Here is a 111,325-nt window from a genome sequence, read left to right on the forward strand (position 1 = left end):
AGATCGTGGTGCGTGATACCGGCATCGGCATTGCTGTGGAGCAGCATGAGCGGATTTTCCAGGCCTTCCAGCAGATCGATGGCTCGACCAGCCGGCGCTTTGGTGGCACCGGCCTGGGCCTGGCGATCACCCGCCAGCTGGTCGAGGTACTGGATGGCAAGATCAGCCTGGAGAGTGTTCCCGGGCAGGGCTCGCGCTTCATCGTGCAGTTGCCGGTGGTGGCCCTGACCCAGGTCGAGCCGGACCAGCCCCTCAGCAGCGTGCCCGTGCGCAGCGGCCAGGGGCCGGCACTGCTGATCATCGAGGACGATCTCAATTTCTCCGCGGTGATTGCCGAAGAGGCTCAGGCCCATGGTTTTTCCAGCGTGCTCTGCCGCAGCGGCAAGCAGGCGATCAACCTGCTGCAGAGCGAGCGTTTCGTCGCGGTGGTGCTGGACATCCTCCTGCCGGATATCAGCGGCTGGCAGATCTACCGACGTTTGCGCAGTTTGGCGCAGTACCGCGACACACCGGTGCACATCATCTCCTGCGTACCGCAGCCACAGGACTGGCATGAGGATGGCACGCGCTATCTGGTCAAACCCATCGGGCGCGATGACCTCGAACAGGTCTTCGTCGGGCTCGCCGGCCTTGGCCAGACGCTGCGTCCACTGTTGCTGGTGGAGGACGTCGAGATCGAGCGCGAGCATTACCACGAGCACCTGAGCCAACTCGGTTTCACCGTTACCTCGGTGAGCAGCGCCGAGGCGGCGCGTCAGGCCTATGCGGAACAAGGTTTCAGCGCTCTGGTGATCGACCTCGATCTGCCGGATCAGGATGGTTTCGAGCTGCTCGAAGCCATGGATCGGCAGCGCCCCTTGCAGTCGACCCAGGTGGTGATCAACACCGGCCTGGATGTGACCCGCCAGGATCTGCAACGCCTGCGCCGTTACTCGGCCGTGGTGGTGCGCAAGAGTGGCGACGATCTGAGCCCGCTGAGCGCTGCCCTGCAGGGCTTCCTTTCCGGAGTGCGCGAGCCGCAGAGCGACAGCTCCGGGCTGGCCGGCAAGCGCGTGCTGCTGGTGGATGACGATATCCGCAATATCTATGCGATGAGCGCGCTACTGGACGAGGTCGGCCTGGTCGTCACCCCGGCCAAGGATGGCGTGGAAGCGCTGGAGCGCTTCGCGCGCCAACCGTTCGATCTGGTGCTGATGGACATGGCCATGCCACGCATGGACGGCTACACCGCCACGCGCCTGCTCAAGGAAGAGCACGATTGCCGGATTCCGATCATTGCCCTGACCGCCCATGCGATGAAGGGCGACCGCGAGAAATGCATCACCGCCGGGGCAGACGATTACTTGGCCAAACCGGTCAGCCGCCAGGAGTTGCTGGAGCACCTGCATCGCTGGTTGATCGAAGCCCCGCAACCCTTGCGGCAGGCGTTGGGATGAACAGACGGTCGCGGATACGTACCTTGATCCGGCGCTGAAGGAGGGCGAGATGGCGCAGTTAGAGCTCGATACGCAGCTGGACTCCCAGGTGCTGCTGGTGGTCGATGACCGCGATGAAAACCTGGTGGCCATGGAGGCCCTGCTCGGTGATGGCGAGTGGGATGTACGCACCGTCAACTCCGGCGAGGCGGCGCTGCAGTGCATGATCGAGGAGCCGGTCGGCCTGGTCCTGCTGGATGTGCAGATGCCGAAGATGGATGGCTTCGAAGTCGCCCGCCTGATGCGTGGCAGCCCGCACACCCGGCATACGCCAATCATCTTCCTCTCGGCCATCGCCCACACCGAGGACTCGGTGCTGCACGGCTATGCCATCGGCGCCGTGGACTTCATCCTCAAGCCTTTCGATCCCAAGGTACTGCGGCACAAGATCAGCGCCTTGCTTGAGCATGAGCGCCATCGCCACGAGTTGCTTCAGCTCAGCCAGCAGCTGGACAGTGCGCGCGCCTTCAATGCCTCTGTGCTGGAAAATGCCTCCGAAGGCATCCTGGTGCTGGATCAGGATGGCCAGATCAGCTTTGCCAACCCGGCCATGGCACAGATGCTCCACGGCGAAGTGGCCGACTTGCAGGGCACCCAGTTGCTCTCCTACCTGCATGCGCCGCAGATGCCGGCTGACTGGAAAAGCTCCGAGTTCTACCGCAGCTGGCGTGCCGGCAAGACCTATCGGCTGCATGACGCCGTGCTGACCACCTTTAGCGGCAGTTACCTGCCGGTGGCGTTGTCCTGTTCGCCCCTGCCGCAGTACCAGAACGCCATGGTACTGATCGCCCTGGATATGTCGGTGGTGAGCAACCTGCATGCCCAGCTCGAATCGCAGGCGGTGACCGACGCGCTGACCGGCCTGTACAACCGTCGTGGTTTTAATCAGGCCCTGGAGGCGGCGCTATCGCGCATCGATCGCAGCGGCAAGCGCATGGCCGTGCTCTACCTCGATCTGGACGGCTTCAAACGGGTCAACGACTCCCTGGGGCATGCCGCCGGCGACGAGATCCTGCGCACGGTGGCCGAGCAACTGAAGACCTGCCTGCGCCCCTACGACATCCTTGCGCGCATGGGCGGCGACGAATTCACTGCGCTGCTCGACTCGCTGGAGCACCCGGAAGATGCGGCGCGGGTGGCGGAGAAACTGATCGAGCTGGTGTCGGTGCGGCACAAGGTCGATGGCGTCGAGTTCACCCTGGGGGCCAGCGTCGGTATCGCCTGCTTCCCCGAGTGCGGGCAGACGGTCGATGGCCTGCTGCGCGCGGCGGACATGGCCATGTACGAGGCCAAACGCGCCGGCCGCCAGCAGTACCGCTTCTTTTCCCCGGAAATGAACGGCCGCGCACGTTCGCGGCTGATGCTCGAAGAAAGCCTGCGCACGGCCATCGAACAGGACGACTTCGTGCTGGTCTACCAGCCGCAGATCGATCTGGCCAGCGGCCGCCTGCGCGGCTTCGAGGCGCTGCTGCGCTGGCAGCACCGGGTCGCCGGCACCATCGCGCCCGGGGTGTTCATTCCATTGCTGGAGGAAACCCGGCTGATCAACCGCCTCGGTGACTGGATCTTCCAGCGTGGCATCCAGCAGTGCCGCGCCTGGCGCCCGCAATTCGGCGAGGACCTGCTGCTCAGCCTCAACGTCAGTCCGGTGCAGTTCAGCATGCCGCAATTGGTTGGCGACCTGCGTCGGGTGCTGGAGACCCATCAGCTCAAGCCGTCACAGCTGGAAGTGGAAGTCACCGAGAGTGCGCTGATGCAGGACCTCGACACCACCCGCGAGCAGCTTCAGCAGCTGCGTGCGTTGGGGGTGCGCATCGCCATCGACGACTTCGGCACCGGCTACTCGTCGCTGGCCTACCTGCGTCATTTCGAGCTGGATACGTTGAAGATCGACCGCCTGTTCATCGCCAACATGCTCGACTCACCGAAGGATGCGGCGATCGTCAGCACCATCATCGACCTGGCTCATCACCTCGGCCTGGAGGTGATCGCCGAAGGGGTGGAGACCATCGCCCAGCGTGACTGGCTGATCGCCCACCAGTGCAGCACCATGCAGGGCTTTCTGGTGGCGCCGGGCTTGTCGGTGGAGAAGGCCGGGGAATTTCCGCCCCGGCTCGATTGGGCCACTTGGGCGCCAGAAGCCTGATTAGCGGCGAGAGGTCGGGAACTGCTGGTGCAGCTGCGCCAGCTCGGCATCCTTGGCTTCCCAGAGCTGGTTGACCCACTGCTGGAAGGCCAGGCGGTAGGTTTCATCCTGGTCGTAGTTCTGGCCGATGAACTCGGCCGGAATCTCCAACTCCTCGAAACGCACCACCACTTTCTGCAGCCTGCCGCACAGCAGGTCCCAGAAACCCGGGCTGCCGCCTGGGTAATGGATGGTCACGTTGATGATCGAGTGCAGCTGCTCGCCCATGGCGTCCAGCACGAAGGCAATGCCGCCGGCCTTGGGCTTGAGCAGGTACTGGAAGGCCGAGCCCTGCTGGTCATGCTTGGCCTGGGTGAAGCGGGTGCCTTCGAGGAAGTTGAATACCGACACCGGATTGCTCTTGTAGCGTGCGCAGGCCTTGCGCGTGGTGGCCAGGTCCTGGCCGAGCTTCTCCGGGTGCTTGGCCAGGTAGGCCTTGGAGTAGCGCTTCATGAAGGGGAACTCCAGCGCCCACCAGCACAGGCCGATCACCGGCACCCAGATCAACTCCTGCTTGAGGAAGAACTTGAGCAGTGGCATGCGTCGGTTCAACTGGTACTGCAGCACCAGGATGTCGACCCAGCTCTGGTGGTTGCTGGTCACCAGGTAGGAGTGCTGGGTGTCGAAGCTCTGCATACCGGCCACGTCCCACTGGGTACGACAGACCAGGTTCATCCAGAACTTGTTGACGCCGATCCAGAACTCGGCGATGCCATGCATGACGAAGCGCAACCCGCGCTGGATGGCCGGCACCGGCAGGAGCAGCTTGAGCAGGGCCACGGCGAACAGTGGCCAGCAGCAGATCAGGGTGTTCAGGGCCAGCGTCAGGCCGGCAAGCAGGCCACGTAGCGGGGCAGGCAGAAAGTGCAGCATGGGGGCGTGAGCCTCCTGACAGTGGGGGCATTCTGTGTGCCCCGGATCGGTCGGGTTACCTGCGGCAGTTCCTTTGCACAAGGCGGTCGGCTGCCAAGGTTAACGCTTGTACACTGACCGGCAAGCGCTAGGGCTGACTTGTGGGTCAGGCGGCCCGGCGCATTTCGCCGCATTCAGGCGGGGCGAATTCTAGCGCAAGCCTCTTGCCGGGCGGGTGAAACCGCGTTGCGGAGGTCCGCCGTAGCCCGGATGCAATCCGGGGAGTTCTCGGTGTGTGCTTGCCCCGGATTGCATCCGGGCTACGTTGACGGTGGGCCTGATTAGGCCTCCCTGGCCGCGGCCTGGATGGCGGTGAGGGCGATGGTGTAGACGATATCGTCGACCAGGGCGCCGCGCGACAGATCGTTCACCGGCTTGCGCAGGCCCTGCAGCATAGGCCCCACGCTGACGCAGTCGGCACTGCGCTGCACCGCCTTGTAGGTGGTGTTGCCGGTGTTCAGATCGGGGAAGATGAACACCGTGGCGCGCCCGGCTACCGGGCTGTTCGGTGCCTTCTGCAGGCCGACGCTGGCGATGGCGGCGGCGTCGTACTGCAGCGGCCCGTCGATCAGTAGTTGCGGATTCTGCTCGCGGGCCAGGCGGGTGGCTTCGCGGACTTTCTCCACCTCGGCGCCGCTGCCGGAGTCGCCGGTGGAGTAGCTAATCATCGCCACCCGCGCGGCGACACCGAAGGCTTCGGCGGAGGCGGCGCTCTGCAGGGCGATCTCGGCCAGTTCGGCCGCGTTCGGGTCGGGGTTTACCGCGCAGTCGCCATATACCAGTACCTGATCCGGCAGCAGCATGAAGAACACCGAGGATACCAAGTTGTAGCCGGGCGCGGTCTTGATCAGCTGCAGTGCCGGGCGGATGGTGTTGGCGGTGGTGTGGATGGCGCCGGAGACCAGGCCGTCGACCTCGTCCAGGGCCAGCATCATGGTGCCCATCACCACGGTGTCTTCCAGTTGGGCAGTGGCCATCGGCGCATTCAGGCCCTTGCCCTTGCGCAGTTCGACCATCGGCCCGACATAGCGCTCGCGGATCAGGTCCGGATCGAGGATTTCCAGCCCGGGCGGCAGCTCGATGCCCTGGGCCTTGGCCACCGCCTGTACCGCTTCCGGCTTGGCCAGCAGCACGCAGCGGGCGATGCCGCGTGCCTGGCAGATGGCCGCAGCCTGCACAGTGCGCGGCTCGCTGCCTTCAGGCAGGACGATGCGCTTGTTCGCTGCCTGGGCGCGGCGCATCAACTGGTAGCGGAACGCTGGCGGCGACATGCGCGCCTCGCGCGGGGTGCCGCAACGCTGGGTGAGCCAGTCATGGTCGATATGGCTGGCGACGAACTCGGTGACCTTCTCCGCGCGCTCGCGGTCGTCGATGGGGATTTCCTTGTTCAGCCGGTTGAGGTTGGTCGCCGTGTCGTAGGAGCCGGTGCTCACGCTGAGCACCGGCAGGCCGCTGGCCAGGGCGCCGCGGCACAGCTCCATGATCCGCGGGTCCGGGGCGAAGTCGCTGCACAGCAACAGGCCGGCCAGCGGTACGCCATTCATGGCGGCCAGGCTGGCGGCGAGGATGATGTCGTCGCGATCGCCAGGGGTTACCACCAGCACGCCGGGCGTGAGCAACTGCACGGTGTTGGGCAGGGCACGGGCGCACAGGACGATCTGCTGCACGCGGCGCTGTTCGTAGTCACCGGCACTGATGATGTGCGCGCCGAGCAGCTCGGCGACGTCACGGGTGCGCGCAGCGTTCAGTTCGTCCTGCCAGGGAATGCAGCCGAGCAGGCGGAACTGCTCGGTCTTCAACAGCGGAGAAAGCTCCTGCAGGCGCGCGGCGAAGTTCTCACCGCGCACCTTGTTGAGGATGGTGCCGAGCACTTTCGGCTCCTGTGGCCCGCCGAACAGTTGGGCCTGGATCTCGATGCGGTCGGACAGCTCGGTCATGGCCTGGGCCGAGTCGCCCTCCGGTGCCGAGACCAGGATGATCTCGGCATCCAGGCTCCTGGCCAGGTGCACGTTGACCCGCGCCGCGTAGCTGGCGTGGCGGGTCGGCACCATGCCCTCGACGATCAGCACGTCCATGCCCTCGCTGGCCTGCTGGTAGAGACTGATGATCTCCTCCAGCAGTTCATCCAGCTGGCCGTCGCCGAGCATGCGTTCGACGTGGGCCAGGTCGAGTGGTTTGGGCGGCTTCAGGCCGAGGGTGCGGGCGATCAGCTCGGTAGAGCGCTCCGGGCCTTCGTCGCCGGGATGAGGCTGGGCGATCGGTTTGAAGAAACCGACCTTCAGGCCGTCGCGCTCCAGGGCGCGGACCAGGCCGAGACTGATGGAGGTGAGGCCGACACCGAAGCCGGTGGGGGCGATGAAGAAGGTATGCATGGGGTCTCCCGTAACAGCGAGCTCTGCTCGCGAAGCGCTTGCCGCTCAGCCGAGCAGGTTCAGGGTGTCGAGGGCGATCTGCCGCTCCTCGTTGGTCGGCACCACCAGCACGCGCGGGCTTCCCGGACTGTGGATCGGCCCGGCGGCGCCGCGGATGCAGGCGGCGTTAGCCGTTTCATCGAGGGCGAGATTGAACAGCTTGAGGTGCGCCAGCGTCTTGCTGCGGATCAACGGCGAGTTCTCGCCGATGCCGCCGGTGAAGATCAGCCCGTCCAGCTGCGGCAGGGCGCAGCTCATGGCGGCCAGGGACTTGGCCAGGCGGTAGCAGAACACCTCGATGGCCAGCGTAGCGCCGACATGCCCCTGGGCACGCGCCTGCTCCAGGCTGCGCATGTCGTTGGATAGGCCGGATAGGCCGAGCAGGCCGCTTTCCTTGTTCAGCAGACTGTCGATGCGTTCCAGGCTCCAGCCCAGGGTGCGCGCCAGATGGCCGTGCAGGTTGGGGTCGACGTCGCCACTGCGGGTGCCCATTACCAGGCCTTCCAGTGGGGTCAGGCCCATGCTGGTGTCGCGGCTCTGGCCATTGACGATGGCGCAGGTCGAACAGCCATTGCCCAGGTGCGCCGACAACCAGCTGCTGTCGGCAAAGGCCAGGCCACTCATTTCGGCCGCGCGCTGGCTGACGAAACGGTGGCTGGTGCCGTGGAAACCATAACGGCGCACGCCATGCTCGCGATACAGCGCCTCCGGTACGGCGTAGCGGAAGGCGTGTTCGGGCAGGCTCTGGTGGAAGGCGGTGTCGAATACCGCGACCTGCGGCAGCTCGGGGAACAGCTTGAGCGCAGCCTCGATACCCAGCAGGTTGGCCGGGTTGTGCAGAGGTGCCAGCGGCGCGGTGGCGCGGATCGCCAGCAGGCTGAGCGGGTCGATCAGACAGGCGCTGGTGAACTGCTCGCCGCCATGCACCACGCGATGGCCGATGCCATGCAGCTGACCGCCAGCGGCACTCTGTACCAGTGGCAGCAGTTGGGCGAGGGCGGCGCGGTGGTCGCCACCCTGCAGCAGCAGGCTGTCCTTGCTGCCGGCATGCTGCCAGTGCAGCACCGCTTCCGGGCTGGCCAGGCGTTCAGCCAGGCCGCTGAGGATGAAGTCGGGTTGGGCCTGGTTGACCAAGGCGAACTTGATCGACGAACTGCCGCAGTTGATCACCAGAATATTGCGTGCCGGCATGCTTATTCCTTATCCGTTGTCGGCGCCTTGTAGGCTCTACCTTCCAGCTCGGCCTGGCACCAGCCGCAGGCGAACGGCTGGCCGATGCGTTGCTGGCGCTGCTGGGCATCGATCACCCAGTCACGCTTCTGCCAGGGCGGCTGGTGGCGCAGGTGCTGAGTATGGCCGCAGGACAGTTCTGCCACCCAGTGGCCTTCCTCGTCCTGGTGGAAGCCCAGCAGTTGGCTGGGTGGTGCGCTCCGTCCGTCCGGCTTCTGGTCGCATTCGACCGAGCCGACAGGTAAACTCGCGCGTTCTTCAATCTTTTGCAAAAGGTCCCACCTCATGCTGATCGCCACTAACAAGGCAGTCTCCATCGACTATACCCTGACCAACGATGCCGGTGAGGTGATCGACAGCTCCGCCGGTGGCGCGCCGCTGGCGTACCTGCACGGTGCCGGCAACATCATCATCGGCCTGGAAAAGGCCCTCGAAGGCAAGCAGGCCGGCGACGAGCTGAAAGTGGCCATCGAGCCGGTGGATGCCTACGGCGAATACAGCGCCGAGCTGGTGGCTACCCTCAACCGCAGCATGTTCGAAGGTGTCGACGAGTTGGAAGTGGGCATGCAGTTCCACGCCTCCGGCCCGGACGGCGGCATGCAGATCGTCACCATCCGTGACCTCGACGGCGACGACGTGATCGTCGACGGCAACCACCCGCTGGCCGGCCAGCGCCTGCACTTCCAGGTCAAAGTGGTTAGCGTTCGCGAGGCCCTGGCCGAAGAGCTGGCCCACGGTCATATCCACGGCGAAGGTGGTCATCACCACTAAGAACTGTTCACGATCTGCAGCTCTCTCTGATCCGCAAGATCGTGTTTCAGCTCTTATTGGCAGCCTGATTGATGACCCTGCAAAACGACTTATGGTCGTTCCAACGCGGGTCGCGGCTGCTACGCTGAGTGAACGGAAAAGGCGCCCGCGGGCGCCTTTTTTGTCCTCTGCGCAGAATCTCTTGCATTCTCAAGGAGTTATTCATGAGTGCCTTTCACGACCTCAATCTGCGTGCGCTGGATGGCCAGGATCTGCCCCTCGCGCCCTATAAAGGCCAACTGGTACTGGTGGTCAATGTCGCCTCCAAGTGTGGCCTGACCCCGCAGTACGCCGCCCTGGAAACCCTCTACCAGCAGTACCGTGAGCGCGGTTTCACCGTGCTGGGCCTGCCGTGCAACCAGTTCGCCGGCCAGGAGCCGGGCACTGAAGAGGAAATTCGCGAGTTCTGCAGCCTCAACTATGGGGTGACCTTTCCATTGGGCAGCAAGCTGGACGTCAACGGCCCCGGCCGTCATCCGTTGTACCGCCTGCTGGCGGGCGAGGGTGCCGAGTTCCCCGGCGACATCACCTGGAATTTCGAGAAGTTCCTGGTCGGCCGCGATGGCCGCGTGCTGGCGCGTTTCTCCCCGCGCACCACACCGGATGATCCGGCGCTGATGCAGGCCATCGAGAAAGCGCTCGGTTGATCGTCCTGGCGCATGTGCCCAATAGCGGGCAAATGCGCCAATGCTCCGGCTGTTTCCCCCGTATGGCTTGTCGAGCGGATCGTCGCCCTGCTTAATCGGCTGACTTGCCGAGGAGCTGCGCGATGACCAGTTTTCCCCATGACGAAACCGTGGCCCATGCCTCTCCGGCGGCCCTGCGCGCGCTGATCGAAAGCCGCCGCGCGGTGCGTCGCTTCACCGACGAGGCGGTGCCGGAGGCGGTGATCCGCGACTGCCTGGAGCTGGCCGTGCTCGCGCCCAACTCCTGCAACCTGCAGCCCTGGAGCTTCCAGGTGATTCGTGATCCGGCGCTACTGGCGCGCCTGCACCCGGTGTGCATGAGCCAGAACGCGGCCAAGGCGCCGCTGATCATCGCCGTGTTGGCGCGCCCGGATACCTGGCGCCAGGCCTGCCAGAACATCGTCGACTACTGGCCCGAAGCCGAGGTGCCGGCGCGCATCCGCAGCTTCTACGCCAAGACTGCGCCGTTCCAGTACAACCAGGGCCCGCTGGGCCTGTTCGGCCTGTGCAAGCGCCAGCTGGTGCGCCTGGCCGCGCTACGCAAGCCGCTGATGCGCACGCCCAACAGCCGGGCGCAGATGCGCATCTGGGCGGTCAAGTCGACGGCCCTGGCCGCCGAGAACCTGATGCTGGCCTTCCAGAGCCACGGCTACGCCACCTGCCCGATGGAGGGCTTCGACGAGGTGCGCCTGCGCAAGGTGCTGGACATCCCGCGCCAGGCGTTGCCGATCATGCTGCTGGCCGTGGGCCGCCAGGGCGAGAAGGGCGTGTACAACCCGCGCCTGCGCTTTCCCTTGGAACAACACGTCACCTGGCTGTAAGAATCTATTTAGGATCTTTTGATCGTCGGCCATGCTGCGTTGAAATGGGGACTCGGACTGCTCATTTACACTTCGTAAACTCCGCGTCCTCGTCCCCATTTCGCCTTGCCTGGCTCTAGCTCAAAAAATCCTAAACAGATTCTGCGCGCGTTCGCTTCTGCTGCTTAATCACCGAAAACAATAGTTGCGTAGGGCGGGTGAAACCCGCGTTGAGGTTTTTCGCGGGTTTCACCCGCCCTACGTCGGTGGCTGGCCAAAGCCTGCCTGCAGCACGCTGGGTAGATACTGGTATTCAGCACAAGCTTTTGTAGGAGCCAGCTTGCTGGCGATCAGCGGGACGCTGTCTGCGTATCGCCAGCAAGCTGGCTCCTACAGGATCAGGCCGGGTGGATAACGTTCTGCCTATCCACCCGCTTCCCCCCGACCGTCGCGGCGATCAGCACCCTGCCGGCTTCTGGGGCTAAATCACCAAAATCAATAGTGCTGGGCGGAGCGAGACGACCGGTCATATGCTCGCCGCCATGAACACCAGCATTCGATTCGACAAGCGTGACCTGATCCTGGCCAAGGGCTCGGCGGTGATGACCCGCCGCGGCTACCACGGCACCGGGGTGCAGGAAATCGTCCAGGCGGCGGGCATCCCCAAGGGTTCCTTCTACCACTACTTCGCGAGCAAGGAAGACTTCGCCCTGCAGGCCCTGGAGTTCGTCTACCAGCCGCGCCTGCAGCGCTATGCCGAAGCCTTGGGCAATCCCGAGCTGAGCCCGCGAGCGCGCATCCTGGCCTACTACCGCGAGCTGCAGGCGCACTTTCTGCGCCAGGAAAAGGCCGAATACCACTGCTTCATCGGCAGCCTGAGTTTCGAGATGAGCGAGCTGCTGCCGGCCATCGGTGCACAGGTCGAAGCGATTCAGCAGGCCTCGGTGGACACCCTTCAGAGCTGCCTGGAACAGGCCCGCCAGGCCGGCGAGCTGCATGCCGAGGAAGACTGCGCCAACCTCGCCAGCTTTATCGCCAACGCCTGGCAGGGTGTGCTGGCACGCCTCAAAGTCGGTCGCAGCACGCAAGCCCTGGATGCCTTTATCACCCGTCTGGAGCTGCTGCTGCAGCCCTGATTTTTTATAGCCCGATTAACGAGACGACCGGTCGACCGACCGGCTTGAGGAGTCCCCATGACCGCCCCCGTACAAGCCCTGTTCCAACCGTTCCGCCTGGGTAACCTGGAGTTGCCGACCCGCGTGGTGATGGCGCCGATGACCCGTTCCTTCTCCCCGGGCGGCGTGCCCAATGCCCAGGTCGTCGAGTACTACCGTCGCCGCGCCGCTGGTGGTGTCGGCCTGATCGTCACCGAAGGCACCACCGTTGGCCACCAGGCATCCAACGGCTACCCGCACGTACCGCGCTTCTATGGCGCCGACGCCCTGGCCGGCTGGAAGCAGGTGGTCGACGCGGTGCACGCCGAAGGCGGCAAGATCGTCCCGCAACTGTGGCACGTGGGTAACGTGCGCAAGCTGGGCACCGAGCCGGACGCCAGCGTGCCGGGCTTTGGCCCGAGCGAGAAAGTGAAGGACGGCAACGTGGTCGTGCATGGCATGACCAAGCAGGACATTGCCGAAGTCATCGCCGCCTTCGCCCAGGCCGCCCGCGACGCCCAGGCCATCGGCATGGACGGCGTGGAAATCCACGGCGCCCACGGCTACTTGGTCGACCAGTTCTTCTGGGCCGGCAGCAACCAACGTACTGACGAATACGGTGGCGACCTGGCCCAGCGTTCGCGCTTCGCCATCGAACTGATCCAGGCTGTGCGCGCCGCCGTGGGCCCGGACTTCCCGATCATCTTCCGTTTCTCCCAGTGGAAGCAGCAGGACTACAGCGCGCGCCTGGTACAGAGCGCCGAAGAGCTGGGTGCCTTCCTCAAGCCGCTGTCCGACGCTGGCGTGGACATCTTCCACTGCTCGACCCGCCGCTTCTGGGAGCCGGAGTTCGAAGGTTCCGAGCTCAACCTGGCCGGCTGGACCCGCCAGCTGACCGGCAAGCCGACCATCACCGTGGGCAGCGTCGGCCTGGACGGCGAGTTCCTGCAGTTCATGGTTAACACCGACAAGGTCGCCGAGCCGGCCAGCCTGGAAAACCTGCTGGAGCGCCTGAACAAGCAGGAGTTCGACCTAGTGGCCGTGGGCCGTGCCCTGTTGGTCGACCCGGACTGGGCGGTGAAGGTGCGCGACAGCCGCGAGCAGGACATCCTGCCGTTCAGCCGCGAAGCCCTCAAGCAACTGGTCTGATCAGCCCGTTTTACCCCTGTGCGCCGGCTTGCCGGTGCACCCTTCGAGCCCCGGCACACCGGGGCTTTTTTATGCCTGTCGGTTGGCGGCATGGGGCTTTGTGGGAGCGGATTTATCCGCGCTGCCGTTTGCCTTGCAGGCATCGCGGCTGCAGCCGCTCTTACGAAAGCCGCGCCTGCAACAGGTGTCCTTCGAACTGCTCGACGATTGCCGCCCAGCCCTGCTTGCCGGCGTGCTGGCGGGCGTTGAGGCGCACCCGACGCAAGGTTTCGCGGTCTTCCAGCAGCCAGTGGGCGGCGTCGATAAAGGCCTGCTCGTCGCCGGGCATGGCCAGCGCGCCGCTGTGCCCGTGGCGGATATGCTGGGCGGCGGCGGCCTGGTCGAAGGCGACCACGGCCAGGCCCGAGGCCAGGGCTTCGAGTACCACGTTGCCGAAGGTTTCCGAGAGGCTGGGAAAGAGGAACAGGTCGCCGCTGGCATAGTGCGCGGCCAGTTCCTCGCCACGTTGCAGGCCGCAGAAGATGGCGTCCGGCAGGGCGCTCTGCAGTTGGGCGCGCTGCGGGCCGTCGCCGACCAGCACCAGTTGCAGGCGCTGCTGCGGATAGCGTACCTGCAGGGCCAGGAAGCTGCGCTGCAGCAAGGCCAGGTTCTTCTCCGGAGCCAGGCGGCCGACATGCAGCACGGCAATGTCATCGTCATGCAGGCCCCAGCTGGCGCGCAGTTCGGCCGAGCGTCGCGCCGGGTGGAACAGCTGGCTGTCGACCCCGCGGGCGAGCAGTTGCAGGCGTTCGAAACCCCGCCGTTGCAGCTCCAGGCTCTGGCTGGCGCTGGGCACCAGGGTGGTTCTGGTACGGTTGTGGAACCAGCGCAGGTAGTGGGTGAGCAGGCGGGCCAGCAGGCCCAGGCCGTAATGCCCGCTGTACTGCTGGAAGTTGGTGTGGAAGCCGCTGACCACCGGAATGCCCAGGCGCCGGGCCGCACGGATGGCGGACAGCCCTAGCGGGCCTTCGGTGGCGACATACAGCACGTCCGGGCGGTTGTGCTGCCAGCGGCGCAGCAGCTTGTGCAGCGCCGATTGGCCCCACTGCAGGCCGCTGTAGCCGGGCAGCGGCCAGCCGCGGGTCAGCAGCAGGTCATCGTCGCTGCGCCGCTGCTGGTCGTCGTTCTGCCGTGGGCGGATCAGCTGCAGGCGGTGGCCACGCTGCTGCAGCCCCTGGCAGAGGCGCCCGAGAGTATTGGCCACGCCGTTGATTTCCGGCGGGAAGGTTTCGCTGACGAGAGCGATATGCAGGCTTGTGACAGTCATGGCAGCAGTTTCGGCTGCTGCCATGTAGCGCAGATGACGCTGTGGTTACCGGGTTGTGACGGCGCTGGCCTCGGAGTCTGTTCACGATCTTCTGAATTAGAGCCAGACAAGGAAAAAACGGCTGAGGAAGCGCAGTTTACGATCTGTAAATGAGCATGACTCGCTCCGCTCGCCCCTTCGGGGCCGCCCCATGGGCGTTAGCCGCAAGAGGCTTTCCGAAGCCGTTTTTAACGCGGTATGGCCGCGAGTCAGGAGGTCGTGGATAGACTCTCGCGCTCACGCACCCAGAACAGCGTGGCCCCGGCCACCGCCGCCGGCATCACCAGGATATTGAAGAAGGGGATCAGCAGCGCCACATACACCGCGCCGCCAAAGCCCAAGCTCTGCCAGCGCTTCTCGCGCAGCCAGGCGAGCATGTCGTCCCAGCTGACCTTGTTGTTGTCGCAGGGGTAGTCGATGTACTGCACGGCCATCATCCAGATGCCGAAGAGAATCCACAGCGGCGCGGCGATCAGGTTGAGCACCGGCACGAACGTGAGGATCAGCAGGGGAATGGCGCGTGGCAGGAAGTAGGCCAGCTTGCGCAGCTCGCGGCCGATGGTGCGCGGCATCATGGCCAGCAGCTCGTTCCAGCTGAACGGCGGGAAGTCATCGCGGCCCCGCACCACCACTTCGACCTTTTCCGCGAGGAAACCGTTGAACGGCGCGGCGATGATATTGGCCAGCAGGGTGAAGCTGAAGAACATGATCACCAGGACCAGCAGCACGAACAGCGGCCAGATCAGGTATTCGAGGAAGCTCAGCCAGTCCGGCAGGTTGGGCATGAAGGTGTCGACCCAGCCGCCGAACTGCTGCATGGCCAGGACGATCAGGCCAATGAACAACAGCAGGTTGATGGTCAGCGGCAGCAGTACGAACAGGCGCAAGCCGGGGCTCATTATCAGTTTCAGGCCTTCGCCCAGATACTGCGGGCCAGACAGGGCGGGTTTGAGCATGGTGAAGCTCCGGTAGGCTGATTAACGCGCCGACCTTACCGATTTTACGACTCTGAAGAAAGCGCTTCGGGCTGGTAGACGCAGGCCCGGTTGCGCTCGCGCTTGGCCTGGTACATGGCGCTATCGGCAGACTTGATCAGGCCCTCCGGGTCCTGTGCGTGCTCGGGGTAGAGGGCGATACCGATACTCGGTGTAACAAAGTCGATGTGCTGCGCGCCCAGCTGCAGTGGCGTGCTGAGGGCGGCGATCAGGCGTTCGGCAAGCTTGAGCGCCATCTCGCAGGTGGCATCCTGCAACAGCAGGGTGAACTCGTCGCCACCCAGGCGATAGACCCGATCCGGCTGGCGCATGGCATTGCGCAGGCGCTCGGCGATCTTCTGCAGCAGGGCATCGCCGGTGTCGTGGCCGAAGCGGTCGTTGACCTCCTTGAAACGGTCGAGGTCGAGGTACAGCAGGGCCAGCTGACCTTGCTGGCGCTGGGCTTGCTCCAGGGCATTCTTCAACTGTTCGGCAAAGGCCTTGCGGTTGCCCAGGCCGGTCAGCGGGTCGCGGTAGGCCATGTCGAGCAGCTGGTTCTGGTACGCCACCTGGGCGCTGATGTCGCGCAGGATGCCGCGAAAGCCGCTGAAGCGGCCCTGGCCGTCGTGAACCAGGGAGAAGCGCGTTTCGTAGTAGCCGAGGCTGCCATCGCGGCGGCAGAAGGGTGCGGCGAAGGTGGCGTTCTCGCCACTGTCGCGAGCCTGGGCGAACAGCTGGCTGGCGCGTCGGCTGTCGTCGGCATTGAGGATGTTATCGAACCGGTGCAGCAGCAGTTCCTCGGCGCCGTAGCCGAGCATCTGGCAGAGCGCGCGGTTTACCGCCAGGATAACCCCGCTGGCATCCAGCTCGAAGTAGCCATCCTGAATGGCATCGAGAATCTGCCGGTCGCGGGCTTCGCTTTGCTCCAGGCGCTCGAGCATGCGGTTGGCCTCGCCGGCCAGTTGGCCGAGCTCGTCGCGACCGCTGTCGCTGAGGCGCTGGTGCGCGGAGTCCGGACCGATGGCGGCCATCTCGTGGTTCATGCGTGATACCCGATGCAGGATCCAGCGCTCCAGGCCCAGGTAGATCAGCAGCCAGGCGAGCAGGCCGATGGCGCTGCTCAGTAGCAGGAAAATGCCGATGGTCTGGCGGCCATCCTGATAGAGACGCCGGTCCTTGGTCAGCTCCAGCAACAGCTCGGGCTCGCCGAGGTTGTTGCTGTACAGCAAGCGCCGCTGCTGGCGCTCGGCATCAAGCAGCCGGCGTGGGCTGATATGGATTGGGTTGAGGCTGTTGTTGAGGGTGGGGATCAGTCGCCATTTCGCCTGCGTGCCGTCTGGCGGCAGCAGGCGCAGCGCGGCATTGACCCGGGACTGCAGTTGCTCGGCGCGCTCGCCATCGATGAAGTGCCCGGCGATCAGGGTGCCGAGTGGTTGCAGGGTGCCTTCGCTGTTGCTGATCGGACTCATGGCCAGCACCACGGGGACGCCATGCACCACCACGACTTGGCTTTTGAGCTCGCCGCTGCCCTTCAGGCGTTTACTCAGGCTGAGGATACCTTCGCGCAGCGCCAGGTGATCGCTCGGGCGCTGGTCGCCGAGTACCAGCAGCTCCGGTAGATCCGGTGGCTGCCACTGTTCGGCGTAGACCCGATCCTGCCGGTCGAGGAAGACCATGAAGTCGAAGTCCATCAGGCGCATGGCTTCGGTATCCATGTTGCTGCGCATGAAGTCGGTGTTGCGATCCTGCATGAATACGTAGCTGTCATCCCACTCTGCGTAGCCGTGCACCAGGTCGAGAGCGTGTTTGAGACCATCGTCGAGCACGCTGCGCAGGCGTTTGGCCTCGGTGTCCAGCAGGGCGCTGTCCTGGCGATCGAAACGACTGAGGATGAGCTGCTGCGAGAGTACGAAGGCGCTGCTCAGAACCAGCGCCAGCAGGGGGCCAAACAACCAGAACAGACGTTTGCGCAGAGTCATGACGGGTTTACTGCTGGGGCTCGGTGATGAGGTTGAGTATAGCCATGCATGGATAGGACTCCGGGTCACATAGCCAGACTCTATGGCTGGCATTGAGAAACGAAATTTTGGCCTATCTATCGGACTGCGTAGGCTGGCCACAGTTGCGTTTTCCAGGGGCCGTCCGCTTCTTTCAAGCCTTCCCCAAGTGCTTTGGTCGGCCCCTCTTTTATTACCTGGAGTTGTCCATGTCCGCCATTCGTCATTCCCGCGTGATCATTCTTGGCTCCGGCCCGGCCGGCTACAGCGCCGCGGTGTATGCCGCTCGGGCCAACCTCAAGCCGCTGCTGATCACCGGCATGCAGGCCGGCGGCCAGTTGACCACCACTACCGAAGTCGACAACTGGCCGGGCGACCCCCATGGCCTGACCGGCCCGGCGCTGATGCAGCGCATGCAGGAGCATGCCGAGCGCTTCGAGACCGAGATCGTCTTCGACCATATCAATGCGGTGGACCTGGCCGGCAAGCCCTTCACCCTGAGCGGCGACAATGCCACCTACAGCTGCGATGCGCTGATCATCGCCACGGGCGCCAGCGCCCGTTACCTGGGGCTGCCGTCCGAGGAGCTGTTCATGGGCAAGGGCGTGTCCGCCTGCGCCACCTGCGACGGTTTCTTCTACCGCAATCGCGAAGTGGCAGTGGTCGGTGGCGGCAACACGGCGGTGGAGGAGGCGCTGTACCTGGCCAATATCGCCAGCAAGGTGACCCTGGTGCACCGCCGCGAGACGTTCCGCGCCGAGAAGATTCTGCAAGACAAGCTGCGCGCGCGGGTCGCCGAAGGCAAGATCGTGCTCAAGCTGAATGCCGAAGTCGATGAAGTGCTGGGCAACGATATGGGCGTTACCAGCGTGCGCCTGCGCAACAATGATGGCAGCAGCGCAGAGCTAACGGTCGACGGTCTGTTCGTGGCCATCGGCCACACGCCGAATACCTCGTTGTTCGAGGGCCAGCTGGCACTCAAGGACGGTTACCTGGTGGTCAATGGCGGGCGCGAGGGCAATGCCACTGCTACCAACGTGCCCGGCGTGTTTGCCGCGGGCGACGTGGCTGACCACGTCTATCGCCAGGCCATCACCTCGGCCGGTGCCGGCTGCATGGCGGCGCTGGATGTGGAGCGCTATCTGGACGCTTTGTAAGCGTTTTCCGTTGCTAGGAAAAAGCCCCGCGATTGCGGTAATACCGTTCACTTAAGCGCTTTTCTCCCCTCTCCCGTTTACGGGAGACGACTGCATGGATGCAGGAGGTAGGGCGACGCAGGAAGCCAAAGCCGAGGGGCCGGGGGAAAGGGTAGGGCAGGCCACTTGTAGTGGTCAGGTGCGCCCCTCTCCCTAACCCTCTCCCACAAGTGGGAGAGGGGACTGTCCGTGTTGCCGTAAAGCCATTCTCCCGTTGCATGGCTGCTGCATGTGCCACCAAGAAAAACGCCGCAATCCGAACGGATATCGCGGCGGTTTTCTTATGTGAACAGCATTACCGCGGATGGCGGGGCTTTTTCATACCAGGGTATTCAGGCTCAGGGTGCGCGAGCTGATGCGCAGGTACTGCGCACTGGAGCGCATCAGCAGGGCGTCCTGGTCGACCAGTAGTTCGCTGGCGGCATGGCCTTCCGCCTCACTGCGGTACAGGGTTTGGCCTTCACTGTGACTCAGGCATTGGTAGCGCTGGCTGCGGGCTTCCACGCGCAGGCTGAGCAGATCGACGTAGGCGACGTCCAGCTGTTCGCTTTCGCCGATTTCCAGGGCGCAGCGCTGCAGGGCAGGGGTGTGGGTAAACGGCGAGGCGGAAAGCATGACCTGCTGGCACTGGGCGAGATCCTCACGCAGTTCGCCGTTGAGGAACCAGTGGCCGCGGATATCGCGACGCAGATCGAGGCTGCGCTGGCCCTGGTTGTCGACTTTCAGCCAGAGGCGGCGGAAGCGCCAGCGCACATCGCACTTGAGCACATAGGTGGCGGCAATGCTGTTGCCGCGGATGCTCTGCATCAGGTGACTGCTGGCATTGATGCCGTGGCTGTCGATATCCAGGCTGAGGTGCTCGACGCCCGGGTTGCTCCAGGGTTTCCAGACCAGACTTTGTTGCATCCTTGCACTCCACGGCTCAAGGGCCGGGGCCTCGCGTCAGCATCCTGCTGACGACCTTACTGGAGGCACCCGACACTCAGATGGCGGCAGAATACGGGGCTTTCTAGCGGCTGTCTGTCAGCCAAAGCCTACAGTTGGGCAGCTTTTTGCGCAGCTCAGGCCTTGCGCGTGAGCGGCTGGTGCTCGAAATGCACGCTGTGCAGGCCAGTGTCCTGCAGGGCGCGAATATTACCGTGGTCGCTGCCGTCCGGGCTGGCCAGCACGGCGCGGTAGTGCTCGCCGAAGGCGCGCAGGGTTTCTTCCAGGCTCAAGCCTTCGAGCAGGGCCAGGCCGAGGGTCTTGCAGGAGCCTTCATTCTGGCCGCTGGCGTTGTCCACGCTGCCGTTGCGAAAGGCGCTGGGCTGGTAGTCGTAGTGCGCGGCGACGAAGGCCAGGGTCTCGGCAAACAGGAACTGCTCGCTGTGCAGGCGGGCGCGGAAGTCTTGCAGGTTCATCAGTGTTTTCCCTTGGCGAAGGCGGCCTGTTGTGCGGCGCTGGCTTCTTTCTGGTGTTTGGCTTTCCACTCGGCATACGGCATGCCGTAGATCTCTTCGCGGGCCTGGTCGACGCTGACCTCTACTTCGAGGTCGTCGGCGGCGGCCTTGTACCATTTGGACAGGCAGTTGCGGCAGAAACCGGCCAGGTTCATCAGGTCGATGTTCTGCACATCGGGGCGCGAACGCAGATGCTGGACCAGGGTGCGAAAAGCAGCGGCTTCCAGTTCGAGGCGTTGTTGTTCAGTCATGGCAGGCTCCCGGACGACGATGGAGGCGCAGATGATAGAAGGCCGGGGCAGGGCCGGCAACGCCCGCCTCCTGAGCGGCGGCGGGGTTACGATCTCCTGACTGTCGGCCATACGGCGTTAAAAATGCCCTCGAAATGCTCATTTACAACTTGTAAATTCCGCTTCCTCGGCCATTTGATTCGCTGGCGCTCACCCTTCGGGCCAGCCTGCGGCTGTTACTCCCGTTGGTCGTTTGGCCTTGTCTGGCTCTAATTCAGAAGATCGTAAACAGGTTTCTAGCGTTCGGCAGCCAGGGTGATCGACACCGATTCGGCGAAGCGCAGGGCGTGCAGCTTGTCGACTTCCACTTCGGCGTAGTGCACGGCCGGGTTGCTCATCACCAGGTCGAGGATTTCCTGGGTCAGGCGCTCGAGCAGGGCGAAGCGGTTTTCCTCGACGTGACGGATCACCGCCTTGGTGATGGTGCGGTAGTTCAGCGCGTGGTCGATGTCGTTGTCACGCACCGCCTCGTCGGCCGGGTAGAGGATGGTCAGATTGATCAACACATCCTGCTTGTTGAGGATTTCCTCTTCCTTGATGCCGATATAGGTACGCAGGCGCAGATCCTTGACGCGGATACGCGCCATGCCGGGGTCCAGGCGTGGCATTTACTTGCTCCGTCCGATCAGTTGCAGGAATTCCTGGCGAGTGTTGCAGGACTCGCGGAAGGCACCCAGCATAACCGAGCTGCTCATCACCGAGTTCTGCTTTTCCACCCCGCGCATCATCATGCACATGTGCTTGGCCTCGATCACCACGGCCACACCGGCGGCGTTGGTGACCTGCTGGACCGCATCGGCGATCTGCTTGGTCAGGTTCTCCTGGATCTGCAGGCGCCGCGCGTACATGTCGACGATGCGCGCCACCTTGGACAGGCCGAGCACCTTGCCGGTGGGGATGTAAGCGACATGCGCCTTGCCGATGAAGGGCAGCAGGTGATGCTCGCACAGCGAATACAGCTCGATGTCGCGGACGATCACCATCTCGTCGTTGTCGGAGGCGAACAGCGCGCCGTTGACGATCTCATCCAGCGACTGCTGGTAACCATGGCAAAGGTACTGCATGGCCTTGGCGGCACGCTTGGGCGTATCGAGCAGGCCCTCGCGCTCGGGGTTTTCACCCACGCCAATGAGAATTTCACGGTAGTGCTGCGGCAGTTGCGGATTCATATAAAGCCCTCGCGGCGCCCCTCAGACGAGGTGGCGACCGCCATTGACGGCAAGCGTGGTGCCGGTGACATAGGGGTTGTCGAGCAGGTAGCGCAAGCTCTGGTAGATGACCTCGGCGCCGGGTTCGATACCCAGTGCGGACTCGGCCAGGCGTTTGGCGCGGTAGGCGGCGTCATCGCCCTCGTTGAACTGGATCAGCGCCGGGGCGATGCCGTTGACCTTGATCGCCGGGGCGAAGCGCGCGGCGAAGGACAGGGTCAGGCTGTCCATGCCGGCCTTGCTGGCGCAGTAGGCCGGGCGCTTGGCACTGCCGGCGCGAACCACGTCATCGCTGATATGGATGATGTCGGCCGGCGTGCTGCGGCGCAGCAAGGGTTCGCAATGCAGGTTGATCAGGTACGGCGCGAGCATGTGCACGTTGACCATCTGCTGAAATACGGCGGCTTCGTTGCCGGGCATCTCGGTCAGCCAGTCGGAAGCGTTATGGACAATCGCACGCAGGCTGTCGGTGTGGCTTTTCAGGATTTCGATGAAGGCCAGGATGCCGGCTTCACTGGCGAAGTCGGCTGGCAAGGTCAGGGCGCCACGCTCACGCAGCAGCTCGAGGCCGGGACGTTCGCTGCGGTAGCTGACGATCACTGCTTGCCCGCTGTCGAGCAGGCGCAGTGCACAGTGCAGGCCAAGACGCTGGCTGGCACCGGTAAGCAGGATAGGGGCGGCGGAACCGCTCATGGATGCCTCGCATACAGGAGGATGAGGTGGCAGCCAGGGTATGTGGCCTAGGCTGTCGATGACAGGACAAAGTTATACCAGGCATAGGTTTTGTACAACAATGCGCAGTTTGTGGGAATGCATTTTCCTGTCTTAAGTAAATTTATCTACATGATTTATAAGGTATTTAATTTATTTTGTTGGTTTTCATATGAGCGTGCGCATGTACAGCTTTTTTGGTTATGTACAGCTTGTGTAGATGGGTGCGCCTGCAGCACGGGTCCCGTAGTGGCGGTTCTGTCGGTCCCTACTGCTTTAACGGCTCAGCGTACCTGCAGGGCCGTATCTGTTGGCGCAGGCATTTTGCGCGCTTGCAGCCAGGGGGCGAGCAGGCGGGTCGATAGCGGGATGAACCAGTAGGTCATCAGGGGCGTCAGTGCCAGGGTAGTGAGCAGCACGCGCAAGGTCAGCGGCAGGTCGCCAAGCCAGCCACCTACTAACAGATTGAAGCCCAGCGATACGGGGAAGAACGCCAGCCAGATGGCTACGCTCTGCTTCCAGCGCGGCGGTTGCTGCAGGCTGCTGCCGAACCAGGCATCGAGGCCCTGGATGCGCCGTTCTTGCGGGTCGGCGAACAGTCCGCTGCCGCGCTGCAGCCAGGTGCGGCGCGAGGCCGAGTGTTCCCAGGCGGCGAGCGTGGCCTGGTCGGCAAAGCGGAAGACGATCTGGAATTCGTCGTCGCCTGGCGGTGGCGCCAATACACCTGAACCCAGGTAACCGGCGAAATCGGCGGCGAGCAGCTGGCCTTCATGTAGCCAGGTGCGGAATTCGGGGAAGCGTTCGCGATGGACGCGACGGGCCACCATCAGGGTGACGGGATCAGCAGACATTGTGTATCTCCTTGCAGCGAACGCCGGCCCGGATAGGGCTGGCGTATCCCGCAGCGCCGGGGTGATGGCGCTGCGCAAAATGACAGGCGCGATTATTGCGGTTTTTCTCGATTACGCCAGCGGTTTGCTCGCCAGTGGCTTGTGGTGCGGGCTCTGTAGTGCATGTGGCCTGGGCATTTCAGGCCTGGGCCTTGCCTGAGGTACACTGCGGGCATTCTCTTTCGGCGATTCATTCCATGACCGAACGCGCTGGCGCTGCTCTTGTCTCCGACTCCCTGCAACAGGAGGAGTTGTTTCCCATTCGTGAGGTCTCGCGGCTTACCGGGGTTCACCCGGTTACCTTGCGTGCCTGGGAGCGACGCTATGGGCTGATCCAGCCGACCCGCACCGACAGCGGCCATCGCCTGTACTCGGCGGCGGACATCGAGTCGGTACGCAGCATCCTCGCCTGGATCGAGCGTGGCGTATCGGTGAGCAAGGTCGGCAAGATCCTCGCCCGCAGCAGCGCGATCAAGATGCCGGCGCCGGTCTATGTCGAAGTCACTGCCAGCGAGTGGGGCGAGTGGCAGGCGCGGATCCGCAGCGCCGTGGCGGACTTCGATGGGGTGCAGCTGGAGCGCCTGTACGGCCAGATATTCTCCACCTACCCGCTGCTGGTGGTGTTCCAGGATATCTTCGTGCCGCTGTGGCAGGAGTTGCTGTTGCACCGTGACGATTACGGCCAGGCCAGTGCCTGGCTGTTCCTCGATGCCTTCCTCCGTGCGCGCGCCCTGCAGCGCCTGCAACTGGCTGCCGCAGGGCAGGGCACGGTGTTGTTGTCGGCCTTGCCGGGGCATTGCCGTGAGCTGGAGCTGCTGGTGGCCGGCCTGTTGCTCGGCGGTGCCGAAGGCCGGGTGCAGGTGCTGGCGTTGGGCCAACCGCTGGAGGAGCTGGCGCTGGTCTGCGAGAAGGTGCAGCCCCAGGCGCTGGTGCTGTTCTCCAACCAGCCGCCGGCAGACGACTTGCCGCGTCAGCTCAGTCGTCTGGCCCTGGCGTTGCCCTGTCCGCTGCTGCTGGCCGGTGACGCCTCCGAGCTGGTCGAGGAAGAACTCAGCGGTTCGCCGATTGCCTGCCTGGGCAATGAAGGCCGTCTGATGCACCAGCGTCTGCAGCAGTTCCTCGCCGGTCATCTGGATACCTGACAGCCTCCCTAGGAACTCTGCGGGGGGCCCCAGCTCCCCTGCGGGCCACATGGCACCGCGCTTTTATCCCTAGGCTGAACACCACGCGCACCAGGGGGCTCTATGCCGGCTTGCTGCTGCGCATGGCGCACCCCGCCCAAAGCCTTTCTCTCTTGTACAGCTAACGACCCAGGCGAATGGGGCGTCGCCGGATTTTGCCTATTTTCCGAAAAAAGCTTGCACTGTGCAGGCGGATAGCTATACAAAAGCTGTACATTAAATTTATTTGTACAGTTTAAGGGTTGAATCAATGCCTGCTTACCGTGCTCCCTTACGTGATATGCGCTTCGTTTTCGACGAGGTGCTCGACGCTTATGCCACCCTGCAGTCGCTGCCCAGTCAGCGCGAGTTCGGTAACGATCTCGGTGGCGCCATACTCGAAGAGGCCGCCAAGCTGGCGGAAAACGTCCTCGCTCCGCTGAATGGCCCCGGCGACAAGCAGGGCTGCCAGTACGACCCGCAGAGCAAGGCGGTGAAAACCCCGGATGGCTTCACGGCGGCCTACAAGCAGTTCGCCGCAGGCGGCTGGACCGCATTGGCCTGTACCCCGGAGTTCGGCGGTCAGGGCCTGCCCCATGTGCTGAACATGATGGTCGAGGAGATGGTCTGCTCGGCCAACCTGTCGCTGGGCATGTACCCGGGCCTGACCCACGGTGCAATCAACGCGCTGACCGAGCATGGCACCCGCGAGCAGCAGGATCGGTACCTGCCCAAGCTGATCAGTGGCGAGTGGACCGGCACCATGTGCCTGACCGAGCCGCAGTGCGGCACCGACCTGGGCCTGATCCGCACCCGTGCCGTGCCCCAGGACGACGGCAGCTACGCCATCAGCGGCACCAAGATCTGGATCACCGGCGGTGAGCATGATCTGGCCGACAATATCGTCCACCTGGTGCTGGCCAAGCTGCCGGATGCTCCGGACAGCGTCAAAGGCATCTCGCTGTTCCTGGTGCCCAAGTTCCTCGAAGACGGCACGCGCAACCCGGCGTTCTGCGGCGGCCTGGAACACAAGATGGGGATCAAGGGCTCGGCCACCTGCGTGATGAACTTCGAGGGTGCCCGCGGCTGGCTGATCGGCGAGCCGAACAAGGGTCTCAAGTGCATGTTCACCATGATGAACTCGGCGCGCCTGATGGTCGGCATGCAGGGCCTCGGCATTGCCGAAAGTGCCTACCAGGTCAGCCTCGGTTTCGCCAAGGAGCGCCTGCAGAGCCGTTCGCTGTCCGGGCCGAAGGCGGCTGACAAGCCGGCCGATCCGATCATCGTGCACCCGGATGTACGGCGCATGCTGTTGCGGCAGAAGGTGATGATCGAAGGCTGCCGCGCCCTGGCCTACTTCACCGGCATGCACCTGGATGTCGCCCACGACCACGAAGATCCGCAGGTGCGCCAGCAGTCCGACGACCTGGTGCAACTGCTGACCCCGGTGGTCAAGGCGTTCCTCACCGATGAAGGCTTCAACTGCGCCAACGATGGCCTGCAGGTGCTCGGCGGTTCCGGCTTCACCGAGGACTGGGGCATCGAGCAACTGGTGCGTGATTGCCGCATCACCCGTATCTACGAAGGCACTAACGGCATTCAGGCCCTCGACCTGGTCGGGCGCAAGCTGGCCTTGGGCGGTGGTCGTGCGGTGCGCAGCTATTTCGCCCTGGTCGAGGGCTGGCTCAAGATCAATGCCGATGCGCCCCACGTCGCGGCTGTGGGCAAGGCGCTCAAGCAGCTGCAGCAGGCGACTCTGTGGATCGCCAGCGAAGGCATGCAGGACCCGGAACAGGCAGGTGCTGCCTCCGTGCCTTACCTGCGCCTGTTCGCCCTGACCACCCTGGCCTGGTTCTGGTCGCGCATGGCGCTAACCGCCCGGCACAAGCTGGCCGCAGGCAGCAGCGAAAGCGCTTTCTACGGCGCCAAGCTCAAGTCGGCGGATTTCTACATGAGTCGCGTGCTGACCGAAACCGACTCTCTGCTGGCCGAAGTGCTGGCCGGCAAGAGCAGCCTGATGGCCTTCAGCGAGGAGGAGTTCGCCGCCTAACGTCTGCGCAACCGGCAGCCACTTCCTTCCCCCTGTACTTTCGGCTGCCGGTCTTTTATCCCTGAGCACGGCTGGTTATCCAGCCTGCCTTTACGACCCGCTCCCGGCGGGTCTTTTTTGTCCATGAAAAAGCCCGGCACTGGGCCGGGCTTTTTCACTGCTGCGCGGTGTTATTTGATTTCCACCGCCAGGCTGTCGTGGATCTTCTTCTGCCAGATCGCCGGGCCGGTGATGTGCACCGACTCGCCCTTGGTGTCGACTGCCACGGTGACCGGCATGTCCTTCACTTCGAACTCGTAGATGGCTTCCATACCCAGCTCGGCGAAGGCCAGTACCTTGGACTTCTTGATCGCCTGGGCGACCAGGTAGGCGGCGCCGCCGACGGCCATCAGGTACACGGCCTTGTTGTCCTTGATCGCGTCGATGGCGATCGGGCCACGCTCGGACTTGCCGATCATGCCCAGCAGGCCGGTGGTTTCGAGGATCTGCCGGGTGAACTTGTCCATCCGCGTGGCGGTGGTCGGGCCAGCTGGGCCGACTACTTCGTCACCGACCGGATCGACCGGGCCCACGTAATAGATGAAGCGACCTTTCAGATCGACCGGCAGCTGTTCGCCCTTGTTCAGCATGTCGACCATGCGCTTGTGCGCGGCGTCGCGGCCGGTGAGCATCTTGCCGTTGAGCAGCACGGTCTCGCCCGGTTTCCAGCTCTGCACTTCTTCCGGGGTGATGGTGTCCAGATTCACCCGGCGTGCGCTCGGGCCGGCTTCCCAGACGATTTCCGGGTAGGCGTCCAGGGGCGGCGCTTCCAGTTCGGCCGGGCCGGAACCGTCGAGCACGAAGTGGGCGTGACGGGTGGCAGCGCAGTTGGGGATCATGCACACCGGCAGGGAGGCTGCGTGGGTCGGGTAGTCCATGATCTTCACGTCGAGCACGGTGGTCAGGCCGCCCAGGCCCTGGGCGCCGATGCCCAGCTGGTTAACTTTTTCGAAAAGCTCAAGACGCATTTCTTCCAGCTTGTTCTGCGGGCCGCGGGCTTTCAGCTCATGGATGTCGATGGACTCCATCAGCACTTCCTTGGCCATCACCGCGGCCTTCTCGGCGGTGCCGCCGATGCCGATGCCGAGCATGCCCGGCGGGCACCAGCCGGCGCCCATTTCCGGCACGGTCTTGAGTACCCAGTCGACGATCGAGTCGGACGGGTTGAGCATGGCCATCTTCGACTTGTTCTCGGAGCCGCCGCCCTTGGCTGCGACGTCCACTTCCAGCTTGTCGCCGGGCACCACGGAGTAGTGGATCACCGCCGGGGTGTTGTCCTTGGTGTTGCGGCGAGCACCGGCCGGTTCGGCCAGGATCGAGGCGCGCAGGACGTTTTCCGGCAGGTTGTAGGCGCGGCGCACGCCTTCGTTGATCATGTCGTCGACGCTCATGGTCGCGCCATCCCAGCGCACGTCCATGCCGACGCGGACGAACACGGTGACGATACCGGTGTCCTGGCAGATCGGGCGGTGGCCGGTGGCGCACATGCGCGAGTTGATCAGGATCTGCGCCATGGAGTCGCGCGCGGCCGGCGATTCTTCCTTCAGGTAGGCCTCATGCATGGCCTGGATGAAGTCGACGGGGTGGTAGTAGGAGATGAACTGCAGGGCGTCGGCGACGCTCTGAATCAGGTCATCCTGCTTGATCACGGTCATGCAAGCGCTCCTCTAGTACGGGAACATCGGTAGGGAAGCGCCGGACCACGACCCGGCGCACTGCATCAAAAAAGGCGCCAAAGTATAGCGCGGTAGAGGGCTGCGGCACAGTCGCCGGCAGTCGACCCTGGTCGTATGGACGCCATTTTCCAGGCGCCGGACACAGTGCAATGACCCTAGGTTTTTTGTGTCCGCGGGGGTAGAGTGAGGCCAGGTGCCAGTACGGGACGGAGCCCAGAGCACAATGACTCATCGGGTAACCAGACGAACCTTGCAAAGCCTGTTGCTGAAGCGTTTCGGCATGGCAGCAGCCACCCACGGGCTGGCTCTGGCGTTGCTGTGGCTGGCCGTATTCAGCGACCTGTTCAGTGGCCAGATCTCCTGGGCACTGTTCTGCAGCGGGCTGGTGATTGTTTCCCAACTGACCTTCCTGCTGCTGTTCCGCACGGGTTACAACCTGCGCTTTCGCGATCCCAGCCTGACGGAAGCGCAGATCCTCGTCGCCCTGGCCCTGCATACCTTCGTCCTGGCCAGTTTCGACAGCGCCCGCGGCAGCCTGCTGATGTTCTACCTGATCATCCTGCTGTTCGGTATTTTCCAGCTGCAGCCGCGGGTCTTCGTGCGCTGCGCCTTCTTCGCCTTCTTCGCCTTTGCCAGCCTCAATCTGTGGGAAGGCTATGAGATGCGCCTGGCCGATCCGGGGCTGGCGCTGCTGCAGTGCTGCGCCTTGTTCCTCGCGCTCGCCTGGCAAAGCCTGTTTGCCAGTTACATCCAGGGTTTGCGCCAGCGCATGCGTCAGCGCAGCTTCGCCTTGCAGGCTCACCAGGACACCTTGCGCGGCATGATGCGCCAGCTTGAAGACCTGGTGGCCACCGACGAGCTGACCGGCCTGTTCAACCGCCGCCACTTCCTGCGCCTGGCCCTGCGTGAACTGGAGAACCTCGGCCCCGGTCGCCAGCACGGCCTGGCCCTGATCGATCTCGACTACTTCAAGCGGATCAACGATGTACACGGCCATGCCGCCGGCGACCGCGTGCTGCAGACCTTCGCCGCGGTGGCGCGGGCCTGCGTGCGCGATGGTGACGTGCTGGCGCGTTACGGTGGTGAGGAGTTCGTCCTGCTCCTGCCGAATGCCGACGCCGATCGCCTGACCACCTGCTGCGAGCGCCTGCGCGAAGCCTTTGCTGCGGCCGAGCCGCTGGGCGTGCAGGTGGCCAGCCTGAGCCTGTCCGCCGGGATGACCCTGCTCAGCGAAGGCGATGACCTCGATGTGGCCCTGCAACGGGCCGACCAGGCCTTGTACCGGGCCAAGCGTGGCGGACGTAATCGCTGCGATGCGGCCTGGGAGGGCGCCGGTGCCTGAACTTCACGTGGCCGGCCAGTCCTGGTCGGTTCCCAGCGCCAGCAACCTGCTCGATGCCCTCAACGCTGCCGGCTTGCGCGTGCCCTATAGCTGCCGGGCCGGTAGCTGCCATGCCTGCCTGGTGCGCTGCGTGCGCGGCGAGGTCGAGAACGCCGCGCCGGATGCCCTGAGCCCCGAGCGCCTGGCCGAGGGCTGGCGTCTGGCCTGTCAGTGCCGGGTCGTCGATGAGCTGACCCTGGAGCTGTTCGACCCGGCCCGTGATGGTCTGCCGGCCACGGTAGTGGCCAGCGACTGGCTCAGCCCGAGCGTGTTGCGCCTGCGTCTGCAGCCGGAAAAAAACCTGCGCTACAGCGCCGGCCAGCATCTGGTGCTCTGGGCTGACGCAGCGCTGGCCCGGCCTTATTCGCTGGCCAGCCTGCCGGGCGAGGATGCCTGGCTGGAGTTCCACCTGGATTGCCGTCTGCCTGGCGCATTCAGCGATGCGGCGCGGCAGTTCCAACCCGGGGATGTCCTGCGCCTGGGTGAGCTGCGTGGCGGCGCCTTGCACTATGACCCGGACTGGCACAGTCGTCCGCTCTGGTTGCTGGCGGCCGGCACCGGCCTGGCGCCGCTCTGGGGCATCTTGCGCGAGGCCTTGCGCCAGCAGCATGAAGGGCCGATTCGCGTGCTGCATGTGGCCCACGACAGTTCTGAGCATTACCTGGCAGAAGCCTTGCGGGCATTGGCCGCTGCGCACCCGCAGCTGCAGGTCGAGTTGCTGACGGCGACCGAGCTGGCGGCGGTTTTGGCGGAACTGAAGCTTGTTTCCCGACAAACCCGCGCCTTACTCTGCGGCTCTCCCGCCAGCGTGGAAAGCTTCGCCCGCCGCCTGTACCTGGCCGGCGTGCCGCGCAACCAGGTGCTGGCCGACGTCTTTCTGCCCCGCGCATAAGCTGCTTGCGTTCGGGGCGCCCCGAATCTGCAAGGAGTTGTGATGAGTGAGCATGTACTGGTCGAGCGCGAAGGCGGCCTGCTGACCCTGCACCTGAACCGTCCGGACAAGATGAATGCCCTGACCCGTGCCATGTACAGCCAGTTGGCCGAGCAACTGGACGCTGCCAACGAAGACCGCAGCGTGCGTGCGGTGCTGATCACCGGAGGCAGCGAATGCTTCACCAGCGGCAACGATGTGGCCGATTTTCTCCAGGCGCCGCCGACCAGTCTGGACAGTCCGGTGTTTCAGTTCATGCGTGCGCTCTTCGACTTCAGCAAGCCGGTGATCGCCGCGGTCAACGGCCCGGCCGTGGGTATCGGCACCACCCTGCTGCTGCATTGCGACCTGGTCTACGTCAGCCGCACGGCCAAATTGAAGATGCCCTTCGTCAACCTTGGCCTGTGCCCGGAATTCGGCTCCAGCCTGATCCTGCCGCGCCTGCTCGGCCAGGCGCGCGCCTCCGAACTGCTGCTGCTCGGCGAGAGCTTCACCGGCGAGCAGGCCGCGCAGTGGGGCATCGCCAATGCCGCCCTGGAAGGTGGTGCCGAGGTGCTGGATAAGGCCCGCGAGATGGCCCAGCGCTTCCTCGCCCTGGCCCCCTCGGCTGTGGCCGATAGCAAGCGCCTGATGCGCGCCCCAGGGCGCGCCGAACTGCGTCAGGTGATCGAGGAGGAGGGGGCGCTGTTCGGCCAGCGCCTGCGTTCGCCGGAGGCCATCGAGGCACTGTCGGCCTTTATGCAGCGGCGCAAACCGGACTTTTCCAAGTTCGCCTAGGGTGGATCACGCTTCACCGATCCACTGCGGCATTGTAGAAGCCAGCTTGCTGGCGATGCTTTTGCTGCGAGCGGATCGCCAGCAAGCTGGCTCCTACAGGTACAGCGACAGGCACAAAAAAGCCGCTCGATGAGCGGCTTTTTCATTACAGCGGGGCATCACACCATCGGATCGCCGACATGCAGGATCTTCATGGTGTTGGTGCCGCCGGTGCCGTGGTAACTGTCGCCCTTGGTCAGGATCACCCAGTCGCCCGGTTCGACCACACCACGCTTGAGCAGCTCGTCCACCGCGGCCTGGCTGACCTTGTTGGCCGGCATGGACGCTGGGTCGAACGGCACGGTGTAGACCCCGCGAAACAGCGCCACGCGGGCCTGGGCCTCGCGGTGCGGGGTGAAGGCGTAGATCGGGATCGAGGAGCGGATGCGCGACATGATCAGCGGGCTGTAGCCGCTCTCGGTCAGGCTGATGATCGCCTTCACGCCGGGGAAGTGGTTGGCGGTGTACATGGTCGCCAGAGCCACGCTCTCGTCGCAACGCTCGAAGGTGCGGCCGATGCGGTGGCTGGACTTCTGGCTGGTCGGGTGCTTCTCCGCGCCCAGGCACACGCGGGCCATGGCCTGCACCGCTTCCAGCGGGTATTCGCCGGCGGCACTCTCGGCCGAAAGCATCACCGCGTCGGTGTAGTCCAGCGCGGCGTTGGCTACGTCGGAAACTTCCGCGCGGGTCGGCATCGGGCTGTGGATCATCGACTCCATCATCTGCGTGGCGGTGATCACTGCCTTGTTCAGGCGGCGGGCGTGGGCAATGATTTTCTTCTGGATGCCGACCAGCTCGGCATCGCCGACTTCCACGCCGAGGTCGCCACGGGCCACCATCACCGCGTCGCTGGCGCGGATCAGGCCGTCGAGGGTGGCGTCGTCGGCCACCGCCTCGGCGCGCTCGATCTTCGCCACCAGCCAGGCCGTGCTGCCGGCTTCGTCGCGCAGGCGGCGGGCCAGTTGCATGTCGGCGGCATCGCGGGGGAAGGACACGGCCAGATAGTCCAGGTCCATCTCGGCGGCCAGCTTGATGTCGGCCATGTCCTTTTCGGTCAGCGCCGGTGCGGTCAGGCCGCCGCCGCGGCGGTTGATGCCCTTGTTGTCGGACAGCGGGCCGCCGATGGTCACGCGGCAATGCAGCTCTTCGGCGCCCTTGAGCTCGACCTGCATGACCACGCGTCCGTCATCCAGCAGCAGTTCGTCGCCGACGTTGCAGTCCTGGATCAGCGCCGGGTAGTCGATGCCGACCACTTCCTGGGTGCCCGCGGTACGCGAGTGGCTGGAGGACAGGCGGAACAGGTCGCCTTCCTTGAGTTCGATACGTTTATCGGTGAACTTGGCGATGCGAATTTTCGGGCCTTGTAGGTCACCCAGCAGCGCCACATGGCGGCCGTGCTTGGCGGCCAGGTCGCGCACCAGTTGGGCGCGGGCCTTGTGGTCTTCGGGCGAGCCGTGGGAGAAATTCAGACGGGCCACGTCGATGCCGGCGAGGATCAGTTGCTCGAGCATTTCCGGCGAGTTGCTGGCCGGGCCGAGGGTGGCGACGATTTTGGTGCGACGCAAGGTCATGCAGGGACTCCATTTACAAGGCGTGGCGCGAGGCTACTACGGCAAAACACTGTAGTCATTGTTCCGATGCACTACCTTGAAAACGGTGGAAAACTCGCTGCCAGGCATCGGCCTCTGCAGAAACCGCCACAGCAGTCGATACACTGCGCAATGGAGGACAACACCATGCGTACCCTGATCATGCTTTTCGCCCTGGCCAGTCTGGCCGGGTGCAGCCGGATGGCACTCGACAATCACCTCAACGATGCCTATCGCAATTACGACCAAGGCAACTGCGAAGAGGCCCTGCTCGATCTCTCACGCGCCGAGCGCACCAGCCGGGCGCGGCGTTATGTCCAGCCGGAAATCTCCCTGCTGCGTGGCCAGTGCCTGGAGCGGCAGAACCTGTTTGTCGATGCGGCGCAGACCTATCAGTTCATCATCAACCAGTACCCGACCAGCGAATACGCCTATCGGGCGCGGGCACGTCTGGAGACACTGCAACAACTCGGGCATCATGGCGGTGGAGAGCCGGCGAAGGCTTCGCCTGCCTCGCTCTGAAGCCGCTGGTCGGCCGATTTATAGGGAGTTTCGACCAGGGTTAAGCTCTGGTTTTCGAGGGAGTGAACGATGCGTCGACTGTTGTTGTGTGCCCTGCTGTTGCCCGCGCTGGCATCAGCGGAAATCTACCGTTGGACCGATGCCCAGGGCCGCGTGCATTTTGGCGAGCGTCCGGGTGCGAGCAATGCGCAAACGGTGGAAGTGAAGCCGCAGGTGGTCGAGCGTGATGACGCCACCCGCCAGCGCGAGCAACGTACCGAGCAGTTCTACGAAGCGCGTCGCGCGGAGCAGGCCAGGGACGACCAGCAAGCCGCTGTTGCTCAGGCCGAGCGTGCCGAGGAGTGCCGCCAGCTGCGCCATAACCAGGCGCAAATCGAGCAAAGCGGGCGCTTCTACAGCAGTGACGAGGCCGGCAATCGCGTCTATTACAGCGACAAGGAAATGGAGGCCGCGCGCAGCCGCCTGTCGACCCGGATCGCCGAACGCTGCAGCTGAGCCTGGCGAGAGTCGAGTGCTGCGACCATACTCAGCAATCCATCTGTAGCGATTGGCCATCATGCATATTCCACGCAGCATTGAACGCCATCAGTTGCCTTACTACCTCAAGGTGTTCAACCGTATTACCGATAAGCCCATGGGCTATATCGGCAACGTTTCCCTGGACGGCCTGATGCTGATCAGCCAGCTGCCGATGCTGGTCAATGCGCGCTTCGACATGCGCCTGAAGATCCCGGGCCGCGATGGCCACATCCATAACGTCGATTTCTATGCCACCTGCCAGTGGAGTCGCGAGGACATCACGCCAGGCAGCTACGATTCTGGCTTCGCCCTGGTGGCGCCGCCCTCCGACTATGTGGAGATGGTCGACGCGCTGCGTCACTACTTCAGCTTTCGTCCCTTGCAGGCCTCTGCCTGAGGCCTGAACACCTCACTCATTGCTCGACACTTCGCCACGCTGGCGCCAGTCCGTGTCGGGCGGGTGCAACCCGCAGTTTCCTGCTACCGCTGCCATGCCGTTCTCAGGCAATCGACGGCAGGATGATCTCGTCGCTGCGGCTGATTCCGGCCGTGAGCTCGCGACACAGTTCCAGGAACTCGCGCATGGCGGCGGTCTGGTACTTCTGCCGGTGCCAGATGAAGTAGAACTGCCGGGTCAGATCCAGTTGCGGGGTTTCCACGGCCACCAGGCTGCCACGCCGGAAGGCGTCACGCAGTGCCAGGCGCGAGATGCAGCTGATGCCCAGGCCGGACTCCACGGCGCGCTTGATCGCCTCGGTATGTTCCAGTTCCAGGCGAATATTCAGCGGTGTGGGGTGGTGGCGCATGGCCTGATCAAAGGTCAGGCGCGTGCCCGAGCCCTGTTCGCGCAGCACCCAGGCCTCGCGCGTCAGTTCTTCCAGGCTGGCCTGGCCACTGCGGGCGAAGGGATGCTGCGGCGCGCAGAACACCACCAGCTCGTCTTCCACCCAGGGTTGCACCTCGATATCCGGGTGCTGGCAGTCGCCTTCGATCAAACCCAGATCCAATTCATAGTGCGCAACCTGTTGCACGACATGGGCGGTGTTGTGCACCTGCAGCTTCACCCGGCATTCCGGATGGCGCTGCATGAAGCTGCCGATCAGCAGGGTGGCCAGGTAGTTGCCCACGGTCAGCGTCGCGCCCACTTCGAGGGAGCCGAAACCGCTCTTGCCATTGAGCAACTGCTCGATCTCGCGAGCCTGGTCGAGCAGCGCCACGGCTTGCGGCAGCAACTGCCGGCCGAGGGCATTGAGGGCCAGGCGCTTGCCGGCGCGGTCGAACAACTGACAGCTGGATTGCCGCTCCAGCTCGGTCAGCGACGTGCTGGCGGCCGACTGCGATAGCGCCAATGACTGTGCAGCCTTGGAGACGCTTTCCTGCTTGGCGACGGCGACGAATACCTGAAGTTGACGCAACGTAAATCGCATATCTATATAACCGATAAACCATATCTTAATAATTCATTTCACAGATATTGTGGCCCCCTCTAGAATTGCGCGCAATCACTGCCAGCCCTGGCAGCATCCTGCCGACCTGATAGCGCCAGTCTTGGAGAAACACATGAGCAACCTGAACGTCGAGCGCGTAGTCAGTGTGCATCACTGGAACGACACCCTGTTCAGCTTCAAATGTACCCGTGACCCGGGCCTGCGTTTCGAAAACGGCCAGTTCGTCATGATCGGCCTGCAGCAGCCCACTGGCCGCCCGCTGATGCGTGCCTACTCCATCGCCAGCCCGAACTGGGAAGAGCACCTGGAGTTCTTCAGCATCAAGGTGCCGGACGGCCCGCTGACCTCGCAGTTGCAGCACCTCAAGGAAGGCGACGAGATCATCATCAGCAAGAAGCCCACCGGCACGCTGGTACTCGACGACCTCAACCCAGGCAAGCACCTCTACCTGCTCAGCACCGGCACCGGCCTGGCGCCGTTCATGAGCGTGATCCAGGACCCGGAAACCTACGAGCGTTTCGAAAAGGTCATCCTGGTCCACGGCGTGCGCTACGTGAACGAAGTGGCGTACAAGGAATTCATCACCGAGCACCTGCCGAAGAACGAATTCTTCGGCGATGCCCTGAAAGACAAGCTGATCTACTACCCGACCGTGACCCGCGAGCCGTTCGAGAACCAGGGCCGCCTGACCGATCTGATGCGCAGTGGCAAACTGTTCGCCGACATCGGCCTGCCGCCGATCAACCCGCAGGACGACCGCGCCATGATCTGCGGCAGCCCGAGCATGCTCGACGAGACCAGCGAAGTGCTCGACAGCTTCGGCCTGAAAATCTCCGCCCGCATGCGCGAGCCGGGCGACTACCTGATCGAACGCGCCTTCGTCGAGAAGTAAGCGTCAGTCGCCGTACAGACAAACCCGCCGAGAGGCGGGTTTGTCGTTTTAGAAACCCTTCTCCCGCGAACGGGAGAAGGCAGGGGTCAGCCCACGGCAAAGGCCCTGCGTAGCCCGGATGCAATCCGGGACAGACGCCTCCGTTCAGGCAGGCACGACTTCCAGCACGCGGATCAGCCCCGCCTGCGGGTAATGCCAGCGCACCTGCACATCCCAGAACTGCACACCGTAGCGGCGTTCCGGCTCCGGCACCTGGTAAGCCGGGCGTGGATCCTGCGCCAGACATTGCTCAATCAACTCCACCAGCGGCTCGCCCAAACGCAGTGCGTGTTGCTGTGCCTGTTGCAGGGCAGCGCTTGCCCACTCCACCGCGATCGCCTCTGGCGCCGCCTCGGCCAGCGCATTCTGCGCCTGGGTTACGCAGTCGGCGTAAGGCACATAGGGTTTGATATCCAGCACCGGCGTGCCATCGAGCAAGTCGATCCCGGACAGCCACAAACGGCCCGGCTCAACCTTGTCCAGCCGCACCACCGATTGGCCGATGCCATTGGGACGGTGCGTCGCGCGGCTGGCAAACACGCCGATAGACGCATTGCCGCCAAGCCGGGGCGGACGAACCTTGAGCCGCGGCTTGTCTTCCAGTGTCTGGTGGAAGAGAAACAGCAGCCAGACATGACTGACCTGCTCCAGCCCAGCAATAGCCTCGGCCCGATCAAACGGCGCCACCAGCTCCAGCACGCCACGGGCTGCCGGCGCCAATTGCGGCTGGCGGGGAATGGCGAACTTCTCCTTGAAACAGGAGCGGACGAAACCAATGGGGGAGACGGTGTAAGACATGGCGAGACAATGCGGCGGAGTGAGCACGCATGGTAGCCGATCAGCCGTCGGTCTGGCCGCGCGTGGTTGGATCAGTTGCAGGCTGTACCGAAATGCGCGCATTGCCCGCTGGCGGTGACGTGATAGCAGGTCTGGTAGGCATTGGCCTGCGCATTGAACATGCACTGCCCTGCTGTGCCGGTCGGGGCGCCGAAATGAGCGCACTTGCCGTCAGCCGTAACGTGATAGCAGATGTGGTTGGCAGCGGTTTGCGGGTTGTAGAACGCCTGCTCGTCCGGGGTGCAAACCGTACCGTAATGCGCACACTGCCCATTGGCAGTCACGTGGTAACAGCTCTGGTGGCTGCCGGAATCAGGGTTGAACAGGCAGGGTGTGTCTGCCTGGGCAATGCTTGTGGCGAGAGCTAGTAAGAGGGGGAGGAGTAGGCGCATAGGATCCTGCCATCTGACGCTTTTTAAGGGAGTGTTTGACCGGGCGATAGCAGTTGCCACGTATGGCGCTTATTACAGTGTGGCTGTTGGCAGGTGGGCGAAGGCCAGTGCCTGGCTTGATCTGAGTGCCAGACAGCCGGCCGGTGAGGCCATCGATAGCCGCACTGTACGCAAGCACCTCAATGACGTGTTGCGCCTGAGCCAACTGCTGTCGTCTGAACTGACCATTGGCTTGCCTGAAAACGTTGCGCTACAGATGCAGGCATTTTTGCAACAGCTGCCGGCCAACGCCCCCGACCTGAAAGGCCTGGGACTGGATCGCAGCAGCTCGCTGCCCATAGTGATCGAGTGTCTTCGTAAAATTTACGGCCTGGCAGAATAAGGTGCGGGCCTCGATGGGCCGGCGCGAAAGGGCATTCCTGGCCATCGCACTGATCTGAAATTGCGAAGCGTTTTCCACCGTGGATATCCGGGCTACCTGCTGAAATGAAAAAAAGCCCCTGAACGCTATGCCGTCAGGGGCTTTCGAATTCGAGCGGTGCAGCTGCTCGCGTGCTGTGCTTTGGGCTATGCCGCGGCCGAGTAGCCGATCAGCATGCCATGCTGAGCCCGCAACAGGCGTCCATTGACGCGAAGGGTGAACGGATAGCGCCCGATTACCTCGGCTCCGTTCTTGAGTAGATCGTCAATGTGGGCACGTAACGCGACAAATTTCCGTTGTTCCTTCATCGGAAAACTCCTTGGTTAGTTGCACCGCAGCCTAGCAAGGAATGTGACGGCATCGACACCTTGGGTGGTGGTTTAGTGTGACCTGCATCACATTAGGTGATGGCTATTTGCCTGTAATTGCGTTTTTAGCCAGGCCAACAGTGGAGCTGTGCTGTTTCTCGATCCCCGATAGCTCCCACGCTCCTGCGTGGTAGCAAGCCCGCGACGCTCTGCGTCGCGCTGTGGCTTCCGCCGCGTGGTTGCTGGCAGGTAGACGCTGGAGCGTCGAAGGCTGCATTCCCACGCAGAGCGTGGGAACGATCGGATTGGAGTTGCCTGACGGTCTGATGGCTCCCACGCTCCGCGTGGTAGCAAGCCCGCGACGCTCCGCGTCGCTGCGTGGCTTCCGGCACGTAGTTGCTGACAGGTGGACGCTGGAGCGTCGAGGGCTGCATTCCCACGCGGAGCGTGGGAACGATCAAAATATGTCCCCCTTTCCTGGCTCGCGGAAGGGGGCTTCAGGTTTTGAATTTGCCCTTGCCCTTGATCAGCCTGAGAATCTCCGGGTTATTCAGCTGCTCTGCATAACCCAGTGCTGAGATACCGCGATACTTCAAGGTGGACAGATTCACTCCGTTTTCCAATAGCAGCTGGACACCTTCCTTGTGCTGGTAGAACACTGGGATGAACGCCACGGGATACTCCTGATCGCTGACCAGTTCTGTGGGTTTAGCCCCCAGTGCGATCAGGCGGCGAGCCGATGCTATGTCGTTGTCCATCAGCGCATAGGCGAGGGCATTGAGGTTGTTGTTGTCCTTGGTGTCGACGCTAATAAACTGTTGTTTCAGTTCATTGAGTACCTTGCTAGTGCTGTCGTGCTTTGACAGTTGATACAGAAGTACTGGCGACTCCGGAAAGAAGACTTGGGCTTGTGCCAAATAGGCTTCGCGCTGATCGCCGGATATATTGGCCCAGGCCAGATAGTTTGCGATACCCATAATCTGTCGAGATTCAGCAGAGTTGCATCCTGTGTCAATTGCCCGGCGGCTCGCGGAAATTGCGATCTGATAGTCTTCATATTTGGTGATTCTGAAGGCCGCATAGTCGGAGTGGAAACAGGGTTGGTTGGGATACTCTTCAGCCCGCTTTGCGTACAGCTCATCTGCTTTAACAAGTCCTTCCCTTGAGTCAAGCAGCTCGAAAAGCTTGCGGTAGGCATCTAGGCGAGCTCTGTCGAAAGTGTTATATGGGCGAGGGGCGGCGATGGCCTTTAGGTAGATCTCAATGGCTCTCTCGTTGTTGCTCTGCAATGCATGTAGCTCCCCCCAATTTGCCCATAACCATAGGTTGTGAGTGCCCAGCTTTTCCGCTGTTTTGAACTCCTGCTCCGCTTCGTTGAAGCGGGCCTGGTGGGTATAAACATAACCAAGAAGTACATGGGAGTTAACGTGGTCTTTCTGCAGTGTGAGGCCGGTCGTTAGGTAATTTTCAGCCTGCTTTAGGCCCTCGGGGCCCCAGTTGCTCTTCATCGAAATACGGGCTAGTTCAGGATAAGCGTCAACGTATGTAGGCTCTTTAAGGAGGGCTCTTTCGAGGTTCTTCTTGGCTTGCTGGAGGGTGGCGTTGTTTGCCTGATCAATGAGGTCTACAGCTTCTGTGTAAAGTTCGCTGATTGTCTTTCTGTTGAAATCGCGATTTTGATTGTAGTGGTGTGAGTCTGGCCACTCGATCAGATAGTCAGTTTCCTTCTCTATATTCATGGCGCTCTTGCCGTTCTCTAGAAAAGTGTCATTTTCGAGGGAAACTTTTAATGTGTGGCTGGTAAATGCTTTGTCAGGGGTTGGAGGGCGCTTTATTTCTATTCTGGTCGTGTGTTCGCCTTTTTCTGCCAGGGCTCTCTGGTCCTCATCATAGTACAGGTGGCTTTTAGGGTCTGGGCTGTTCGCAAGGACACGAATGCTGGGTAGCGCAAGTTCGCTGCCGTTATAGAAATAGGTGACGTCGGCATAGAGCAGGCCGTCATCTCCTTTGATAACGTCGATGCTTTTGATCTTGCTTTCACCAAGTAGTAAATCTTCCTTTATCATTGCTTGCGTGGATGTGCTAGAGGGTGTGGTGAGGGGGGTTGAGAGAATTTAAATATTATTATTCCAATTAGAACCAGGATTACGCTTACTAAGACTATTGTTTTTCGATCCTTCATGCCTCGTCCCTATTTTTTGTTGGCCTGATTTTATGCCTGGCTATGCAAGCGTGTTGCTTGATGTTTCGGTTGATGATAGCGAGCGGTTTTTCTTTGCTCAAGAAAAGGTTGGTTGTGGAACTTTGGCACTCCCCAAAAAAAGCCCCGCACTAGGCGGGGCTTTTTTATCTTTTTACGCCCCGAACTGCAAATTCAGGTAAAGCGCTTACTTATTTATCACTGATCATGGCCAGAGCTGCTTAGTCCCAGCTCAACGCCCCACCAGTCTGATACTCAATAACCCGCGTCTCGAAAAAGTTCTTCTCCTTCTTCAGGTCCATGATCTCCGACATCCACGGGAACGGGTTGCTGGTGCCCGGGTACTCTTCCTTCAGACCGATCTGGGTCAGACGACGGTTGGCGATGAACTTGAGGTAGTCCTCCATCATCGCCGCGTTCATGCCCAGTACGCCGCGCGGCATGGTGTCACGCGCGTATTCGATTTCCAGCTGAGTGCCCTGCAGGATCATCTGGGTCGCTTCGTCCTTCATCGCGGCGTCCCACAGGTGCGGGTTCTCGATCTTGATCTGGTTGATCACGTCGATGCCGAAGTTCAGGTGCATGGATTCGTCGCGCAGGATGTACTGGAACTGCTCGGCGGTGCCGGTCATCTTGTTGCGGCGGCCCATGGAGAGGATCTGGGTGAAGCCGCAGTAGAAGAAGATGCCTTCCAGAACGCAGTAGTAGGCGATCAGGTTGCGCAGGAACTGGCGGTCGGTGTCCGGGGTGCCGGTTTCGAACTTCGGATCAGAGATCGAGCGGGTGTATTTCAGGCCCCAGGAGGCCTTCTTCGCCACGCTCGGGATCTCGTGGTACATGTTGAAGATCTCGCCTTCATCCATGCCCAGCGACTCGATGCAGTACTGGTAGGCGTGGGTGTGGATGGCTTCCTCGAAGGCCTGGCGCAGGATGTACTGGCGGCACTCGGGGTTGGTGATCAGGCGGTACACGGCCAGTACCAGGTTGTTGGCAACCAGGCTGTCGGCGGTGGAGAAGAAGCCGAGGTTGCGCATGACGATGCGGCGCTCGTCTTCGCTGAGGCCGTCCTTGCTCTTCCACAGAGCAATGTCGGCGTTCATGTTCACTTCCTGCGGCATCCAGTGGTTGGCGCAACCATCCAGATACTTCTGCCAGGCCCAGTCGTACTTGAAGGGTACGAGCTGGTTGAGGTCGGCACGGGCGTTGATCATCTGCTTGTCGCCGACGTGTACGCGGGCGCTGGTGCCGGCGAGGTCGTCGAGGCCTTCCTGGATGTCCAGGTCGTTCAGGGCCTTCTTGGCGCGGGCGATGGCGTCCGAGTCGTTGGCGTCTACGGCGCGGGCTTCCTGTACGGAACCGGCGGCTTCGTCGTCGAGCTTGTCGATGGCTGCGCCAACTACAGCGGCGGCGGGTGCGGCAGCAGCTTCTGCGCCGTCTTCCTTATCGAATTCGTCCCAGCTGAGCATGGTGGTCTCCTGCTTGGTCATCAGGCCGGACTTTGTGCGGCCTGGATGAATATCCAGTGATTCTGATTATGTTCCGTTGCGGTGTGCACGCAAGGCTAAAACTGTGCCGCCTGTCTGGGCGGCGTCCCGCGCCAGTGGGCTGGCGCGGGGCGGTTATTCGTGGGGGGAGGGTGGCTCGGGGTTGCCGGGCCCCCTCTCCCTAACCCTCTCCCCGAGGGGAGAGGGGACTGGAAGCAGTCCGTGTTGCTTGTGGCTTTTCTACCTTAAGCAACACGCAGTAAGCGCGAAACTGAGCGAGTGAGCGCTAGGCGCCTGGCAGGTTGGAGCCCCTGAGCGTACTGCTGTACGTGATGGGGTCCGACCTGCCGGGCAACGACGCGGGCGCCGCTCAGCTTCGTGCGTACCTTACTGACAAGCTTCGCAGTCGGGTTGGTCGATGGCGCACGCCTTTGGTACCGGGGCTGGACCGGCCGGTGCTGCGGAGAAGCCGTCGTCACCACCGCTGGATACTGCGTTCAGCTTGCCGGTGTTGATGGTCGACTTCTCGGTGCTGGTCGCGGCCAGGGCACGGAGGTAGTAGGTGGTTTTCAGGCCACGGTACCAAGCCATGCGGTAGGTCACGTCGAGCTTCTTGCCCGAGGCGCTGGCGATGTACAGGTTCAGCGACTGAGCCTGGTCGATCCACTTCTGGCGACGGCTGGCGGCATCGACGATCCACTTGGTGTCGACTTCGAAAGCAGTGGCGTACAGGTCTTTCAGGTCCTGCGGGATGCGCTCGATCTGCTGTACCGAACCGTCGTAGTACTTCAGGTCGTTGACCATGACCGAGTCCCACAGGCCACGGGCCTTGAGGTCGTGCACCAGGTACGGGTTGATCACGGTGAATTCGCCGGAGAGGTTCGATTTCACGTACAGGTTCTGGTAGGTCGGTTCGATCGACTGCGATACGCCGGTGATGTTGGCGATGGTCGCGGTCGGGGCGATGGCCATGATGTTCGAGTTACGGATGCCTTTCTGCACACGGGCACGTACCGGGGCCCAGTCCAGGGACTCGGTCAGGTCGACGTCGATGTACTTCTGGCCGCGCGCTTCGATGAGGATCTGCTGCGAATCCAGCGGCAGAATGCCCTTGCTCCACAGCGAACCCTGGAAGGTTTCGTAGCTGCCGCGCTCGTCGGCCAGGTCACAGGAGGCCTGGATGGCGTAGTAGCTGATGGCTTCCATGGACTTGTCGGCGAAGTCGACGGCGGCATCGGAACCGTACGGGATGTGCTGCAGGTACAGCGCGTCCTGGAAGCCCATGATGCCCAGACCGACCGGACGGTGCTTGAAGTTGGAGTTCTTCGCCTGCGGCACGCTGTAGTAGTTGATGTCGATAACGTTATCGAGCATGCGTACTGCGGTGTTGACGGTGCGTTGCAGCTTGGCGGTGTCCAGCTTGCCGTCGACGATGTGGTTCGGCAGGTTCACGGAACCCAGGTTGCACACGGCGATTTCGTCGGCGTTGGTGTTCAGGGTGATCTCGGTGCACAGGTTCGAGCTGTGCACGACGCCCACGTGCTGCTGCGGGCTGCGCAGGTTGCACGGGTCTTTGAAGGTCAGCCATGGGTGGCCGGTTTCGAACAGCATGGAGAGCATCTTGCGCCACAGGTCTTTGGCGGCGATGGTCTTGTGCAGTTTGATCTTGCCGTAGCCGGCCATGGCTTCGTAGTACTCGTAGCGCTCTTCGAAGGCCTTGCCGGTCAGGTCGTGCAGGTCCGGCACTTCGGACGGGCTGAACAGGGTCCACGGGCCGTCGTCGAACACGCGCTTCATGAACAGGTCCGGAATCCAGTTGGCGGTGTTCATGTCGTGGGTGCGGCGACGGTCGTCGCCGGTGTTCTTGCGCAGCTCGATGAACTCTTCGATGTCCATGTGCCAGGTTTCCAGGTAGGCACACACGGCGCCTTTGCGCTTGCCGCCCTGGTTAACTGCAACAGCGGTGTCGTTGACCACTTTGAGGAACGGCACGACGCCTTGCGACTTGCCGTTGGTGCCTTTGATGTAGGCGCCGAGTGCACGCACCGGGGTCCAGTCGTTGCCCAGGCCGCCAGCAAACTTGGAGAGCATGGCGTTGTCGTGGATGGCGTTGTAGATGCCCGACAGGTCATCCGGCACGGTGGTCAGGTAGCAGCTGGACAGCTGCGGACGCAGGGTGCCGGCGTTGAACAGGGTCGGCGTGGAAGCCATGTAGTCGAAGGACGACAGCAGGTTGTAGAACTCGATGGCGCGTTCTTCTTTCTGCTTCTCTTCGATGGCCAGGCCCATGGCCACGCGCATGAAGAACACTTGCGGCAGTTCGAAGCGGATGCCGTCCTTGTGGATGAAGTAGCGGTCGTACAGGGTCTGCAGGCCCAGGTAGGTGAACTGCTGGTCGCGCTCGTGGTTGATTGCCTTGCCCAGCTTCTCCAGGTCGAAGGTGGCCAATACCGGGTTCAGCAGTTCGAACTCGATACCCTTGGCGATGTAGGCCGGCAGGGCCTTGGCGTACAGCTCGGCCATCTCGTGGTGAGTGGCGCTGTCGGCCACTTGCAGGAAGCCCAGGCCTTCGGCGCGCAGGGTGTCCATCAGCAGGCGGGCGGTGACGTAGGAGTAGTTCGGCTCACGCTCGACCAGGGTGCGGGCGGTCATCACCAGGGCGGTGTTGACGTCCTTCTCGGCCACGCCGTCGTACAGGTTCTTCAGGGTCTCGCTCTGGATCAGCTCGCCATCGACTTCGGCCAGGCCTTCGCAGGCCTCCGTGATGATGGTCTGCAGGCGGCCCATGTCCAGCGGCTGCACAGTGCCGTCGGCGCGGGTCACGCGGATGCTCGGGTGCGGCACGGCGACGTCGCTGGCAGCGCTGGCGTTCTTGCGCTTGGTGGCCTGGGATTCACGGTAGATCACGTAGTCGCGGGCGACTTTCTGCTCGCCGGCGCGCATCAGGGCCAGTTCGACCTGATCCTGGATTTCTTCGATATGGATGGTGCCGCCGGATGGCATGCGACGCTTGAAGGTGGCGCTGACCTGTTCGGTCAGGCGCGCAACGGTCTCATGGATACGCGACGAGGCGGCAGCGGTGCCGCCCTCTACTGCGAGGAACGCCTTGGTGATGGCGACGGTGATCTTGTCATCGGTATACGGCACGACGGTGCCGTTACGCTTGATCACGCGCAGCTGGCCGGGAGCGGTGGCAGCCAGATCCGGGTTGGCATCTGCAGCCTGCGGCGCCACGGCCTGCGGGTTCTCGCGAGTAGTGTCGGTGTGCATGGAGGTCTCCGTGTTTTTCTTAATTGTTAGTTGGGCGCTTAGCAATAGATTGCTACGCCGTACCGCCGTTCATTCCATTTCAACAACGCCGCGCGGACGGCAGTGAGGCCGGGCGCGCGGGACTTGCAAAACTGACAGGAAGGTACGACCAAGCGCCTTCCTGGCTCTTCAAGTCTTGTGCCAGCAATCAGGCTGGCACCACTAGATGTTGTGTCACGCTGCCTGGGGCTGCGTGCGCCGATCAGGACGCCCTCGCTCTGCTGGCGGTACAGGGTCCTGCTCTGAATCGATGGAGCTAAAGCGTTTAACTGAGCGGTCATCTGCACTTTTTCAGTTCGGGGTGTGGACTGTTTCGGGGCAAATGTGCTTGGGTTGTTTCCGGGGCAAAAACCCAACATGTAGGTGTTTGTCGCGCTGGGGATACAAGATAGTGCGGTGCTCGGGCGAAGGCAAGCCGATAAAACTTGGCAGCCTGTGGATAAATCTGTGGGTTACTTTGGGGTAAGTTTCGCCAGCCCCCGCGCTTGCTGGGGTCGCCCCCCTTACACCGTTCGTCGAGCCTGACTGAGCTTTTTTGCCGTTCCTTAACGTGACTTTTTAGTCAATCACACAAACACAATATGTAGGGTTTTTCTCGTTGCTTCTGGCGCGCTCTGTGCAAGCGCGTCGGCGCCTCTAACGGTGCCCTTGCGCTGCTGGGCATAGATGCTGGCGATTGCGCCTTTGCCGGGGCGGCGTTGCTACAATGCCGGCCTGATTGGCAGTCGTAAGCAGTTATTGGAGGGCGTGTGGAGCAAGAAGCCTGGCAAATCCTGATCGTCGAGGACGACCAGCGCCTGGCCGAGTTGACCCGGGAATACCTGGAGAGCAACGGCCTGAAGGTGGCGATCGAATCCGATGGGGCCAAGGCGGCGGCGCGCATCCTCAAGGAGCAGCCGGATCTGGTGGTACTCGACCTGATGCTGCCCGGCGAGGATGGTTTGTCCATCTGCCGCAAGGTGCGTGGCCAGTACGACGGGCCGATCCTGATGCTCACCGCGCGCACCGACGACATGGATGAAGTGCTCGGCCTGGAAATGGGCGCCGACGACTATGTGTGCAAGCCGGTGCGTCCGCGCGTGTTGCTGGCGCGCATCCGCGCGCTGCTGCGGCGCCGCGAGGGGCATGCCGAGGCGGGGGTGGAGAGCCAGCGGCGCTTGCAGTTCGGCCAACTGGTGATCGACAGCGCCATGCGCGAGGCCTGGCTGCGTGAGCAGAGCATCGAGCTGACCAGCGCCGAGTTCGACCTGCTCTGGCTGCTGGCGGCCAACGCCGGGCGCATCCTCTCCCGTGAGGAGATCTTCACCGCCCTGCGCGGCATCGAGTACGACGGCCAGGATCGCTCCATCGATGTGCGCATCTCGCGCATCCGCCCGAAGATCGGTGACGACCCGATGCACCCGCGCCTGATCAAGACCGTGCGCAGCAAGGGCTACCTGTTCGTCGCCGAGGCGGCCGAGGGCCTGTCTTGAGGCGTGCCGTCTGTGGCCATGCCGCAGGGCTTGCAGGCACTGTGGTTCTGCGTAGGGCGGGTGAAACCCGCGGCGTTGGAAAACGCGGGTTTCACCCGCCCTACGCCTTGAGTTGCGCCGCGCGGCTGGTCGGGGTATTGGCGCAATGAACTCGATCTTCCTGCGCATCTATGGCGGCATCATCGCCGCCCTGGTGCTGGTGGCGCTGCTCGGCGTGGGCGTGCTGCAGCTGACCAACGAGGTGCGCAGCGATCAGTACCGCGAGCAACTGGCGCGCGGCACCTTCCGTTTGATGGCCGACAACCTTGAGCGCATGGAGTCGGTCGACCGGCGCCGTGCGCTGGTGACCTGGAGCCGCCTGCTCGGCGTGCCGCTGGCTCTTGAGTCGCTCAAGGCTGAACCTCTGGATGGCCGCTCGCGTGGCCTGCTGCTGCGCGGCCAGGTCCTGGTGGAGCAGACCGGCCCGCATGCGGCGCGGGTCTACAGCCTGGTCAGTGAGCAGGAGCAGCTGGTGCTGACCACCGAGGTGGAGCAGATCAGCGAGCAGCTGGCGCGGGCCACCGTCTACCTGCTGATGGACGAGCTGGTGCGCTATCCGATCGTCGAGCAGCCCAGGCGCCTGGCTGCGTTGAAGGCGGAGAAGAACTTCGGTTTCGACCTGCGCCTGGTCACTCTGGAAAAGGTCGACCTCGACGACGACCAGCAGCGCCGGGTGGACGAGGGCGACACGGTGCTGGCGCTGGGCAAGGGCGGCGACTCGATCCGCGTGATCGCCGGCATGGTCGGTACGCCCTGGGTGCTGGAAGTCGGCCCGCTGTACCAGATGAACCCTTACCCGACCGAACTGCTGGTGCTGGTCGGCGTGCTCGGCCTGAGCCTGACCGGCTTGATCCTCTATTTATTGGTGCGTCGCCTGGAGCGCCGCCTGCTCGGTCTGGAAAGCGCCGCCGCGCGGATCGCCAACGGCCATCTGGATGCCCGCGTGCCGACCCGTGGCGCCGACTCGGTGGGGCGCCTGGCATCCACCTTCAACGCCATGGCCGAGCAGTTGCAGCGCCTGCTGGGCATCCAGCGCGAGATGGTGCGTGCGGTGTCCCACGAGTTGCGCACACCGGTGGCGCGCCTGCGCTTCGGTTTGGAGATGATCGGCGACGCGCAAACCGACCAGGCCCGGCGCAAATACATGGACGGCATGGACGGCGACATTCAGGAGCTCGACAAGCTGGTCGACGAGATGCTGGTCTATGCGCGCCTGGAGCAGGGGTCGCCGGAACTGCACTACCAGCAGGTCGACCTGCATGCGCTGCTCGAACAGGTGATCGACGAACTGGCGCCGTTGCGCGCCAGCGTGCGGGTCGAGCTGGGCCAGTCGCAGGATGCGCCGGATGGCAGCGGGGCACGGGTCGAGGCCGAGCCGCGCTATCTGCACCGCGCCCTGCAGAATCTGGTGAGCAACGCCATGCGCCACGCCGATTCACGGGTGCGGCTGAGCTACCGCATCGGCCATCGGCGTTGCCGGATCGATGTCGAGGACGATGGCCCGGGTGTGCCGGAAGAGGCCTGGGAGCGCATCTTCACGCCGTTCCTGCGTCTGGACGACAGCCGTACCCGCGCCTCCGGCGGGCACGGCCTGGGTCTGTCCATCGTGCGGCGGATCATCTACTGGCACACCGGTCGTGCCCATGTCGGGCGTAGCGCCGGCTTGGGCGGCGCGCAGTTCAGCCTGGTCTGGCCAAAGCAGCAGGAAGGCGCGGAGCGGGCATAAAGATTGTTTAGGGTCGTTTGCGATAAGTAGATCCGGCGCGCAGTGCTTGTGCCCCCTCTCCCGTTTACGGGAGAGGGCTGGGGAGAGGGTGAGCTGGCCTTCACTCTCTCCCCCGGCTCCTCGGTTTTGGCTTCCTGCTTCACCCTAACTCCTGCATCCATGCAGTCGTCTCCCACAAGTGGGAGAGGGGAGGAAGCTACCGTTCGGCGCCCTTCATCAAACTGTCACGCTTCTGTGGCAGCGCGCTGCAACAAACGTCCGCACACTCGCGCTTCACTGGGGTTCTGCGTGTTGGTGTTGGCTATGCGTGCGTTGCTTTTCCTTGTCGCGCTGTTGTGCGGCGTGCCGTCTATGGCGGCGTCCCGTTGCGATGTTCAGGTGCCGGTGGCCATGGCCAGCGTCGGCGAGGTGCGCCTGGCTTATCAGAGCATCGGCCGCGACAGCGATCCGGCCCTGCTGCTGTTGATGGGGCTGGGTGGGCAGCTGATCCACTGGCCGGACGAGGTGGTGGCGCGCCTGTGTGGCCAGGGCTTTCGGGTGATTCGTTTCGACAACCGCGATGTCGGCCTGTCCACCTGGCAGGGCCAGCCGCCGAGCGCCAATCTGGCCTATGGCGTGCTGAGTTATCGCCTGGGTCTGGACGTCAGCGCGCCTTACAGCCTGCGTGATATGGCCGGCGACAGCCTGGGCCTGATGGATGCCCTGGGCATCCAGCGCTTCCATATCCTGGGTGCGAGCATGGGCGGGATGATCGCCCAGCACATGGCCGACCTGGCGCCGCAGCGGGTGGAGAGCCTGACCCTGCTGATGACCAGTTCCGGTGCGCCGGGACTGCCGGCACCGCAGGCGGCCCTGCTGGAGTTGCTGGCCCAGCGCGAGGCGCCGGACCGTGAAGCGGCCATTGCCCAGCAGGCGACCTTGCTTGCCGCCCTTGGCAGTCCACGCATCGACAGCAACCTGGCGGGCCTGCGCCGTGAGGCTGCGCGTTCCTATGACCGCGCGTTCAATCCGCAAGGCGTGCAGCGGCAGATCCTGGCGATTCTCGCCGAACCGAGCCGGGTCGAGCTGCTCAAGCGCCTGCGCGTGCCGACCCTGGTGGTGCATGGCACGGCCGATCCGCTGCTGCCGGTGATGCATGGCGTGCATGTGGCGGCACATATAAAGGACAGCCAGCTGAAGCTGATTCCCGGCCTGGCCCATCGTTTCCAGGGGGCCTTCAAGGAGCCTTTGCTGGCGGCGGTGTTGCCGCACTTACGGGCGCATCGCCTGGACGGGCAGCAGTTGGCCCAATGGCAGGGTGCAGAGGGTTCACCTCTGTAGGAGCGAGCTCTGCTCGCGAAGCCTTTGTGCGGCCAATATTCGCGAGCAGAGCTCGCTCCTACAGCGAATCTTTCTAAAGCGCTTTAGCGCTGGCCGGCTGGAGTGACTGTGAGTTACTCAGATAACTCTTCAGCTTGGCCTGCTGGCTCGGAGTCATGAACAGGCCGAGTTTGGTCCGCCGCCAGAGAATGTCCTCGGCCTCCAGTGCCCACTCCTCGCGGCGCAGGTAGTCCACTTCGCGGGCATACAGGCCGGCGCCGAAGTGTTCACCCAGTTCGCTCTGCTGCTTGAGGCCGTCGACGATGCGCCAGCTGCGGCTGCCATAGGTGCTGGCCCAGCGCTGCGCCAACTGCTGGTCGAGCCAGCCGAAGCGGGCTTGCAGCTGTTCCACCAGGGCTTCGCGGCTGTCCATGTTCTCGCCGCCGGGCAATGGCGCCTTGGCTGTCCAGGCCGGGCACAGGCGTGGGAAGTAGGGCGCCAGCTGGCTCATGGCGGATTCGGCCAGCTTGCGATAGGTGGTCAGCTTGCCGCCGAACACCGACAGCAGCGGTGCCTCGCCCGGTGCGCCGGATAGCGACAGGGTGTAGTCGCGGGTCACGGCCGAAGGCTGGTCGGACTCGTCGTCGCACAGCGGGCGCACGCCGGAGAAGCTGTGCAGGATGTCGCTGCGCTGCAGCTGCTGCTTGAAGTGCGCGTTGACCACCTTGAGCAGGTAGTTGGTCTCTTCCTCGCTGATCTTCACCTTGGCCGGGTCGCCCTGGTATTCGCGGTCGGTGGTGCCGATCAGGCTGAAGCGCTCCAGCCAGGGAATCACGAAGACGATGCGCTGGTCCTCGTTCTGCAGGATGTAGGCCTGCTCGCCATCGTGGATGCGCGGCACAACGATGTGGCTGCCCTGGATCAGGCGGATGCCGTAGGGCGAGGGTTGCTTGAGGTCGTCCTTGATGAAGCGCGCCACCCAGGGCCCGGCGGCATTCACCAGCACGCGGGCGCGGATGGAGAACAGGCTGCCGTCGTTGCGCTCCAGGTGCAGGTGCCACAGGCCCTTGCTGCGCCGCGCGCTGACGCAGCGGGTGCGGGTATGGATGTGCGCGTGGTGTTCGCGCGCGGCCATGGCGTTGAGCACCACCAGGCGGGCGTCGTCGACCCAGCAATCGGAATATTCGAAGCCGCGCGCCATCTCTGCCTTGAGCGGGCTGCCGGCGCCGAAGCGCACGCCATTGGAGCCCGGCAGTTTCTCGCGCTTGCCCAGGTGATCGTAGAGGAACAGGCCGGCGCGGATCATCCAGGCCGGGCGCAGGTGCGGGCGGTGCGGGAGGATGAAGCGCATCGGTTTGACGATGTGCGGCGCCTTGGCCAGCAGCACTTCGCGTTCGGCCAGGGCCTCGCGCACCAGGCGGAATTCGTAATGTTCGAGGTAGCGCAGACCGCCGTGGATCAGTTTGCTGCTGGCCGAGGAGGTGTGGCTGGCCAGGTCGTCGCGTTCGCAGAGGAACACCGAGAGGCCGCGCCCGGCCGCGTCGGCGGCGATGCCGGTGCCATTGATGCCGCCGCCGACCACGGCCAGGTCGTAGATTTCGGCGAGGGGGTGGGTCTGGCTGTTGGGCATGGCGAAAGCACCGGAAAGTTACAAAGTGAACAATTAAATGTTCGTTTCCGAAAATATGCTAGTCGAAGAATGCCGTTGGCGCCAGCCTGGTGTGGCGCCGAATGTCCGATTGGGAAGGGCTCTGCGTAGCCCGGATGCAATCCGGGAGCGGTTGGCTCAGGCGATGTGCAGCTGGATCTTCTGCTCGTGCAGCAGGCGGGCGATGGTGGCGGGGGGCGGAGCGTCGGTGAACACCTGATCGACCAGGTTCAGCGAGCCCAGGCGCACCACGGCGTTGCGCCCGAACTTGCTGGAGTCGGCAGCCAGCAGAACCTGGCGGGCGTTGTCGATGATCGCCTGGGAAACCCGCACTTCCTGGTAGTCGAAGTCGAGCAGGCTGCCGTCCTCGTCGATGCCGCTGATGCCGACCAGGGCGAAGTCGACCTTGAACTGCTGGATGAAATCCACCGCCGCCTGGCCGACCACGCCGCCATCGGCGCGCACCGTGCCGCCGGCCACCAGCACTTCGAAGTCGGCCTTGCTGCTGAGCTGGGCGGCGACGTGCAGGTTGTTAGTGATCACCTTGAGGTGCTTGTGGCCGAGCAGGGCGCGGGCGATGGCCTCGGTGGTGGTGCCGATATTGATAAACAGTGAAGCGTGATCGGGAATCTGTGCGGCGATGGCTTCGGCGATGCGCTGCTTCTCGTCGCGCATCTGCCCGGCACGCATGGCGTAGGCGGTGTTCTGGATGCTCGATGCCTCGCTCGCTGCGCCGCCGTGGGTGCGCCGCAGCAAGCCCTGTTCGGCCAGCTGGTTGATATCACGGCGAATGGTCTGCGGGGTGACGACGAAGGCCTGGGCCAGTTCGTCGATACTCACGTAGCCACGTTCGCGGGCGCGATCCAATATGCTTTGCTGGCGGGGGGGAGGCTCATGGGCGATCCTTTCTGGGCGACGGCGCAGTATAACGGGGAGCTGCCAGTCGACAGTTTTTTCGGCTATGGTACGCGCAAATCGTCATTCTATTTTCACATTCGAACATGACTCCAGCCATCGATCTGCTGAAAAAGGCCAAGGCCGAGCACCAGGTACACAGTTACAGCCACGACCCCAAGGCGCCGTCCTACGGCCTGGAGGCGGCGGAAAAGCTCGGCCTCGATCCGGCCCGGGTGTTCAAGACCCTGCTTGCCGCCAGCGAGAAGGGCGAGCTGCTGGTGGCGGTGGTGCCGGTGGCCGGCAGTCTCGACCTCAAGGCCCTGGCCCACGCCGCCGGGGTGAAGAAGGCCGACATGGCCGACCCGCAGGCCGCGCAGCGCGCCACCGGTTACCTGCTCGGCGGCATCAGCCCGCTGGGGCAGAAGAAGCGCCTGCGCACCTTTATCGACGAGTCGGCCAGGCTGCACGCGACCATCTATGTCAGCGCCGGGCGGCGTGGACTGGAGGTGGAGCTGGGGGCAGAGTTGCTGGCCCTGCATACCCAGGGGCAGTTTGCCGCCATCGGGCGGGAGTGAATCTGTAGTCCCCTTTCCTGTTTTGTGCGCATGCAGAGGGAGAGGGTAATAAGCGGGGGGATGGCCAGTCCCTCTCCCCCGGCCCCTCTCCCACCAGTGGGCGAGGGGAGACAAGCAACCCATAACAACAAGGAAATCCCGCATGTCCCATTACCTGCTGGCCATCGACCAGGGCACCACCAGCTCCCGTGCCATCGTTTTCAGTGCCCAGGGCCTGCCGCTGGCGCGTGCTCAGCAGGAGTTCAAGCAGTATTTCCCCAAGGATGGTTGGGTCGAGCACGATGCCGAGGAAATCTGGCTGACCACCCTCAAGGTCTGCCGCGAGGCGCTGGCCCAGGAAGGCCTGAAGGCCGAGGACATCCGCGCCATCGGCATCACCAACCAGCGCGAGACCACCATCGTCTGGGATGCGCTGAGCGGCGTGCCGATCCACCCGGCCATCGTCTGGCAGGACCGGCGCACCGCCGATTACTGCGCCGGGCTCAAGGCCGCCGGGCATGAGGCGCAGGTGGCGGCCAAGACCGGTCTGCTGATCGACCCGTATTTCTCCGCGACCAAGCTGCGCTGGATTCTCGATAACGTGCCGGGCGCCCGTGAGCGCGCCGAGCGCGGCGAGCTGCGTTTCGGCACGGTGGACTGCTTCCTGCTGTGGCGCCTGTCCGGCGGTAAGTCGCACAAGACCGACGCCAGCAACGCCTCGCGCACCCTGCTGTTCAATATCCACAGCCAGCAGTGGGACGAGGAGCTGCTGCAGCTGTTCGGCATCCCGCGCAGCCTGTTGCCGGAGGTGCTCGATTGCGCCGCCGATTTCGGCACTTGCGAGGCCGAGCTGCTCGGTGCGCCGATTCCGGTGTTGGGCATGGCCGGCGACCAGCAGGCCGCGCTGATCGGCCAGGCCTGCTTCCAGCCGGGCATGGTCAAAAGCACCTACGGCACCGGCTGCTTCATGATCCAGAACACCGGCAGCACGCCGGTGGTGTCGAAGAATCGCCTGCTGACCACTGTCGGCTATCGCCTCAATGGCAAGGTTACCTATGCCGTGGAAGGCAGCATCTTCGTCGCTGGCGCCGCTGTGCAGTGGCTGCGTGATGGCATCAAGCTGATCAGCGATGCGCGCGACAGCGAGGCGATGGCCGAGCAGACCGGCGATGCCTGCGGCGTGTACCTGGTGCCGGCGTTCACCGGCCTCGGTGCGCCTTACTGGGACCCGAAAGCGCGCGGGGCGATCTTCGGCCTGACCCGCGACACCGGGATCAAGGAGATCGTTACCGCCGGCCTGCAGTCGGTGTGCTACCAGACCCGCGACCTGCTCGAAGCGATGCGCCAGGACGGCGCCGCCGAACCCAGTGCATTGCGCGTGGACGGTGGCATGGTGGTCAACAACTGGGTCATGCAGTTCCTCGCCGACATCCTCGGCGTGCCGGTGGAGCGCCCGGAAGTCACTGAAACCACGGCCCTTGGCGTGGCCTACCTGGCCGGCTTGCAGGCTGGGCTGTACCGCGACCTCGACGAGGTCGCCAGCCACTGGCATCGCCAGCGCCGCTTCGAACCACGGATGGCCGACGAGCACCGCGGCAGGCTGTATCACGGCTGGCTGGATGCGGTGAAAAGGGTGCGCAGCGAAGGTTGAGAATGGTACAAATGTACCAACTACCTGCCTGAGGTCGCTGCATGCAGTTGCGTCGAAAGCTATTGGTCCGTGGCGCTTCTCTCCTGCTGGCTTTTCTGGCCGGCAGCGCATCCGGGGAAACCCTGACCATTGCTGGCGATATCTGGTGCCCGATCAACTGCGAGCCGGGTGCTGAGCGCCCCGGCATCTTCGTCGAGTTGGCGCGGGAGATTTTCGCCGAGTCCGGCATCACGGTTGAGTATCAGGCGCTGAACTGGGCGCGCACCCTGCACGAGGTGCGCCGTGGCGAGCTGAATGCGGCCATCGGGGCCGGCATCGAAGATGCCCCGGACTTTCTCTTTACTGCCACGCCGGTGGCGCAGTCGCGCAATTGCTTCTTCACCCGTGCCGATTCCACCTGGCACTTCAACGGCGTGCCGTCGCTGGCGCAGCAGCGTGTCGGGGTGATCAACGACTACAGCTACGGCGATGAGCTGAATGCCTATATCGACGCGCATCGTGGCGACAGCGAACGTATCCAGGTGGCTGCCGGTGACAAGGCGCTGGAGCTGAACCTGGGCAAGTTGCGTCTGGAGCGCCTGGATGCGTTGCTGGAAAACAGCTGGGTGGTGCAGGCCATGCTGGCCCGGCAGGGCAAGGCCGGTGAATTGCGCGAGGCCGGTTGCCGCGAACCGGATGCGCCGATCTACCTGGCATTTTCTCCGGCGCTGCCTAGCAGTGCGCGCTATGTCGAACTGTTCGAGCAGGGCCTGCAGCGCTACCGCGCCGATGGTCGGCTGCAGGCGTTGCTGGAACGCTATGGCGTGGGCCGGCCCTAGGCCGTGCGCACCGACAACTCCGTGCGGGTCTCGGTGCGCAGGCTGATCAGGAATCCTGCAGCATGACTTGTTCGTAGGCGCTGGTCAGTTCGTTCATCTGCCAGAGCAAGGTTTCTGTGGTGGTGGTGATCACCGTCGGTACATAACGCGAGTCGGCGGACAGGCGGAAACCGGCGCGGGCGAAACGCCATTGCGCCTCGACCTTCTGCAGGGCCTGGCTGATCTGCGCGGTGTTCTGCTGGGCGGCGAGCAGCTCCTGCTGGGCGGTTTCGAATTCTTCGGTGGCTTTCTGCAGTTCCGCTTCCAGACCTTCGACCGGCAAGCGCCAGCTGACGGCCAGGTAGAGCTTGGCGATGCGCTGGCTGAGCATGCGCTGGCGGCCACTGCGGTTGACCAGGCGGGCGTTCTGGCTGCCGGTGTATTGCTCGATCAGCCGCACCACCTGTTCGCTTTGCGCCAGTAGTTGGTCGCTGAGTTGCAGCAGTTGTACGGCCTGTTCGCGGCTGGGGCGTGACAGGGCCAGTTCGCGATAGACCTGCCAGGTGCTGCCGGCCTGCTCCAGGGCGGCGCGGATATCGGCGTTGGGTGCGTATTCGCTGAGGGCGAGGAAGTTGCTCTCGAAGCGCGCCACGCTCTGGTCGAGCTGCTGGATCGCCACTTCGCTGCGCACTTCGGCGCCGATCATCAGATAGGTCTTGGCGATACGCTGGCTGAGCATGCGCTGCATGCCGGACAGGTTCATCGCTTCGGCGTTGCTGATGGCCGCCGAGGCAGGCGGGCAGAGCAGGGCGAGCAGCAATAAAAAGGGTGTAAGCAGACGACTGAACATATGGACCTCCAGAGGCGCGTGGCGGCAGGCCGCCACGCGCCAGTCGGGCAGGGCCCCGTTGCGGGGCCGGGACGATCAGTAGGTGTATTGCAGTTGCAGCCAGGCCTTGTCGGTGTCGACGGCGAAGTCGTCGGCATCGTAGCTGGCGTATTTGACCAGGCCGACCAGACCCTTCACGCCCGGAATCGGGTGGGCGTAGGACAGGTTGATCTCCTCGCCATACTGGCTGCTGCCTTCCTCGGCGCGGAAGTCGTGGTACCAGGCCTGCAGGCTGCCGCCCAGCAGCGGTACGGTGGCGCCGACATAGGCATCCTTGACGCCCTCGGCCGGGGTGACGAGGAACTGGTCAGCCCAGCCCTGGAAGGCATGCTTGGTCGCCAGTGGGGTCTGGAAGGCGCGGTTGCCCGGGCCTTCATCGCCGCCCAGCACTTCGTAGCCGGCTTTCAGGGCCACGCCCTTGATGGTGTAACCCAGTTCGGCCAGGTAGTAGTCGCTGTCCAGTTCCAGCGGGTTGTCGGCGTAATCCTTCTGCTGGGCGTATTCCACGGCGTAGCTGACGCCCTGGATGGCGCCGTTCAGGCGCAGGCCGGTGGTCTGGCTGGACTGGGTATTGCCCAACAGGTTGTCGAGGCCGAGCAGGTAGCTGTAGGCGGTGACGGTCAGTTCCGGCATGGCCACGTACTGGGCGTTGATCAGGTGGCTGTGGCCTTCGATGTTGGCCGGGTTGCCGGCGGTGTCGTACTGGCCGTTGCCCGGGCCGAAGATGGTGTTGATGTTGTCGATATAGGCGTAGGTCAGGGTCAGCCCGTCGAGGGGCTTGAGCTGGGCCAGGGCGCCGTCGTAGGTCTGCTCGTTCTGGCGCCAGGCCACGCCGCCGACGTAGCGCTGGTTGTCCAGGTTGATGCGCTGGCGGCCGAGCACGGCAGCGCCGTACTGGTGGTCGTAGCGCAGCAGGGCCTGGTTGACTTCGCTGCCGTCCGGATCGGCAACCACCGAGTATTCGCTCTGGCCGTTACGGGTTTCGTTGTAGGCGGCATCGCCGATGCGGCTGACGTTGTCGGCTTCGATCAGCGCCGACAGGCCGTACCACTTGCCGCTCTGGAAGCCGACACGGGTGCGCAGGGTCTGGGCATTGGCGTGCTTGAGGGCGTTGTCCTGGTCGACGTGCTCATAGCGATAGCGCGCGTCGAGGATCGGCTTGCCCTCGGTGAACAGATTGCTGAAGGCCTCTTCGGCAACGGCGGCGTGACTGAAGGTGGTGCCGGCAATGGCCAGCGACAGCAGGGACAGTTTCATCATGCGCATAGCGGTCTTCCTGTAAGCCAAAAAACACAAAAAAAAACGCCACAGCGCCCACTGCTCCAGAAAGGGAGGGGTGCTATGACGTCGTTGTCGGTTGAGTGGCAGACACGCCGTTGTGCTGACCGGGGTGGGTCATAGCAGGCGGCGTGCCAGGATTTGTAAGTGTATGATTTATTAAGATTTAATGAATTTTTAAGAACTTTTTGCGATTTATACATGCACTGCACTTGCTCGTAGTGCATTGATACAGTGCAGCTGTAGTGCAGGAAAAGCGGGCGACTGTACCGGGCGCCAGGCGGGCTGAAACGGCATGCTGCGGGTCATTCAAGGACAGCCACGGAACCGCGCCATGCACCTGCAATTCCACCAGATCGACGCCTTCACCAGTCGCCCCTTTAGCGGCAACCCGGCCATGGTCTATCGCCTGGACGCCTGGCTGGCTGACAGCTTGATGCAGCAGATCGCCGCCGAGCACAACCTGGCCGAGACCGCTTTCGTGGTGCGCGAAGGGGCCGTCTGGCATATCCGCTGGTTCACCCCGACCACCGAAGTGCCGCTCTGTGGTCATGCCACCCTGGCCACCGCCCATGTGCTGTTCGAGTTGTATGGGGAGCCGGGCGAGCGGCTGGATTTCATCTGCCGGTCCGGGGCGCTCAGCGTGGCCCGCGAGGCGGGCCGTCTGGTGCTGGACTTTCCGGCGCTGCAGGCCGCCGAGGTGGCGGTCAGCGTCGAGCTGGAACAGGCTCTGGGCGTGCCGGTGCTGGCGGCGCGGCAGGGCAATGAGCTGCTCGCGGTGCTGGAGTCGGAGCAGGCAGTGCGCGCCTGCCAGCCGGATATGAAAGCCCTGGCTAGGCTGCCGGGGCTGGGCGTGATCGTCACCGCGGCGGGGCTCCAGCACGACTTCGTCTCGCGCTATTTCGCCCCGGCTATCGGCATCGATGAAGACCCGGTGACCGGTTCCACCCACTGCCTGCTGATTCCCTATTGGGCCGAGCGCCTGGACAAGACCGAGCTCAGTGCCTTGCAGTGTTCGGCTCGCGGTGGCGAGCTGCACTGCCGCCTGGACGGCGAGCGGGTGAAGATCGCCGGGCAGGCGGTGCTGATGGCGGGCGGTACGCTGTTTCTGTAAGTGAGTGGTTTAGCGGCACAACCTAGGAGAGCACCGGTGTACTTGTAGGAGCCAGCTTGCTGGCGATCCGCCGACAAGCATCGCCAGCAAGCTGGCTCCTACGGTAAGCGCCGAGCGCGACGATGCCCAGTGGCATGCGTATCCGCAAGCGCCGCTAGGCTTTCCTTCAGTTGCTGGTAACGCGCCTTACGCCGGATTCCGCCAGATTGACCTGGGCGGCCACGCTGCCCTGCACCGGGAACGCCACCAGGTGGTCGGCGGCGACGCGAATGCCGACCTGCTGGCCCGGCAAATGGTCGGCGTGGCTGGGGAAGATCGCCTCCAGCTGGGTGCCGGTGGGCAGTTGCAGGCGATACAGGGTGGCGGCGCCGAGGAAGGTCTTGCCGACGATCTGTGCCTTCTGCTGGCTGTCCGGGGCGTAGACGATGTCGTCCGGGCGCAGCAGCACGTCCACCGAGCTGCCGGGTGCCCAGGTGTAGGCGCGGTTGCCGTGGATGATGCCCAGCTCGGTCTGCACCGTATCCGGGCTCTGCAGCAAGCCGCGAATGAAGTAGCCCTGGCCGACGAAGCTGGCGACGAAGGGCGTCAGCGGCTCGTGGTAGAGGTTGTAGGGCGTGTCCCACTGCTCCAGCCGGCCATCCTTGAACACGCCGACATGATCGCTGACGGCGAAGGCTTCTTCCTGGTCATGGGTGACCAGGATGGCGCTGGTGCCGCGCGCCTTGAGGATGTCACGCACCTCGTGGCTGAGGCGGCGGCGCAGCTCGCCGTCGAGGTTGGAGAAGGGTTCGTCGAGCAGCAGCAGCTGCGGCTCCGGCGCCAGGGCGCGGGCCAGCGAGACGCGCTGCTGCTGGCCGCCGGACAGCTCATGGGGATAGCGCTTGCTCAGGTGCGTGAGCTTGACCAGCTCCAGCAGCTCGGCGGTGATCTGCTCGCGGCGCGGATGCTTGCGGATGCCGAAGGCGATGTTCTCGGCCACGGACAGGTGGGGAAACAGGGCGTAGTCCTGGAACACCATGCCGATCCGGCGTTTCTCCGGGGCCAGGGTGTAGCCGGCGCGGGAAATCACTGCGCCGGCCAGCTCGATCTCGCCTTCCAGCAGCGGCTCGAAGCCGGCGATGGCGCGCAGGGTGGTGGTCTTGCCGCAGCCGGAAGGGCCGAGCAGGCAGCCGATGTCGCCGGCATTCAGGTGCAGGTTGAGCTGCTGCACCACGGGGTGTTCCTGATAGCCGCAGGCCAGGCCGCGCAGGCTGAGCAGCAGGGACTGGCTCATGCCTGGGGGGCGACGAGGAATTCGAGCAGGGCCTTCTGCGCATGCAGGCGGTTCTCGGCCTGGTCCCAGGCAAAGGCGCGCGGGTCGTCGAGCAGGTCCATGCTGATTTCTTCGCCGCGATGCGCCGGCAGGCAGTGCAGGAAAATCACCGCAGGATCGGCGGCATCCAGCAGGGCGCGGTTGACCTGGTAGGGGGCGAACAGTTTGAGGCGCTTGGCGCTTTCCTCTTCCTGGCCCATGGAGGTCCACACGTCGGTGCTCACCAGGTGCGCGCCGGCCACGGCGGCAAAGGGGTCGCGAACGATCTGCACGCGCTCGCCGGCGGCTTTGATGAATTCGGCCTTCGGCTCGTAACCCTCGGGGCAGGCCACGCGCAGCTGGAAGTCGAACTGCTGCGCCGCTTCGATATAGGTGTTGCACATGTTGTTGCCGTCGCCGATCCAGGCCACGGTCTTGCCGGCGATGCTGCCGCGCTGCTCGACGAAGGTCTGCATGTCGGCCAGCAACTGGCAGGGGTGCAGGTCGTCGGAAAGGCCGTTGATTAGCGGCACCCGCGAATGGGCGGCGAATTCGGTCAGGCTGCTGTGGGCGAAGGTACGGATCATCACCGCATCGAGCATGCGCGACATGACAATGGCCGTGTCGCCGATCGGCTCGCCGCGGCCCAGTTGGGTGTCACGCGGGGAGAGGAAAATGGCCTGGCCGCCGAGCTGGATCATGCCGGCTTCGAACGACAGGCGGGTGCGGGTCGAGGCCTTCTCGAAGATCATCCCCAGCACGCGGTTTTTCAGCGGCTCATGCAGCACGCCACGCTGGCGCAGGTCCTTTAGCTCGATGGCGCGACGGATCAGCCCACTCAGTTCCTGAGGGGTGCAATCCATCAACGAGAGAAAGTGCCTGGTGCTCATCATTCACTACCTTAGGTTTTACGATTGTCGCGGTGGCGGTTTTTCCGGGGAAAAGCACGCCGTACAGCGGCTGGAGCCGCGTGGGGGCGACAAATGGGGAGGCGCGATCTTATAAGGAAATGACGAGCCGGGGCAAATGAGCGGCCCTGCCGCGTATTGCAACTGGCTGAATCAGGAGATTTTTGCCAGTGCGGGCGATGTCACAAAAGTGACATGCCGGCTTGCTGGCCTGCGCTCCCGACTCCTACCATGCGCGCCGCCTGACCAGGCACTTTAAGCCCTGCAACAGGGCACATGGATAGATCAATGCAAAGGAGTCTTGCATGAAACACGTAGCCTATGCCGCCGCTTTTTCCGCCCTCGCCCTGTTGACTGGCTGTGCCAGCCAGAACTACAGCCAGCCGAGCGCACCGCTGAACGGTGAAGTACAAACCAACCTGAAAGCGGACGTGAAAGTCGGCGAGTCCATCACGGGCGAATCCTCGGTGAACATCCTCTTCGGTCTGTTCAAGCTGGGTGGCGATACCCAGTTCGCCGACGGCGTAACCTATGGTGGTGGCGAAGGTGGTTTCGCCCTGGGTCTGGACCCGGTGGCTGCTGCCAAATCCGCGGCTGCCTTCAAGGCAGTCAAATCCTCCGGTGCCGACCTGATCGTCGCGCCGCGCTACGAAGTGAGCGTGCAGGATTACATGGTGTACAAGGCCGTTAACGTCAAAGTGACCGGCAACAAAGGCACCATCAGCGCCATTCGTTGATCGGCAGGGCCACTCGGCTGCCTGCAGTCGAGCCCGGCCTGATCAATTGATGCGCTGTTGAATCGGTGGGCATGATGCCCACCGATTCATGAAACGCAGGCCACTGGCCAAGCATTCCTTCTGCCGCCATAGTCTTGTTTCCACGACCTGACCGGTCGTCTCGAACAAGAAGATGAGGCCAGCCATGAGCAAGACCCTCCACCACCGTGCCTGCCACCTGTGCGAGGCTATCTGCGGTCTGACCATCGAAACCGAACGCCTGGCCGACGGCAGCCAGCAGATCCTGTCGATCAAGGGCGACGCTCAGGACAGCTTCAGTCGTGGCCATATCTGCCCCAAGGCCGTGGCCCTGCAAGACATCCAGCACGACCCTGACCGCCTGCGCCAACCCATGCGCCGCAGCGGCAGCGAGTGGCAGCCGATTGGCTGGGACGAGGCCTTTGCCCTGGTCGCCGAGCGCCTGGCGGCCATCCAGGAGCAGCACGGCAAGAACGCCGTGGCCATCTACCAGGGCAACCCCAGCGTGCACAACTACGGGCTGATGACCCACAGCAACTACTTCCTCGGCCAGCTGAAGACGCGCAACCGCTTCTCCGCCACCTCGGTGGATCAGTTGCCGCACCACCTGACCAGTTACCTGATGTATGGCCACGGCTTCCTGCTGCCGATCCCGGACATCGATCACACCCAGTTCATGCTGATCCTCGGTGGCAACCCGCTGGCCTCCAACGGCAGCCTGATGACCGTGCCGGACGTGGAGAAACGCCTAAAGGCGCTCAAGGCCCGTGGCGGCAAGCTGGTGGTAGTCGACCCACGGCGCAGCGAGACGGCGGCGATGGCCGACCAGCATGTGTTCGTCCGCCCTGGCAACGATGCAGCCTTGCTCCTGGGTCTGCTCAATACCCTGTTCGACGAGGGCCTGACCCGCGCCAGCCACCTGCCGGTCAATGGCCTGGAGCAGGTGCGGGCGGCGATTGCCGACTTCACGGCCGAGGCCATGAGCGGCCGCTGCGGCGTGCCGGCGGCGACCATCCGCCAGTTGGCGCGGGACTTCGCCGGCGCCGAGTCGGCGGTGTGCTACGGGCGCATGGGCGTTTCGACCCAGGCCTTCGGCAGCCTGTGCCACTGGCTGATCCAGCTGATCAACCTGGTCACCGGCAACCTCGATCAGTCCGGCGGCGCCCTGTGCACCACGCCGGCGCTGGACCTGGTGGCGACTACCTCCGGCGGCCATTTCAATGTCTGGCAGAGCCGGGTTTCCGGCCTGCCGGAGTACGGCGGCGAGCTGCCGGTGGCGGCGCTGGCCGAGGAGATGCTCACCCCGGGCGACGGCCAGGTGCGCGCGCTGATCACCGTGGCCGGCAACCCGGTGCTGTCCACCCCCAACGGTCGCCAGCTGGAGCAGGCGCTGGAAGGGCTGGAGTTCATGCTCAGCATCGACCTCTATATCAATGAAACCACCCGCTACGCCGACCTGATCCTGCCGCCCACCGCGCCGCTGGAGCACGAGCACTACGACAGCACCTTCAATGCCTTCGCCGTGCGCAACGTCACCCGTTTCAACGAGGCGGTGCTGGACAAGCCGGTCGGGGCGCTGGACGACTGGGAAATCTTCGTCGGCCTGGCCAAGGCCTTCGCCGCCAAGGTCGGCAATGAGCTGAAGCCGACCAAGGCGCCGGAGCAGATGATCGATATGGGCGTGCGCTTCGGCCCCTACGGCGACCAGTCGCCCCACAAGCTCAGCCTGGCGGCTCTGCGCGAGCAGCCCCATGGCATCGACCTGGGGCCGCTGCAGCCGAACCTGGGCGGGCGCCTGAAGACCGAGTCCAAGGCCGTCGAGGCCGCCCCGGCGCTGCTGGTCGCCGACCTCGCGCGTTTCGCAGCGCAACCGCAGGCGGGCGAGGGTGAGCTGATGTTGATCGGCCGTCGCCATGTGCGCAGCAACAATTCCTGGATGCACAACTACCAGCGCCTGGTGAAAGGCAAGCCGCGCCACCAGTTGCTGATGCATCCGCAGGACATGGCCGGGCGCAGCCTTAGCGATGGCCAGCGCGTGCGCATTGAGTCACGCGTTGGCGCCATCGAGGTCGAGGTGCTCGGCAGCGAGGACATGATGCCCGGCGTGGTCAGCCTGCCGCACGGCTGGGGGCATGCCCGCCCGGGTGTGCAGATGGCGATTGCCAGCGCCCAGCCCGGAGCCAGCGCCAATGACCTGACCGACGAGCGTCATCTCGATGCGGTATCCGGTAACGCGGCGCTGAACGGGTTGCCGGTGCGGGTTGCAGCAGCCTGAGTGGACGATGTAGGGCGGGTGTAACCCGCGTGAAGAGGGTTTGCGGGTTGCACCCGCCCTACGCCGGTCACTGAGGCGCGGAATGAGCAAGCAATTCCGCTTGGCGGCTAAGGGGCTAACCCGAGCCCATTAGTGGGATTTTCGGTTACAATCGCGCCCATCCTGTCCGGTGCAGTCCGGGAAAGTTCAGACGAGGTGAGTCGTGGATATTATCGATACCATCAAAGATCAAATCGCCAACAACACCATCCTGCTGTACATGAAAGGCTCGCCGAATGCGCCGCAGTGCGGTTTTTCGTCGAAAGCCGCGCAGGTGGTGATGGCCTGTGGCGAGAAGTTCGCCTATGTGGACATCCTGCAAAACCCGGAAATCCGCGCCAACCTGCCGAAGTACGCCAACTGGCCGACCTTCCCGCAGCTGTGGGTCGGTGGTGAGCTGGTCGGTGGCAGCGACATCATGACCGAGATGTTCGAGAAGGGTGAGCTGCAGGCCCTGATCAAGGAAGCCGCACAAAAGGCCAGCGCCGAGTAATTCGGCACTGCAATAAAAAAGCCCCGCGAATGCGGGGCTTTTTTATTGCAGCTGGCTTATTCGTCCATCTGCGACTGCAGGTAGTTCTCCAGGCCGACCTTGTCGATCAGGCCGAGCTGGGTTTCCAGCCAGTCGATGTGCTCTTCCTCGGACTCGAGGATGTCTTCCAGCATATCGCGGGTGCCGTAGTCGCCGACGCTTTCGCAGTAGGCGATGGCGGCTTTCAGGTCGGGAATCGCCTGTTGCTCGAGCTTGAGGTCGCTGCCGAGCATTTCCTTGGTGTTCTCGCCGATCATCAGCTTGCCGAGATCCTGCAGGTTGGGCAGGCCTTCGAGGAAGAGGATGCGCTTGATCAGCTTGTCCGCATGCTTCATTTCGTCGATGGACTCGTGATACTCGTGCTCACCGAGCTTTTTCAGACCCCAGTCTTCGTACATGCGCGCATGCAGAAAGTACTGGTTGATGGCCACCAGCTCGTTGCCGAGGATCTTGTTCAGATGTTGGATGACTTTCTTGTCGCCTTTCATGACGCGCCTCGCGTGGCTGGTGTAAGTAACAAGGAAGTTTGCGCCCGCTATTGCCGATCGTCAAACATAAGCAATTGAAAAATATATGAAAATTAATATAAATAAGAATGCTTAAGTTCTGCGTCTTGGCGCTAAATCATTGAAATAAAGCAATAAAAATTAGTCGCGGCCTAGTGTTTCATGCGGGAGTGCCGTGGTCCCGTTATGCGCAATATTCTGCGGCTTGGCGAGGTAGGGTAATGAACGAGTTTGGCACCAGAGCAACCAGCAGGCGTAGGCAGGGGCAGGGTGCGCCGCGATGATCCTGCGCATCGCTGCCGATGGCGTGGTGCTCCTGCACCTGGGCTTCATCCTGTTCGTGCTGTTTGGCGCGCTGCTGGTGTGGCGTTGGCCGCGCTTGGCCTGGCTTCATCTGCCTGCGGTGGCCTGGGGCGCTGCGGTGGAGCTGTTGCACCTCTACTGCCCGCTGACACCCCTGGAAAACCTGTTGCGCCAGGCTGCCGGGCAGCAGGGCTATAGCGGTGGATTCGTCGAGCAGTACCTGATTCCGCTGATCTACCCGGCCGGGCTGACGCCGCAACTCCAGCTGTGGCTGGGTGCCCTGGTGCTGCTGGTAAACCTGCCTATCTACCTCTGGCTGCTACTGCGCGGGTTGCGGCGCTGAGTCATTACAATCGCTGGCGGTATGCATATCGCGAAACCCTCTAGCGTCTGCTGCGGCGCGACCTAGGTTTAGTTACAGCAGTACCCGCTTTGCATGTGTCTGGCTGGTGCCTGGCGCGGGCCGTGGGGTGATGGGAGCGCAACCCGTGCGAGTCACCGACAAGGAGTCTGATCATGCATGCCTCGACCATTCTGCTGTTGCTGCTAGTTGGCGCCGCCCTGGTGGCCGGCTCACTCCTGCTGCGGGTGCTTTCCGCTGGCAAGTATGAAATCAAGACCATCGATCTGGTGTTCCTGGTCATCCCGCTGCTGCTGGTGGCACTGGCCACCGGCAAGCTCAAGGGCATCGACATGTTCGGGGTCAAGGCCGACCTCAGCGAGCTGTGGAATGATGCCGCACAAAGCAAGATCAAGGATCAGGTCGCACCGGCCCAGCAACTGACGGTGCAGGATGCTGTGCAAGTGGTGCAGATGGCTGGCAAGGGCGGCATCGACGAGCTGCGTGTGCTGATCGAGCGCAAGATCGAGGCGCTGGAGTTCCGCCTTGGTCACGGTGGCTACTACGGTCCGGCGATCAAGACCTATTTCGAGGCGCTGTCTGGCAGCTCCTACCTGCGCGTAGTGGTGGTCAATCAACCGGATGGCCGGCTGTTCGGCATGTTCAATGCGGCCAACCTGATCGGTTATCTGCGTGTGGCCGGGGATTCCGGTTATGAGCAGTTCCAGCAGTTGCTCAACAGCAACGACGCCGCCAGTTGGGCTGAGTTGAGCAAATTGCCGGGTTTCGTTGGTGTAGATGTGGCGGTCAGCAGCACCACGTCGCGGCGCGATGCCCTGACATTGATGGAGAAGCTACGCACCGACAGCCTGCCGGTGATCAATGCCGACAAGTACTTCATGGGCACGGTGGAGCGCAGCAAGCTCACCGCCAGCCTGATCCTGGCCGTCACCGAGAAGCTGGAGAAACAATGAAGCGCCACTGGCCTTCTTGAGCGTCATTCAGCAGTCTGATGCTGCAAGGTGCTCGAGCCGAGCTTGGTTACACTCCTTGCATCTTCACCCGACAGCAAGGCTGTAAATAATGCAAAAGCGCATGATGATTACCGGAGCGGGCTCCGGTCTGGGACGCGAAATAGCCCTGCGTTGGGCGCGCGAGGGCTGGCAGCTGGCCCTGGCAGACGTCAACGAAGCCGGTCTGGCAGAAAGCCTCCAGCTGGTGCGCGAGGCCGGTGGTGATGGCTTCACCATGCGTTGCGATGTGCGTGACTATAGCCAGCTGACCGCCGTGGCCCAGGCCTGCGAGGAGCGTTTCGGCGGCCTCGATGTGCTGGTCAACAACGCCGGGGTTTCGGCGGGTGGCTTCTTCGGCGATCTGAGCCTGGAGGACTGGGACTGGCAGCTGGCAATCAACCTGATGGGCGTGGTCAAGGGCTGCAAGGCATTCCTGCCGCTGCTGCTGCAGAGCAAGGGGCGGATCATCAACATCGCCTCCATGGCCGCGCTGATGCAGGGCCCGGCGATGAGCAACTACAACGTGGCCAAGGCTGGTGTGGTGGCCTTGTCCGAGAGCCTGCTGCCCGAGCTCAAGCCGGAAGGCGTCAGCGTGCACGTGGTCTGCCCGTCGTTCTTCCAGACCAACCTGCTCGACTCCTTCCGTGGCCCGACCCCGGCGATGAAGCAGCAGGTCGGCAAGTTGCTGGAAGGCAGCCCGATCAGCGCCGCGGATATCGCCGACTACATCTACCAGGACGTCGCCAAGGGCGAGTTCATGATCCTGCCGCACGAGCAGGGGCGCATGGCCTGGCAGGTCAAACGCCAGGACCCACAGGTGATCTACGACGAGATGACGGTGATGTGCGAGAAGATGCGCAGCAAGCTGGGCGCCAGCTGATTCGCGCGGGTATGAAAAAGGGGCAGCCTAGGCTGCCCTTTTTATTGGCAGTTCGCAGCCCGGATGAAATCCGGGCCCTGAACAACGCCACCCCCGGATTTCATCCGGGCTAGCAATGGCGGACGAATCAGCCGGCGACCAGGACGCGGATCGCCTCCAGGCGCATGGCGGCTTTCTCGAAGAAGCTCAGGCCGCTGCTGCGCTGCTTGCGCAGGGCTTCGATCTCGCTGTCACGCACGCTCGGGTTGACCGCCTGCAGGGCGGTCAGGCGGGCGATTTCCTCGTCCAGGCCGGCGCTGAAACGCTGGCGCGCCTCATCCACGCGCTGGCTGTGGCGCGGCAGGATCTTCGCCTCGGCGGCGTTGATCTGCTTGCTCAGCACCTCGCGCTGGGCCTGCACGAACTTGTTGGCGCTGGCCCGTGGCACGCTTTCCAGCTGGTCGTTGAGGGTCTCGAAAGCCACACGTGCGGCCAGGTCGTTGCCGTTGCCATCGAGCAGGCAGCGCAGGGCCACCGGCGGCAGGTAGCGGCTCAACTGCAGCGAGCGTGGGGCGACCACTTCGCTGACGTAGAGCAGTTCGAGCAGCACGGTGCCGGGTTTCAGCGCCTTGTTCTTGATCAGCGCCACCGCGGTGTTGCCCATCGAGCCGGACAGCACCAGGTCCATGCCGCCCTGCACCATGGGGTGTTCCCAGGTGAGGAACTGCATGTCTTCGCGTACCAGGGCCTGGTTGCGGTCGTAGGTGATGGTCACGCCTTCGTCGTCGCCGAGGGGGAAGCTGGCATCCAGCATCTTCTCGCTGGGGCGCAGCACCAGGGCATTTTCCGAGTGGTCTTCGCTGTCGATGCCGTAGGCGTCGAACAGCTCTTCCATGTAGATCGGCAGGGCGAACTGGTCGTCTTGCTCGAGGATGTCCTCGACCAGCTGCTGGCCTTCGCCGGAACCGCCGGAGTTGAGTTCCAGCAGGCGGTCGCGGCCGCTGTGCAGCTCGCCTTCCAGGCGTTGGCGCTCGGCCGTGGCTTCGTCCAGCAGGCCCTGCCAGTCGCCGCCGTCGCTTTCTTCCAGCAGCGGCAGCAGGCGCGGGCCGAACTGGTGCTGCAGGGCGTTGCCGGTCGGGCAGGTGTTGAGGAAGGCGTTCAGCGCCTGGTGATACCACTGGAACAGGCGCTCCTGCGGGCTGTTCTCCAGGTACGGCACGTGCAGCTGGATCACATGCTTCTGGCCGATGCGGTCGAGGCGGCCGATGCGCTGCTCTAGCAGGTCCGGGTGGGCCGGCAGGTCGAACAGCACCAGGTGGTGGCTGAACTGGAAGTTGCGGCCTTCGGAACCAATCTCGGAACAGATCAGTACCTGGGCGCCGAATTCCTCGTCGGCGAAGTAGGCGGCGGCGCGGTCGCGCTCGAGGATGTTCATGCCCTCGTGGAACACCGTGGCCGGGATGCCGGAACGCACGCGCAGGCCGTCTGCCAGATCGAGGGCGGTTTCGGCGTGGGCGCAGATAACCAGCACCTTGAACTTCTTGAGCATCTTCAGGGTGTCGATCAGCCAGTCGACGCGCGGGTCGAACTTCCACCAGCGCTCGTCCTCGCCACTGTCCTGCTGGGCCTGGTAGCTGACTTCCGGGTACAGGTCGGCATGCTCGCCGAGCGGCAGCTCCATGTACTCCATCGGGTTGGCCAGCGGGTAGGCGTGCAGCTCGCGCTGGGGAAAGCCCTGCACCGCGGCGCGGGTGTTGCGGAACAGCAGACGGCCGGTGCCGTGGCGGTCGAGCAGCTCGCGGATCAGCCGTGCGGCGGCTTCGGTGTCACCATCGCTGACGGCGGCCAGCAGCGCTTCACCTTCGGCACCGAGGAAGCCGTGGATGGTGGCGTGGGCCTTCTCCGACAGGCGACCTTCGTCGAGCAGCTCCTGCACCGCTTCGGCCACCGGACGGTAGTTGGTGCTTTCGGCGCGGAAGGCGGCGAGGTCATGGAAACGGTTGGGGTCGAGCAGGCGCAGACGGGCGAAGTGGCTTTCCAGGCCCAGCTGTTCCGGGGTGGCGGTGAGCAGCAGCACGCCGGGGATCAGGCCGGCCAGTTGCTCGACCAGGCGGTATTCGTCGCTGGCCTTTTCCGGGTGCCAGACCAGGTGGTGGGCTTCGTCGACCACCAGCAGGTCCCAGCCGGCGGCGAACGCGGCGTCCTGCGCCTTGTCGCTGCGCTTCAGCCATTCCAGCGAGACCAGCGCCAGCTGGGTGTCCTCGAAGGGGTTGTCGGCATCGCTTTCGACGAAGCGCTCGGCGTCGAACAGTGCGACTTCCAGGTTGAAGCGTCGGCGCATTTCCACCAGCCACTGGTGCTGCAGGTTCTCCGGCACCAGGATCAGTACGCGGCTGGCACGGCCAGTGAGCAGCTGGCGGTGGATCACCAGGCCGGCTTCGATGGTCTTGCCCAGGCCCACTTCGTCGGCCAGCAGCACGCGTGGGGCGACCCGGTCGGCCACTTCGCGGGCGATATGCAGCTGGTGGGCGATCGGCTGCGCGCGGGTGCCGCCCAGGCCCCACAGGTTGGACTGCAGCAGGCGGCTCTGGTGTTCGAGGCTGTGGTAGCGCAGGGAGAACCAGCTCAGCGGGTCGATCTGCCCGGCGAACAGGCGGTCACTGGCCAGGCGGAACTGGATGAAGTTGGACAGCTGGGTTTCCGGCAGGGTGTAGGGCGCGTGCTGGGCATCGAAACCGTGGTAGACCAGCAGGCCGTCGACGTCTTCGACTTCCTGCACGGTCATTTTCCAGCCTTCGAAGTGGGTGATCTCGTCACCCGGTGCGAAGCGCACGCGGGTCAGCGGGGCGTTGCGCAGGGCGTACTGGCGGGTTTCGCCGGTCGCCGGATAAAGCACGGTAAGCAACCGGCCGTCGGAGGTCAGGATGGTGCCGAGGCCCAGTTCCGCCTCGCTGTCGCTGATCCAGCGTTGCCCCGGTTCATACTGCTGCACAGTGCCACTACTTGCCATGAATTGCCCCAGCTGCGAAAAAAGCCGCGTATGGTAACGGAACGCCGCGCGCAGAGCGACGAGACTTGTGGCTTTGCCCGGAATCAATCGACAGAGCCTGAGTCGAAAGTGTAGCGAGCGTGCGTTCAAGTTGATGGCCGTCCAGCCGACAGCAGTTTCAAGAGGGAGGGAATTCCATGCTGCCGCCCATTCCACACAGCCTTCAGCCGGTGACCGTCCAGCAGGACGTGCCCAAGCCGCGCCCGGATATTCCGCCGGTCACTCCCGCCAGCGAAAGTCAGAAGGAAAGCGCGGTGGAGCTGGACAAGCGTCATCCGCAGGAAGCCGAGATGCTCTTGCGCGAGGAACAGCGTCGTCGCCAGCGTCGTCACTACAGCCCGGAGGCATTGGCCGAGGGCGAGGTCGATAAGGCCGATGAGAAACTGCTCGACGAGTTGCCGCGGCAGGGGCTGTGGGTAGATGTTGAGGTCTGAGAGCCTGTTTAGGATCTCTTGATCGTCGGCCATGCTGTGTTGGAATCAGGTTCGGAATGCTCATTTACAGACGTAAACTCCGCTTCCTCGCCTGATCCCGCCTTGCCTGGCTCTAGCTCAAAAGTTCCTAAACAGGCTCTGAACTGTTCCCTCTTCTTCAACCTGCCAGATAATCGAAGCCGTGGATCTGTTCGCCGACCTACCTTTGCAATTGCCCGATGCCCAGTTGGATTACCGCCCGCACTGGCTGGACGCGGCCTGCGCCGATCAGTGGCTGGCGCAACTGCTGGCCGAGACGCCCTGGGAGCAGCCGCAGGTGTTCCTGCATGGTCGGCATTATCCGGTGCCACGCCTGGTGGCCTGGTATGGCGATGCCGAGGCCAGCTATCGCTATTCCGGCCTGCTGCACCAGCCGTTGCCCTGGACGCCGCTGCTGGCGCAGATTCGTGCGCAGGTCGAGGCGGTAGCGGGGCAGCCGCTGAATGGCGTGTTGCTCAACTATTACCGCGACGGCCAGGACTCCATGGGCTGGCACAGCGACGACGAACCCGAGCTGGGGCGCAATCCGCTGGTCGCTTCGCTCAATCTCGGCGGCAGCCGGCGTTTCGACCTGCGCCGCAAGGGCCGTCAGGCTATCGAGCACTCGCTGCAGCTAGGGCATGGCGCGCTGCTGGTCATGGCCGGCACAATCCAGCATTATTGGCAGCATCAGGTGGCGAAAACCGCCAAGCCGGTAGCGCCACGTATCAACCTCACTTTTCGCCTGATCCGGACTTAGGGTCTGTTCCCGTTTCGTTCGCGGCCGCGACGGAGCCAGTATTTGCGCGGAGCTAGGCAGCGCCCGCTCCCGGCGGGCTTGCTGCATTCACCACATCCATGTGGATCGCGCGAGAGGCGTGGTTTGGTCGTCCAAATGAGCCGTCGAGTAACGACGTTCCGCGCAAATACTGGCCCGTCCCATCGGGTTGCGTGCAAAATCGCGCCATGCGGCGTTGCGGGACTTGGCAAGGGTTCACCATTCCCTGCGTCCCGCGCCTTGCCTGGCGCGATTTTGTCCAGCAACGCGGTTCGCGAACGAAACGGGAGCAGACCCTAACCATGAGCAACGACGACAAGCTGATCGACTTCAGCGCCGAGCGCGGCAAGCGCATCCACGACCTGCACGAGAAGAAGCTCGACGAGATGCGCCAGGCCTTCGAGCAGGCGCTGCCGCTGCCCAAGGGCAAGAAGAAGGCCAAAGGCAAGCCGAAGAAGCGCTGAGAAGCTGTCTACGACCTTCTGACTGTCGGCCCTGCTGCATTAGAAATGGCTCTATTCAGCAGGCCGTAAGTTGGTTCTGCGTTCGCGCCAGCCAACCCCTCGGCAAAATTGATCCAGATCAACACCCGCAGCACCTCCCGCCTCCTGCCTGTGCGGATATTGACCCCGGTCAATTTTCGCCGAGTCCTCTGCCGTTACCTTAAAGCCATCCAACACGGGCTTTGCACAAGGAGGCAGCCATGTTCATCGATACAGTGGTACTCGCCGGCATCGGTACGGTCGGTCTGATGATCGCCTTCTTCGCAGGCGTCGGTTATTTCATCTGGAAGGATTCGCACAAGCGCAAGCCAAGCTGATCCTTCCTGGCAACGAGCACGCAAGGCAAATTAGGGCGACTTCGGTCGCCCCTTTTTTTGTCTGCGCGAAACCCTGCAGCGCCCGGTTGCCTGCCCTCACGGGCAAAAAAAGACCCGCACATGGCGGGTCAAACGTGGTTCGAGGAAAACCGGATCAAAACTGGTGAAGGCGCTGCCACAGGCGGAACAGCGGCTCGGCGAGGAATAGCACGCAGAGCAGGCGCAGCACCTGCAGCCCGGTGATCAGCGGCACCGATAGGGCCAGGGCCTCGGCGGTCAGGCTCAGTTCGGCGATGCCGCCGGGCATCATGCCCAGCAGCAGCGCGCGATGATCCAGCGCGCCCAGCCAGCTCAGCGCTTCGGCGCCCAGTGCGGCAACGAGCATCGCCAGCACTGTGGCCAGCAGCACCAGGGTGATCAAGCGCGGCGCGTGGCGGAAGAACTCGCGGCTGAAGTGGCAGCCAAGGGCGCTGCCGATCAGCCACTGGCCGAGCTGGCTGGTGCCGGCCGGCAGGCTCAGGTCGAGGTCGAACAGCACGCAACCCAGGGCGCTGGCCAGGATCGGCCCGAGCAGCCAGGGATTGGGCTGGCGCAGGCGCTGGCCGAGCAGGGCCAGCAGGGCGCCGCCGCCCAGCAGCAGCGCCAGAGCCGGGACATCCACGTTGCCGCCGACATGCGCCAGGGCCGGCGGCGTGCCCAGCCAATACTGGAACAGTGCCGGCACGCTGAGCACCACCAGCAGCAGGCGCAGGCTTTGCCCGGCGGCCACCTGGCTGGCGACGGCACCATTGCGCTGGCCGAGGTTGACCATTTCACTGGCGCCGCCGGGCATGCTGGCGAAGTAGGCGGTGGCGCGGTCGAAGCCGGCGCGGCGCAGCAGGCCGATGCCGATCAGGCAGGTGAGGCTGGTGAATAGCGCTCCGGCCAGCAGCAGGCCGCCGTGCTCGACGACCTGCTGCAGCACCGCCGGGCTGAAGTGCAGGCCGATGCCGGTACCCACCAGCCACTGCCCGCCCTTGCGCGCGCCGGGCACCTCACGCAGGTCGAGCCCCGCCAGGCAGCGCAGCAGGATCACCGCCAGCAGGGAGCCGACCATCCACGGCAAGGGCCAGCCGATCAGGCTGGCCAGGGCACCGCCGGCCGCGCCGGCCAGCGGGGTGAGCCACCACTTAGGCATGCGCGGCGCGCAGCTGGCGGCGCTTGCGCAGCCAGCGCAGGCCGGGCAGGGCCAGCATCAGCGCGGCCAGGCCCCACAGCGCCATGCTGATCGGGCTCTGCCAGAGGATCGCCAGGTCGCCGTTGCTGATCGACAGGGCGCGGCGCAGGTTGGACTCCATCAGCTCGCCAAGGACGAAACCGAGGATCAGCGACGACAGCGGGAAGTCCATCTTGCGCAGCAGGTAGCCGAACACGCCGAGGCCGATCATCAGCACCAGGTCGAAGGTGGTGCTGTGCACGGCGTAGACGCCGACCAGGCTGATGATGGTGATGGCCGGCACCAGGATCCAGGTCGGCACGCTGAGCATGCGGGCGAACAGGCCGACCAGCGGGATGTTCATCACCAGCAGGATGACGTTGCCGATGAACAGCGAGGCGATCAGGCCCCAGACCACGTCCGGTTGCTGTTCGAACAGCAGCGGGCCGGGGGTGATGTTGTACAGGGTCAGGGCGCCGATCATCACCGCGGTGGTGCCCGAGCCCGGCACGCCGAGGGTCAGCATGGGGATCAGCGAGCCGCAGGCCGAGGCGTTGTTGGCTGCTTCCGGGGCCGCTACGCCGCGCAGGTCGCCGTCGCCGAAACGGCCGCTGCTGCCGGCGATGCGCTTCTCGCTCATGTAGGTGATGGCGCTGGCGATGGTCGCCCCGGCGCCCGGCAGCACGCCGATGACGAAGCCGGCCAGGGAGCTGCGCACGGTGCTCCACCAGGTGAAGGCGAACTCCTTGGCGTTGAACAGCATGCGCCCGCTGGCTTTCACCGCCTGCTGGCCGCTGACGGTGTGTTCGAGCATCAGCAGCACCTCACTGACGCTGAACAGGCCGATCACCACGATGACGAACTGGATGCCGTCGGACAGGCCGACATTGTCGAAGGTGAAGCGGTACACCCCGGTGGTGGCGTCCACCCCGACCGTGGCCAGGGCCAGGCCGATCAGCGCGGCGAGCAGGGTCTTCAACGGCTTGTCGCCGACCATGCCGCCCAGGCAGGCGATGGCGAACACCATCAGCACGAAGTACTCGGCCGGGCCGAAGGCCACCGCCCAGCCGGCCAGGATCGGCGCGAACAGCACCACGCCGATGGTGGCGATGGTGCTGCCGATGAACGAGCTCATGGCCGACAGCGACAGGGCGATGCCGCCCTTGCCCTGGCGCGCCAGCGGGTAGCCGTCGAGGGTGGTCATGATCGCCGCGGCGTCGCCCGGCACGTTGAGCAGGATGGCGGAGATCCGCCCGCCGTACTCGCAGCCCAGGTAGACGGCGGCCAGCAGGATCAGCGCGGTCTCCGGCGGCAGGCCGAGGGCGAAGGCCAGCGGCAGCAGGATCGCCACCCCATTGATCGGCCCCAGGCCCGGCAGCAGGCCGACCACGGTGCCGACGAAGGCGCCGAACAGCGCCACCAGCAGGTTGATCGGGCGGGTGGCCACATCGAAGCCCTGCATCAAGAAATTCAGCGTTTCCATTTCAGCTCTCCACGAAGGCGGCGAACAGGCCGAGCGGCAGCGGCACATCCAGCAGGTAATCGAACAGGCCGTAGAGCAGCACGCCCATCAGCAGGCCGCTGATGGCGCTGGGCAGCAGGCGACCATTGAACAGCAGGCCGAGGGCGAAACCGGCCAGGGCGGTGCTGAGGACGAAGCCCAGCGGCTCGAACAGCAGGGCATAGGCCAGCAGGGCGCCGACACACAGGGCGACCTTGCGCGCCAGCACCATGGAGATCGGCAGGCTCGGCTCGCCGCTCGGCTTGCACAGCAGCCACAGTGCGGCGACGGCCATCAGGCTCAGCAGCAGCAGGGGGTAGGCGCGCGGGCCGACGGGGTCGTAGGAGAAGGGTGCCTGGAAGCCCCAGGCGACCACGGCGAGAAAGGCGCAGGCGAGCAGCCACACCGCAGCGAACAGGCGGACATACATGAGGGTGTCCTCACAGGAATGGGGGAGGTAGTTGCAAGACCCTGTAGGAGCCAGCTTGCTGGCGATCCGGGTGCCCTCGGAGGTTCAGCATGGGCGCCGATCGCCAGCAAGCTGGCTCCTACAAAAACCGGCGGGCAGGGCTTATTTGGCCAAACCGAACTCGCCGGCCAGCACCTTGTAGTCCTGCACCTGCTTGAGCACGTAGGCCTGTAGCTCGTCGCCGGTCATGCTCAGTGGGAACAGGTCGCGCTGCTCGCGCAGCTTGGCGAACTCAGGGCTGGCCAGCAGGGTGTCGAACTGGGTTTTCCACCAGGCGAAGTCGGCATCGCTGACTTGCGGGCCCATGTAGAAACCACGGATCACCGGCCAGGTGATGTCGTAGCCCTGCTCCTTGGCGGTGGGGATGTTGCTCAGCTTGCCCGGCAGGCGCTGCTCGGAGAGCACGGCGATCACGCGGATCTTGTTCGCCGCCAGCTGCGGGGTGACTTCGCCGAGGCCGCTGGAGGTCACTTGCACGTGGCCGCCGAGCATCGCGGTGAGGGTCTCGCCACCGCCCTCGAAGGCCACATAGCGCAGTTGCTGCGGGTCGATGCCGGCGAGGCGGGCGAGCAGCGCGGTCTGCATCCAGTCCTGGCCGCCGATGGTGGCGCCGGCGCCGAAGACGATGCTGCCTGGGTCCTTCTTCAGCGCCTCGACCAGATCGGTGAGGGTCTGGTAGGGCGAGTCGGCGCGCACGCTGATGGCGCCGTAGTCGGTGCCGATGCCGGCCAGCCAGCGCACGGCGTTCTCGTCGTAGCGGCCGAACTTGCCTTGGGCCAGGTTGAGCAGGGAGCCGGAAGAGAAGGCGGTGATGGTGCCGGCGTCTTTCGGTCGCTGGGCGACCACCGCGTTGTAGGCCACCGCGCCGACACCGCCGGGCATGTAGGTGACGCGCATCGGCGCTTCGAGCAGGCCGCCGTCGCGCAGGCCGCTCTGGGCCAGTTTGCAGGTCAGGTCGAAACCGCCGCCGGGCTTGGCCGGGGCGATGCATTCGGGGCGCTTGGGTTCGGCCAGCAACTGGCTGGACAGCAGCAGGCCGGAGGCGAGCAGGGCGACACGGGACAGGGCAGTCTTCATCATCGGGTCTCCAGTGGAGTTTTATTGTGGCTCAGGTGGGGGCGGACCGGCAGTCGACGACTGGCGATCAGTGACTCGCTCGCGGTGCGGGCGAAGAAGGGAAGTCGAGGCGGGCCTGGGCGGCGGTGCGGCGCAGGCAGCACGGCGGGCGAGGCGAACGAACAGGCGCGGGGGCCTGCAGCAGGGCAGCGTTCATCGGTGGTCTCCATTTGTTGTTCTTGTACGCCGGCACAACCACGCAACCGGCGTTTGCTGGGTGGTTCTAGCCACCCTGTCGCGATGCTAGGGGGCGAAGCTTTCGCCAGCCTTTCAGGGTGAAAGAAAGTTGCTTAGGCGGTTAAAGCGGCTTTGCGCTGGTTACACTGAGGCCATAAGAACAAGTTCTGGAGTGCCCGAATCGTGCGAATCCTGCTGGTCGAGGACCATCTGCCCCTGGCCGAAAGCGTGGCCCAGGCCCTGCGCAGCACCGGCTTGACCGTGGATGTGCTGCACGACGGCGTCGCCGCCGAACATGCCCTGGCCAGCGAGGATTACGCCCTGGCGGTGCTCGATGTTGGCCTGCCGCGGCTGGACGGCTTCGAGGTGCTGGCGCGCGTCCGTGCCCGTGGCAAGGTGTTGCCGGTGTTGATGCTGACCGCCCGTGGCGAGGTCAAGGACCGGGTGCACGGCCTCAACTTGGGCGCCGACGACTACCTGGCCAAGCCCTTCGAACTGACCGAACTGGAGGCACGGGTCAAGGCCCTGCTGCGGCGCAGCGTGCTCGGCGGTGAGGCGCAGCAGCGCTGCGGGGCGCTGGTCTATGACCTGGGCACCCGGCGTTTCAGCCTGCACGAGCAACTACTCAACCTGACCTCGCGCGAGCAGGCGGTGCTGGAGGCGCTGATCGCCCGGCCGGGGCGGGTGATGAGCAAGGAGCAGCTGGCCGACCAGGTGTTCGGCCTGGACGAGGAGGCCAGCGCCGACGCCATCGAGATCTACGTGCATCGCCTGCGCAAGAAGCTCGAAGGTGACAGCGTGCGCATCGTTACCTTCCGTGGTCTGGGCTATCTGCTGGAGGCAGTCGGTGCTTGAAAAGCCTGCCGGCAGCCTGCGCGGTCGGCTGCTGCGGCGCCTCGCCGCGCTGCTGGCCATCCCGCTGCTGATCGGCAGCCTGAGCGCCTACTGGAACGGCCGCGAGGCGGCGGACGCAGCTTACGACCGCACCCTGCTGGCCTCGGCGCGGGCCATCGCCGATGGCCTGTACACCGAAGAGGGGCTGTTGCGCGCCGACGTGCCCTACGTGGCGCTGGATGTGTTCGCCTACGACAGCGAGGGGCGCATCTTCTATCAGGTCAGCGACCTGCAGGGACGCCTGGTTTCGGGCTACGACGCCCTGCCGGCGCCGCCGCCCGGAACCAAACGCACCGACGATTATCCGGCCCTGGCGCGTTTTTACGACGGTGAGTTCGATGGCGTCGGCGTGCGCGTGGTCAGCCTGCTGCAGCCGGTCAGCGAACCGGAGATGAACGGCATGGCGGAAATCCGCGTGGCCGAGACCGAAGGCGCGCGCGAGCGTATGGCCCGTGGTCTGCTGCTCGATACCCTGTGGCGCATGGGCCTGCTGGCGTTGATCACCCTGGGCCTGGTGTGGCTGGCGGTAAGCGCCGCCTTGCGTCCGCTGGAGCGTCTGCGCAGCGCGGTGGAGGAGCGTCAGCCGGACGATCTGCGGCCGCTGCCACTGGTCGAGGCGCAGGATGAATTGCGTCCGCTGGTGGCCGCTCTCAATCACTTCACCGAACGCCTGCGCGTGCAGTTCGAGCGCCAGGCGCAGTTTATCGCCGACGCTTCCCATGAGCTGCGCACGCCGCTGGCGGCGCTCAAGGCGCGCATCGAGTTGGGCCTGCGCGAGCGCGAGCCGCAGCTGTGGTACAGCACCCTGGAAAAGGCCGCGCAGAGCACAGACCGCCTTACTCACCTGGCCAACCAGCTGCTCTCCCTGGCGCGCATCGAGCGCGGTGCGCGGGCCATCGCCGAGGGTGGTGCCGAACAGGTCGATCTCGGCCTGCTGGTGCGCGAACTGGCCATGGCCCTGGCGCCGTTGGCGCACCAGCGCGGTATCGCCCTGGCCCTGGAGGCCGAGGAGGGCGTGTGCATCCAGGGTGAACCGACTCTGCTCAACGAACTGGTCTACAACCTGGTGGACAATGCCCTGGCCCATACCCCGGCGGGCGGCAATGTGATCCTGCGGGTGCTGGCGCCGGCGCTGCTGGAGGTCGAGGACGACGGTCCGGGGATTCCGCCGCAGGAGCGGGAGAAGGTCTTCGAGCGCTTCTACCGGCGCAACCCACAGGTCGGCGGTGCCGGGCTGGGGCTGGCGATCGTCGGCGAGATCTGTCGCGCCCATCTGGCGCAGATCAGCCTGCATGAAGGAGCGAGCGGTGGCTTGCGGGTGCGCGTGAGTTTTCCGCCGCAGCCGCTGTGATCAGTGGCTCAGGCTCAGCGGCTGCTGGATTTCCAGCAGGTACTGGGAAACCTTGCCGCTGTCGCGCAGTTGCTGCAAGCCCTGGTTGAAGCGCTGCAACATGGCCTCGTTGCCGGCCACCTTGCGGGACAGTAGCAGGTGCAGGCTGTCGCTGCGCAGCGGCAGTGGATGAAAGCTCAGCTGGCGGCGTTCGGCGCTGTTGAACTTGCTGTGCAGCAAATCGAAGGCCACCACCTTGTCCATCGGAAAGGCATCCAGGCGTCCAGCCAGCACCATGCGCAGGCCCTGTTCCTCGCTACTCAGGCGCTTGACCTGTAGTTGGCCGCTGCTTTCCGCTTGCTGGAAGGCCTGGCCGTAGTCGTAGTCGATGGCGCCACCGAGTCGTTTGCCGTGCAGATCGCCGACCTGTTGCCAGTCGAAGGCCTGATCCTTGCGGTGGAACAGGTAGTAGCCGCTGTCCACCACCGGGTCGCTGATGAAAAAGGCCTGCTCGCGCTCCGGGCTGCGCAGCCATACCGCTGCGCCATCGCTCTTGCCCTTTTCGGCGCTGCGTAGGGCGCGCGCCCAGGGATAGAATTCCCACTGCACCTGCACGCCCTGCAGGGCAAAGGCTTCTTCGACGATGCGCGAGGCGACGCCGTGATGGGGCAGTTTTTCACCCAGATAAGGGCTCCATTCGCCGTTGGTCAGGCGGATGGTTTCAGCCTGCAGGTGACAGCCAAAAACCAGGGCAAACAGCAGTAGCAACAGACGCATCGGGCCCTCCTTTCCCTGAGCTGAGCGAAACAGAGGCCACTCCAGTCGGCCTTTGCGGCGGCAAGCCGCTGCCCTGCCGCAAAGGCGGCAGGGCATGTTCATAGCTTAGAAGGGGTTGGCCGATACGTCTTGCAGTGTATTACTGCAGCATGCTGGTGGCGGCTTCCATGGCCGCGGAAAGGTCTTCGTCGGCCTGCATGTCGACGCTCGGGTCGAGGCCGAGCTTGGCGAAGGCGGGGATCTTGCTCCAGTCCAGCTGGGTGTAGGGGTGCTCGCTGCCCAGGTAGCTCTGCAGGGTGGCGACCTGGACGATGTCGACGTAATCGACCTTCGGCGAGTTGCGGGTGAAGTCCAGGTGCTGGCCGGGCACCATGGCAATCGGCTCGGGGAATTCCCAGGCGCGCAGGATTCTGTCGCCGATGATCGGGTGGATCTTCTCGATCACGTGGTTGAGGCTGATGGAGTCGGCCAGCAGCTCGTTGTGTTCCTCGGCGTAGGTCAGGATCGGCAGGATGCCGATCTGGTGGACCAGGCCGGCGAGGGTCGCCTGGTCGGGCAGCAGGCGCGTGTAGTGTTTGCACAGAACGTGGCAGATGCCGGCGATTTCCGTGCTTTTGTTCCACACTTCACGCATTTTGCGGTCGACCACGTCGGAGGTGGCCTGGAACATCTGCTCCATGGCCAGACCGGTGGCCAGGTTGCAGGTGTAGTTGATGCCAAGGCGGCTGACGGCCATCTGCAGGTCGGTGATTTCCTTGCTGGTACGCAGCAGCGGGCTGTTCACCACCTTGATGATGCGTGCGGTGAGGGCGGCGTCGTTGCCGATCACCTTGCTCAGGGCCGGGATGCTGATATTCGGGTCTTCGGCTGCCTCGCGAACGCGCAAGGCCACTTCGGGCAAGGTCGGCAGTACCAGTTCATCGTTTTCGATGGCCTGGATCAGTTCCTGTTGGACTTTCTCGGCAAGCTTGCTCATCTCGGCTCTCGGATCACTCGACCGCCTCAGTGTAGTGCGGTGTCGCTTGTTGGTCAGGGTTATGCCGGTTGTAACCTGTTTGTCCCGGCGTCTGCATCAGTTTTCTGCTTAGCGCTGGATTTCTCGGTCGCTGTCCAGTTCGTAGGGCAGTTCCAGCAGGCGCAGCAAGGGGCCAGCGAGGCTGTCGAGGTGGATGCGACCATCGTTGGCGGCATCTTCCTGCAGTACGGCCAGCACTTCGCTGCCGCTCTCTGTCTGCGCGGCCAGCACGATTTCGCCGACGCTGGAGCCATGTACCGGCGAAAACAGCGCGGCGCCCACCGCCGGTGGCGCTGCATCCAGGCTCAGGCGATAGAGACGCCGCTTGAGCTTGCCGAGGTACTGCATGCGCGCGACGATTTCCTGGCCGGTGTAGCAGCCTTTCTTGAAACTCACGCCGCCCAGGGCCTGCAGGTTGATCATCTGCGGGATGAGCTGTTCGCGGGTTGCACCGAAGACCTGGCCGATACCGGCGCGGATCTGGCCCAGTAGCCAGTCGTTCAGTGGCGCTTCGCGCAGCTGTGCGGCCAGGCGCTTGTGCAGGGTTTCGGCTTCGCTGACCGGGGCCCAGAGTTCGGCGCGGCCATCGCTCAGACGCACGGCCAGCAGGCCATTGTGGCGCGCCACCGTGTTCGCTGTTTGCGGCAGATCCAGGCCGAGGCTGACCAGTGCGCCGTCAGCGCCGCTGAGGCCGTAGCGTACCCAGGTGGCGGATTCGTCGCTGAGGGTGGATTTGGAGAACGCCGCGTACTTCTTCAGTTCGGCGAGCTGGGCGTCGAGCAGTTCGCTGGCCATCGCCAGCAGGTAGCCGTCGCCTTCGCCGAGAATGCGGAAGCTCGATAGCATGCGGCCCTTGGGCGTGCAGCGAGCGCCGAGGCTGCTGGTGTGCGGGTCGAGGTAGTTGAGGTTGCAGGTGACCTGGCCCTGGAGAAATTTGCTGGCGTCTACGCCGCGCACGGCGAGCAGGGCTTCATGGGTCAGGGTGCAGAAGAAAGCTGAGTCGGCCATTGGCTGTCGCAGTAAGGAAAGTCCGGGGCGTCATCATAGAGCCCGCCCGGCGGCTTGTCAGCGGGTGCTGAGTGAGGCGTCGCTCGCTATACTGCGCACCTTCTCACAGGAGCCGCTGTATGGCCGATTCTACTGAACTGAACCGACTCTTCTGGCACAGCCGTCGCGGCATGCTGGAACTGGATGTACTGCTGGTGCCCTTCGTCAAGGAGGTGTACGCGACGCTGGATGCCGATGATCAGGCGCGCTATCGCAAACTGCTGGAGTGCGAGGATCAGGACATGTTCGGCTGGTTCATGCAGCGCGACGAGCCGGAAGACGCCGATCTGCGGCGCATGGTTCGCATGATCCTGGATCGTGTCCAACCCAAGTAACGGCTTTGAATGCCACTGGCAGGCCTCGCGCCTGCTGCTGGCGGCCTATGTGCTGGCGCAATGCCTGGCATGGGTGACGCTGTTGCTGCTCGATGTGCCGTTCTGGCTGCTTTGTCTCGGTGTTCTGGTTTGCCTGGCGCATGCGGCGTGGGTGCTGCCGCGTCAGGTGCTGCTCAGCCACGCCCAGGCGTTCACCGGTTTGCGCCGGGACGAGGATGGCTGGCAGCTATGGAGCAAGGAGCAGGGCTGGCAGGCGGTGCAGTTGCGCCCGGATAGCCTGGCTCTGCCGCTGGTAGTGATCCTGCGCTTTCGCCTGGCTGGTGAACGGCGCGTGCGCGGCTTGTGTATTGCGCGTGACGGGCTGACCCGCAAGGCACATCGGCGCCTGCGGGTGCGGCTGAAGTTCAGTCGACGAAGGTGGGCGGCGCCAGAATAGTGTCGTGCGCTTCGGGCAACTGCTGCGGGTAGTCGAGGGTGTAATGCAGGCCGCGGCTCTCGTGGCGCCGCATGGCTGACTCGATCATCAGCTCGGCAACCTGGGCCAGGTTGCGCAGTTCGATCAGGTCGCGGCTGACCTTATAGTTGCTGTAGAACTCGTCGATCTCGCTGAGCAGCAGGCGCACCCGGTGCTGGGCTCGTTGCAGGCGCTTGTTGGTGCGCACGATGCCGACGTAGTCCCACATGAATCGCCGCAGTTCGTCCCAGTTGTGCGCAATGATCACGTCTTCGTCCGAGTCGGTCACCTGGCTGGCGTCCCAGGTTGGCAGCTCGCCTGGCATGTTCACGCTATCCAGTTGCGCAACGATATCGGCTGCTGCCGAGCGAGCGTAGACGAAGCATTCCAGCAGCGAGTTGCTGGCCAGGCGGTTGGCGCCATGCAGGCCGGTGAAGCTGGTTTCGCCAATCGCGTACAGGCCCGGCACATCGGTATGCCCACTGCTGTCGATCACTACGCCGCCGCAGGTGTAGTGGGCCGCCGGTACTACTGGGATAGGCTGGCGGGTGATGTCGATACCGAATTGCAGGCAGCGCTCATAGACGGTGGGGAAGTGCGTCTTGATGAAGTCTGCCGGCTTGTGGCTGATGTCCAGATAAACGCAGTCAATACCCAGGCGTTTCATTTCATGGTCGATGGCGCGGGCGACGATATCGCGCGGGGCCAGCTCTTCGCGTGGGTCGAAGCGCGACATGAAGCGCTCGCCGTTGGCCAGTTTGAGCTGGGCGCCTTCGCCGCGCAGGGCCTCGGTGATCAGGAAGTTCTTGGCCTGCGGGTGGTACAGGCAGGTCGGATGGAACTGGTTGAATTCCAGGTTGCCGACCCGGCAGCCCGCGCGCCAGGCCATGGCGATGCCATCGCCACAGGCGCCGTCGGCATTGCTGGTGTACAGGTAGACCTTGGCCGCGCCGCCGGTGGCGAGGATGACGAAACGCGCGTGGAAGGTGTCGACCTCGCCACTGTGGCGATTCAGGACATAGGCGCCGAGGCAGCGCTGGCCGCTGCGGCCGAGTTTGCGTTCGGTGATCAGGTCGACTGCCACGCGCTGCTCCAATAGTTCGATATTGGGGCGCTGGTGGGCCTGTTGCAGCAGGGTGTTGAAGATGGCGGCGCCGGTGGCGTCGGCGGCGTGGATGATGCGCCGGTGGCTGTGGCCGCCTTCGCGAGTCAGGTGGAACTCGAAGCCGCCATCCTCGCGTTCGTGTTCATCGCCACGGGTGAACGGCACGCCTTGTTCGATCAGCCATTGGATGGCTTCACGACTGTGCTCGACGGTGAAGCGCACGGCGTCTTCGCGGCACAGGCCGCCGCCGGCATTGAGGGTGTCGGCGACATGGGATTCGATCGTGTCGGTGTCATCCAGTACGGCGGCAACACCACCCTGGGCCCAGTAGGTCGAACCGTTGGCCAAGTCGCCCTTGCTCAGCACGGCGACGCGCAAGTGCTGCGGTAGCGTCAGGGCCAGAGTCAGGCCGGCTGCGCCGCTGCCGATGATGAGGACGTCGTGCTGCTGGTGTTGGCTCATCTACTGCTGATTCCGCAAAAGGGCATCGCCTAGTATATAGAGGGGGTGGCCGGCACAATAGCGTGCTTATGACGGACCAAGGTGCTCGGGAACTTCCTTAGACGTTTGGGTTCCATAGTCTGTCACCCGTGGTTCAAGGTGCCGATCGCTCAGCATGGCTCTGTCGATCAGGTAGAAAAATTTCAGCAGCAGGGTCGGTGACCCTGCTGCGTTGTTTCGTGCAGGTACTTTGCGTGCTGCAGGAAGCCAGTTTGGAGGGAGAACTTTTGCGCAGCGTCCGAGTCTATCTTGGCAGAGTGACTTGCTGGCAGACGCAGAACTCCTCCGAACTCCAAGAGGAGTATTCATGCTAACCCAGGAAGACGATCAGCAACTGGTCGAGCGGGTGCAGCGCGGCGACAAGCGGGCTTTCGATCTGTTGGTGCTCAAGTACCAGCACAAGATTCTTGGTCTGGTTGTGCGTTTCGTGCACGACAGCCATGAGGCCCAAGATGTGGCCCAGGAGGCCTTTATCAAGGCCTATCGCGCGCTCGCCAATTTTCGCGGTGACAGTGCGTTTTATACCTGGCTGTACCGTATCGCCATCAACACGGCGAAGAACTATCTGGTCTCGCGCGGTCGTCGGCCGCCGGACAGTGATGTAAGTGCCGAGGATGCCGAGTTCTATGAGGGCGACCACGCGCTCAAGGACAACGAGTCACCGGAGCGCCTGCTGTTACGGGATGAAATCGAAGCCACCGTGCATCGAACCATCCAGATGCTCCCTGAGGATTTGCGTACGGCCCTGACCCTGCGCGAGTTCGACGGCTTGAGTTACGAGGACATTGCCAGCGTCATGCAGTGTCCGGTCGGCACCGTGCGTTCGCGGATTTTCCGGGCGCGCGAGGCCATTGATAAAGCCCTGCAACCTTTGTTGCAGGACGCCTGAGACAGCGGCGACAGCCAAGAGAGGAACTGCCATGAATCGTGAAGCCCTGCAGGAATCGCTGTCCGCGGTAATGGATAACGAAGCGGACGAACTGGAGCTGCGCCGGGTGCTGGCTGCCAGCGAAGAACCCGAGCTGCGTGCGACCTGGTCGCGTTACCAGATTGCGCGTGCGGTGATGCACAAGGAGTTGCTGGAACCGCGCCTGGATATTGCTGCCGCCGTTTCCGCCGCTTTGGCTGATGAGGCGCTGCCGGAAAAGGCGGCCGCTGGCCGTTGGCGTGGCCTGGGTCGTCTGGCGGTCGCTGCGTCGGTTACCGTCGCCGTGCTGGCTGGCGTACGCTTCTACAATCAGGATGAACTGAGCGGTGCCCAACTGGCTCAGCAGGCTGCCCAGCCAAACTTGGTGATGCCGCAGGTGCAAGGGCCGGCCGTATTGGCCGGTTACACCACCAGCAGTGAGCCTATGTCGCAGGGGCCGCAGCTGAATGTGCAGCAACCGGCTTCTGGTTGGCATGAGCAGCGCCTGCCGGCCTATCTGCGCCAGCATGCCCAGCAGGCTGCCGCCAGTGGAACCGATTCGGCGCTACCCTATGCGCGTGCCGCCAGTCTGGAAAACCGCTGAGGGCGATCATGCGCGCCTTTCCTCTGATTGCTTTGCTTGGCAGCTGCCTGGTCTCTTCGGTTCATGCTGCCAATGCCCAGGATTGGCTGAGTCGCTTGGCTGAGGCCGAGGGGCAGAGCTTCCACGGTTCTTTTGTTTATGAGCGCAACGGTAGTTTCTCTACCCACGGCATCTGGCATCGGGTCGATGCGGCGGGTGAGATGCGTGAGCGTCTGCTGCAGCTGGATGGCCCGGTACAGGAAGTGCTGCGGGTTGGTGGGCAGCCGGCCTGCGTGAGTGAAGGCTTGGCGGATCAGTTGAGTGATCTGCGCTTGTCGCCTCATGTCGTGGCGCCGGATCGGCTTGCGGAACGCTATGAGTTGCGTGTGGCGGGGCGCTCTCGTGTGGCGGGGCGTGAAGCGGTCATATTGACCCTGATACCGCGGGATCAGCATCGTTATGCGGTCGAGCTGCATCTGGACGAAGCCAGCGCGCTGCCGCTCAAATCGCTACTGATTAACGAGAAAGGCCAGTTGCTGGAACGTTTTCAGTTCATCGATCTGGATACTGAAACGGCCGTCTCGGATGAGCAGTTGCAGCCTGGCGACAGCTGTAAGTCAATCGATTCAGTGTCGCCGGGTAGCGCCTCTGCGCCGGCCTGGCGTGCTGCCTGGGTGCCGCCGGGTTTCCAGTTGCAGCAAACCATGCAGCGTCGCAGTCCGGCTTCGACGGAACAGGTCGCGTATCTGACCTATGACGATGGCCTGGCGCGTTTCTCGATATTTCTCGAACCCTTGCGCGGCGCCAAGGTTGAAGATGCGCGTAGTCAGCTTGGCCCGACTGCCGTGGTTTCCCGGCGTATGAGCACGGTTGCTGGCGATGTCATGGTGACGGTGGTCGGCGAAATTCCACTGGGCACTGCCGAACGGGTCGCCTTGTCCATGCAGACGCAAGCCGCCGAAAAGGTCGTGCAATGATTGAGGAGCCCGGACGGGTCATAGCGCTGGAGGCCGGAGCAGTCTGGGTCGAGACCCTGCGTAAAAGCACGTGCTCCAGTTGCTCTGCCAATGCCGGTTGTGGGCAGGGGCTGATGGATAAGCTGGGCGTCGGTCGCAATCGTGGCGTGGTGCGTGCGCTTTCTGACCTGCAGCTGCAGGTTGGTGATTCCGTGGTTATAGGGGTGCGCGAGGATCTGCTGCTGCGGGGGGCGTTCCTGGTCTATCTGTTGCCGCTGCTGTGTCTGTTCGCTTTTGCGCTATTTGCCCAGTGGCTGGGGTTGTCCGAACCGTTGGTGATCTTGTTTGGCCTGGCTGGTTTGGTTTTGGCCTGGTTGCTGGTGCGTTGGCGTAGTCGGCGTACTGCCGGTGATCCAGCACTACAGCCTGTGGTGGTGCGGGCCCTGCTGGTCGGAGCTGTTTGAGTACTCGTTGTTTTTATGGATAGGAGTCGTAGTGATGCTTGGTCTGAAATCCTCTTTATCCGGAGTGTTTGCCCTCCTGCTGTGTGGGCAGGTTGCTTTCGCGCGTGCGGAATTACCCGAGTTTACAGCGCTGGTCGAAGAAGCTTCCCCGGCGGTGGTGAACATCAGTACCCGGCAGAATGCGCCGCAGCGCAATGTCGCTATCCAGGGGCAGATCCCCGATCTGGAAGGTCTGCCGCCACAGTTCCGCGAGTTCTTCGAACGCAATATTCCACAGATGCCGCGCAATCCGGGCGGTCGTCAGCGCGAAGCGCAGTCGCTTGGCTCGGGCTTCATCATTTCCGCCGATGGTTATGTCCTGACCAATAATCATGTGGTGGCAGATGCCGATGAGATCATCGTGCGCCTGTCTGATCGCAGCGAACTCGAGGCCAAGCTGGTCGGGGCGGATCCGCGGACTGATGTGGCCTTGCTCAAGGTAGAAGGCAAGAACCTGCCGACAGTGCGCCTGGGGAAATCGGATGACCTTAAGGTTGGGGCCTGGGTGCTGGCGATCGGCTCGCCTTTTGGCTTCGATCATTCGGTAACTGCTGGCATCGTCAGTGCCAAGGGGCGCAGCCTGCCGAACGAGAACTACGTGCCGTTCATTCAGACCGACGTAGCGATCAATCCGGGTAATTCGGGTGGTCCGCTGTTCAATCTGGATGGCGAGGTGGTGGGGATCAACTCGCAGATATTCACTCGCTCCGGTGGTTTCATGGGCCTGTCCTTTGCCATTCCGATCGATGTGGCCATGTCTGTGGCCGATCAGTTGAAGGCGGACGGCAAGGTCAGCCGCGGTTGGCTGGGCGTGGTGATTCAGGAGGTCAACAAGGACCTGGCTGAATCTTTCGGTCTGGAGAAGCCGGCGGGCGCGCTGGTGGCTCAGGTGCTGGAAAATGGTCCGGCGGCCAAAGGTGGTCTGCAGGTGGGGGATGTGATCCTCAGTATGAATGATCAGCCGATCATCATGTCGGCGGATCTGCCGCATCTGGTTGGTGGTCTCAAACCGGGTAGCAAGGCCGAGTTGGAAGTGGTGCGCGAAGGCGAGCGCAAGACTCTGCAGATGAGTGTGGGGGTGTTGCCGGAAGAGGGTGATGAGGTTGCCATCGATGCCGACGCAGGCGTCGAGCGCAGCAGTAATCGCCTGGGCGTTTCGGTGGTCGAGCTGACCGTCGAGCAGAAAAAGGCCCTGGATGTGCGTGGGGGCGTGGTGATCAAGGAAGTACTGGGTGGCCCAGCTGCTCTGATCGGCCTGCGTCCCGGTGATGTGATCACTCATTTGAACAATCAGGCGATCGACTCTGCCAAAACCTTCACCCAGGTGGCCAAGGAGTTGCCAAGCAATCGCTCGGTTTCCATGCGTGTCTTGCGTCAGGGGCGAGCCAGTTTCATTACCTTCAAACTTGCGGAGTAAGGCGATTTGATGGACATAAAGGGCAGTTTTCACTGCCCTTTTTTGTGTCTGCCTATCGGCGCGCGTGCGTGACGCCATGGTCATCGGTCAGGTAGAATGCTCGGCTATTTTCGGCGGGCAGCCTGCCTGCGGCTTTTTCGAGTGTTGATCCGTGAGTGACCTGAGTCATATCCGCAATTTCTCCATCATCGCCCACATCGACCACGGCAAGTCGACACTGGCCGACCGCTTTATTCAGATGTGCGGTGGCCTCTCCGAGCGTGAAATGGAGGCCCAGGTGCTCGACTCCATGGACCTCGAGCGCGAGCGCGGAATTACCATCAAGGCCCACAGTGTCACTCTGCACTACAAGGCTCTCGACGGTAAAACCTATCAGCTGAACTTCATCGATACCCCTGGACACGTCGACTTCACCTATGAAGTCAGTCGTTCGCTGGCCGCTTGCGAGGGTGCGTTGCTAGTGGTGGATGCCGGTCAGGGCGTGGAAGCCCAGTCGGTTGCCAACTGCTATACCGCCATCGAGCAGGGCCTTGAGGTCATGCCGGTGCTGAACAAGATGGACCTGCCGCAGGCCGACCCAGACAAGGTCAAGGAAGAGATCGAGAAAATCATCGGTATCGACGCTACCGACGCCGTGGCCTGCAGTGCCAAGAGCGGTATGGGCGTTGACGAGGTGCTTGAGCGCCTGGTGAAGACCATTCCGGCACCCACCGGCAACATCGAAGACCCGCTGCAAGCACTGATCATCGACTCCTGGTTCGACAACTACCTGGGTGTTGTGTCCCTGGTACGTGTACGCCATGGTTGCGTGAAGAAGGGCGACAAGATTCTGGTCAAGTCCACCGGCAAAATCCACCTGGTGGATAGTGTCGGTGTGTTTACCCCCAAGCACACGCAAACCGCTGACCTGAAAGCGGGTGAAGTCGGCTTTATCATCGCCGGTATCAAGGACATCCACGGTGCGCCGGTGGGTGACACCCTGACCCTCAGCTCTACCCCTGATGTAGATGTGTTGCCAGGCTTCAAGCGCATTCAGCCTCAGGTGTATGCCGGTCTGTTCCCGGTCAGCTCGGACGATTTTGAAAATTTCCGTGAAGCCCTGCAAAAGCTCACGCTGAACGACTCGTCGCTGCAATACCTGCCGGAAAGCTCGGATGCGCTGGGTTTTGGCTTCCGTTGCGGCTTCCTCGGCATGCTGCACATGGAGATCATCCAGGAGCGCCTGGAGCGCGAGTACGATCTGGATCTGATTACTACTGCGCCAACGGTAATCTTCGAGTTGTTGCTGAAGACCGGTGAGACTATCTATGTCGACAACCCGTCCAAACTGCCCGATCTGTCGTCTGTTGAGGATATGCGCGAGCCGATTGTGCGCGCCAATATTCTCGTACCTCAGGAGCATCTGGGTAACGTCATCACCCTGTGTATCGAGAAGCGCGGCGTACAACATGACATGCTGTTCCTCGGCACCCAGGTTCAGGTCAGCTACGACCTGCCGATGAACGAAGTGGTGCTGGACTTCTTCGATCGCCTGAAGTCCACCAGCCGTGGCTACGCTTCGCTGGACTACCATTTCGACCGCTATCAGTCGGCCAATCTGGTCAAGCTCGATGTGTTGATCAACGGCGACAAGGTCGATGCTCTGGCACTGATCGTGCACCGTGACAATGCGCACTACAAAGGCCGCGCATTGACCGAAAAAATGAAAGAACTGATCCCACGGCAGATGTTCGATGTGGCCATTCAGGCTGCCATCGGTGGGCAGATCGTGGCACGAACCACGGTCAAGGCTCTGCGCAAGAACGTATTGGCCAAGTGTTACGGCGGTGATGTCAGCCGTAAGAAAAAGCTGCTGGAAAAGCAGAAGGCCGGTAAAAAAAGGATGAAGCAAGTGGGCAACGTGGAGATTCCACAAGAAGCCTTCCTTGCAGTGCTCAGGTTGGATAGCTAATCACTATGTCGTTCAATTTCCCTCTGATTCTGGTGATAGCCGTAGCAGTTTGCGGTGCGTTGGCTTTGCTCGATCTTCTGTTGCTGGCACCACGCCGGCGCGCGGCGATTGCCACTTACGAGGGACAGGTCAGCGAGCCTGACGAGGGCGTGCTGCAGAGCCTGAACCGCGAGCCGTTGCTGGTCGAATACGGCAAGTCGTTCTTCCCGGTGCTGGCCATCGTGCTGGTACTGCGCTCCTTCTTGCTGGAGCCCTTCCAGATTCCATCCGGCTCGATGAAGCCGACCCTGGAAATTGGTGACTTTATTCTGGTCAACAAGTTCGCCTACGGCATTCGCCTGCCGGTTATTGATAGCAAGGTTGTCGAGGTCGGTAATCCGCAGCGCGGCGATGTGATGGTGTTCCGTTACCCGAGCGATCCGAACATCAACTACATCAAGCGCGTCGTTGGGCTGCCGGGCGACCGTATTAGCTACAGCATGGACAAGCGCCTGACGGTCAATGGTCAGCCCATTGCCGAGCAGTTTTTTGGCGAAGAGCCCGGTAGCCTGGGCAGTGCTGCGCTATACAAGGAAAAGCTGGGTGAGGTCGAGCACCAGATTCGCAAGGAGCTGCGTCGTAACCTGCGCGTTCCTGGTGATGAGTGGGTGGTGCCGCAGGGGCACTACTTCATGATGGGTGACAATCGCGACAACTCCAACGACAGTCGTTACTGGAACGACAAGCATATTCCCAGGGAGTTGCTTGGCATGGTGCCCGACCGGAATATCGTCGGTAAGGCGTTTGCCGTATGGTTGAGCTGGCCGGATCCGAAACTGCGTAGTTTGCCTAGCTTCTCGCGGGTCGGTTTGATCCGCTAAGCGTTTCGAGCGATGGCGGCTGTGCAAGCTGACAGCCTCGGCTTATATATAAGGATGTCTGCGGCCGTGGGCATTACAACAAACTGACAATTGGGGGTAATCATGACATTTGCGCGTTCGCAGAAAGGCATGTCGTTTCTAAGCTGGATGGTGCTGCTGGCTGTCGTGGCATTTTTCGCCAGCATGGTGTTCAAGATGCTGCCGCATTACCTTGATTACATGTCACTGGAAAAGATCATCACCTCTGTGGAAACCGACCCGAGTTATGAGATTCGTACCGTGGGCGATTTCTATGGTCATGTGATGAAGGGGATGGAGACCAACAGTATTCGGGATGTAAGTCCGAAAGACATTATGCAGGTCAAGATCGAGAATAATGATTTTGTCGTGCACCTGAACTATGAGAAGCGCGAGCCACTGATCCAGAATCTCGATCTGGTAGCCAAGTTCGAAAAAGAATTTCGTGTGCGAGCGCCGTGAGTGTTCCCCTAGCCCGTCTTGAGCGTCAGCTCGGTCATACCTTTCAGGACCAGGATCTGATGCTCCTGGCCCTTACCCACCGCAGTTTTGCTGGGCGCAACAACGAGCGTCTGGAGTTTCTCGGCGACGCCATCCTCAACTTCGTCGCAGGCGAGGCGCTGTTCGAGCGTTTCCCCCAGGCTCGCGAAGGCCAGTTGTCGCGTTTGCGCGCGCGCTTGGTGAAAGGCGAGACACTGGCGGTGCTGGCACGTGGTTTCGATCTGGGTGAATACTTGCGCCTAGGCTCCGGTGAGTTGAAGAGTGGCGGTTTCCGCCGTGAGTCGATTCTGGCCGATGCCCTGGAGGCGCTGATTGGTGCCATCTACCTGGATGCCGGTATGGATGTGGCGCGTCAGCGCGTGCTGGGTTGGCTAAGCAACGAGCTGGACAGCCTGACCCTGGTCGATACCAACAAAGATCCGAAAACCCGCCTGCAGGAATTTCTGCAGTCGCGGGCGACCGATCTGCCGCGCTATGACGTGGTGGATATCCAGGGCGAACCGCATTGCCGGACGTTCTTCGTCCAGTGCGAAGTAGCCTTATTGAATGACAAGACCCAGGGGCAGGGCGCCAGTCGGCGCATTGCCGAGCAGGTCGCCGCCGCTGCTGCCCTGGTGGCGCTGGGCGTGGAGAATGGCAATGACTGATGTACCTGTAACCCGCTGCGGCTATGTCGCCATCGTCGGTCGCCCCAATGTGGGCAAATCGACCCTGCTCAACCATATCCTCGGGCAGAAGCTGGCGATTACTTCACGCAAGCCGCAGACCACTCGCCACAACATGCTCGGGATCAAGACCGAGGGCGAGGTACAGGCGATCTATGTCGATACCCCCGGCCTGCACAAGAACAGCGACAAGGCACTCAATCGCTACATGAACAAGACCGCCTCGGCGGCGTTGAAGGACGTCGACGTGGTGATCTTTGTGGTCGACCGCACACGCTGGACCGACGAAGACCAGATGGTTCTCGAACGCATCCAGTACGTGCAGGGTCCGGTAATCCTGGCGATCAACAAGACCGATCGTATCGAAGACAAGGTCGAGTTGATGCCGCATCTGGAGTGGCTGCAACAGCAACTGCCCAAGGCCGAGATCGTGCCGATTTCCGCGCAACAGGGGCACAATCTCGATGCCTTGGAAAAGCTGGTGGCGGATTTCCTGCCAGAAGGCGAGCACTTCTTCCCCGAAGACCAGATCACTGACCGTTCCAGTCGTTTTCTGGCTGCCGAGCTGGTGCGCGAGAAGATCATGCGCCAGCTGGGTGCCGAGCTGCCTTACCAGATCACCGTGGAAATCGAAGAATTCAAGCAGGAAGGTCGCATCCTGCATATCCATGCCTTGATCCTGGTCGAGCGTGACGGCCAGAAGAAAATCATCATTGGCGACAAGGGCGAGCGCATCAAGCGCATCGGCCAGGAGGCGCGCAAGGACATGGAGGTGCTGTTCGACTCCAAGGTCATGCTCAACCTCTGGGTCAAGGTCAAAGGCGGTTGGTCCGACGATGAGCGGGCGCTGCGTTCGCTGGGCTACAACGACATCTAAGCCATGCAGGCCAGCGCGCAACCGGCCTATGTCCTGCACAGCCGTGCCTATCGAGAGAGTAGCGCGCTGGTCGATCTGCTGACCCCGCAAGGGCGTTTGCGTGCCGTGCTGCGTGGCGCGCGCGGTAAGGCTGGCACCCTGGCGCGGCCGTTCGTACCGCTGGAAGTCGAATTGCGTGGGCGCGGTGAGCTGAAGAATGTGGCCCGTCTGGAGGCCGCCGGTATCCCCAATTTGCTCAGCGGTGCCGCCTTGTTCAGCGGTATCTATTTGAATGAGTTGCTGATCCGCCTGCTGCCGGCAGAAGATCCACATCCTGCCTTGTTCGAACACTATGCCCTGACGCTACGAGCCCTGGCCGTTAATCCACCGTTGGAGCCCTTGCTGCGGGCTTTCGAGTGGCGTCTGCTGGACGAGTTGGGCTATGGTTTTGCCCTCGATCACGACCTGGCCGGCTTGCCGATTACGGCTGCCGGCCTGTACCGCCTGCAGCCGGATGCTGGGCTGGAACCCGTCTTGCAACTGCAGCCTGGCCTGTTTCAGGGGGGCGATCTGCTGGCCATGGCCCAGGCCGACTGGAGCTCGCCGGGGGCGCTGGCAGCCGCCAAGCGTCTGATGCGCCAGGCTTTGGCGCCGCATCTGGGTGGCCGGCCGCTGGTCAGTCGTGAACTCTTTATGAACCTCAAGGAATCTGCCCGTGACTGAAGCCAATCGCATTCTTCTCGGCGTGAATATTGATCATGTCGCCACCCTGCGCCAGGCGCGCGGAACCCGCTATCCGGACCCGGTGAAAGCCGCCCTGGATGCGGAGGAGGCGGGGGCCGATGGCATTACTGTGCATCTGCGTGAAGATCGTCGGCATATCCAGGAGCGCGATGTGCGCCTGCTCAAGGAGGTGCTGCAGACGCGGATGAACTTCGAGATGGGCGTTACCGATTTCATGCTCGACTTCGCCGAAAGCATCCGCCCCGAACATGTCTGCCTGGTCCCGGAAACTCGTCAGGAGCTGACTACCGAAGGCGGCCTGGAAGTGGCCGGGCAGGAGGCGCGCATTCGCGCAGCCGTCGAGCGTCTGAGCAAGCTCGGTTGCGAGGTGTCGCTGTTCATTGATGCCGACGAGAAGCAGATCGAGGCGGCGCGGCGCATCGGGGCGCCGGCGATCGAGTTGCATACTGGCCGTTACGCCGATGCTCATACGCCCGCCGAAGCGGCGCGTGAGTTAGCCCGCATCCGTGACGGCGTGGCCTGCGGCCTGGCCCATGGGCTGATCGTCAATGCCGGGCATGGCCTGCATTACCACAACGTCGAGCCGGTGGCGGCGATTGCCGGGGTGCACGAGTTGAATATCGGTCATGCGATTGTTGCCCATGCCCTGTTTGTCGGTTTCAAGGGTGCGGTCGCGGAGATGAAGCAGCTGATCCTGGCGGCTGCCGGGCGCGGCTAAACGTTACTCGCTTGTCGGGCTGCGGTGGGTCTGGAGAATTCGCTGGTACTCGCCATTCGCCATCAGCTGCTGCAAACCTCGGTTGAAATCGCCGATCAGTTGTGTGGCGCGCGGATGATTGCGCGGGACGATGAAGTACAGGCTGTGCTTGCTGACTACGGCCTGTGAGCTTTCGAATTGATCTGGGTCGAGCCCCGATAAGTGAATGGCCTGCTGCCCCAGCAGGCTGTCGGCGACGAAGAAGTCATCGCGCCCCAGAGCCAGCAGCTTGGCGCAGGTCAGTAGATCCGGCGGCTCATGGCGCTGTAGCTGGTTTTGCTCCAGCAGTGGCTTGAGTGCGGCAGGTGGCAGCCAGCCGAGTGGGTAGCACAGGCGCTTGCCGATAAAGCGTTGCAGGTTATCCGGCTCGAGCATCATTCCGCGGCGCGTGAAGACTCGCTGAGTGACCTCGTAAAGTGGTTCCGAGTAAAGAAACTCCGCCTCGCGCTCGGTCGATTTCAGGTAGGGGTAGGTGGCGTCAAAGCTGCCTTTCAGCGTGGCTTGATAGCCGCGCTTCCAGGGTTGCCAGGCCAGATTTGGCTGGTAACCGGAGCGGCCAAGGGCTGCGATCACCACTTCGCTGAGCATTCCGCCATTGGGCAGGGTGCTGCCTGCATAAGGGGCATAGTCCTCGCCGCTGACCAGGCGCAGAGGGGAGGCCAGAGCCAGGTTGCTGAACAGTAAACCGGCAAGTAACAGTGCCCGCTGTAAACTCATGCGGCGATAGCATCCTGTCTGGTCTGTTGAATGTGTTGATTGTCGCGGTGCTTGGAGCAAGAGGGCGAGCATCGGCTCGCCCCCTCAGGGCCTGCCTGCCTGTCAGATCAGTTTGCGGAACTGGTTCCAGTGATGTTGCAGGGCAATTGCCCAGTCCGGTGATGCACTGCCAGTACCCGCCAATTCCAGGCGCGGGTGGTGGGCGACTATCTGGTTCAGCAGTGGTTCCTGTGCGGGTTTCACGTCGACAAAGAACAGGTGTTTACCTTCCTGCAGCTTGTCGGCAAAACGCTGGAACGCGCTGTTGGGTTTTTGTAGGCCGAACAGGCTGCCTTCCCATACGCTGAAGCCAAGCAGTACCACCGCCAGGAAAACAAAGGGTATCCAGCCTGCCGGGGTGTCGGCCCAGTCATTGAGCCAGGCCAGCAGTACTACCAGTGCTGCCAGGGCAAGGCCGATCAGGCTGCCGATCTTGCCGGAGTGGACGATGTCCTGTTTCATTACCGAGGAGACATCGTGTAGATGGTGCTGTTCGACGTCGGCATCCTTGTCGCTAAGGACGTGGATCTGTTCGGTGCTGATGCCGCTGGCCTCCAGCTCGTTTTCGAGCGTCTCCAGGTCATCGAGATTGTCACTGATGTAGTAATGCCGATTCATGGCACACCTCCCATCTTGCGGTTAGCGGGCCCCCCGTCAGTTTGGCGCTAATGCGGCCTTTCCTGAGTGTAGTCTGTGCTCAGGGCATGGGGGCGGGGCTGCCGAGTGGTGCTTCTACTGGTTCGTCGATGAAATAACGATCACGCCCGGCGCTTTTCGCCTGGTAGAGGCATTGGTCGGCGCGTTGCAGCCAGCTTTCCCGGCCTTCATCCGCGCGCAGGATGGCGCCGCCGATGGATACTGTCACCGTCCCGCCCGGGCCTTGCAGGGCGTTGCGTACCTGCAGCAGCAGATTGTTGGCCGCGGCTTGCAGACCTTCCAGCTGGGTATCGGGCAGCAGTAGCAGGAACTCTTCACCGCCGAAGCGGAACAGGCGATCTTCCTTGCGCGAGCAGTGCTTGATCAGCTCGACGAAATCAATCAACACCAAGTCGCCGGCCTGGTGGCCAAAACGGTCGTTGATCTGTTTGAAATGATCCAGGTCCATGGCCAGTACGCCGTAGCTGGTGCCATGGCGGCGCTTGCTGGAAACGGCGATTTTCATCTCTTCATCCATGGCCCGGCGATTGCGTGCGCCGGTCAGTGGGTCACGGATGGCCAGTGCCTGCAGCTGGTCGCGCTGGCTGCGGGTGCGGTAGGCGAAGATGAAGGTCATGATGCCGGCGGTGATATTGGTGACCAGGAAAGAGATCATCTGATAGTCACTTTCGAACACGCTGCCGGGCACCCATAACGCATAGCCGACCAGGCTGCCGAGGATGAGCAGGGTGGCGGCGATGGCCTTGCCGGGAGAAACCATGAAGAAGTTGAAGAGGATCAGCGGGTAGATCCAGAACAGCCCGTTGACTCCCAGATCGATGGCGATCAGGGTCGCTCCGACGGAGAAAATGCTGGCCAGGTAGATACCCGGTTTTACCGTGTCCCCGGTACGCCAGGCATAGAGCACTGCCAGGATGGTGGACAGCACAATGATCGAGTCGGCGATGCCAACCAGATAGTTGCCGTGGGTCAGGCGATAAAATGCATAGGGGGTAATGCCCAATACGCCGATCAGCCCCATCAAGGTGATGATGGATAGCTGAAAATCCTTCCTGAGTCGCTTGAACATCAGCGAGAGTCCCTGGCCTTTGGCGCTTCTTATCGTTCTTGTGCTGACAAGAATGCAGAGCTTTGCCGAGGCGGGCAAGAGTGATCTTGGGCAAGATGCCAGTATTTCCGCCAAAGTGCCGAATGACTCGGAGTCAACGGTGGCGGCTGGCGATGTGGCTGCGGGTGTTACTTCTTGCTGATGGTGATATGCCGGCTAGGGGTAAGCGATTGACCGCTGACACCTTTGGCAATCTGCTGGATTTCACCACCAGACTTGAGGAAGGCGGCGACCTGGGCTTCGATGGATTCGTGGGTTTCCACGGCCGGTTGCGGTTTGGGTTTCTGGCTGGATCCTTTGACTCGCATGGTGGCTCCCTCTTCAGGAAATCTATGGTGCACGGTGAGTGCGGGTAAAAATGGCAGGGATAAAAAAACCGGCCCGTGGGCCGGTTTTTCGTGACGCGTCGAGTAATTAGATTACTTGAACGTCGTCAGCTTGCATGCCTTTCTGGCCTTTTACAGCCACGAAGGAGACCTTTTGGCCTTCCTGCAGGCTTTTGAAGCCAGCGCTCTGGATCGAGCGGTAGTGCACAAACAGATCAGCGCCGCTTTCCGGGGTGATGAAGCCGAAGCCTTTTTCATCGTTGAACCACTTGACGGTGCCAGTTTGACGTTCGGACATGGGATGTCTCCTTGAACAAAGTGAACATGACACTGGAACAGCCCAGGCCATGACTGAGTGCAAAGAGTAAAGAAACCGATGGAAGGTTGGATCGAGATCTAAACAAGTCGATTTGCGGTGACACATGCAACACAGTCCGATCACCCTACAGGGGAAAGTGCCAATCGCCAAATGATTTCTTACTTAATCTGCTAAGTGGCCGGTTTGCTTACAGGCTTTGCGCGCTTGTTTTAGCTGCTTTTTTTCGGGCACAGGCGCATATCGACAGGGCTGACATGGGGATTGCTCCAGCCCATCACGCAGGCAAGTTGCTGGTTGCGCTGGCGTTCCCAAGCCTGCACCGGGTAATGCTTGTGCCAGGCGTTGAAAAGTTGCTGTTCCTGTTTCGACAGGCGCAGGCCATAGCGCTCACTCATGTAGAAATAGGTGCGTGCAATCATGCCGCGTACTTTGGTTCTGGGCATGGCCTTGCGCGCCTTGAAGTCCACCACCATCGGGCAGCTACCGTACTGGCTCGGTTGCTGCGGCAGCCAGGCATAGCTGTAGTTGCTGCGATCGGCATTGATCTCGCCGATGCTCGGCACCAGATTGAACAAATCTGCTTCGGCGCTTCGGTAGGCCTTGTCCTGGCTGGCGCAGTGCTTTCTGCCGCCTTGCTGCCAGCAGCGGCGCTGATGGCCGATAACCCAGGCCGGGACTATGTGTTCCCACTCTATGCGCGCTGCGCGTCGGGCATTGGTGCGCGGTACATAGCCGCAACTGTTCAAGTCGACCGACTTGCCGGTATAGCGGCAGCCGCAATAGAACTCCACGGACTGCTGGGCATAGAGTTTCCAGGCAATTTTCTTGGCTTCGGCAAAGGTGCGGGGCGGGGCAGCGAGGCTGGCGGCCGAGCAGACCAGTGCGAGCAGGGCAACGATGAAGCGCGAGGGCATGAATACGGCATCCCTGAAAAGCGCCGCATCATACGGGCCTGATGAACTTTGCCAAGGCTGGCAAAGGGCTAGTCACACTGGTCAACGGCGCTGATCGGCGTAGCATCCTAACCAGGGTCTTTGAGAGGAAGGGTGGGCCAATGCGCATCATGCAAATAGGGCTGCTGAGCATTACGATGGTGGCTTTGCCGGCGCTGGCCGCCGAGCCGGTTAGCCGTCAGGTGCAGAGCGTGCCTATCGAGTACGTCAGTCCTGGTGCCTCTGGCAGCATCAGTTCATCCAGCAGCAGTCAGAGTTATGACGTCTATGGCGGCTATGCCGTACCCGGGGATAGTGGCAGCACCCAGAGTCACGCCTATGGCAGTTCTGGCGTGCAGCAGAACGGCGGCATTCGGCAGAGCATCAAGTACCCAGGCGGTCTTGAGGTGCAGCGTTATCCGGGGCAGAACAGTTACCAAGAGCAGCGTCAGCAGTGAAACGTGGGTGTTGCCACGCTGCCGATATCGACTGCTTAACACTTCCCGGGGAAACTTCCGCGCAGGGCTGACAGCCGCGGGTGGTGGCCGCATCATGCCGCTCACGTGCAGTAACGAGATGATCCACTAGCCATGTCCATTACGCTCACCGAGCAGTCCCTGGTGTTCGCGGCGCAGAGCGTTGCCGGTCAGGTGCGTGCGCATAACGAAGATGCTGTGCTGTGTTGCCCCGAACTGGGGTTGTGGGCGGTTGCCGATGGCATGGGTGGCCATCAATCCGGTGAAGTGGCCAGCGCGCTGGCCCTGCAGACCCTGCGCGAGGTTATCGGTGCCGGTGGCGATCTGGTGACGGCCGCGCAGAACGCCAATGCGGCGATCATCCAGGCCGGGCAGGCTGCCGGTGGCCGGCGCATGGGTACCACCCTGGTTGCGCTGCAGGTTGCCGGTGCCGCATTCGAGCTGGCCTGGGTCGGTGACAGTCGTGCCTACCGGGTCAGCGCGGCCGGCATCGAGCAGTTGAGCCGCGATCACAGCTGGGTACAGCTGATGATCGATGCCGGCGAGATGAGTGTGGAAGAGGCCCGCCAGCATCCGCGGCGCAATATCGTCATCCAGTGCCTGGGGCAGATCGAGCAGGAGCTGGAGGTCGGTTTGCTGCGTGGCACCCTGGCTGCCGGTGAGTTGCTGTTGCTGTGCAGTGACGGCCTGACCGGCGAACTCAGCGATGAACAGATCCAGCACTTGTGCGCCGAGGCGGAAACCCTCGATGCGCTGGTCGAACAGCTGATAGGGCTGGCCAATAAGCTTGGCGGCAAGGACAATATCAGCTGCATCGTACTTGGCCTCAGCGCCCCGGAATCGCCGGTGATCGCCGCCAGACCGCGTAACTTTCTCAGCAGATGGCTGAACTCACGTAAGTCCTGACCACTTCGATACGACACCTCATGAGCGACAATTTGCTTGAGATACCCGGCTACCGTGTGCACGGCCAGTTGGGCAAGGGCGGTATGGCCGAGGTCTACCTGGCCACCCAGGAATCATTGCACCGCAAGGTGGCGATCAAGGTATTGCTGAGTGCCGATGACGAGGCGTTCAGTGTGCGCTTCGTCAAGGAGGCGCACATAGTCGCCTCGCTCAACCATCCCTCGATCATCACCATCTATGACATCGACCGCCTGGCCGATGGCCGCTATTACCTGGCGATGGAGTACGTCGCCGGTGGTGATCTGGCCCAGCACAAAGGTGAGGTGTTCGCCGCCGAGCGCGCCCTGGCCATCGTCCGCCAGATTGCCAGCGGCCTGGCCGTGGTTCACGACAAGGGCCTGGTGCACCGCGATGTGAAGCCGGCCAACATCCTCTTTCGCAGCGACGGCACGGCCGTGCTCACCGATTTCGGGGTGGCCAAGGATCTCGACATCGACAGCGAGCTGACCCATTTCGGCATTGCCGTCGGCAGCCCCGCCTACAGCAGCCCGGAGCAGGCCCAGTGCCAGCCGCTGGATGCGCGTAGCGATATCTACAGCCTGGGGGTGATCCTGCTGGAGATGCTCACCGGCACCAACCCCTACCGTGGCGGCAACTACACCCAGACCGTGGTCAACCATGTGCAGATGGAGCCGCCACCGCTGCCCGATGCGCTGGGAGCCTTCCGCGAACTGCTGGCGCGCATGCTGGCGAAGAACCCAGCCGAGCGGTTCGCCGATTGCCGGGCTTTGTTGGCCGCGCTGGACGAGGTGGAACTGAGCGATCTGGAGCAGACCCAGCTGCGTCCGGCGCTGCAGTTGGCCGCTGAAGCGGCTATCCCGACCGCACTACCGAAAAAGCGCCGTTCGGCGATGCCGCTGCTGATGGGGCTCAGCGTCCTGGTGCTGATCGCTACGTTGACGTTTGCCGGCCTTTACATCAAACAACGCCAGCAGCTCGAAGCCTTGCAGGTACAGGCCGAGCAGCGCTTCGCCAGTGGCCAGCTGATCGAGCCCGAGCAGGACAGCGCCACCCATTATTTCCAGCAGATGCTGCTGATTGATGCCGACAACGAAGACGCCTTGGCGGGTCTGCAGCGGATCAAGGACAGCCGCATCAACGCCTTCCTCGTCCAGGGCGAGCAGCGTCTGCGTGAAGGCCTGCTGATGGAGCCGGCGCAGGACAGCGCCGATTTCTACTTCCGCCAGGCCCTGGCCCTGGATGAGCAGCACGCCGCCACGCTGGAGGCGCTGCAGCGCCTGCTCGAAGCGCGGATTGCGGTGTTCCTTGAACGTGCCGAGCAGAGCATTGCCGACAAGCGCCTGCTGCTGCCGGAGGAGGACAGCGCGGTCTACTACTACCAGCAGATCCTCGGTTGGGCACCCGGCAACGAGCAGGCCCTGGCGGGTTTGCAGCGGGTCGCCATGCTTTACCGTGACCTGGCCAATGCGTCTTACCGGCGCAGCGATTTCCCCGCAGCCCTGGCCATGATCGAGCGTGGCTTGCAGGTCGAGCCGGAGAACCCCGAGTTGCTGAAAATGCGCGACGAGCACCAGCAGTTGCTCAGTTCGGCCCGTGCCGCACAGAGCCGTGCCCGTGCCAGTGAGGCCGCGCGCGAGGAGCCCAGCAACCCGATCAAGCGCGCTTGGAACAACCTTTTTGGTGAGTGATCGCCACTTCGACAGGATTTAGACGATGCTCAAGCTGCATTTCAAGGACAGTCGCCAAGCCCCGATCTGGCTGGTCGAGGAGCGCTTCACCCTAGGGCAGGACCGGCGCAACAACCTGATGCTGGACGATGCCGGGATCCAGGCGTTCCACGCCGAAATCCGCCAGGAGAACGGCCTGTATTTCATCAGAGACTGCGACAGCGAGAGCGGCACCTTCGTCAACGAGGAGCGCATCGCCAGCCGCTACCAGTTGCGCGCCGACGATTGCCTGCGCCTCGGCGAAGTCGAGCTGCAGCTCACCGATCCGGCCAAGGTCAAGCCGCGCAGCGAGGCCAGCCAGCGCTGGTTCCTGCAGGTGCTCAAGGGCGAGAACGAAGGCAAGAAGTACCACGTCAACGGCTCGATGACTTTCGGCCGCTCGGTGAAGTGCGAGCTGTGTTTCAGCGATGCCGAGCTGTCGCGCCGGCACTGCGAATTCTTCCTCAAGGACGACGTGCTCGAGGTCAAGGACCTGGCCTCGGCCAATGGCCTGTTCGTCAATGGTGCGAAGGCCAACACGGCGGTGCTGCAGCCTGGCGACCAGGTGCGCATGGGCTCGGTGCTGTTGCTGGTGATCGGGCCCAAGGTCGAGGTGCAGCAGGCCGAAGACGAAGACGCCACGCTGTTCATGCGCGCCGTCGATCTGCCCAAGCCGAGCACCGCGAAGCCGGCCGCCACGGCGCCGACGGCAAGCGCCAATCCCTTGCGCGCCGCGGCCCAGATGGCGCCGACCCCGGCAGCTGCCGAACCGGCTGGCCCGGCACCGCTGCGTCTGGTCCTGTTGGGTGCAGGCGTGCTGCTGGTGCTCGGTGTTGCGGCTGTTCTGCTGCTGTAAGAACCTGCTTTCGATCTCCTGGCCGTCGGCCATACCGCGTTAAAAACAGCCTCGGAATGCTCATTTACAACTCGTAAACTCCGCTTCCTCGGCTGTTTTTGCCTTGTCTGGCTCTAGTCCAGAAGATCGTAAACAGGTTCTACGGGCAGGCGCGGGCAGAGCATGGTGTGGCCGAATCGGTGTGCGTGGCTGTCGCTCTGTGTCCGTGTCGGCGTCAGGTGCCGCGGTTAGTCTTGCTGACTTTCGGCCCTGCGCGTATTGGGAGTGAGAGTGAAACCGTCCGTTTTGTTGCCCTGTGTCTGGCTGCTGGCGTGTCTGCCGTTGACCGCCCAGGCCTGGTCTAATCATGCCCTAGGCAGCCTGCTGGCGCTGCGCGATCAGCCCGAGCTGGCCGCCGAGGTGCAGGTGGAGCCGCTGGAGGCCTTCCTCAGCGAGCAGGCGCCGGCCATCGAGCGCCTGCTCGACGAGCAGGAGACTTTTGCCCGTGAGCATTTCCCCGCCTATCCGCCGCGCCCGGATGCCCTGCGCTGGCGTGCCGCAGGACTGCAGGAACCGCGCGCGGCCTTTCTCCAGGCGTTGCGCATCAACCCCGAGGTGCGCCTAGCCAGCTTTGTCCAACAGCTACCCGGGCAGGACGCGGGTAACCGACCCAGCCTGAGCAGCGCCGAGGTGTTGGTGTTCCACAAGGTCGGCCCGTGGAGCAACTGGCGCTACCTGGCCCTGCAGCCCGGTGAAGCGGTCAGTGCCCTGCAGGTGCTGGCCAGTGCCGCCGACGAGCCGGACTACGGCCACGACATCAACCTGTTCAGCGATAACCCAGGCGAGGCGGGCCAGCATTACAACTTCGGCATCCAGCCATTCGGCGATGCACGCTTCGAGTATTCCTCGCAGGCGCCGTTCCATATCGGCTACTACCACGAGTCCAGCCTGATTTTCGCTGCCGCGCCTTACCTGCAGCGCACCCTGCCGCACTGGCGCATCTATCAGTACAGCGGCCTGGCGCGGCTGGCTTTCGCCAGCGGGCATCCCTACTGGGGCTACCGTTTTCTCGGCTGGGCTCTGCACTATTTGCAGGACCTGACCCAGCCCTACCATGCCAGCGTGCTACCGGGCGTGGATGCCAGCGGCATGCTGCTGATTGCGGCCAAGGCCGAGGCCGGCTACCCGGAAGACCGCGAGGCGGCGATCAAGCGCGTGGCGGATCGGCATACGGCCATCGAGCAATACCAGTTCGATCGCATGCAGTTGCTGATGCATGAGGGGCCGGCCGATCATCCCTTGCTCACGGCCTACAGCGATACCCGTCAGGATGCCAGCTACCCGGCTTTCGGCCCGGACTATGCGGCCCAGGTGGTGGCGGCCGAATCCCAGGCGCGGGCTGGCGAGCTGGATCAGTTGATCGGCCTGTGGTTGGCCAAGCGCACGGCGACCCAGGGCTTCAGCGCCAGCAATCGCCTGGCCCGAACCGAGGCTGATCCAGCCATGGAGCAACTGTTGGTGGAGCTGTTCCGTCACTTTGGCGCCCATAGCCGGCAGGCGCTGCGGGCCAACTCTCCTGCAGTGCCTGCCACCAAGCAGCCCTGAAGACGGTGGACTCTACTGCTGCGCCGTCTGCTTGCTGGGCGGGCGCTGCAGGTCGCTGGGGTTGAACCACAGCTCGCGCTGCTGCAGCGGTGTGGCGCGGGGCAGTAGCGGGTTATCCAGTTCGAGCACCCGGCGTTCGGCGAAGTTCACCTGCTGCAGGTTGGCGCCATAGTGCTGCATGAACAGGCGGTCGAAGGAGCCGTCGGCCAGCGCCAGCTGCATGCCTGCGCGCACGCTATCGGCACAGCTCGGGGTTGTGCGGCGAGAAGAAGAAATACAGGGCGGTCGGGTAGTGCAGCAGCAGATGGCGGTCGACCGTGATCGCCGCGTCGGACCGGTGTTTGGCCTCGTCCCAGATCTCGATCACCGCGCGCGGGAAGTAATCGAAGCGCCCGGCATCGAGCATGCGGAACAGGCTGTCGTAACTGGAGGTGACCACGACTGGCTGACCGTTGTGGCGCAGAATCGCGGTGTCCGGCCAGTCGTGCCCCTGACCGGCGCTGAGGGCCTGCAGATCGTCGAGTGTGCGCACCTGGCGCAGCAGCTGCGCGCGGTCGGCACGCAGCAGGGCGATGCGCCAGCCATACAGACCCTTGTCGAGCGGGATACGTACCGGCAGCAGGCGCCGTTCGCGCTCGATGCTGGTCATGCTCCAGACCACATCGACGCTGCCGCCTTCTTCCAGGCTCAGTAGCGCACGCTCCTGTTCCATCGGCTGCTCCGACGGACGTGGTTGCAGCGGGCTGCCGACTTTGTCCAGGGCCAGCTGCAATTGCGCCAGCGCATACTCCTGGCGGTACTCCTCGCCGCTGGGGGCACGCGGATAACGCAGCACGCCCAGGGCCTCGGCCTGGGCCGTGCCGAGCAGCCCGCCTAGCAGGAAAGCCGTCAGCCACTGCCCAATGGCCGGCTTGCGCCTTGCTCGCATCGATTGCAGTCCTTTCAATCGGAACAGGAGCGGCAGCCGCTCCATTTTGGGGCGAGCATTATGCCAGCCCCGCTGGATCAGTGTGGCACCGGGTTCGCGGACATGGCGTGTCATTCAGCGCCGGCTTACTGGCTGGCAGCGACATCGGCAGGCGCTAGGCTGAGCGCACTCTCCTGTTCCGAGGTCGCCCATGGCTCCGCTCAAACCGTTGTTCACCCTGAGTTCCGTCATCGCCCTGCTGGGCTGGTTGGCGCTGGTGCTGCTGCCCGGTTGGGCACACACCGACGCGCTGCTGCTGTGGGGCATCGTCGTGCTGCTGGTGCTGATCTATGCCTGGTTGCTGGCGGTGGCCCTGCGCCAGCGGCCTGAGCCAGGCACGGGGCGACCGGGGTTCTTCAGTCTCGCCGGGGTGCTGTCCCTGTTGCGCCAGCCGACGGCGGCGCTGGCGGCCTGGGTGCATATCCTCGCTTTCGACCTGATGGTCGGCCTGTACATCCGCCACGAAGGCGCCCTGGCCGGCATCAGCCATTGGGCGCTGCTGCCGTGCTATGTGCTGACCCTGATGTTCGGCCCGCTCGGTCTGTTGGCCTTTCTGCTGCTGCGGTTTTTTTACTGAGCAGCGGCGCGCAGAAACTGGCCATAGCCACGGGCCTGGCCGAGGTCGCTGGCGAACTCGCCGTCGCGGTAGGCGATGCGCCCGTTGATCAGCACGCAGCGCACCGCGTCGCCGCGGTTGACCATACGCTGCAGGCCGTCGAAGCCTTCCATCGGTGCCTCCTGGTAAGTCGCCAGGCTGTCGTCCAGGCGCCTTGGGTCGAGCAGCAGCAGGTCGGCGCGGCCGCCTTCGCGCAGGGTGCCGGCGTCGATGCCGAACCATTCGCCCAGCTCGCCGGTCAGGCGCCAGATGGCTTTTTCGATCGGCATCACCGCTGTGCCGCGCTGCTCGGCGTCTTGCACCAGCTTGAGCAGGCGCGGGGCGAAGTTGTAGAAGGCCATGTTGCGGATATGCGCGCCGGAATCGGCGAAGCCGATCAGCGTGCTCGGCTCGCACACCAGTTTTTCCACCACCTCGCGCCGATGGTTGGCGATCACCGTGCGCCAGCGCAGGCGCGGGCCGTGCAGCACCAACAGGTCGAGGAACAGGTCACCGGGGTGCACATCGCGCAGGCGCGCCAGCTCGCCGATGCTGTGGCCGACCAGGCTGGCGTCCGGGCAGTCGACGATCCAGGCATCGTCGAAGTCGCGGTGCCAGACCCGCGGGCCGAAGCGCTTGTCGACATCCTGGCGGAACTGGCGGCGGTAGAGCGGGTCGCGGAACAGCTCGCTGCGCAGGTCCTGGCTGGCCAGGTGCAAGGCGGCCTGGCCGGCGGGGAATTCCTCGAAGACCACGAACTCCATGCCATCGGCATAGGTTTCGAACGGCACCGGCAGGGTTTGCCAGCGGAAGTCGGCGTTGCTCAGGCGGTTCAGCCAGCGCGTCAGCGGGCCGAGGATCGGCGCCAGCCACGGGTCGGCCTTCACATCCATCAGGGTGATCAGCGTGGTCTTCAGCGGCCGGCGCAACAGGCCCATGCTTTCCCACAGGTAGGCGAACACGTTGAGCTTGCTCACCAGGTTCGGCGCGCCCTGGTGGATGCGCCCGCGGCGGCGCAGCACGCGGTTGAGCCAGGCGTACTCGCGCCAGGTGGAATACACCGAGGGCAGCGACTTGGAGCGCTCGCGTTCGCCGTCCAGCTTGTCCCAGGGGTTGGTCATGCTGGAGAGGCCGAGCAGGCCGGCGTCCAGCGCTTCCTCCAATAGATCGGCCATGCGCTGCAGCTCGGCCTGGCTGGGGCGCACCTTGGCGTCCACCGCACGCTGCAGGCCGAGCACGGCCACGCGCAGGTCGGAGTGGCCGAGGAAGGAGCAGATGTTCGGCCCCAGCGGATGCTGGTCGAGGAAGGCCACATAGTCGGCGGCGCTGTTCCAGCTCTTGCGTGCCTGCAGCAGCGGCAGCACATGCTCGCGCGGCACCGATTCGACGCGGGTGAACAGGTCCGAACAGTCCTCGGCGCCGGACAGCACCATGCTGATCGAGCAGCTGCCGATCATCACCGTGGTCACCCCGTGGCGCACCGATTCCTTGAGCGCGGGAGCGGCCACCAGCTCGGCGTCGTAGTGGGTGTGCATGTCGATGAAACCGGGCAGCAGCCACTGGCCGCTGGCGTCGATCACCTCGGCACAGCCGCTCTCGTCCAGCGGCGTGGCGCTGATCGCGGCCACCTTGCCGGCACGTATGCCCAGGTGGCGAACCACGCCCGGCGCGCCGGTGCCATCGAAAAACAGGCCGTTCTTGATCAGCACATCGAACATGCTTGCCACTCCTTAAAGCCTGTTTCGGGTCTTTTGAGCTAGAGCCAGGCAAGGCGAAATTGGGCGAGGACGCGGAGTTTACGAGGTGTAAATGAGCAGTCCGAGCCCGATTTCAACGCAGCATGGCCGACGATCAAGAGATCCGAGATAGGTTGTTATTGTTGTGATCACAGCATAGGAGCCACGGGGCTGACGGACAGGTGGCGAAAGCGATGAATGTGCCGTCGTTTCGGTCAGGCCGGAGTCTTGGGTAGCACGCGCCGTTCGGCAGTGATTTCGGCCAGATCGCTGCGCCGCAGGTAGACATGCAGCGCCTCGCCAAGCTGCAAGCGGTCGTCGATATTTTGCGCCGCCAGCAATTGCAGGCGTTCACGGATCAGGCGCATGACGCCGCCGGGCAGCGGCAGCCAGACGAACTCGCTGGTGGGGGTGATGCTCTCGCCCGGTACATCGAGGCCGAAGGAGTCTTCGCTGAAACGCACGATGTGCTGGCCGGTTTTCGCGTTGAAGCCGACAAAGCCCTGCAGGGCGTCGGCCGCGGCGCAGATGCTGGCGGAAGTGATGCTCATGGGTAAACCTCAGGCAGGCGCCGGATGGCGACGGTGGTCGGGTCTACACGCAAGGGAGAAGGGTGGGCTCGTTGGCCGCACACGCGTTATGCCGGGCATTGTTGCGGCATGGCCGCAGGCGTGTGTTGTCGGAGATCAATGTTGCGGCACGCCTGAGAATCAGTCGCGATTATCGGTGGCGCAGGTGGATGGTCTTAGGTTGCGATTCCGCCGGCGCTTTGCCGTTCCAGCTCACGGCGCACCATGTTGGCAAACTCTGGTGGGCTCAGTTGGTACAGCTCGCTGGCGACCCAGGTCAGCCAGCGCGGGCCGAGGGCCGCACGCTGGTCGAGCAGGCGCCGCGCTTCGCTCTGGGCGCGCGCGGCGTGATCGGCATGGTATTGCTGTCGACTCAATGAATCAGCCAGCCAGGCCGACGTAGACGTTCTGCACGTCGTCGTGGTTGTCGAGGGCTTCGAGGAAGGCTTCGACTTCTTCCATCTGCGCATCGCTCAGACCGCTCACCGGGTTCTTCGGCATGTAGCCGATCTTCGCCGAGTTGACGGTGAAACCGTGCTCCGGCAGGGCTTTGCACACGGCGTCGAGGTCGGTCAGTTCGGTGACGAACAGGGTGTTGCCTTCATCGGACGGCTCGAAGTCCTGGGCACCGGCTTCGATGGCGGCCAGTTCCGGGTCGGCGCCGCTGTCGGAGGAGGCTTCGATCATGCCGACGTGGTTGAAGTCCCAGGTCACCGAACCGGAGGCGCCCATCTGGCCCTTGCGGAACAGCACGCGGATTTCCGCCACGGTGCGGTTCAGGTTGTCGGTCAGGCATTCGACGATCACCGGCACCTGGTGCGGGGCGAAGCCTTCGTAGGTGGTGCGCTCGAAGTTGATGGTCTCGCCGAGCAGGCCGGCGCCTTTCTTGATCGCGCGCTCCAGGGTGTCCTTGGGCATCGAGGCCTTTTTGGCCGCGTGGACGGCAACGCGCAGCTTGGCGTTGGTGTCCGGGTCGGCGCCGTTGCGTGCGGCGACCATGATTTCCTTGACCAGACGGCCGAAAATCTTGCCCCTGGCGTTGGCTGCGGCTTCTTTAGGTTTGGCTTTCCACTGTGCGCCCATGTTGGCTCTCTCGCTGGCTGCGGATGGGTAAGTCGATGTCCGGCCTGCGCCGGATAAGGCGGCAGATTCTAGCCGGTCACGCGCGCGGAGGCACCTGTGAGCTGTCGGGCTGTGGTTGGAAAGGGCGGGGAAGAGGCCCGGCGCCCAGATGGCGCCGGGTTTGTCTGGGGTTCACGGGGTTTCGGCGTGGCTGCCCAGCAGGGTGGTGCCATGCTTTTTCTCGCGCTTGGCCAGGCGCTTGTCGTGAAGGCTCTTGAGCGGTTTCTTCTTGCTCTCTTTGTGGGAATCCTGACTCTTGCTCATGGTGCTTACCTCGGTGATGTAGGGATGGACAGAGTGCGCTCGTTGGCCATTACCACCTCCCAGGTTGCATCAACCTGCATGGATGCAAAATTGCGTCTTGAACAAGCATAGCCCCGCTCCGGGGGCTGTGCAGGTTGTTGCGCAGGCCGCGTGTCAGGCGGCAAAACCACCGTCGATGGTCAGACTGGCGCCGGTGATGTAGCCCGCTTCCGGGCCGGCCAGGTAGCTGACGAAGCTGGCGATCTCCTCGACCTGGCCGTAGCGCGACAGGGCCATGGTCGGCTTCAGCGAGGCGGCGAACTCGGTGTTGTCCGGGTTCATCTCGGTGTCCACCGGGCCCGGTTGCACGTTGTTCACCGTGATGCCGCGCGGGCCGAGGTCGCGGGCCAGGCCTTTGGTCAGGCCGACCAGCGCCGACTTGCTCATGGCATACAGCGCGCCGCCGGCGAACGGCATGCGCTCGGCATTGGTGCTGCCGATATGGATGATCCGCCCACCGTCACCCAGGTACTTGGCGGCTTCCTGGCTGGCGATCACCACGCTGCGCACGTTGATCGCCAGGGTGCGGTCGATGTCCTCCATGCTCAGCTCCTCGATCGGCGCAATCGCCAGCACGCCGGCGTTGTTGACCAGGATGTCGAGGCGACCGAAGGTTTCCACGGTCTGGCCGATGGCATGCCGGATGGCCAGTTCGCCGGCACTGTCGGCGCGGATCGCCAGGGCGCGGCCGCCGGCGGCGACGATGCTCTGCACCACCGCTTCGGCGGCTTGCGGTGACTGGCTGTAAGTGAGGGCGACACTGGCACCGTCACGGGCCAGGCGTTGGGCGATGGCGGCGCCGATGCCGCGTGAACCGCCTTGGATGAAAGCAACTTTGCCGCTGAGGGGAAGGTGAGTGGTCATGTTCGTCTCCGGGGGATTGGGGTAGTTGACGGAAACGAGTATCTGCCCTCGATTAGTCATTGATTAGCCAGTAGTCTGTGCTTTCTTTCGATACAGATGGTTGTTAATGGCCATGGATACGCTCAACGGCATCGAATGCTTTGTCCGCAGCGCCGAGGCTGGCAGCTTCGCCGAGGCGGCGCGGCGCCTGGGCCTGACCCCGGCGGCGGTGGGCAAGAACGTCGCCCGCCTGGAGGCAGACCTGGGCGTGCGCCTGTTCCAGCGCAGCACCCGCAGCCTGAGCCTGACCGAGGCTGGCGAGCACTTCCTGGGCGAGGCCAGGGGCGGCCTGGATATCCTGCAGGGGGCCATGAGCAACCTGGCCGGCATCGAGGGCCAGCCGGTCGGCACGCTCAAGGTCAGCATGGGCCTGGCCTTCGGCCTGAACTACATCGTGCCGCTGCTCGACGAGTTTCTCCGTCGCTACCCCGGCGTGGTGCCCGACTGGCACTTCGACAACCGTGCCGTGGACCTGATCGGCGAAGGCTTCGATGCGGCCATCGGCGGCGGCTTCGAGCTACCGCCGGGAGCGGTGGCCCGCGAGCTGGGGCCAGCCCACCGGGTGCTGCTGGCTGCCCCGGCCTATCTGGCCCAGCATGCCATGCCGACCTCACCGAGCGAGCTGCGCCAGCATGCTGGCATCCTGATTCGCTCGCCGCAGACCGGGCGTATTCGCCCGTGGCTGTTGCG

At 63.3% G+C, this 111,325-nt stretch carries 111 protein-coding genes (2 of these 111 running past the window's edge); 58 read left to right on the forward strand and 53 right to left on the reverse strand.

Annotated features, from left to right (window positions below; genetic code table 11):
• Together LRS11_RS11820 and LRS11_RS11825 are read left to right on the forward strand one after the other, a co-directional pair.
• Positions 1-1,436: the end of a CHASE domain-containing protein gene (locus LRS11_RS11820; protein ID WP_260493188.1), read on the forward strand. Its footprint begins 2,317 nt before the window's first position; the window shows 1,436 of its 3,753 coding nt (coding positions 2,318-3,753); its start codon lies off the left edge, out of view; the stop codon is at positions 1,434-1,436.
• 49 nt (positions 1,437-1,485) lie between these two features.
• A complete protein-coding gene (locus LRS11_RS11825; protein ID WP_260493189.1) occupies positions 1,486-3,621 on the forward strand; it encodes a putative bifunctional diguanylate cyclase/phosphodiesterase in 2,136 nt (711 codons plus the stop codon).
• On the opposite strand, the gene LRS11_RS11830 is transcribed toward LRS11_RS11825, so the two are convergent.
• The 4 genes from LRS11_RS11830 to LRS11_RS11845 form a co-directional block, all read right to left on the reverse strand.
• Positions 3,622-4,533 carry an acyltransferase gene (locus LRS11_RS11830; protein WP_260493190.1) on the reverse strand — a complete coding sequence of 304 codons (912 nt, stop codon included), beginning with the start codon at positions 4,531-4,533 and terminating at the stop codon, positions 3,622-3,624.
• A 320-nt stretch (positions 4,534-4,853) separates the two neighbouring features.
• Entirely contained in the window at positions 4,854-6,944 is a 2,091-nt protein-coding gene (gene pta, locus LRS11_RS11835) for a phosphate acetyltransferase (RefSeq protein ID WP_260493191.1), read from the reverse strand.
• A gap of 45 nt (positions 6,945-6,989) precedes the next feature.
• Entirely contained in the window at positions 6,990-8,174 is a 1,185-nt protein-coding gene (locus LRS11_RS11840) for an acetate kinase (RefSeq protein ID WP_260493192.1), read from the reverse strand.
• 2 nt (positions 8,175-8,176) lie between these two features.
• Entirely contained in the window at positions 8,177-8,530 is a 354-nt protein-coding gene (locus tag LRS11_RS11845; RefSeq protein WP_260493193.1) for a DUF3565 domain-containing protein, read from the reverse strand.
• On the opposite strand from LRS11_RS11845, the gene LRS11_RS11850 reads away from it, so the two are divergent.
• The 5 genes from LRS11_RS11850 (at position 8,499) to LRS11_RS11870 (ending at position 12,812) form a co-directional block, all read left to right on the forward strand.
• Positions 8,499-8,984, forward strand: a complete 486-nt coding sequence (locus LRS11_RS11850) for a peptidylprolyl isomerase (RefSeq protein ID WP_260493194.1) — start codon at positions 8,499-8,501, stop codon at positions 8,982-8,984. The two genes, LRS11_RS11845 and LRS11_RS11850, sit on opposite strands and share 32 nt — an antisense overlap.
• A gap of 203 nt (positions 8,985-9,187) precedes the next feature.
• Positions 9,188-9,670 carry a glutathione peroxidase gene (locus LRS11_RS11855; protein WP_260493195.1) on the forward strand — a complete coding sequence of 161 codons (483 nt, stop codon included), beginning with the start codon at positions 9,188-9,190 and terminating at the stop codon, positions 9,668-9,670.
• Positions 9,671-9,792: 122 nt separating this feature from the next.
• Positions 9,793-10,530, forward strand: coding sequence for a nitroreductase family protein (locus LRS11_RS11860; protein ID WP_260493196.1), 738 nt, complete (start codon positions 9,793-9,795; stop codon positions 10,528-10,530).
• 509 nt (positions 10,531-11,039) lie between these two features.
• Positions 11,040-11,645 carry a TetR/AcrR family transcriptional regulator gene (locus tag LRS11_RS11865; protein ID WP_260493197.1) on the forward strand — a complete coding sequence of 202 codons (606 nt, stop codon included), beginning with the start codon at positions 11,040-11,042 and terminating at the stop codon, positions 11,643-11,645.
• A 57-nt stretch (positions 11,646-11,702) separates the two neighbouring features.
• Positions 11,703-12,812 (forward strand): NADH:flavin oxidoreductase, encoded by a 1,110-nt coding sequence (locus tag LRS11_RS11870; RefSeq protein WP_260493198.1) that lies wholly within the window; start codon positions 11,703-11,705, stop codon positions 12,810-12,812.
• Positions 12,813-12,972: 160 nt separating this feature from the next.
• On the opposite strand, the gene LRS11_RS11875 is transcribed toward LRS11_RS11870, so the two are convergent.
• From LRS11_RS11875 to LRS11_RS11885, 3 genes are all read right to left on the reverse strand, one after another.
• The gene (locus tag LRS11_RS11875; protein ID WP_260493199.1) at positions 12,973-14,142 is read right to left on the reverse strand and encodes a glycosyltransferase family 1 protein; all 1,170 of its coding nucleotides are present in this window, start codon (positions 14,140-14,142) and stop codon (positions 12,973-12,975) included.
• A 224-nt stretch (positions 14,143-14,366) separates the two neighbouring features.
• Positions 14,367-15,113 carry a sulfate transporter CysZ gene (cysZ, locus tag LRS11_RS11880; protein ID WP_173208584.1) on the reverse strand — a complete coding sequence of 249 codons (747 nt, stop codon included), beginning with the start codon at positions 15,111-15,113 and terminating at the stop codon, positions 14,367-14,369.
• Positions 15,114-15,157: 44 nt separating this feature from the next.
• The gene (locus LRS11_RS11885) at positions 15,158-17,110 is read right to left on the reverse strand and encodes a diguanylate cyclase domain-containing protein (protein WP_260493200.1); all 1,953 of its coding nucleotides are present in this window, start codon (positions 17,108-17,110) and stop codon (positions 15,158-15,160) included.
• Between the two features lie 227 nt (positions 17,111-17,337).
• On the opposite strand from LRS11_RS11885, the gene trxB reads away from it, so the two are divergent.
• Positions 17,338-18,285, forward strand: a complete 948-nt coding sequence (trxB, locus tag LRS11_RS11890) for a thioredoxin-disulfide reductase (RefSeq protein WP_260493201.1) — start codon at positions 17,338-17,340, stop codon at positions 18,283-18,285.
• A 357-nt stretch (positions 18,286-18,642) separates the two neighbouring features.
• Here trxB and LRS11_RS11895 read toward each other — a convergent pair whose 3' ends face one another.
• From LRS11_RS11895 to LRS11_RS11925, 7 genes are all read right to left on the reverse strand, one after another.
• Positions 18,643-19,230: a putative glycolipid-binding domain-containing protein gene (locus LRS11_RS11895; RefSeq protein WP_260493202.1), complete on the reverse strand. Its 588-nt coding sequence runs from the start codon at positions 19,228-19,230 to the stop codon at positions 18,643-18,645.
• Positions 19,231-19,385: 155 nt separating this feature from the next.
• The gene (locus LRS11_RS11900) at positions 19,386-19,724 is read right to left on the reverse strand and encodes a HopJ type III effector protein (RefSeq protein WP_260493203.1); all 339 of its coding nucleotides are present in this window, start codon (positions 19,722-19,724) and stop codon (positions 19,386-19,388) included.
• Positions 19,724-20,014, reverse strand: coding sequence for a DUF1244 domain-containing protein (locus LRS11_RS11905; RefSeq protein WP_260493204.1), 291 nt, complete (start codon positions 20,012-20,014; stop codon positions 19,724-19,726). Before LRS11_RS11905 ends, LRS11_RS11900 begins: the two co-directional genes overlap by 1 nt.
• A gap of 275 nt (positions 20,015-20,289) precedes the next feature.
• Positions 20,290-20,661 (reverse strand): dihydroneopterin triphosphate 2'-epimerase, encoded by a 372-nt coding sequence (folX, locus tag LRS11_RS11910; protein WP_260493205.1) that lies wholly within the window; start codon positions 20,659-20,661, stop codon positions 20,290-20,292.
• The gene (gene folE, locus LRS11_RS11915; RefSeq protein WP_260493206.1) at positions 20,662-21,222 is read right to left on the reverse strand and encodes a GTP cyclohydrolase I FolE; all 561 of its coding nucleotides are present in this window, start codon (positions 21,220-21,222) and stop codon (positions 20,662-20,664) included.
• A 21-nt stretch (positions 21,223-21,243) separates the two neighbouring features.
• Positions 21,244-21,954, reverse strand: a complete 711-nt coding sequence (gene folM, locus LRS11_RS11920; RefSeq protein ID WP_260493207.1) for a dihydromonapterin reductase — start codon at positions 21,952-21,954, stop codon at positions 21,244-21,246.
• A 302-nt stretch (positions 21,955-22,256) separates the two neighbouring features.
• The gene (locus LRS11_RS11925; RefSeq protein WP_260493208.1) at positions 22,257-22,823 is read right to left on the reverse strand and encodes an antibiotic biosynthesis monooxygenase; all 567 of its coding nucleotides are present in this window, start codon (positions 22,821-22,823) and stop codon (positions 22,257-22,259) included.
• Positions 22,824-23,059: 236 nt separating this feature from the next.
• On the opposite strand from LRS11_RS11925, the gene LRS11_RS11930 reads away from it, so the two are divergent.
• Complete coding sequence (locus LRS11_RS11930; RefSeq protein ID WP_260493209.1) at positions 23,060-24,004, forward strand: MerR family transcriptional regulator; 945 nt, start codon at positions 23,060-23,062, stop codon at positions 24,002-24,004.
• Positions 24,005-24,293: 289 nt separating this feature from the next.
• On the forward strand, positions 24,294-26,072 hold the full coding sequence (locus tag LRS11_RS11935) for an acyl-CoA dehydrogenase C-terminal domain-containing protein (RefSeq protein WP_260493210.1): 1,779 nt from the start codon (positions 24,294-24,296) through the stop codon (positions 26,070-26,072).
• A 170-nt stretch (positions 26,073-26,242) separates the two neighbouring features.
• Here the strand turns inward: LRS11_RS11935 and LRS11_RS11940 are convergent, their stop codons facing one another.
• Positions 26,243-27,766, reverse strand: coding sequence for a fumarate hydratase (locus tag LRS11_RS11940; protein ID WP_260493211.1), 1,524 nt, complete (start codon positions 27,764-27,766; stop codon positions 26,243-26,245).
• Between the two features lie 244 nt (positions 27,767-28,010).
• On the opposite strand from LRS11_RS11940, the gene LRS11_RS11945 reads away from it, so the two are divergent.
• Genes LRS11_RS11945 through LRS11_RS11955 form a run of 3 tightly spaced genes read left to right on the forward strand, consistent with a single transcriptional unit; the run spans position 28,011 to position 30,876 of the window.
• Positions 28,011-29,129 (forward strand): diguanylate cyclase, encoded by a 1,119-nt coding sequence (locus LRS11_RS11945; RefSeq protein ID WP_260493212.1) that lies wholly within the window; start codon positions 28,011-28,013, stop codon positions 29,127-29,129.
• Positions 29,122-30,060 (forward strand): iron-sulfur-binding ferredoxin reductase, encoded by a 939-nt coding sequence (locus LRS11_RS11950; RefSeq protein WP_260493213.1) that lies wholly within the window; start codon positions 29,122-29,124, stop codon positions 30,058-30,060. Before LRS11_RS11945 ends, LRS11_RS11950 begins: the two co-directional genes overlap by 8 nt.
• A 42-nt stretch (positions 30,061-30,102) precedes the next feature.
• Positions 30,103-30,876 (forward strand): enoyl-CoA hydratase, encoded by a 774-nt coding sequence (locus tag LRS11_RS11955; RefSeq protein ID WP_260493214.1) that lies wholly within the window; start codon positions 30,103-30,105, stop codon positions 30,874-30,876.
• Between the two features lie 158 nt (positions 30,877-31,034).
• Here the strand turns inward: LRS11_RS11955 and pyk are convergent, their stop codons facing one another.
• Entirely contained in the window at positions 31,035-32,486 is a 1,452-nt protein-coding gene (gene pyk, locus LRS11_RS11960; protein WP_260493215.1) for a pyruvate kinase, read from the reverse strand.
• A gap of 165 nt (positions 32,487-32,651) precedes the next feature.
• On the opposite strand from pyk, the gene LRS11_RS11965 reads away from it, so the two are divergent.
• The 3 genes from LRS11_RS11965 to LRS11_RS11975 all read left to right on the forward strand — a co-directional run bounded on the left by LRS11_RS11965 (position 32,652) and on the right by LRS11_RS11975 (position 33,942).
• The gene (locus LRS11_RS11965) at positions 32,652-33,026 is read left to right on the forward strand and encodes a tol-pal system YbgF family protein (protein WP_260493216.1); all 375 of its coding nucleotides are present in this window, start codon (positions 32,652-32,654) and stop codon (positions 33,024-33,026) included.
• A gap of 69 nt (positions 33,027-33,095) precedes the next feature.
• On the forward strand, positions 33,096-33,521 hold the full coding sequence (locus LRS11_RS11970) for a DUF4124 domain-containing protein (RefSeq protein ID WP_260493217.1): 426 nt from the start codon (positions 33,096-33,098) through the stop codon (positions 33,519-33,521).
• A gap of 61 nt (positions 33,522-33,582) precedes the next feature.
• On the forward strand, positions 33,583-33,942 hold the full coding sequence (locus tag LRS11_RS11975) for a PilZ domain-containing protein (protein ID WP_260493218.1): 360 nt from the start codon (positions 33,583-33,585) through the stop codon (positions 33,940-33,942).
• 103 nt (positions 33,943-34,045) lie between these two features.
• Here the strand turns inward: LRS11_RS11975 and LRS11_RS11980 are convergent, their stop codons facing one another.
• The gene (locus LRS11_RS11980; protein ID WP_260493219.1) at positions 34,046-34,972 is read right to left on the reverse strand and encodes a LysR family transcriptional regulator; all 927 of its coding nucleotides are present in this window, start codon (positions 34,970-34,972) and stop codon (positions 34,046-34,048) included.
• 133 nt (positions 34,973-35,105) lie between these two features.
• Here LRS11_RS11980 and fpr point away from each other — a divergent pair, with 133 nt between their 5' ends.
• Positions 35,106-35,885 carry a ferredoxin-NADP reductase gene (gene fpr / locus LRS11_RS11985; RefSeq protein ID WP_260493220.1) on the forward strand — a complete coding sequence of 260 codons (780 nt, stop codon included), beginning with the start codon at positions 35,106-35,108 and terminating at the stop codon, positions 35,883-35,885.
• 144 nt (positions 35,886-36,029) lie between these two features.
• Here fpr and tsaA read toward each other — a convergent pair whose 3' ends face one another.
• Both tsaA and LRS11_RS11995 read right to left on the reverse strand, forming a co-directional pair.
• Positions 36,030-36,722 carry a tRNA (N6-threonylcarbamoyladenosine(37)-N6)-methyltransferase TrmO gene (tsaA, locus tag LRS11_RS11990; protein WP_260493221.1) on the reverse strand — a complete coding sequence of 231 codons (693 nt, stop codon included), beginning with the start codon at positions 36,720-36,722 and terminating at the stop codon, positions 36,030-36,032.
• 71 nt (positions 36,723-36,793) lie between these two features.
• Entirely contained in the window at positions 36,794-37,045 is a 252-nt protein-coding gene (locus LRS11_RS11995) for a hypothetical protein (protein ID WP_260493222.1), read from the reverse strand.
• 295 nt (positions 37,046-37,340) lie between these two features.
• Here LRS11_RS11995 and LRS11_RS12000 point away from each other — a divergent pair, with 295 nt between their 5' ends.
• Complete coding sequence (locus LRS11_RS12000; RefSeq protein WP_260493223.1) at positions 37,341-37,535, forward strand: hypothetical protein; 195 nt, start codon at positions 37,341-37,343, stop codon at positions 37,533-37,535.
• A 185-nt stretch (positions 37,536-37,720) separates the two neighbouring features.
• Here the strand turns inward: LRS11_RS12000 and LRS11_RS12005 are convergent, their stop codons facing one another.
• The 4 genes from LRS11_RS12005 to LRS11_RS12020 all read right to left on the reverse strand — a co-directional run bounded on the left by LRS11_RS12005 (position 37,721) and on the right by LRS11_RS12020 (position 44,836).
• Complete coding sequence (locus LRS11_RS12005; RefSeq protein ID WP_260493224.1) at positions 37,721-37,882, reverse strand: hypothetical protein; 162 nt, start codon at positions 37,880-37,882, stop codon at positions 37,721-37,723.
• 497 nt (positions 37,883-38,379) lie between these two features.
• A complete protein-coding gene (locus LRS11_RS12010; RefSeq protein ID WP_260493225.1) occupies positions 38,380-39,948 on the reverse strand; it encodes a hypothetical protein in 1,569 nt (522 codons plus the stop codon).
• A gap of 355 nt (positions 39,949-40,303) precedes the next feature.
• Entirely contained in the window at positions 40,304-41,548 is a 1,245-nt protein-coding gene (locus LRS11_RS12015) for a ribonucleotide-diphosphate reductase subunit beta (RefSeq protein WP_173211680.1), read from the reverse strand.
• Positions 41,549-41,953: 405 nt separating this feature from the next.
• Positions 41,954-44,836, reverse strand: coding sequence for a ribonucleoside-diphosphate reductase subunit alpha (locus LRS11_RS12020; RefSeq protein ID WP_260493226.1), 2,883 nt, complete (start codon positions 44,834-44,836; stop codon positions 41,954-41,956).
• 788 nt (positions 44,837-45,624) lie between these two features.
• Here LRS11_RS12020 and LRS11_RS12025 point away from each other — a divergent pair.
• The 3 genes from LRS11_RS12025 (at position 45,625) to LRS11_RS12035 (ending at position 49,432) form a co-directional block, all read left to right on the forward strand.
• A complete protein-coding gene (locus tag LRS11_RS12025) occupies positions 45,625-46,347 on the forward strand; it encodes a response regulator (protein ID WP_260493227.1) in 723 nt (240 codons plus the stop codon).
• A 145-nt stretch (positions 46,348-46,492) separates the two neighbouring features.
• Positions 46,493-48,112: an ATP-binding protein gene (locus LRS11_RS12030; protein ID WP_260493228.1), complete on the forward strand. Its 1,620-nt coding sequence runs from the start codon at positions 46,493-46,495 to the stop codon at positions 48,110-48,112.
• A 303-nt stretch (positions 48,113-48,415) separates the two neighbouring features.
• Positions 48,416-49,432, forward strand: coding sequence for an alpha/beta fold hydrolase (locus LRS11_RS12035; RefSeq protein ID WP_260493229.1), 1,017 nt, complete (start codon positions 48,416-48,418; stop codon positions 49,430-49,432).
• A gap of 73 nt (positions 49,433-49,505) precedes the next feature.
• Here the strand turns inward: LRS11_RS12035 and glpD are convergent, their stop codons facing one another.
• Both glpD and LRS11_RS12045 read right to left on the reverse strand, forming a co-directional pair.
• Positions 49,506-51,041 carry a glycerol-3-phosphate dehydrogenase gene (gene glpD / locus LRS11_RS12040; RefSeq protein WP_260493230.1) on the reverse strand — a complete coding sequence of 512 codons (1,536 nt, stop codon included), beginning with the start codon at positions 51,039-51,041 and terminating at the stop codon, positions 49,506-49,508.
• A gap of 156 nt (positions 51,042-51,197) precedes the next feature.
• Positions 51,198-51,962 (reverse strand): DeoR/GlpR family DNA-binding transcription regulator, encoded by a 765-nt coding sequence (locus LRS11_RS12045; RefSeq protein WP_260496908.1) that lies wholly within the window; start codon positions 51,960-51,962, stop codon positions 51,198-51,200.
• 98 nt (positions 51,963-52,060) lie between these two features.
• Here LRS11_RS12045 and ybaK point away from each other — a divergent pair, with 98 nt between their 5' ends.
• The 3 genes from ybaK (at position 52,061) to LRS11_RS12060 (ending at position 54,979) form a co-directional block, all read left to right on the forward strand.
• Positions 52,061-52,531, forward strand: coding sequence for a Cys-tRNA(Pro) deacylase (gene ybaK, locus LRS11_RS12050; protein WP_260493231.1), 471 nt, complete (start codon positions 52,061-52,063; stop codon positions 52,529-52,531).
• Between the two features lie 142 nt (positions 52,532-52,673).
• A complete protein-coding gene (gene glpK / locus LRS11_RS12055; protein ID WP_260493232.1) occupies positions 52,674-54,161 on the forward strand; it encodes a glycerol kinase GlpK in 1,488 nt (495 codons plus the stop codon).
• A gap of 41 nt (positions 54,162-54,202) precedes the next feature.
• Positions 54,203-54,979 (forward strand): substrate-binding periplasmic protein, encoded by a 777-nt coding sequence (locus LRS11_RS12060; protein ID WP_260493233.1) that lies wholly within the window; start codon positions 54,203-54,205, stop codon positions 54,977-54,979.
• Positions 54,980-55,025: 46 nt separating this feature from the next.
• On the opposite strand, the gene LRS11_RS12065 is transcribed toward LRS11_RS12060, so the two are convergent.
• Together LRS11_RS12065 and LRS11_RS12070 are read right to left on the reverse strand one after the other, a co-directional pair.
• Complete coding sequence (locus LRS11_RS12065; protein ID WP_260493234.1) at positions 55,026-55,808, reverse strand: type IV pili methyl-accepting chemotaxis transducer N-terminal domain-containing protein; 783 nt, start codon at positions 55,806-55,808, stop codon at positions 55,026-55,028.
• A 75-nt stretch (positions 55,809-55,883) separates the two neighbouring features.
• Complete coding sequence (locus tag LRS11_RS12070) at positions 55,884-57,113, reverse strand: hypothetical protein (protein WP_260493235.1); 1,230 nt, start codon at positions 57,111-57,113, stop codon at positions 55,884-55,886.
• 346 nt (positions 57,114-57,459) lie between these two features.
• On the opposite strand from LRS11_RS12070, the gene LRS11_RS12075 reads away from it, so the two are divergent.
• Positions 57,460-58,239 (forward strand): PhzF family phenazine biosynthesis protein, encoded by a 780-nt coding sequence (locus tag LRS11_RS12075; protein WP_260493236.1) that lies wholly within the window; start codon positions 57,460-57,462, stop codon positions 58,237-58,239.
• Positions 58,240-58,405: 166 nt separating this feature from the next.
• On the opposite strand, the gene LRS11_RS12080 is transcribed toward LRS11_RS12075, so the two are convergent.
• Both LRS11_RS12080 and argF read right to left on the reverse strand, forming a co-directional pair.
• The gene (locus LRS11_RS12080; RefSeq protein ID WP_260493237.1) at positions 58,406-59,512 is read right to left on the reverse strand and encodes an ABC transporter ATP-binding protein; all 1,107 of its coding nucleotides are present in this window, start codon (positions 59,510-59,512) and stop codon (positions 58,406-58,408) included.
• Positions 59,509-60,420 (reverse strand): ornithine carbamoyltransferase, encoded by a 912-nt coding sequence (gene argF / locus LRS11_RS12085; RefSeq protein ID WP_260493238.1) that lies wholly within the window; start codon positions 60,418-60,420, stop codon positions 59,509-59,511. The genes LRS11_RS12080 and argF overlap by 4 nt, the downstream gene beginning before the upstream one ends.
• 323 nt (positions 60,421-60,743) lie before the next feature.
• Between argF and LRS11_RS12090 the strand changes: the two genes are divergently transcribed.
• The 3 genes from LRS11_RS12090 (at position 60,744) to grxD (ending at position 64,000) form a co-directional block, all read left to right on the forward strand.
• Complete coding sequence (locus LRS11_RS12090) at positions 60,744-61,175, forward strand: hypothetical protein (protein ID WP_173208467.1); 432 nt, start codon at positions 60,744-60,746, stop codon at positions 61,173-61,175.
• Positions 61,176-61,359: 184 nt separating this feature from the next.
• The gene (locus LRS11_RS12095) at positions 61,360-63,468 is read left to right on the forward strand and encodes a molybdopterin oxidoreductase family protein (protein ID WP_260493239.1); all 2,109 of its coding nucleotides are present in this window, start codon (positions 61,360-61,362) and stop codon (positions 63,466-63,468) included.
• 202 nt (positions 63,469-63,670) lie between these two features.
• Positions 63,671-64,000: a Grx4 family monothiol glutaredoxin gene (gene grxD, locus LRS11_RS12100; protein WP_260493240.1), complete on the forward strand. Its 330-nt coding sequence runs from the start codon at positions 63,671-63,673 to the stop codon at positions 63,998-64,000.
• A 56-nt stretch (positions 64,001-64,056) separates the two neighbouring features.
• On the opposite strand, the gene bfr is transcribed toward grxD, so the two are convergent.
• Positions 64,057-64,527, reverse strand: coding sequence for a bacterioferritin (gene bfr / locus LRS11_RS12105; protein ID WP_260493241.1), 471 nt, complete (start codon positions 64,525-64,527; stop codon positions 64,057-64,059).
• A gap of 298 nt (positions 64,528-64,825) precedes the next feature.
• Here bfr and LRS11_RS12110 point away from each other — a divergent pair, with 298 nt between their 5' ends.
• From LRS11_RS12110 to LRS11_RS12120, 3 genes are all read left to right on the forward strand, one after another.
• Positions 64,826-65,191 (forward strand): DUF2784 domain-containing protein, encoded by a 366-nt coding sequence (locus LRS11_RS12110; protein WP_260493242.1) that lies wholly within the window; start codon positions 64,826-64,828, stop codon positions 65,189-65,191.
• A 173-nt stretch (positions 65,192-65,364) separates the two neighbouring features.
• Positions 65,365-66,162 (forward strand): CBS domain-containing protein, encoded by a 798-nt coding sequence (locus LRS11_RS12115; RefSeq protein ID WP_260493243.1) that lies wholly within the window; start codon positions 65,365-65,367, stop codon positions 66,160-66,162.
• Positions 66,163-66,271: 109 nt separating this feature from the next.
• Positions 66,272-67,081, forward strand: coding sequence for an SDR family oxidoreductase (locus LRS11_RS12120; RefSeq protein ID WP_260493244.1), 810 nt, complete (start codon positions 66,272-66,274; stop codon positions 67,079-67,081).
• Between the two features lie 127 nt (positions 67,082-67,208).
• On the opposite strand, the gene rapA is transcribed toward LRS11_RS12120, so the two are convergent.
• Positions 67,209-70,070 carry an RNA polymerase-associated protein RapA gene (gene rapA / locus LRS11_RS12125; protein WP_260493245.1) on the reverse strand — a complete coding sequence of 954 codons (2,862 nt, stop codon included), beginning with the start codon at positions 70,068-70,070 and terminating at the stop codon, positions 67,209-67,211.
• A 176-nt stretch (positions 70,071-70,246) separates the two neighbouring features.
• Between rapA and LRS11_RS12130 the strand changes: the two genes are divergently transcribed.
• From LRS11_RS12130 to ccoM, 4 genes are all read left to right on the forward strand, one after another.
• A complete protein-coding gene (locus LRS11_RS12130) occupies positions 70,247-70,543 on the forward strand; it encodes an aspartate-semialdehyde dehydrogenase (RefSeq protein ID WP_260493246.1) in 297 nt (98 codons plus the stop codon).
• 181 nt (positions 70,544-70,724) lie between these two features.
• Complete coding sequence (locus LRS11_RS12135) at positions 70,725-71,321, forward strand: alpha-ketoglutarate-dependent dioxygenase AlkB family protein (RefSeq protein WP_260493247.1); 597 nt, start codon at positions 70,725-70,727, stop codon at positions 71,319-71,321.
• 320 nt (positions 71,322-71,641) lie between these two features.
• On the forward strand, positions 71,642-71,803 hold the full coding sequence (locus LRS11_RS12140; protein WP_260493248.1) for a hypothetical protein: 162 nt from the start codon (positions 71,642-71,644) through the stop codon (positions 71,801-71,803).
• A 239-nt stretch (positions 71,804-72,042) separates the two neighbouring features.
• On the forward strand, positions 72,043-72,159 hold the full coding sequence (gene ccoM, locus LRS11_RS22350; RefSeq protein ID WP_312026969.1) for a cytochrome c oxidase subunit CcoM: 117 nt from the start codon (positions 72,043-72,045) through the stop codon (positions 72,157-72,159).
• 154 nt (positions 72,160-72,313) lie between these two features.
• On the opposite strand, the gene LRS11_RS12145 is transcribed toward ccoM, so the two are convergent.
• From LRS11_RS12145 to LRS11_RS12160, 4 genes are all read right to left on the reverse strand, one after another.
• Positions 72,314-73,336: an AbrB family transcriptional regulator gene (locus tag LRS11_RS12145; protein WP_260493249.1), complete on the reverse strand. Its 1,023-nt coding sequence runs from the start codon at positions 73,334-73,336 to the stop codon at positions 72,314-72,316.
• On the reverse strand, positions 73,329-74,837 hold the full coding sequence (locus tag LRS11_RS12150; RefSeq protein ID WP_260493250.1) for a tripartite tricarboxylate transporter permease: 1,509 nt from the start codon (positions 74,835-74,837) through the stop codon (positions 73,329-73,331). The genes LRS11_RS12145 and LRS11_RS12150 overlap by 8 nt, the downstream gene beginning before the upstream one ends.
• Position 74,838: 1 nt before the next feature.
• A complete protein-coding gene (locus tag LRS11_RS12155; protein ID WP_260493251.1) occupies positions 74,839-75,285 on the reverse strand; it encodes a tripartite tricarboxylate transporter TctB family protein in 447 nt (148 codons plus the stop codon).
• A gap of 141 nt (positions 75,286-75,426) precedes the next feature.
• Entirely contained in the window at positions 75,427-76,401 is a 975-nt protein-coding gene (locus tag LRS11_RS12160) for a Bug family tripartite tricarboxylate transporter substrate binding protein (protein ID WP_260496909.1), read from the reverse strand.
• A gap of 399 nt (positions 76,402-76,800) precedes the next feature.
• On the opposite strand from LRS11_RS12160, the gene LRS11_RS12165 reads away from it, so the two are divergent.
• Both LRS11_RS12165 and LRS11_RS12170 read left to right on the forward strand, forming a co-directional pair.
• Positions 76,801-77,472 carry a response regulator gene (locus LRS11_RS12165; RefSeq protein ID WP_260493252.1) on the forward strand — a complete coding sequence of 224 codons (672 nt, stop codon included), beginning with the start codon at positions 76,801-76,803 and terminating at the stop codon, positions 77,470-77,472.
• A complete protein-coding gene (locus LRS11_RS12170) occupies positions 77,465-78,862 on the forward strand; it encodes a sensor histidine kinase (RefSeq protein WP_260493253.1) in 1,398 nt (465 codons plus the stop codon). The genes LRS11_RS12165 and LRS11_RS12170 overlap by 8 nt, the downstream gene beginning before the upstream one ends.
• On the opposite strand, the gene LRS11_RS12175 is transcribed toward LRS11_RS12170, so the two are convergent.
• From LRS11_RS12175 to LRS11_RS12185, 3 genes are all read right to left on the reverse strand, one after another.
• Positions 78,863-79,618 carry an ABC transporter substrate-binding protein gene (locus LRS11_RS12175; RefSeq protein WP_260493254.1) on the reverse strand — a complete coding sequence of 252 codons (756 nt, stop codon included), beginning with the start codon at positions 79,616-79,618 and terminating at the stop codon, positions 78,863-78,865. It abuts the gene before it with no gap.
• Positions 79,619-79,757: 139 nt separating this feature from the next.
• Positions 79,758-80,594, reverse strand: coding sequence for an HDOD domain-containing protein (locus tag LRS11_RS12180; protein ID WP_260493255.1), 837 nt, complete (start codon positions 80,592-80,594; stop codon positions 79,758-79,760).
• Between the two features lie 108 nt (positions 80,595-80,702).
• Positions 80,703-81,641, reverse strand: a complete 939-nt coding sequence (locus tag LRS11_RS12185; protein ID WP_260493256.1) for a folate-binding protein YgfZ — start codon at positions 81,639-81,641, stop codon at positions 80,703-80,705.
• Positions 81,642-81,760: 119 nt separating this feature from the next.
• Here LRS11_RS12185 and LRS11_RS12190 point away from each other — a divergent pair, with 119 nt between their 5' ends.
• Entirely contained in the window at positions 81,761-82,015 is a 255-nt protein-coding gene (locus LRS11_RS12190) for a succinate dehydrogenase assembly factor 2 (protein WP_260493257.1), read from the forward strand.
• Positions 81,999-82,451 carry a protein YgfX gene (locus LRS11_RS12195; RefSeq protein ID WP_260493258.1) on the forward strand — a complete coding sequence of 151 codons (453 nt, stop codon included), beginning with the start codon at positions 81,999-82,001 and terminating at the stop codon, positions 82,449-82,451. The genes LRS11_RS12190 and LRS11_RS12195 overlap by 17 nt, the downstream gene beginning before the upstream one ends.
• Here LRS11_RS12195 and nadB read toward each other — a convergent pair.
• Entirely contained in the window at positions 82,420-84,036 is a 1,617-nt protein-coding gene (gene nadB, locus LRS11_RS12200; RefSeq protein WP_260493259.1) for an L-aspartate oxidase, read from the reverse strand. The genes LRS11_RS12195 and nadB overlap by 32 nt on opposite strands.
• 346 nt (positions 84,037-84,382) lie before the next feature.
• Here nadB and rpoE point away from each other — a divergent pair, with 346 nt between their 5' ends.
• From rpoE to pdxJ, 12 genes are all read left to right on the forward strand, one after another.
• The gene (gene rpoE, locus LRS11_RS12205) at positions 84,383-84,964 is read left to right on the forward strand and encodes an RNA polymerase sigma factor RpoE (protein WP_260493260.1); all 582 of its coding nucleotides are present in this window, start codon (positions 84,383-84,385) and stop codon (positions 84,962-84,964) included.
• Between the two features lie 31 nt (positions 84,965-84,995).
• Positions 84,996-85,586 (forward strand): sigma-E factor negative regulatory protein, encoded by a 591-nt coding sequence (locus tag LRS11_RS12210; RefSeq protein WP_260493261.1) that lies wholly within the window; start codon positions 84,996-84,998, stop codon positions 85,584-85,586.
• Between the two features lie 8 nt (positions 85,587-85,594).
• Positions 85,595-86,542, forward strand: coding sequence for a MucB/RseB C-terminal domain-containing protein (locus LRS11_RS12215; protein WP_260493262.1), 948 nt, complete (start codon positions 85,595-85,597; stop codon positions 86,540-86,542).
• A complete protein-coding gene (locus LRS11_RS12220; protein WP_260493263.1) occupies positions 86,539-86,985 on the forward strand; it encodes a SoxR reducing system RseC family protein in 447 nt (148 codons plus the stop codon). The genes LRS11_RS12215 and LRS11_RS12220 overlap by 4 nt, the downstream gene beginning before the upstream one ends.
• Before the next feature lie 34 nt (positions 86,986-87,019).
• Positions 87,020-88,441, forward strand: a complete 1,422-nt coding sequence (locus LRS11_RS12225; RefSeq protein WP_260493264.1) for a DegQ family serine endoprotease — start codon at positions 87,020-87,022, stop codon at positions 88,439-88,441.
• Positions 88,442-88,592: 151 nt separating this feature from the next.
• On the forward strand, positions 88,593-90,392 hold the full coding sequence (gene lepA, locus LRS11_RS12230; protein WP_173208413.1) for a translation elongation factor 4: 1,800 nt from the start codon (positions 88,593-88,595) through the stop codon (positions 90,390-90,392).
• 5 nt (positions 90,393-90,397) lie between these two features.
• Positions 90,398-91,252 carry a signal peptidase I gene (lepB, locus tag LRS11_RS12235; protein ID WP_260493265.1) on the forward strand — a complete coding sequence of 285 codons (855 nt, stop codon included), beginning with the start codon at positions 90,398-90,400 and terminating at the stop codon, positions 91,250-91,252.
• 102 nt (positions 91,253-91,354) lie between these two features.
• Positions 91,355-91,732, forward strand: a complete 378-nt coding sequence (locus LRS11_RS12240; protein ID WP_260493266.1) for a DUF4845 domain-containing protein — start codon at positions 91,355-91,357, stop codon at positions 91,730-91,732.
• On the forward strand, positions 91,729-92,418 hold the full coding sequence (gene rnc, locus LRS11_RS12245) for a ribonuclease III (protein ID WP_260493267.1): 690 nt from the start codon (positions 91,729-91,731) through the stop codon (positions 92,416-92,418). Before LRS11_RS12240 ends, rnc begins: the two co-directional genes overlap by 4 nt.
• A complete protein-coding gene (gene era, locus LRS11_RS12250) occupies positions 92,411-93,313 on the forward strand; it encodes a GTPase Era (protein WP_260493268.1) in 903 nt (300 codons plus the stop codon). Before rnc ends, era begins: the two co-directional genes overlap by 8 nt.
• A 3-nt stretch (positions 93,314-93,316) precedes the next feature.
• Complete coding sequence (recO, locus tag LRS11_RS12255) at positions 93,317-94,015, forward strand: DNA repair protein RecO (protein WP_260493269.1); 699 nt, start codon at positions 93,317-93,319, stop codon at positions 94,013-94,015.
• A complete protein-coding gene (gene pdxJ, locus LRS11_RS12260; protein ID WP_260493270.1) occupies positions 94,008-94,754 on the forward strand; it encodes a pyridoxine 5'-phosphate synthase in 747 nt (248 codons plus the stop codon). Before recO ends, pdxJ begins: the two co-directional genes overlap by 8 nt.
• Before the next feature lie 3 nt (positions 94,755-94,757).
• Here the strand turns inward: pdxJ and LRS11_RS12265 are convergent, their stop codons facing one another.
• The 6 genes from LRS11_RS12265 to LRS11_RS12290 form a co-directional block, all read right to left on the reverse strand.
• Entirely contained in the window at positions 94,758-95,582 is an 825-nt protein-coding gene (locus LRS11_RS12265; RefSeq protein WP_260493271.1) for an ABC transporter substrate-binding protein, read from the reverse strand.
• Between the two features lie 30 nt (positions 95,583-95,612).
• Positions 95,613-96,167, reverse strand: a complete 555-nt coding sequence (locus LRS11_RS12270) for a magnesium transporter (RefSeq protein WP_260493272.1) — start codon at positions 96,165-96,167, stop codon at positions 95,613-95,615.
• Between the two features lie 79 nt (positions 96,168-96,246).
• Complete coding sequence (locus LRS11_RS12275; protein WP_260493273.1) at positions 96,247-97,275, reverse strand: GGDEF domain-containing protein; 1,029 nt, start codon at positions 97,273-97,275, stop codon at positions 96,247-96,249.
• A 167-nt stretch (positions 97,276-97,442) separates the two neighbouring features.
• Positions 97,443-97,622 carry a hypothetical protein gene (locus tag LRS11_RS12280; RefSeq protein ID WP_173208388.1) on the reverse strand — a complete coding sequence of 60 codons (180 nt, stop codon included), beginning with the start codon at positions 97,620-97,622 and terminating at the stop codon, positions 97,443-97,445.
• A 106-nt stretch (positions 97,623-97,728) separates the two neighbouring features.
• Complete coding sequence (locus LRS11_RS12285) at positions 97,729-97,938, reverse strand: cold-shock protein (protein ID WP_160490324.1); 210 nt, start codon at positions 97,936-97,938, stop codon at positions 97,729-97,731.
• A gap of 230 nt (positions 97,939-98,168) precedes the next feature.
• Complete coding sequence (locus tag LRS11_RS12290; protein WP_260493274.1) at positions 98,169-98,873, reverse strand: endonuclease I family protein; 705 nt, start codon at positions 98,871-98,873, stop codon at positions 98,169-98,171.
• Positions 98,874-99,013: 140 nt separating this feature from the next.
• On the opposite strand from LRS11_RS12290, the gene LRS11_RS12295 reads away from it, so the two are divergent.
• The 5 genes from LRS11_RS12295 (at position 99,014) to LRS11_RS12315 (ending at position 104,440) form a co-directional block, all read left to right on the forward strand.
• Positions 99,014-99,349: a hypothetical protein gene (locus tag LRS11_RS12295; protein WP_260493275.1), complete on the forward strand. Its 336-nt coding sequence runs from the start codon at positions 99,014-99,016 to the stop codon at positions 99,347-99,349.
• A gap of 132 nt (positions 99,350-99,481) precedes the next feature.
• Positions 99,482-100,273 carry a PP2C family protein-serine/threonine phosphatase gene (locus LRS11_RS12300; protein ID WP_260493276.1) on the forward strand — a complete coding sequence of 264 codons (792 nt, stop codon included), beginning with the start codon at positions 99,482-99,484 and terminating at the stop codon, positions 100,271-100,273.
• Between the two features lie 20 nt (positions 100,274-100,293).
• Positions 100,294-101,982: a serine/threonine-protein kinase gene (locus tag LRS11_RS12305; protein ID WP_260493277.1), complete on the forward strand. Its 1,689-nt coding sequence runs from the start codon at positions 100,294-100,296 to the stop codon at positions 101,980-101,982.
• A 25-nt stretch (positions 101,983-102,007) separates the two neighbouring features.
• Positions 102,008-102,856 carry an FHA domain-containing protein gene (locus LRS11_RS12310; protein ID WP_260493278.1) on the forward strand — a complete coding sequence of 283 codons (849 nt, stop codon included), beginning with the start codon at positions 102,008-102,010 and terminating at the stop codon, positions 102,854-102,856.
• Between the two features lie 270 nt (positions 102,857-103,126).
• Positions 103,127-104,440, forward strand: coding sequence for a phospholipase (locus LRS11_RS12315; protein ID WP_260493279.1), 1,314 nt, complete (start codon positions 103,127-103,129; stop codon positions 104,438-104,440).
• A 12-nt stretch (positions 104,441-104,452) separates the two neighbouring features.
• Here LRS11_RS12315 and LRS11_RS12320 read toward each other — a convergent pair whose 3' ends face one another.
• A complete protein-coding gene (locus LRS11_RS12320; protein WP_260493280.1) occupies positions 104,453-104,674 on the reverse strand; it encodes a hypothetical protein in 222 nt (73 codons plus the stop codon).
• A 1-nt stretch (position 104,675) separates the two neighbouring features.
• Positions 104,676-105,368 carry a hypothetical protein gene (locus LRS11_RS12325; RefSeq protein ID WP_260493281.1) on the reverse strand — a complete coding sequence of 231 codons (693 nt, stop codon included), beginning with the start codon at positions 105,366-105,368 and terminating at the stop codon, positions 104,676-104,678.
• A gap of 190 nt (positions 105,369-105,558) precedes the next feature.
• Here LRS11_RS12325 and LRS11_RS12330 point away from each other — a divergent pair, with 190 nt between their 5' ends.
• Positions 105,559-105,984: an ABA4-like family protein gene (locus tag LRS11_RS12330; RefSeq protein WP_260493282.1), complete on the forward strand. Its 426-nt coding sequence runs from the start codon at positions 105,559-105,561 to the stop codon at positions 105,982-105,984.
• Here LRS11_RS12330 and LRS11_RS12335 read toward each other — a convergent pair.
• From LRS11_RS12335 to LRS11_RS12360, 6 genes are all read right to left on the reverse strand, one after another.
• Complete coding sequence (locus LRS11_RS12335) at positions 105,978-107,720, reverse strand: amidohydrolase family protein (protein WP_260493283.1); 1,743 nt, start codon at positions 107,718-107,720, stop codon at positions 105,978-105,980. The genes LRS11_RS12330 and LRS11_RS12335 overlap by 7 nt on opposite strands.
• 233 nt (positions 107,721-107,953) lie before the next feature.
• Positions 107,954-108,289: a DUF2025 family protein gene (locus tag LRS11_RS12340; RefSeq protein WP_260493284.1), complete on the reverse strand. Its 336-nt coding sequence runs from the start codon at positions 108,287-108,289 to the stop codon at positions 107,954-107,956.
• A gap of 194 nt (positions 108,290-108,483) precedes the next feature.
• Positions 108,484-108,684: a hypothetical protein gene (locus LRS11_RS12345; protein ID WP_260493285.1), complete on the reverse strand. Its 201-nt coding sequence runs from the start codon at positions 108,682-108,684 to the stop codon at positions 108,484-108,486.
• A 4-nt stretch (positions 108,685-108,688) separates the two neighbouring features.
• A complete protein-coding gene (locus tag LRS11_RS12350; protein ID WP_260493286.1) occupies positions 108,689-109,390 on the reverse strand; it encodes a YebC/PmpR family DNA-binding transcriptional regulator in 702 nt (233 codons plus the stop codon).
• Between the two features lie 171 nt (positions 109,391-109,561).
• Positions 109,562-109,693, reverse strand: coding sequence for a hypothetical protein (locus tag LRS11_RS12355; protein WP_260493287.1), 132 nt, complete (start codon positions 109,691-109,693; stop codon positions 109,562-109,564).
• Positions 109,694-109,846: 153 nt separating this feature from the next.
• A complete protein-coding gene (locus tag LRS11_RS12360) occupies positions 109,847-110,596 on the reverse strand; it encodes a 3-oxoacyl-ACP reductase family protein (RefSeq protein ID WP_260493288.1) in 750 nt (249 codons plus the stop codon).
• 112 nt (positions 110,597-110,708) lie between these two features.
• Between LRS11_RS12360 and LRS11_RS12365 the strand changes: the two genes are divergently transcribed.
• On the forward strand, positions 110,709-111,325 hold the 5' portion of the coding sequence (locus LRS11_RS12365; RefSeq protein WP_260496910.1) for a LysR family transcriptional regulator. The gene runs 307 nt beyond the window's last position; only the first 617 of its 924 coding nucleotides appear in the window; it begins with the start codon at positions 110,709-110,711; its stop codon lies off the right edge, out of view.

The sequence above is a fragment of the Pseudomonas sp. J452 genome (assembly GCF_024666525.1).
Classification (GTDB): domain Bacteria; phylum Pseudomonadota; class Gammaproteobacteria; order Pseudomonadales; family Pseudomonadaceae; genus Aquipseudomonas.

Coding starts and splice junctions, on each gene's coding strand:
- LRS11_RS11825 (WP_260493189.1), top strand. CDS start 1,486: ATGGCGCAGTTAGAGCTCGATACGCAGCTGGACTCCCAGGTGCTGCTG.
- LRS11_RS11830 (WP_260493190.1), bottom strand. CDS start 4,533: ATGCTGCACTTTCTGCCTGCCCCGCTACGTGGCCTGCTTGCCGGCCTG.
- pta (WP_260493191.1), bottom strand. CDS start 6,944: ATGCATACCTTCTTCATCGCCCCCACCGGCTTCGGTGTCGGCCTCACC.
- LRS11_RS11840 (WP_260493192.1), bottom strand. CDS start 8,174: ATGCCGGCACGCAATATTCTGGTGATCAACTGCGGCAGTTCGTCGATC.
- LRS11_RS11850 (WP_260493194.1), top strand. CDS start 8,499: ATGCTGATCGCCACTAACAAGGCAGTCTCCATCGACTATACCCTGACC.
- LRS11_RS11845 (WP_260493193.1), bottom strand. CDS start 8,530: ATGGAGACTGCCTTGTTAGTGGCGATCAGCATGAGGTGGGACCTTTTG.
- LRS11_RS11855 (WP_260493195.1), top strand. CDS start 9,188: ATGAGTGCCTTTCACGACCTCAATCTGCGTGCGCTGGATGGCCAGGAT.
- LRS11_RS11860 (WP_260493196.1), top strand. CDS start 9,793: ATGACCAGTTTTCCCCATGACGAAACCGTGGCCCATGCCTCTCCGGCG.
- LRS11_RS11865 (WP_260493197.1), top strand. CDS start 11,040: ATGCTCGCCGCCATGAACACCAGCATTCGATTCGACAAGCGTGACCTG.
- LRS11_RS11870 (WP_260493198.1), top strand. CDS start 11,703: ATGACCGCCCCCGTACAAGCCCTGTTCCAACCGTTCCGCCTGGGTAAC.
- LRS11_RS11875 (WP_260493199.1), bottom strand. CDS start 14,142: ATGGCAGCAGCCGAAACTGCTGCCATGACTGTCACAAGCCTGCATATC.
- cysZ (WP_173208584.1), bottom strand. CDS start 15,113: ATGCTCAAACCCGCCCTGTCTGGCCCGCAGTATCTGGGCGAAGGCCTG.
- LRS11_RS11885 (WP_260493200.1), bottom strand. CDS start 17,110: ATGACTCTGCGCAAACGTCTGTTCTGGTTGTTTGGCCCCCTGCTGGCG.
- trxB (WP_260493201.1), top strand. CDS start 17,338: ATGTCCGCCATTCGTCATTCCCGCGTGATCATTCTTGGCTCCGGCCCG.
- LRS11_RS11895 (WP_260493202.1), bottom strand. CDS start 19,230: ATGCAACAAAGTCTGGTCTGGAAACCCTGGAGCAACCCGGGCGTCGAG.
- LRS11_RS11900 (WP_260493203.1), bottom strand. CDS start 19,724: ATGAACCTGCAAGACTTCCGCGCCCGCCTGCACAGCGAGCAGTTCCTG.
- LRS11_RS11905 (WP_260493204.1), bottom strand. CDS start 20,014: ATGACTGAACAACAACGCCTCGAACTGGAAGCCGCTGCTTTTCGCACC.
- folX (WP_260493205.1), bottom strand. CDS start 20,661: ATGCCACGCCTGGACCCCGGCATGGCGCGTATCCGCGTCAAGGATCTG.
- folE (WP_260493206.1), bottom strand. CDS start 21,222: ATGAATCCGCAACTGCCGCAGCACTACCGTGAAATTCTCATTGGCGTG.
- folM (WP_260493207.1), bottom strand. CDS start 21,954: ATGAGCGGTTCCGCCGCCCCTATCCTGCTTACCGGTGCCAGCCAGCGT.
- LRS11_RS11925 (WP_260493208.1), bottom strand. CDS start 22,823: ATGTCTGCTGATCCCGTCACCCTGATGGTGGCCCGTCGCGTCCATCGC.
- LRS11_RS11930 (WP_260493209.1), top strand. CDS start 23,060: ATGACCGAACGCGCTGGCGCTGCTCTTGTCTCCGACTCCCTGCAACAG.
- LRS11_RS11935 (WP_260493210.1), top strand. CDS start 24,294: ATGCCTGCTTACCGTGCTCCCTTACGTGATATGCGCTTCGTTTTCGAC.
- LRS11_RS11940 (WP_260493211.1), bottom strand. CDS start 27,766: ATGACCGTGATCAAGCAGGATGACCTGATTCAGAGCGTCGCCGACGCC.
- LRS11_RS11945 (WP_260493212.1), top strand. CDS start 28,011: ATGACTCATCGGGTAACCAGACGAACCTTGCAAAGCCTGTTGCTGAAG.
- LRS11_RS11955 (WP_260493214.1), top strand. CDS start 30,103: ATGAGTGAGCATGTACTGGTCGAGCGCGAAGGCGGCCTGCTGACCCTG.
- pyk (WP_260493215.1), bottom strand. CDS start 32,486: ATGACCTTGCGTCGCACCAAAATCGTCGCCACCCTCGGCCCGGCCAGC.
- LRS11_RS11965 (WP_260493216.1), top strand. CDS start 32,652: ATGCGTACCCTGATCATGCTTTTCGCCCTGGCCAGTCTGGCCGGGTGC.
- LRS11_RS11970 (WP_260493217.1), top strand. CDS start 33,096: ATGCGTCGACTGTTGTTGTGTGCCCTGCTGTTGCCCGCGCTGGCATCA.
- LRS11_RS11975 (WP_260493218.1), top strand. CDS start 33,583: ATGCATATTCCACGCAGCATTGAACGCCATCAGTTGCCTTACTACCTC.
- LRS11_RS11980 (WP_260493219.1), bottom strand. CDS start 34,972: ATGCGATTTACGTTGCGTCAACTTCAGGTATTCGTCGCCGTCGCCAAG.
- fpr (WP_260493220.1), top strand. CDS start 35,106: ATGAGCAACCTGAACGTCGAGCGCGTAGTCAGTGTGCATCACTGGAAC.
- tsaA (WP_260493221.1), bottom strand. CDS start 36,722: ATGTCTTACACCGTCTCCCCCATTGGTTTCGTCCGCTCCTGTTTCAAG.
- LRS11_RS12005 (WP_260493224.1), bottom strand. CDS start 37,882: ATGAAGGAACAACGGAAATTTGTCGCGTTACGTGCCCACATTGACGAT.
- LRS11_RS12010 (WP_260493225.1), bottom strand. CDS start 39,948: ATGATAAAGGAAGATTTACTACTTGGTGAAAGCAAGATCAAAAGCATC.
- LRS11_RS12015 (WP_173211680.1), bottom strand. CDS start 41,548: ATGCTCAGCTGGGACGAATTCGATAAGGAAGACGGCGCAGAAGCTGCT.
- LRS11_RS12020 (WP_260493226.1), bottom strand. CDS start 44,836: ATGCACACCGACACTACTCGCGAGAACCCGCAGGCCGTGGCGCCGCAG.
- LRS11_RS12030 (WP_260493228.1), top strand. CDS start 46,493: ATGAACTCGATCTTCCTGCGCATCTATGGCGGCATCATCGCCGCCCTG.
- LRS11_RS12035 (WP_260493229.1), top strand. CDS start 48,416: ATGCGTGCGTTGCTTTTCCTTGTCGCGCTGTTGTGCGGCGTGCCGTCT.
- glpD (WP_260493230.1), bottom strand. CDS start 51,041: ATGCCCAACAGCCAGACCCACCCCCTCGCCGAAATCTACGACCTGGCC.
- ybaK (WP_260493231.1), top strand. CDS start 52,061: ATGACTCCAGCCATCGATCTGCTGAAAAAGGCCAAGGCCGAGCACCAG.
- glpK (WP_260493232.1), top strand. CDS start 52,674: ATGTCCCATTACCTGCTGGCCATCGACCAGGGCACCACCAGCTCCCGT.
- LRS11_RS12060 (WP_260493233.1), top strand. CDS start 54,203: ATGCAGTTGCGTCGAAAGCTATTGGTCCGTGGCGCTTCTCTCCTGCTG.
- LRS11_RS12065 (WP_260493234.1), bottom strand. CDS start 55,808: ATGTTCAGTCGTCTGCTTACACCCTTTTTATTGCTGCTCGCCCTGCTC.
- LRS11_RS12070 (WP_260493235.1), bottom strand. CDS start 57,113: ATGCGCATGATGAAACTGTCCCTGCTGTCGCTGGCCATTGCCGGCACC.
- LRS11_RS12075 (WP_260493236.1), top strand. CDS start 57,460: ATGCACCTGCAATTCCACCAGATCGACGCCTTCACCAGTCGCCCCTTT.
- LRS11_RS12080 (WP_260493237.1), bottom strand. CDS start 59,512: ATGAGCCAGTCCCTGCTGCTCAGCCTGCGCGGCCTGGCCTGCGGCTAT.
- argF (WP_260493238.1), bottom strand. CDS start 60,420: ATGAGCACCAGGCACTTTCTCTCGTTGATGGATTGCACCCCTCAGGAA.
- LRS11_RS12090 (WP_173208467.1), top strand. CDS start 60,744: ATGAAACACGTAGCCTATGCCGCCGCTTTTTCCGCCCTCGCCCTGTTG.
- LRS11_RS12095 (WP_260493239.1), top strand. CDS start 61,360: ATGAGCAAGACCCTCCACCACCGTGCCTGCCACCTGTGCGAGGCTATC.
- bfr (WP_260493241.1), bottom strand. CDS start 64,527: ATGAAAGGCGACAAGAAAGTCATCCAACATCTGAACAAGATCCTCGGC.
- LRS11_RS12110 (WP_260493242.1), top strand. CDS start 64,826: ATGATCCTGCGCATCGCTGCCGATGGCGTGGTGCTCCTGCACCTGGGC.
- LRS11_RS12115 (WP_260493243.1), top strand. CDS start 65,365: ATGCATGCCTCGACCATTCTGCTGTTGCTGCTAGTTGGCGCCGCCCTG.
- LRS11_RS12120 (WP_260493244.1), top strand. CDS start 66,272: ATGCAAAAGCGCATGATGATTACCGGAGCGGGCTCCGGTCTGGGACGC.
- rapA (WP_260493245.1), bottom strand. CDS start 70,070: ATGGCAAGTAGTGGCACTGTGCAGCAGTATGAACCGGGGCAACGCTGG.
- LRS11_RS12130 (WP_260493246.1), top strand. CDS start 70,247: ATGCTGCCGCCCATTCCACACAGCCTTCAGCCGGTGACCGTCCAGCAG.
- LRS11_RS12140 (WP_260493248.1), top strand. CDS start 71,642: ATGAGCAACGACGACAAGCTGATCGACTTCAGCGCCGAGCGCGGCAAG.
- ccoM (WP_312026969.1), top strand. CDS start 72,043: ATGTTCATCGATACAGTGGTACTCGCCGGCATCGGTACGGTCGGTCTG.
- LRS11_RS12145 (WP_260493249.1), bottom strand. CDS start 73,336: ATGCCTAAGTGGTGGCTCACCCCGCTGGCCGGCGCGGCCGGCGGTGCC.
- LRS11_RS12150 (WP_260493250.1), bottom strand. CDS start 74,837: ATGGAAACGCTGAATTTCTTGATGCAGGGCTTCGATGTGGCCACCCGC.
- LRS11_RS12155 (WP_260493251.1), bottom strand. CDS start 75,285: ATGTATGTCCGCCTGTTCGCTGCGGTGTGGCTGCTCGCCTGCGCCTTT.
- LRS11_RS12160 (WP_260496909.1), bottom strand. CDS start 76,401: ATGAAGACTGCCCTGTCCCGTGTCGCCCTGCTCGCCTCCGGCCTGCTG.
- LRS11_RS12175 (WP_260493254.1), bottom strand. CDS start 79,618: ATGCGTCTGTTGCTACTGCTGTTTGCCCTGGTTTTTGGCTGTCACCTG.
- LRS11_RS12180 (WP_260493255.1), bottom strand. CDS start 80,594: ATGAGCAAGCTTGCCGAGAAAGTCCAACAGGAACTGATCCAGGCCATC.
- LRS11_RS12185 (WP_260493256.1), bottom strand. CDS start 81,641: ATGGCCGACTCAGCTTTCTTCTGCACCCTGACCCATGAAGCCCTGCTC.
- LRS11_RS12190 (WP_260493257.1), top strand. CDS start 81,761: ATGGCCGATTCTACTGAACTGAACCGACTCTTCTGGCACAGCCGTCGC.
- nadB (WP_260493259.1), bottom strand. CDS start 84,036: ATGAGCCAACACCAGCAGCACGACGTCCTCATCATCGGCAGCGGCGCA.
- rpoE (WP_260493260.1), top strand. CDS start 84,383: ATGCTAACCCAGGAAGACGATCAGCAACTGGTCGAGCGGGTGCAGCGC.
- LRS11_RS12210 (WP_260493261.1), top strand. CDS start 84,996: ATGAATCGTGAAGCCCTGCAGGAATCGCTGTCCGCGGTAATGGATAAC.
- LRS11_RS12215 (WP_260493262.1), top strand. CDS start 85,595: ATGCGCGCCTTTCCTCTGATTGCTTTGCTTGGCAGCTGCCTGGTCTCT.
- LRS11_RS12220 (WP_260493263.1), top strand. CDS start 86,539: ATGATTGAGGAGCCCGGACGGGTCATAGCGCTGGAGGCCGGAGCAGTC.
- LRS11_RS12225 (WP_260493264.1), top strand. CDS start 87,020: ATGCTTGGTCTGAAATCCTCTTTATCCGGAGTGTTTGCCCTCCTGCTG.
- lepB (WP_260493265.1), top strand. CDS start 90,398: ATGTCGTTCAATTTCCCTCTGATTCTGGTGATAGCCGTAGCAGTTTGC.
- LRS11_RS12240 (WP_260493266.1), top strand. CDS start 91,355: ATGACATTTGCGCGTTCGCAGAAAGGCATGTCGTTTCTAAGCTGGATG.
- era (WP_260493268.1), top strand. CDS start 92,411: ATGACTGATGTACCTGTAACCCGCTGCGGCTATGTCGCCATCGTCGGT.
- recO (WP_260493269.1), top strand. CDS start 93,317: ATGCAGGCCAGCGCGCAACCGGCCTATGTCCTGCACAGCCGTGCCTAT.
- LRS11_RS12265 (WP_260493271.1), bottom strand. CDS start 95,582: ATGCTCGCCCTCTTGCTCCAAGCACCGCGACAATCAACACATTCAACA.
- LRS11_RS12270 (WP_260493272.1), bottom strand. CDS start 96,167: ATGAATCGGCATTACTACATCAGTGACAATCTCGATGACCTGGAGACG.
- LRS11_RS12275 (WP_260493273.1), bottom strand. CDS start 97,275: ATGTTCAAGCGACTCAGGAAGGATTTTCAGCTATCCATCATCACCTTG.
- LRS11_RS12280 (WP_173208388.1), bottom strand. CDS start 97,622: ATGCGAGTCAAAGGATCCAGCCAGAAACCCAAACCGCAACCGGCCGTG.
- LRS11_RS12285 (WP_160490324.1), bottom strand. CDS start 97,938: ATGTCCGAACGTCAAACTGGCACCGTCAAGTGGTTCAACGATGAAAAA.
- LRS11_RS12290 (WP_260493274.1), bottom strand. CDS start 98,873: ATGCCCTCGCGCTTCATCGTTGCCCTGCTCGCACTGGTCTGCTCGGCC.
- LRS11_RS12295 (WP_260493275.1), top strand. CDS start 99,014: ATGCGCATCATGCAAATAGGGCTGCTGAGCATTACGATGGTGGCTTTG.
- LRS11_RS12300 (WP_260493276.1), top strand. CDS start 99,482: ATGTCCATTACGCTCACCGAGCAGTCCCTGGTGTTCGCGGCGCAGAGC.
- LRS11_RS12305 (WP_260493277.1), top strand. CDS start 100,294: ATGAGCGACAATTTGCTTGAGATACCCGGCTACCGTGTGCACGGCCAG.
- LRS11_RS12310 (WP_260493278.1), top strand. CDS start 102,008: ATGCTCAAGCTGCATTTCAAGGACAGTCGCCAAGCCCCGATCTGGCTG.
- LRS11_RS12325 (WP_260493281.1), bottom strand. CDS start 105,368: ATGCGAGCAAGGCGCAAGCCGGCCATTGGGCAGTGGCTGACGGCTTTC.
- LRS11_RS12330 (WP_260493282.1), top strand. CDS start 105,559: ATGGCTCCGCTCAAACCGTTGTTCACCCTGAGTTCCGTCATCGCCCTG.
- LRS11_RS12335 (WP_260493283.1), bottom strand. CDS start 107,720: ATGTTCGATGTGCTGATCAAGAACGGCCTGTTTTTCGATGGCACCGGC.
- LRS11_RS12340 (WP_260493284.1), bottom strand. CDS start 108,289: ATGAGCATCACTTCCGCCAGCATCTGCGCCGCGGCCGACGCCCTGCAG.
- LRS11_RS12350 (WP_260493286.1), bottom strand. CDS start 109,390: ATGGGCGCACAGTGGAAAGCCAAACCTAAAGAAGCCGCAGCCAACGCC.
- LRS11_RS12355 (WP_260493287.1), bottom strand. CDS start 109,693: ATGAGCAAGAGTCAGGATTCCCACAAAGAGAGCAAGAAGAAACCGCTC.
- LRS11_RS12360 (WP_260493288.1), bottom strand. CDS start 110,596: ATGACCACTCACCTTCCCCTCAGCGGCAAAGTTGCTTTCATCCAAGGC.